Below are 113,700 nucleotides of genomic sequence, written 5' to 3'. Positions count from 1 at the left end.
CAGAATTAACGCCAGCCATCCCAATCTTCGTTAAAGATGGATGTATCTGGGAAGGCGATGGGATTGCCTTGTTCCCGCAGACGTTGCTGCAGCCGTTCCAAGTCTGGTTCACCGGCAAGAAGGTTGTCCACAAGATCATAGGGCAATAGATTGCGATCTAGCACAACGTCAATGGTATTGCCCACGGCGACCCCAGATGACCATTCAAAGGAATGGACTCGGTAGGCGGCGGCGGCGATATGGCTCGTGGCGATACTCTTTCCGGCCACGAGGAGGTTATCCAGGTTTTGGGGAATGAGGGCTCGCAGCGGAATTTGGAAAGGATAGGCCTGTCCAGCCCCCTGTCGTTCTCCAGGGCGCTCTATATTGCCGGGTGCTTCTGGGGGATGCAAGGCCATGCAGGGGTGAAAGTCGATGGCGTAGTGACCAATGCCCACGGAGTCGGGGAAGATCCGCGATCGCGATCGCCGACTCAAGTTTTCGAGACTCAAGTCGCCCGTGAGCACCGCAAGGGTGTTGCGTCCTGCTAACGCCGTTAAGAGCCGCCGATACATGGCGTCGGGTAAGTTCTCGGCGTAGAAGGGATCGGCGGCGTAGTCAATGCGGGAAATATCGATTTCAGAAATCACAAAGCCGTCAGGATAGCGGCCATCGGGTCGCCCGATAATGCGACGGCCTTCGCGCATGTAGGGATATTTGGAGAGACCGTGGACGGTGCCCATGGGAGAATCTAGACCGCTCAGGAAGGTGTGGTTGGGATGGCGTTCCTTCACACCGTCACCCAGTTGGGAATCCGTGACGCCATCCACCAACCAGTGGAAGTATCCCAGGGAGATTTCTTCGCCGCGACGCAGGGTTTCCACCCGTAGGCCTCCTAGCCAGCCGCCCGGTTCGAGTTGCCCAAGCGATCGCAATTGATCTTGGGTATAGATCAGATTGTCTTCCGCCGTGCCGGGACGGTAGTCATTGCCCCAGGTCCAGTTCTGCATGGAAATATCACCGACAGCCACCTCGTAGTCATAAATACTGCGGTCGGTGCCTTGGGGCTGGGGATCTTGGGCCAAAATGCGGCGGTAGGTAAAGACCAGATCGAAATCGGCTAGGCGGGTTAGCTCGTAGCTATAGTAGGGTTCGTACTGGGGGTAGAAATCTGGCGGTTCCTGAACCTGGGGCTCTTCGGTGGACTGCATGGCAAAGGTGTAGGTAAACCCTTGGGTGCAGTAGGGATCGTCGGTGGGGCTAGAGGAGGAGGGTTCTTCGTAGGAGAGGGCATCAATACCTAGCTGGTGGGGCAGATCTGCCAGGGCAATCAGCTCTCCGGTTTCGGTCGCTTCCACCACATACCAATCGGCGACGCGATCGCTCTCTCCCTCGGGAATCAGGGGTTCGAACTGCAGAATAGTTTTCGTGAAGCGCTCGGAGTCGGCGTAGGTATAGGCATCCTCTAGGATGTTGGATAGGTGAAAGGTATTGAGCGGTGGGGCGTCGGGGGCAGGCTGGTGCTGAATGGCGATCGCGCTGCGGATTTGGCGATCGCGAATGTCTAGATCTTTGATGACGGTATTGGGAAACCAGTGCAGGGTGCCCCGTCCCTCTTGTTCGGCATCCTCCAGCATGTCCACCAGCAGATCATGGCCATCGAAGGGATAGAAACAAGACTCGCTGACCCAGCAGTCTCCAGGGTTAATGCGTCCATAGTGACGTCGGATGCGATCGCGTAATTCCAGATAGCCTCGGGAATAGAATTGCTCAAGGCGTTGGGTGGTGCGTTCATCGAGGGCAGAGGTGCCTTGGGACGAAATCTGCCCGCCCATCCAGTCGGTGAGTTCGGTCAGGCAAACGGTGCGTCCTGCCAGCAGTCCTTCATAGGCCGTCGCCACACCGGCCAATCCACCCCCAACCACTAGGATCTCGCAGGCGATGGTGGCATCGGGTGGGCGGGTGGCGATTGCCCCTTGGGGCAGCAGGGCGGCCATGACGCCAGCTAGGGGAAGGGGCAGCCAACGCCCAGCCAAAGCCAGTGGGAAACGTTTTGTCATACAGGTCGTCAGTCAAAATGGGGAAGACATCTAACCCTATGATGCCTGATGGATCCAAGGGTTTCATCCTCCGATCGGAGCGATCGCCTAGGGATCCTGAGGCTCAAATGCCCATAGGTTGCCGCCTGAGTCTGCCATGGGGCTGAGGGTGCCTTGGCTTTCCAGAACGGTTGTCAATGCCGCCGATGGCCGAAACACAAAGAGCGATCGCTCCTCGCTGGCCAGATCGAGCGCCGATAGATCTGGCGGTTGGGTGAGCAACAGCAGGAAAACCTCATTCTCCAGATCATGGCTCAGCCCTAGGAGATCGCCTCGATTGGTGAAGGTATCCCCCACATCGCTGATCAAGACGGTCGGTTGAGCTTGGTTCAGATGGCTAACAATTTTGTCATTCGGGTAACTTAAATCCTTGCTCCACCAACTGGTTGCCATGCTGCTCATGGTGTTGGATACAATACTGGCCGTGAGTAGAACGGGCAAGACCCAGCGTCGCCCTTGGGTTTTACTGAGCACAAAATCTTGGGTGAGCCAGTAGGCAACCACGAGCTGTATGGCTGGAAAGCAAGGATTGAGGTAGCGGGTGATCGCCGATCGCTGACCGCCCAGAATCAGATCGGGCAGAGCGATTAAGATAAATGGAACAACGCCCATGGTGAGCAGAAACAGCCACACTGGTAAAGCTGTGCGGCGACAGACCCTGTAGAATCCTCCCAGAATCAGCACTAGGAACGGCAGCCGCAGCAGAAAGGTCATGGGGTTTTCAAACCCAAAGTCTAGGTCAATAAACAAACTGGTAAAGCTGAGCAGCCAGAACTTTGCCAGACGGTCTAGCCCCATGGGGCTGCTTGTCCAGCTTGAAGTGGCAACTACCTGCCCCACATTGGTCATAAATACCCAGAGCCACGGCGCAAAGAGCAGAAAAGCGATCGCCATTGCTGCCCCATAGCCCCAGAGAGGTTGCCAGCGACTGCCATGCTTCAGTCGGGCAAAGGTGCCCCTGGCTGGTTCGGCGGCACAGCGCCCCACAACATAGAGCCCATGGGCTATCCAGGTGAGGACAATTAAGGGTTGGGTGTAAAGCCCGGCGGCAACGGTGAGGGCATACAGTCCCCATAGCCATCGATAGCGCTGGCGGGCTGCCCGCAGCAGCAGCCAACTGCTGAGAATAATCAAAAACGTTTGTAAGCTATACTGACGGCTAGTTTCGGCAAATAAAATATCAAAGGGTGACAGGGCCAGCAGGACGGCGGCGATCGCTCCTGCCAATCGTGATTGAAACAGCTCTGCCCCCAGAACATACATGGCCGGCAACGAAAAGAGGCTGATCACAGCGGCAAGGGCGCGGCTGGCAGCAACCGATCCACCAAACCACTGCATCCAAAATCGCGCCATCACAAAATAGAGCGGCGGGTGTTGAGGGACATCCACGGCCAGCGATCGCACCGTATCGGCGACCGTACTACCGGGTTTAATGGTTTGAAACTGCTGCAGGCTAGGAGCCGCAACGATCTGATTTTGAAACAGCGCTTCATCAACTTCAATGCCGAGATAGCCCGCTGCCCGTAGAGACGTGTAGGCCTCGTCGTGCCAGTAGATTTTGCCATCGAGACTGACAAATCGAAACAGGATCCCTAGCAGAAGGAGAGTCGCCAGGGCTAGCTTCAGCCAACCGGGACTCATGCGCCATGATGTTAGAGTACTCAAATCATTCTGACTCCGCGATCGCATCGGTCATCGCTACTAGTTTAATGCCCAAGTTGCAGGCCATGATGCTGAACATCCAGATTGGGTAACATTCCCCAACGATGGACGGCGCATCTCATCCTAGAGCCCAGCTCGGGCCAAAGCTGCGTTGTAGATCGCCTCGTTCGCCTGGACTGATTTGAACAAATCTACGATGGGACGCGGATAGTCTACCCCCATCTGCAGGTGCGATCGCCGCTGTTCCTCCGCGCTGAGTTTCCAGGGTGCATGCACCTTACTGGCGGGCACTTGGGCTAGTTCTGGCAACCAATGCTTGGCATACTGTCCGTCGGCATCATAATCCTTGGATTGTTTAGCAATATTGAAATAACGAAAGCCGCGAGCATCATTGCCCACGCCCGCCGTGTAGTTCCAGTTGCCCCAGTTACTGCAGACATCATAGTCAATCAACAGCGATTCAAACCACTCTGCCCCCATACGCCAGTCGATGCCGAGATTTTTGGTGAGAAAGCTAGCTACATTTTGCCGACCGCGATTGGACATAAACCCGGTCGCCGCCAGCTCGCGCATATTGGCATCCACCAAGGGAAAGCCGGTTTTACCCTGGCACCAGAGGTCAAACCGTGGCCAATCCTGTTTCCAATTTATGGGTAACTGCCGCAGTCCTGATGGATAAAAAACGCGATCGCCATGTTTAACACAGATAAACCGAAAGTAATCCCGCCACAGCAGTTCAAACATAAGCCAATAGGTCGAGTCATTGCTTACTCGCTCCACTTCATAGCGCTGCACTTCCGCCGCAATCCAGCGGGGAGATAAGCAGCCTAACGCGAGCCAAGGCGAAAACTTGGAGGAATAATCTGCCCCCAGCATCCCGTTCCGCGTTTGCTTATAGCGCCGCAAACAGTCCTGCGTCCAGATATAGTGCTGAAGGCGATCGCGCCCGGCCGTCTCGCCTCCATGAACGTTCCACACCTGCCGCTCATCCATGGCCGGGGCATCTAGCCCCCAATCTTGAAGCGTGGGCAAAACGCCTGTCTCCAAATTTCCCGGCAGATCTGGCAGGTGAGTCGGCGCTGGATAAGGTGGATTAATGCAAGAGGATTTTTCTACCTGTTTACGAAACTGAGTAAAAATCTCCGGCGTCTGAGTCAGCTCAAAGGGTAGGTCATCAGGATGATAAAGCGTCGCGCCCCAGAACGATTTGCACTCAATTCCCAGAGACGTCAGCCCTGTGGATACCTGCTGCTCAACCTGTAATTCTTCCGATGTAGCTTCTTGGTGATAATAAAGAGCGATCGCCCCCACCTGCTGGGCCAGCTCTGGAAGCACCTCCTCCGGTTTCCCACAGCGTACAATCAGGTCACTGCCAAGGGCCTGCCACTGCCGCCGCAACTCCGCCACGCTCTCCAGCAAAAACTGTGCCCGAAACGCCCCTGTTTTAGGAAAGCCAAAGGCGGTTTGGCCAAACTGGCGAGGATCAAAGCAGTACACCGGCACAAGGGGCGATCGCTCCTTCAGGGCACGGTGCAGCGGTTCATGATCATGCAGGCGCAGATCGTTGCGATACCAGATGAGAATGGGAGCAGTCACGGCACGTGTTTCCAAGTCGTTAAGCAGGGAGCGATCGCTCCTTGCTCATTATGATAGAGCGCTTTACAGAAGTTTACAAATAGCGACTTGAGAAGAACTCAAGGGCATGGCTCCAATATAGGCAGGCCATGTATCCATGAAGACCCTAGGGATGGAGTCTGCTAAGGTTGCATAGTCGTCTTGAGGGGCAATATGATAGGTGTACTGTTTCTAAACGGTACGGATATCTGGCTCCCGTCGCGAGGGCAATTAGAATGTATCGCTTGAGTTGGGAAAGCGTTGATAGCTTCCCCATTGCGTATGGTGACCAGCCAGTTTTGAGGTGGCAACATGTCTACCCAAGTTACTATTACCTTGTCAGATGAGGCGTATCGTCGGGCTGAGCGCTTTGCAAGGCTTGCCAATCAAGACGTTCTTACGGTCTTAGCCAACACGATTGACAGCGCCATTCCCTTGGTGAGTGATACGGGTGCAGCGCTGGAACCCATGGCAGAGCTTACGGATGAACAGGTTATCGCTTTCGCTAATCTGCAACTTGAGCCGTCCCAGGATGCACGATTGAGCGAACTGCTTGATCAACAGCAAGCCGGACTCTTGGATTCCCAGAAGCGTAACGAATTAACGGCTCTGATGCAGGTCTATCAGGAAGGATTGCTGAGAAAAGCAACGGCTCTGAGTGAGGCGGTTAAACGAGGGCTAAGGGAACCGTTAGATTCGTGAATCCCATTCCTGAATCGATGCGCCAGCGGGTAAGGCAGCAGGCAGGCGATCGGTGCGGCTACTGCCAAAGTCTGCAAAAATATGTTTTGGGCGTTTTGGAAATCGAGCATATTCTTCCCAAGGTAGCCGGTGGATCAGACCAGGAAGACAATCTTTGGCTGGCTTGCCGTCTATGCAATTCCTACAAAGGCGTCCAAACCCAGGCTCAAGATCCGGTGACCAGCGATACAGTAAGGCTGTTCAATCCTCGCCATGACCGTTGGCGTGATCATTTTATCTGGACAAATCAGGGAATTTACGTGGCTGGGTTAACGGCAATTGGACGAGCTACTGTCATCGCGTTGCGACTCAATAACCCTTATGCTGTGGCTGTGCGGCAAGCCTGGATCTCTGCAGGATGGCATCCTCCTGTTGACCCTTCATCCTAGGAGCGATCGCTTCTTGTCCGATTAACGGTTAACCAGGGCGATCGCTCTCCTTACTCAGCGCTTAGGACTCCTTCGATTTAGCCTCCAGTGCTTCCAGACGACTGCGTAGATCCTGATTATCTTTCTTCAGTTGATCTAGCTCCTGCTGTAGCTTCTTCACCGCCTTATCCTTGCCAATCGCATCTCGCACCTTTTGGATAAATTCCTCCGCTCGGCGGCGCACCCGACCATCGGGGGTCTGATCGGCCAAGGATTGGAGAATGGCGATCGCTTTCGGAGTTTCCATGCTGCCCAAGGCGCTGGCAACTGACACCTGGGTGAGGAAGAAGGACTCCCCAGCGAGTTCATCCAGGCGATCGAGGATGCGCTGCAGGTTGGTGTCGGACTGGCCGCTGGCAACTACGCCGAGGGCCCGGATGGCAGCTAGACGCAGGGCTTGGGGAACGCCGAGGGCTGTGTACTGCAAAATCAGATCCAGGGCCGCTTCGGAGGTTTTGAGCTTACTCAGACCGGCGATCGCTCCACTACGCACCACTTCATTCCAGCCAGCGCGGGTCTCTAGAGCCAACCGGAGTAAAGCTAGCACCTCGTCTTGCTTCGACTCGCCATTGAAGTCGCTGGTGGCGACGTGGGCGATCGCGCCCATGGCTGCAGCCTCCACGTAGTAGCTGGCATCTCCCTGCTCCACCACGGGCTTCAGGGCATGGTAGCTGGCTAAGGTTTTGATTTTGCCAAGGGCAGAGACGACGGCGCGGCGTACCCTAGCTTCAGAATCCTGAAGTCCAGCCACCAGCGCCTCCGTAGCTTGATCGAGCTTGATGCTGGCCAAGTTAGACGCGACCTCCGCCCGCACGCCCCAGAACGGATCCGATTGCAGGGCCTCAGCTAGGGCTCGCACGCCTTCCAGACCACCCTTCTTGGCGATCGCTTCTGCGGCAAACATGCGAGAGAGGGGATCGGGATCGGATTTGAGCTGGGCTTTCAGTTCTGCTAGCGGATAGTCTAGAGTAACGGTCTTGAGCGTATGATTGCCCACATCGAAGCTGACAAACTGAGGCTTCTTGGGCAGTGGTAGATAGAAGGTTTGCTCCCGCTCATGGAGGCGGAGGGTAAATACCGTGGGGTCTGAGGGGCGATCGCTGTAGCCGAAGCCAATGGGAATCTTCAGGTCAAATAGACCATTGGTGCTGGGGGTATCGCCATCTTGGGCTTGGGTTTGAGTTACCGTCAGCTTTGCCAGTTGGCTATCGTTATCCCAACTGTAGGACACTTTGAAGTCAGGATGTCCGCCACGAAATACGTATTGATCAAATAAGAATTGCAGGTTGCGGCCGGTGGTTTTATCAATCGATCGCAGTAGATCGATGGTTTCCACGGTTTGGTGGGCATGGTCGTTGACAAAGGCATGGATCGCTCGGGTAAAGAGTTCATCCCCCAGTGCCCGACGGATCATGTGATAGACACAGGCTCCCTTTTCGTAGATGTGGCGATCGTAGAGTTCGATCGCTTCTCGATAAATATGGGTGACCATGGGGCGGCGATAGCGGGAACTGTCTTCGCTCAGATAGCTGCGGGCTTCATTTAGCCGATAGTAGGCTGCTTCATCGGCCCCATACTCGCGCTCTGTCCACATCACTTCCGAATAGGTCGCCATGCCTTCCTTCACCCAGGCATGAGACCAATGCTTAATCACCACCAAGTCGCCAAACCATTGGTGGGCCAGTTCATGGGCAACTAAACTTTCCGACCCCCGGTTATCAATAGCAGCCCGTTCATCAATCAGACAGCGATCGGTGAGTAAGGTCGTCGAGGTATTTTCCATGCCGCCGAAGATAAAATCCTCAACGCAGACCTGGGCATATTTCGGATAAGCATAGGGATAGCCGTAGGCCTGACTAAAGAACTCGATCATCTGGGGCGTCTTGCCCATGGTGCGGCGGGCATCGGCTTCCCGCCCCTTTTCCACGTAGTAGGTGACCGGCTTGCCGTTCCACTCATCCCGCAGCTCCGCAAAATCACCCACCGCCAAGGTCATCAGATAGGTGGGATGCACCTCCTGCTGGCTCCAGTGGAAAATTTTGAAGTCGCCGTCTTCCTGGGTCTCGATTAGCTCGCCGTTGGAAATCGCCATCAGCGGCTTGGGCACCCGCACCCGAATTTCTGAGGTGGCCAACTGTCCCGGATAGTCAAAACAGGGGAACCAGTAGCGGGAATCTTCATCCTCGCCCTGAGTCCATACCTGGGTGGCTTTGTTGGGATAGTGTTCATCCGGCGCGATGAAATAGAGCCCCCGTTGGGGATGTTCCACCCGGTAGGCGATCGCCACGGTGAAGGGTTGACCGGCGCGGGTAGGCGTCAGTAGGCGAATGTTGAGGAATTCCCCGTCATAGTCAAAGGGCTGGGCGACGGGGCCGACCTGCACGGCGTCAATCTGGAGATCCACCGCGTCAAGGGTGAGGTGCTCAATGCCGTCACAAATGGGCTGGATCTGGATGCTGCAGGTGCCCTGATAGCGCTGGTTGGGGATATCGAGGTCGAGGTCGAGGCGGATGTGCTGAACTTGTCCGGGGCGATCGGGGTTGTAGTGAGGTTTTGCGCCGGGCAGTTCAAAGGACTTATGTTTTGGGGTCTCGGTGTCCAACCATCCTTCAAATTGGCTATGCAACATGCAATCTTTCTCCGCTATGGTCTCTATTGAGCGACTAAACTTTTAGGATAGACCGGTTCTATACAATCGTGGTTGTTTCAAGCGATCGCTTGTTCCTGTAGAATTCCCTGCGATAATAGGCCTGTCAGCCTATCCTAGACGATCCATCGCCGAGACATCGTTTAGCGATAGATGGTATTGCCCTTCTCTGTCAATTTACGTTTTCACTACCGTTTTTATTCCACGTTATCGTCCTATGACATCCGCTCTCAATCCTTCGACCTCCAACCCCTCCGCCCTTGGCCCAGTGTCTCAACTGGTGAATGGCATTTTGTCCATCAAGCCCCTGGCCCAACTTGCGAAAAGCCGCGCCCGCTCCATGATGATCAAGCGGGCCGAGTTGATTGGCGTCTACTGGCCCCAGGAAGTTGCTCAGTTGCGATCGCGGGGTGGACAGGCGGATTTGTCGCCAGAATGGGAAGCGGAGCTGGCAGCCGTCACCAATCCAGCGGTCGTCTATCCAGACTATTACCTGCAGTCCTTTCATGCCTATGAAGAAGGTAACCTTGGTTGGGAGCCGGCGATGGAAGTAGAAGTGGCTGCCTATGCGGTACATTCTCGCGTCTGGTCGAAGCAGGAAATTGCCGATGGCGATGCGCGGCTGCGGGAGAGCTACCACACCCTTCTCAAAGCAGCGTTGCCCAATCCGCCCAAGGACATCCTCGATCTGGGCTGTAGCGTGGGTATGAGCACTTTTGCCCTCCAGCAAGTTTTCCCGGATGCCCAGCTCCTGGGGCTCGATTTATCGCCCTATTTCTTGGCGATCGCCCAATATCAAACTCCTCGCAAGCACCCTGCTGGATCCCCCGCACCTCGCTGGATTCACGCCGCTGCTGAGCAGACGGGACTGCCGGATGCATCCGTAGACCTCGTTTCGACCCACCTCCTGTTCCACGAACTGCCCCAATCGGCAGCGATCGCCATTTTGCAAGAAGCGCGGCGAGTTCTGCGTCCCGGTGGGCACCTGGCCATTATGGACATGAACCCCCAGTCGGATATCTATGCCCAAATGCCGCCCTATATCCTAACGCTGCTCAAAAGCACCGAGCCCTGTCTGGATGACTACTTTAACTTAGATCTAGCCCAGTCCATCTACGATGCAGGCTTCACCCGTCCAACTATCACCTCCAACACCCCACGCCACCGCACGGTGATCGCTCAAGTTCGTTAGCTCCAAACCACTGGGGGCATCAATGACCATGCCCCCAACCCATCCTCATCTCTCCCGTACTGCCTTTACTAACTCAACGATCAAGCCTGCTTTATCCACTTTCCCTTCAACAACCTGAAGTACTAAATTATGCGCCTGCTCATTTGTTAGCGTAAGCACATAGCCATTCACCCGCAAAAATGTATCCATGACCGCAAATGCCGTTCGCTTATTGCCATCCATAAAGGGATGATTCATTGCCAAATGGTAGAGATAGGCTGCTGTCTGTTCTTCAATAGTAGGATGCAGTAAGTCACCTGCAAAAGTAGCTTGAGGTTGTGCTAGGGCAGAATCAAGGAGTCCAGCATCCCGTAGCCCTGGAGTGCCACCAAAACTTTCAATCGGGTCAGTATGAAGTAACAGAACGTCTTCCTGATTAATGAAACTAGGAGTTTGCAAGACGACGATACACCTCCTCTCGCTCCCGTTTCGATTCCAGGTAAGCTTGCCACACTGGGTTGGTGTCGGTTTGAGCTGCGTGGTTTTTAAGCGTTGGCGTAGCCTCCACAACGTGGACTTGTACAAACTCAAGCACTTTCGCTAACTCTGCCTCTGTCAATTTTTCAAGTTCCTATATCAGTTTTTCTTTCAGCGTCATATCGCTACATTCCCAATATGATTAAGTTTTGTCGAGTCGCTACTTCTAGTTTGGCACAGTCAGTAAACTGCTCCTCTAGTATTGTTGGCGATGCTTGTTGTGAGATATGGTGCGATCGCTTTTTTGGCTTCATGGATTTCAAAGCTCCTGAACCATCCTTTCCACGGTCACCTTTAACAGCGGCAAATTATTCTGAACAATCGACCAGACCAAATTCAGTGATACCTGGAAATACTCATGTACCACAATATTTCTAAACGCTACAATTTGTGCCCATGGCACCTCCTGATACTGACTTATCAAATCAGCCGACAACAAATTTGCTGCCTCTCCAATAATCTGAAGATGATGCACTACCCAAACCTGAATTAACTCTTGTTCATCAAATGTTTGCCGTCCTTGACGGGTATATTGCTCGATCGCTGCGATCGCCTCCAGAATATCCTGTAGCCGCTCCGCCTCACGCCTCATAGCGTTACAGCCTCGTGCAACACGCGATCGCGAATCTGCTCCTTCAACATGTCCACTGTCGCGATATCCACCTTGCGGTTCAAAAGCTGTTCTAAGTCCAGCAACAACCCACCTGGAAACCAAGGTGTGATGTTCTCCAAATCGTAATCCACCAAAAAATCAATATCACTCTTGTCAGTGGCTTCCCCCCGTGCTACTGAGCCAAACACTCGCACGTTATAAGCGCCATGCTTTTCAGCGATCGCCAGAATCTGCGATCGCCTATCGTACAGCAGCTCCTTGATGCCTAAGCCCGTCTTGTTTGTCATGCTTCTATATTCTCAATAGGGTCAAGTCTTGTTGAATCGCTACCTCTAGTTTCGCACTTTTAGCAAACTGCTCCTCCAGTATCTTCGTCAACTGCTGCCTCTTGTCCTCAAATGGTATTCATAACGTCATCTCCGGCGATCGCTCCCCCCCCCACAAAAAAAGGGACTGTGCCGTTCACCAGTCCCCCCAAGCTTATTTGAGTCGTAACTGGCTACTGCAACGCCCGCATTTGCTCCAAAGTGTCGCGATACCGACCTGCCATACCCATTTCAAGAAATAAGGTAGAGGCGGTTTCAAAGTCCTGCATAGCCGCATTGAGATTTCCCAATTCCACCTGCAATAAAGCACGACCGTAGTAGGCATCACCAAGTTGGGGATTACTGGCGATCGCGCTTGTATAGTCTGTAATGGCTCCGGCGGTATCACCCATGCCGGCCCGGAGCGAACCGCGATCGAGATAAGCACGAGCATTGGTGCCATCTAGGGCAATTACCTGGGTAAGATCGGCCATGGAGCCGCTGGTGTCGCCTAGCGCTAACCGAGCATTGGCGCGCCCTTGGTAGGCTTCGGCATAGTTTGCCTGGCGCTGAATGGCAGCATCAAAGTCGTTGAGAGCATTGGCCGCATCGCCAATACTCAGATAGACGTCCCCCCGAGCTTTGTAGGCAGCGGTGTAGTCGTTGCGGAGGGCGATCGCTTGACTGAAGGCCGCGATCGCCTCAGCGGGGTTATTAGTCGCGGATAAGACTAACCCACGACCCATGTGGGCTTCTGCATAGTTAGAATTTAGGGCCAGGGCAGCATCATAGTCACTGAGGGCAGCGGCCAGGTTGCCACCGGCGGAAAAGACATAGGCGCGGTTGAGGTAGGCGCTGGCAGAGTTGCTATCGAGGCGGATGGCTTCATTGAAGTCAGCAGCTCCTGCTTCTAGGTTGCCTGCATTGTAGTAGGCAAGACCTCGGTTGATATAGGCTTCGGTGTAGCGAGGGCGCAGGGCGATCGCTTGGCTGTAGTCGGCGATCGCCGCATCCCGGTTGCCGAGAGCCGTATAGCTAGAGCCTCGGTAGACGAGGGCTTCTGGGTAGTCTGGCTGTAGGGTCAGGGCTTCGTTAAAGTCGCTGATCGCCAGGCGATGTTCACCCATACTGGCGTAGAGGATGCCACGGTAGAGGTAGCTCAGAGGGGCAGAGGGATCGAGGCGTAGGGCATCTTCAAGATCAGCCATGGCGTCGGCATAGCGCTCTAGACGGGTGTAGACATTGCCGCGACCCTGGTAGGCCATGATGTTGTCTGGATCCAGAGCAAGTGCTTGGTTGAAGTCAGCTTGGGCACTCTGTAGATTATCCAGAGCGAGGTAGGCCGTTCCCCGAGCAGCATAGGCTGGAGCGTAGGATGGATCAAGAGCGATCGCCTCGGTGAAGTGAGCGATCGCGTTGTCATAGTCTCCTTGGTCTAAATCGTTGATCCCTCGGCGATAGTCTGACTCGGCTGGCGAGGGGATGGGCTGTACGGCGGGAGGGGTTTCCTCCATGGTTTGGGCAAAACTGGGCAGGGAGCCTCCAGCGACCCACATCGTCATACTTAGTACAGAAACGGAAATTAGTTGGTAGTTCATCGCGCGTCCATCGGGTAGATTAATGGGGTTGACACTGACACATCCCATAGCTCAGTAGACATGGGGCGCATCATCGGTCATGCATCGACCCTACATGAGCCCCCATCGTGCCACTACAATAGCCAACCTTTTATAAAGCTGCATCCCTTTGCGTCTGGATCTCAGTCGCCAACCTATGTAGACGGATAAAAGCAAGACGGAAGTTCCACCCCTGCTTCCCTTTCTAGGGAGGATGGGGGCGATCGCCGTGGGCCATCGCGCGGTACTCCAGATGAAAGCTACACTATGAACAACACAATGCTTCGCTATTTTTGGTACCGACTGCCGATGGGTTGAGTCAGGGTTACTGTAAGCATTAATACTGCCAGCATTAATGGTCTTATGGTTTGTCTAGTTGATTGTCCTTGCTCTGTTGTATCGCCCCTCAAACGCCATGTCCTCATCATTCCGCTTCAGCCAGCTAAAACTGGGCTCAAAATTTTCTGCCCTTCTCCTCGCGGTGTTTATTTTGGGAAGTGCGATCGGTGGTTTGGTGTTATCCAATGCCCTGCAACACAAAGCCGAAAACCAGGTGGCCTCCCAGGGATTGGTGTTGCTGCAAACCATTGACTCAGTAAGAAATTATACAGATCGCGAAGTTCGGGAACTGCTGCAGGCCCCTCTCAGCGAGGATGAATTTTTGCCCCAGACGGTGCCCTCCTATTCGTCCCGTCGGGTTTTTGAAATGCTGCATGAGCAATCAGGGTTTAGTGAGGTTGCCTACAAGGAGGCCATGTTTAACCCCACCAATCCCATGGATCAGGCGGATGACTTTGAAATGGATCTAATTCGGTTCTTTCAGAAACATCCTGAGGAACGGGAGATGTCAGATTTCCGCACCTTGCCGATTCAAGGCTCCTTTTTCTTTAGTGCTCGTCCGATCGCGATTCAAAACCCAAGCTGTCTAGAATGCCATGGTCGTCCAGAGGATGCACCCCTGGCCATGCTAGATCTTTATGGTCGGGAGAATGGCTTTGGCTGGGAGCTAGATTCCATTGCTGGGGTGCAGGTGGTCTATGTACCGGCGGATGACGTATTTCAGGCCGCTCGCCAATCATCCGTGATGGTCATGGGGGTGTTTTTGGGAGTGTTTGCGATCGCCATTCTTGCCCTGAATAATTTGCTCAAACCCACGGTAATTCGCCCCATTCAAGATCTGGCTCGGGTGTCTCAGCAGTTGACCAGTGGGGAGACCGATCAATCGGAGGAGCTGCGTACCCATCAAGAGCGCCTAGAAACGGTGGCGACGCGAGGGGATGAGTTAGGACAATTGGCGAAAATCTTCCAGCGTATGGTGCAGGAAGTGGTCACCCGCGAAAAGCAACTCAAAGATCAGGTGAAGGCGTTACGCATTGAAATTAACCAAGCCAAACGATCCCAGGAAGTCGCTGAGATTACTGAAACAGACTATTTCCAAGATTTGCAGGCGAAGGCGAAGAAATATCGACGGCGGAATCAAGACGATAAGCCAGCGGATTCATCAGCGGATTCATCCAAATGACGGTTCTTCGACGTTGCTCCATGGCTCAATGCTCAACTCTTGATGAGAAGAGGGTTGGGCGCAGTCGAAATCCGGCACCCTAGCTTCCTTGAATTGAGTCCGCCTACCCCCGCTCTCGATCAGCGAGAGGGTTCCTGGGTTTCCTAGTCTTGTTTAGCGGGTACCAAGCAAGCGGCGACTAGGGCCGCCGTGCCGCCGATCAAGCCGAGGATTAACCAGTTGCCCAAGCGTCGGCCGCGTCGCTGAGCGACCAAGGCGGCGGTAACGCCAATCACACAATGCAGGACGGCTAGAGCCAGAATAGTACTGCCGTCCGTTGACCAAGGAAATTCGGGCATGGGCGATCGCTCCTAGGCGGGTTTGATAATTGCGCCGAAGTCAGCTAACACCCGCGCATGATTGCGCAGTAGCCCTAGCAGATTGAGACGGTTTTGTTGAATACTGGCGTCAGGATCCATGACCAGTACGCTGGTGGGGCCATCAAAGAAGTCGCGCACCACTGGGGCAATTTCAGTGAGGGCGTCTACCAATCGCTGATAGTCGCGCTCGGCCAGGGCGGTTTGGGTGGTGGGCAGCAGGGTGACCAAGGCTTCGTAGAAGGCGGTTTCTGAGGGCTGCTGGAAGAACTTGGGATTCACCCAGTCTTGGGGATCGAGAGAGGTGGTGTCTAAATCACCCTGGGCAGCCAGACGAGCCGCCCGGTTGACGGTTTCGTAAATGGCGTCGAGGGTATGGTTTTGGCGAATAGTCTGCAGGAATTGAGCGCGATCGCGGAGATCGAGCAGGTTACTCAGGGCGCGATCGCCATAGTCGGCATCCCCTTCGCCCAGAACGGCGTTCACCAAGTCGTAGTCAATGCCCAAATCGTCTTGTAGCAAGGTGCGCACTCGCTGTAAGAAGAAGTCTTGCAGTTGGCTGAGCAAGATGGCGGCATGGTCGCGCTGGAAGCTGGCGGCAAAGTCGGTGGAAATCTGCTCTAGCAGGCTATTAAGCTGAATCGGCAGCTCTGCCCCCCAGGTAATATGGACGATGGCATTGGCGGCTCGCCGCAGGGCAAAGGGGTCGGAGGAACCGCTGGGCAAAAGCCCTAGACCGAAGATGCAGACGAGGGTATCGAGGCGATCGCTTAAGCCCACGACCTGGCCGGTGAGGCTGGTGGGCAATGCATCCCCAGCTCCTTTGGGGCGATAGTGTTCCATGATGCCCTGGGCCACGGCGGGCGATTCACCGCTGGCGATCGCGTAGTGGGAGCCCATGACGCCTTGCAGTTCAGGAAATTCGCCCACCATCTGGGTGACCAGATCGGCCTTGCACAGCAGGGCACTGCGCTGCACCTCGGTGCGATCGCCCTGGGATAGATCGAGCTGGTCGGCAATGGCATCAGCAATGCGGGTGATGCGGTTGACCTTCTCGCGTACGGAGCCCAGATCTTCTTGGAAGGTGACGCTGTCGAGGCGTGGTAGGTAGGCCTCTAGAGGCTGGGTGCGATCGGCATCAAAGAAAAACTTGCCGTCCGACAGGCGGGCCCGCAGCACTCGCTCGTTGCCGGCGCTGATGATTGCTGACTTGGCGGGATCGCCGTTGGAAATGGTGATGAAGTAGGGCAGCAGGTCGCTGGAGCCAGCCGCTTTGAGCACAGGGAAATAGCGCTGGTGGCTTTCCATTTCGGTGATAATCACCTCGGGCGGCAGTTCCAAGAAGGCTGGGTCAAAGGAGCCAGCGATCGCCGTGGGCCATTCCACCAGGTCGGTCACTTCAGCCAAGAGGCTAGGATTCACCAGGGCTGTGCCGCCCAGGGATGTGGCGAGATCATGAATCGACTGTTCAATGGCCTGGCGGCGATCGCTCACCGCTACCTGCACGGATGCAGCTTCTAGGCAAGACAGATAGTCGGCTGCGGTGGGAATCACCACCGGTTCTGGATGGAGGACGCGATGGCCCTGGGAGAGGCGATCGCTGCTGCAATGCTCCGAGGCGTTATCGAGGGTGAGGGGCAGGACGGCGTCATCCAAGAGGGCCACCAGCCAGCGGATCGGGCGCGGGAAGCGGAGATCACCATCGCCCCAGCGCATGAAGCGCCGTCCTTCTAGCTTCAAAATCCAGTTAGGAATCAGCTCGGTCAACAAATCTGCCGTTGGTCGCCCTGGAATGGTTTGTTGCACAAAGACGAAGTCGCCCTTCTCCGTGGTGCGAATTTCGACGTCGTCGATGGAAATTCCCCGCGATCGCGCAAAGCCCTGCAGCGCCTTGGTGGGTTGGCCATCCTTATAGGCGGCTTGGGCTGAAGGACCTTTGATCTCCTCTTGGCGATCGGGTTGTTGAACCGGTAGCCCTTGGATCACCATGGACAGACGCCGAGGGGTGCCGTAAAATTCGATGCGATCGCTGGTGAGAAACTGCTCACTGAGACTTGCCGGAATCCGCGATCGCCACTGCTCTAGCGCCTCCCCAACAAAGCTAGCGGGTAGTTCTTCGGTTCCAACTTCCAACAAAAACGTGACCATGCTCTCCGTGCGTTCCTTATGCTCTGCTGTTGCCGCTTGGCATCCTGGGCCGCTTGGGACATTTCGTGACCCTATAACCCACAACAATTGGCATAGTTGAGGGGGTAATCAAGCTGGGCCCATCCTCGTAAAAAGTAGTAGATCGAGGTGAGATACTCATCAATAATATAGGTTGTTAAGGCCAGCGCTTCGACGCTCGGTAAGAGATCGGTCACCCGAATCGGAATACTGCCGGAACTAGGCTGAAATTGAATTAAGTCGGTGGGGATAGGACGCACGAGGCGATCGCTTGGGCGATAGATCTTGGCAAAGGTCGCTGTTGCCCGGCGCAGCGTAAGGGAAGGGGCCACCAAAATCACCACTCCCGATTGATTGCCAAAGGTTTCATTGGTATTGACAGCACTGCGGTAAATCGTTGCGCCACTGCGATCCACCGTAACGTCGCGCGGACGTACCCCCTGACTCACCAAGAAGTTTTGAATGCTGTTAGCTTCAGTATCACCGCCAATTTGCCCGCTGACGATCACTCGGGGAAATGGATTTTGGATGGCAATCACTTGCCCATAGATCTGGGCGGCATGGTCGAGGCGTTGCCGCAGGGGCGCTCCGATCCGATCATCGGAGTTGATGTAGCGAATGGGCTGCACCGGGTCGAGGGAGCTTTGGGTGATGCGGGTGGCAAGGACAACGATGCCGCGTACGGGCAGGGGGGTCTCGCCTCGGCGAACAATGAGCTCCGATGGGTTGGCCTCCGCCATGATCGATGCTTCCATCTGGCTGGATAACCAAAAGGGAACAACGGGGATGCTACAGATGAGCAAGATGGCTAGGGCAATGGAGGCTTCTCGGGCGGCCATGTCTTTCCAGGCTTTGCGTTTAGCGGCATTCACCAGCAGCACGATCGCCAACCCTAGAGGCCGCAGCGGGAAGGATAGAATAGTCCAAACCGTCGAAATGATTCGATCATTGGGATCTCGAAAGGCTAGAAAAATAGCCGCAAATAGCACAAACCCGCCTAGCCATGTGAGGTAGTTTTTTGGAATGAGGTTGTTGAATAAATACCATAGACCAATTCCAACTAACAGCCACAACAGGGCACGGGTGAGCAGGTCGAACATGACCGCAAATCCTCTCCGGTAGCGTGAAAGCGAATCTAAACAAGGGCTGAGATAGTGGACGTCTGCCTAGGGGTAATCGGCTGGGGTGGAGCTGCCCCCAGGGGCGATCGCTGCCTAAGCCTAGAAGAACCTCAACGCTGAATAGGGAGGAACATCATCCACCCAGCGCTAGACGTAGAGTTTAGATCAATTCAAGTCTAAGGGGACAAACACGATTTGCCCACGGATTCTATGGCAGTATGGCAGATCCGGGGCGATCGCCCTCCTGGCTTCTATGACCATCTAGCTTTTGTGACAGTCTAGGTATGGGCAACCAGGACTCAAGCGCGATCGCCCTCCTGTCTTCCGACATGATCCAGGCATGGGCAACAATACGAAGAAGACCCTACCCATGCCAGTTCCAATCGCGCCCGGGCGACCAGCGCGCGACAACCCCACGGCCATTGCACGACCTAACCTACGCTATGCAAACAACGTCCGACTATATGTGCGCCTACTGTGGCGAGATGAACTCAACATTTGTAGACTTGAGTGGCGGGAATCAACAGTCTTACATTGAAGACTGTCAGGTTTGTTGTCGTCCTAATGTCCTGTACATTCGGATTGATGAAGAAACCTTAACGATTGACATCGACACTGGATATGAGGAATAGCTCATGGTAGTTGGTCTGATGATCCTGTTGTCGATCGCCCTTAGCATCACGGGTGTCTTGGTATATCTACCGCTGCGGTTGTTGGATGTCCTTCATCTGCCAACGTCCATCGGGGTTGTCATTGCTTTGGGCCTGCTCGCGTGGGTCATGGGCGATCGCTGAAAAGCCATGGTGCAACATCGATCCCTTACGTCTGCGAGGGCATTGTTTTGTTTGGGTAAAGCTTGGACGAATTCAGTTGGATTCCGCCCCAAAAGCGCCCACAATAGAACTATCTGGTTCCACCGCCTGTCATTTCGTTAGAACCCCTCTGCAATTTCGACCAACGACATTATGCATAAGACCTACGACCTCCATGTGGTAGAAACTCGCCCGCTGATTAGCCCGGCGATGATTCACCACGAGCAGCCTATTACCGAGCAGGCTGCTACCCTCGTTGAGTCCACACGCGATCGCATTCGGAACATTCTGCGCCACGAAGATCACCGCATGTTGGTGATTGTGGGGCCCTGCTCGGTTCATGACGTAGAGGCAGCCTACGACTATGGGCAAAGGCTAGAACGTCTGCGGGTTGAGCTGCAGGATCAGCTTGAGATTGTCATGCGGGTCTATTTTGAAAAGCCTCGCACCACTGTGGGCTGGAAAGGTCTGATCAACGATCCCCACCTAGATGACAGCTATGACATCAATACAGGATTACGCCTAGCTCGGAAGCTGCTGTTAGATCTAGCTGAATTGGGTCTGCCATCTGCTACAGAGCTGCTGGATCCAATCATTCCTCAATATATTGCTGACGTTATTTCCTGGACAGCGATCGGGGCGCGTACCACCGAAAGCCAAACTCACCGGGAGATGGCTTCGGGGCTTTCCATGCCCATTGGCTATAAGAACGGCACCGACGGTAGTTTGCATATTGCTGCCAATGCCATGCTGGCCGCTAGTCAGCCCCATCGCTTCTTAGGCATCAATCACGATGGTTTAGCCAGTATCGTCGCCACCACCGGCAATCCCGATGGTCACCTCGTCTTGCGGGGCGGCAGTACAGGGCCCAACTACGATGTCACCCATGTGGAGACGGCCGCTGGGAAGCTGGCAGGACTGGGGCTGAATTCCCATGTCATGGTGGATTGCAGCCACGGCAACTCTCAAAAAGACTATCGCCGACAGGTGGATGCGCTAGAGAGCGTTGCGGCTCAGGTGAAGGCTGGTTCTAAGCACCTGATGGGTGTCATGATCGAAAGCCATCTGGTAGCTGGCAGCCAAAAAATCTGTAGCGATCGCCGTCAGTTGGTCTATGGGCAAAGCATCACCGATGCCTGTGTCGATTTTGATACCACGGTGACCATGCTCAAAACCCTGGCGGCCTCCGTCGAATCTCGTCAGTATGCGTCCCGCTCCTAGGTTCTGCTAGGCCCAGATGTTGGCGCTGGCATTTGGTACAGATCTGGGCCATAATACTGGCGTTGATGCGCAGCGGTGTTGCCTATGTCCCCCGAATCTCAATCGTCTTCCGATCGCCGTGGTGGATTAGATGAATGGGTAGCCGTGGTGGTGGCCCTCGTTTCAGTCGGAGGCGTGATGGTTTGGGGGATGGCCCAGCATTTCGATGACCTATTGGCGATCGCTCCGGGAGAGTCGCTCATCGTGTCGCCGGCTGAGGATAGGGTGATGGACCCGACCGTTGGAGCAGCGGCGGATGAAGACCGCCCTAGGGCTGAGATGCAGCGTCCCCCATCGCCGACGAGTTTGCCAACAACATCCAGACCAAGCCGCACGGGGCTGGCGATCGCTCATTTACAAGGTGCGCGTAGTCGTCAAGATTGGTCTACCAATTCCGCTGGCCGTTCAGCATCTGCAACCGCTAGGGGCGGAGCGATCGTCTTGGTCGATGTGCCTGATGACTATTGGGCCAAGCCATTTATCGACCAGATGGTGCAGTTCGGCTATGTAGAGCCATTGCCAGGGCAAACCTTTCAGCCTGAGCAACCCATGAGTCGTGCTGACTATGCGTCCTTGCTCTATGTCTCTCTACCCCAGCCAGAACGTCGAGTTGCGCCAGACTTTGCAGATGTGCCAGACGACTACTGGGCCCTAGATGCCATTGAGACGGCGGTGAAATCAGGCTTTTTGGCGGGAGATGCAGAGGATCGGTTCTATCCAGAGGATGGTTTAACCCGCGCCCAACTTTTTCAATCGTTGAATCGAGGGCTATCGCTGGAACCCTCGACCCGACCGCTCGATGAGGTGCTTGGCATCTATAGCGATCGCGACCAGATTCCGGAATCGGCAATTCCCTCGGTGGCGGCGGTTACGGAGGCCGGATTGGTGGTGGGTGATCCTGAAACCCTAGCGCTAGAGCCCGATCGCCCCGCAACCCGCGCGGAAATTATCAGTATGGTCTATCAAGCCCTCGTGCTCAAGGGCGAGGCGGAGCCGATTGAATCGCCCTACAGAATTCAGCCCTAGGTGGCTTGGCGTTCCTGAATGCAGGTATGACTGCCTAAATCCGCGAAGATTGTCTGATGTTTGCACTTCCATCCCCAAATACTTTAATGTGGGATGGCTTAATTCAACACTAGCGATTCTTGACTTGGCTAATCAGCCAAGCATCCGCTTTTGGGAGCGAGGTTCTGTCCGACTCACTGCATAGGGTTAACAAAAAAACATTATGACGACTCGACAATATTTGTCCATGCTTGGTGCTTGTGTTTTGCTGGCGATCGCCCCGGCCTGTGCTGGAGAAACGGATCAAGCAGATACACCTGATACTGATGTCACCACTGAAGAGCCTGTCAATGACGAGGCGGCGGCTCCTGAACCCGATACAAGCACGGCTGAGACGCCTGAACCAGATGCTACTGAAGAAGCTGCTCCGGAGGAAGAACCTGTTGCTAGCGGTGACGCCAATACCTATCCGGAAGAGGCGAGATCTAGTTTCCTAGAAAGCTGCGAGGCATCGGCTGTGCAGGCGGGTGCTACGCCAGAACAAGCCGGTGATTATTGCGCTTGCACCCTAGACGAAATTGAAGTTCTCTATACCTTTGATGAGTTTGCACAAGTCGATCAAGACATCCGCGAAGGGCAGGAGCCTCCTGCAGAATTTGATGCCATTGTCGATACCTGTGTGAACCGAGTACTCGGCGAAGGCTAAACCAACGATTCTCCCTAGAGTCGTAGTGGTAGGGCGGGCAGTGCTCGCCCTACCGGCTTTCGAGCTATGGGACTTCCGGCTGCCTACTCGTCGATTTGCCAAGGATCTTTGACGTAGTCTTCATCCAAGATCTTCTTAGGACGGACAGCTAGCAACACCCGTCCTAAAAGCGGATGCTCAGGAGGGCTTTCGAACCACTGGACGGTGAGGTGGTTGTCTTCCGCTGCGAGAAAGTAGCTGTCTGCTTGCCAGTCACGCTGGGAGCGATCGACCAAAACCAGCACCTCTTCAGATTTCGTATCGAGGGGCGGTGGCAGTTGATCGCTCTGGGCCAGGATGGCAACCGGGTCATCGGCATGGAGCACCACAGACCAGCCAGGCAAGGCAACCCAGGCACCGCTTCCGTTGAAGGGCACCACGCGGAAGCTGCCCTCAGCTTCAACAATGGGCACGGCTTTCCAGTCGTCTAAGGTGAGGGGCATCCGTCCAGCGACAGGGAGTACCCGAGGCAGTTCATCGTCCTCTTCTAGGCGATAGACCGAAATTAAGGGAGCGGAGCGCGATCGCATCTGCACTCCTTCCATCAACAGCTCCTGAATCTGCTGGCGGGCATCATCGGTGTCGGCGAAGCGCAAGGCTTGAGCAATCAGGCGCGATCGCTCCGCTAAGTCTGGCTGCTGGCGGGCTAGCTTGTAGTAGCTGTAGGCAACGGCGTCTCCGGCTTTGGTGGAAAAGCCATTGGGTAGGGTGGAGAATCGAGAAAACTCCTTCATGGCCTTAGCTACATCCCGCGATCCTTCCGAGTCGATGCCGCGCTGGAGCACGAGAGTGGCGGCGGCGGCCCGGTCTTCCTGGCTCAAAATGCGAAATTCGTAGAGGCTATCGCTGCCCCGCTGCTCAAAATAGACCTGCACCTCCGGCGAGATGCCCACCTCCACCATGGAGCCATAGACTTGGGCGGCAACAATAATCTGATTTTGCTGGGCCGGCTCGAAGCCAGTCTCTTCAAAAATTTGCTGGGGTGATCGCCCTGCCTTTTGCAGGGTTTGGCACCATTGGCCCCACAGCACCCAGTTTCCTTCCTTGCGGCGCAGGGCAGTGATGAGGGTCTGCAAGTCTTCGGGGGTGGGGGCCGCGCCATCGGTGGATGGATTGGGCTGGTCGGGTAACGAGGAAGTCATAGGCTAAGACGTGCGATCGCTCAAAAACAGGGTACTCGAAGAATTTACCGCGAATCGGGGGGACAAATCAGAGGCGATCGCACGGAGATGAACCTTTAGTAGGACGGCTGACGGATTTTTTTGGCGTTAGGGCTTGACGAATCCTCATACTTCACTGCATCATGGGAGATGCACAAAACGGGGCTATAGCGCAGTTGGTAGCGCACCTCAATGGCATTGAGGGGGTCAGGAGTTCGAATCTCCTTAGCTCCATTTAGATTTAATCAAATCGGATTCAACCAAGCCGGGTGCCTAGAATTCGTCATAGCTCTGGCCGGGGCCTGCGCTCATAGCTGCATCTTCCCGCTTGGAGCCGAGCAGCTCTAGGCGATCGACCCGGATGACGGGGCGAGTACGGGGCATACCTGTGCTTCGATCCGTCCAGTGATCAAACTTAAGGGTGCCGGTAATGCCAATTAGCTTGCCCTTGCGCACATAGTTGGCAGCGACTTCAGCGGTTTTTCCCCACATTTCTAGGCTAAACCAGTCGGGGTCATCCGAATTGCGGCGACGGCGATCGACGGCCAAGGTCAGATTGCAGACCACGCTACCGGATTCAAAATACTTCACGTCTGGATCTCCACCGACCCGTCCGACTAGGGATACTGAGTTTAGGCTCATAGTTCTGACAAATAGTTCTAGACAATTCGTGAATTTTGTATCGTTGTCTAGTGTGCCATTCTCCTTGGGCGATCGCTAGCGTAGGATCCGCAACTCTGGGGTGCGATCGCGCCTAAATCGAATGGGTAGTCCGAGCATCTACGGGGATAGTTTGTATCAAATCAATCTCAAATGTTCCAGGTTCATCGGTCTCATCGAACCTTAATAGACGATCTGGAATCTGTACTATTCATGGGGGGCTATGTATGGGAATTACGATTCTGCAACCGTTACACACCGCTGTATTGGTCTCTGACTTGGCGCAGGCAGAGCAGTTTTATGGCGATATCTTGGGCTTGTCTAAGGTAGAGCGATCGCTCAACTACCCAGGAGCTTGGTATCAATTAGGTGAGTATCAGGTGCATTTGATGGTGGATGAGCAAGTGCCCAATGGACTGCACAATCGCCAAAAATGGGGACGAAATCGCCATGTAGCCTTTGCGGTCGCAAGCGTGGATGAAGCGGCGGATCATCTGACGGCGCAGGGCTATCCGGTGCAGCGCAGTGCTTCAGGGCGGGCAGCGTTGTTCACTTATGATCCCGATGGCAATGTGGTGGAGCTATCGGAATTGACGTAGTACCCAAAGCTTGGTGCTGGTATCGGTGCGTTGTTGGGGGGATGTCATGGACGATTCATCAAGGGCTCAACAAGGGGCAGACAAGATACAGGGCGCTGATTTGAGAGTTCTATGACAATTTGGGCACACTGAAGGAAAGGGTCCGGCGTAGCGCGAGGCGTCCTTCCGGTTATGTGGCAAAAGTTTAGAAATCTAGTTCGCAATGTTTCCACCTACCAAGCTCTCAGTCCTGACCTACGGATTCGACGGCGGGTCAACAGTTGGCTGGGCGATCGCTCTCCCCTCAGCCTAGATAAGTGGGCGGCTGTCCTGCGGGAGTCGTGGGGCATTTCTCGGGCGGTGGCTAGCTTTGCCTATACCCATTTAGAGCAATATTCGGGCTTGCAGGTGGCGCGGCTGCGGCCCAGCGATCGCCTCGATGATGACCTGCAGTGGGCCCATGTCTGCTGGTTTGATTGGCAGCTTTGTCTGTGTGATGACTTTTGCCGACGGTTTGGTGTGGACATTAGCGATCGCCTCGATCAACTCACACCCAGCACGGTGGCAGACTTGCTGGTGTTTTTGGAAAAGCAGCTCCACCGCAGTTCCACCCCAGACCTGCCCTGTGATGATTCGCCCTGCCCCTAGGGTCGTAGAATTGGCGATCGCATTTGCGCTATAGTCTAACCCGCGAAGACTACGGTTGCCCTAGCGATGAAAACTCTTGATTTAGTTTATGTGGGGCTTTTTGCAGCCCTAACGGCGGTGCTTGGCCTGCTGCCGCCGGTGCCGGTGCCGGGCTTGCCGGTGCCCATTACGGCCCAAACCCTGGGGGTGATGCTAGCCGGATCCATCCTGGGTGGTAAGCGGGGTGGCTTGGCGCTGCTGGTGTTTGTGGTACTGGTTGCCATTGGTTTGCCCGTGTTGCCCGGTGGGCGCGGTGGTTTGGGCGTGTTTCTCGGGCCCTCGGGGGGCTTCGTGGCGGCATTTCCTGTGGCGGCGGCGGTGATTGGTTGGCTGATGGAGCGCTTCTGTCGTCGTCCCCATTTACCGAAAGCGATCGCCATCAACATCATCGGTGGTCTGGGCGTGGTCTATGCCATTGGCGTGCCCTGGCTGGCGGTGGCGGCGAAGTTGTCCCTTGTTCAAGCTCTCGCAGGGTCGGCGGCCTTTATTCCCGGTGATGTGGTGAAGGCGGTGCTAGCCAGTGTGACTCTGCAGGCGGTGTGGCGAGCGATGCCGGATTTGAAGCGCTAAATGATGATCGCAGATGGATTGCTACGGGTGGCTCAAACTTGGCCCGATCGCCCGGCAGTGGTGATGGGCGATCGCACCTATACCTATGGCGATCTGGGTCAGCGGCTCCAGCAGATGGCAGCTCGATTGCAGACCGTGGCGCGCCAGGATCGTTGGCATGATGCCCGGCTGGCGGCCTGTTCTCTGCGGGTCGGTTTGCTGCTGGGCAATCGCTTGGAAACCTTAGTCACTTTCTGGTCTACGGCCCTGATCGGCGGCGTGGCCATGGTGCTGAATCCCGACTGGTCGCCAGCTCAGCTCCAGGCTACTCTGCACCGCTACCCGCCAGATTTACTGGTGACGGATACCCAAGGGATGGCTGCGCTTGCCGATCATCTGCCGCCGGGGCTGTTGGTGTGGAATGTCGATACGGTCTGGGACTTACGGGAAAAGACGTTTACGCCACCAGCGATCGCCCCCGATACGCCTTTCTACATTGGCTTTACCTCGGGAACAACTGGTCTACCCAAGGGCATCCTGCGCCACCACCAGTCTTGGATCGATAGCTTTGCGGTCAGCCGTCAGGAATTTGGCATCGGGGCGGGCGATCGCGTCTTGGTGCCTGGCTCGTTGGCCTACAGCCTGTCGTTGTTCACCGCTGTGGATAGTTTGCAGGCGGGGGCAACCCTATACCTATTGCCCAATTTCAGCGTCCGCCAAGGCTTGCGCCTGCTCGATCAGGCGGCGATCACCTATCTAGTGGGGGTGCCCACCATGGTGGGGGCGATCGCTCGTTTGGCAGAACGGCGGCGCAGTGTATATCCCTCGGTGCGCGGCGTGATTTGTGCGGGCGGCCGCTGTCCGGCGTCCTTGGCTGCAACCACAGCGGCCGTTTTTCCGAAGGCGGTGACCTATGCCTACTACGGTGCTTCCGAGCTAAGTTTTGTCAGCCTGCGGTCATCTCAGGAGTCGCCGCCGTCGGCATCCGTGGGCCGGGCCATGGAGGGGGTTCGTCTATCGGTGTTGCGGGACAATGGCGATCGCTGTGAACCAGGGGAGGTGGGCTGGATTGCCATCCAAAGTTCCATGGTCAGCCTGGGGTATTTGGCAAACGAATCGGAGGGGCTGCGCTGGCTTGGGGATTGGGCCACGGTGGGCGATCGCGGCTGGCTGGATGACCAAGGTTGGCTGTATCTGGCCGGACGGCAGGGCGATCGCCTCACCACCGGCGGCTTGACGCTCTATCCTCGGCAGCTTGAGCAGGTGTTAGAGCAGCGGTTAGACATTCGCCAAGCGGTGGTGGTCGGCGTACCGGATGAGCAGCGGGGCGATCGCTTGGTGGCGGTGCTGGCATGGCAGGGAGCAGAACGACCGACGCGGCGACAGTTGTTGACCTGGATGCGCACCCAGGTGCCCCGTGCCCACTGTCCTCAGCAGTTCTACACCACCTCCCGCTGGCCCATCGCCCCGAGCGGCAAGCTGGATCGTCTAGCGCTGCGACAATGGCTCCTAGAGGCTACGCCAGATCTGGAGGTGCTGCGATGAGTCGTGCGCCGATTATTGTGGCGGCCCGACGTACCCCGATTGGGCGGGTGGGGCGATCGCTGCGATCGCTGTCGGTGGAGCAGTTGGCGGCTCCGGTGCTGCGGGCCTTGCTAGAGGATGTGGGGCTGGGCCCCGATGGGGTGGCGGATGTGGTGCTGGGTAATGCCGTGGGCCCAGGGGGCAATCCGGCCCGGCTGGCGGTGCTGACGGCGGGTTTTCCGGTGTCGGTGCCGGGGCTAACGGTGGATCGCCAGTGTGGCTCGGGGTTGGCGGCCATTAATCTCGCAGCTCGGCTGATTCAATCAGGGGCGGGCGATTGCTACATGGCTGGCGGTATGGAAAGCGTGAGTACGGCACCTTGGCGGATTGAGAAGCCCGCATCCCTCTATGACCTGCCTCGGTTCACCCATCGGGCCCGCTTTGCTCCGGAGGCCATCGGTGATCCCGATATGGGTGCAGCGGCAGACGAGGTGGCACAAACCTACGGTATTAGTCGCGATCGCCAGGATGCCTACGCTCTCCAGAGTCACCAGAAGGCGATCACGGCGGAGCAGGCAGGACGTTTTGCGCTAGAACGAGTGCCCGTGTCCCTGTCTAGCCAAACCAGGGTGATCGACGATGACTGTCCTAGGGCTAATCTGTCCCTAGAACGATTAGCAAAGCTGCCGCCGGTGTTTAGTCCTGAGGGAACCGTGACCGTGGGGAACGCTTGCCCGATCAATGATGGAGCAGCGGCGGTGTTGATGATGGCGGAGGAGCAATGTCGCGCCTTGGGCATTCGTCAGGGGCTACGGTTTGTGGATGCGGCGATCGCCGGCGTGGATCCCAATCTGGCGGGTATCGGCCCCGTAGCCTCAACTCGATTACTCCTGCACCGCCACCCGGCGCTCACCTGGTCAGAGGTACACCACGTGGAGTTTAACGAAGCCTTTGCCGCCCAAGTTTTAGCTTGCTTAGATGTCTTGGAGATTCCGCCCGAGTTGGTGAATCCTGGCGGCGGTGCGATCGCCCTGGGCCATCCCTACGGAGCCTCGGGGGCGATTTTAATGACGCGGTTATTTACCGACTTGGTTCGCCATCGTTCGCCGGGAGCGTGGCGCGGCCTGGCGCTGATTGGCGTAGGCGGTGGCTTAGGGATTTCCACCTTGGTGGAACGTTGGGATGGCTAGTACTCTGAGGCGGACGTAACCCGACTAGTTGCTAAAGCAGGAATCCTTGTGTGTCCTAGCAGTCTTTTTCGTTTTTCTGTCTTCGTTCTTCTATCTTGCGGTACTAGTTGCGATCGCCCGGTTCTAGCTTGGGCAAGATGCGATCGCAGAAAAACAAGGTGCCTGCCGTAATGCAAAGGGGAATGGCCAACAGGTTGACGAAGGGAATACTCACCAGCCCCAGGCTGACTAGGCCAAAGGTGGCGCTAGCCGGAAAACTGCGGCGCACCCAGCCTAGCTTGTCGCGAAATCGCAGGCGGCGGCGTTCGAGGGCCGGATCAAAAAAGTCTAAACACACAATGGTCACCCCTAGGCCAATGCTGCCCACGGTGGCGATCGCTGTGCCAATGCCGGGAAACCAGCCCACGAAAAACAGCGGCAGTCCTAACCCGATCACCAGCACCAGTTTTTTGAGCTCAAACAAAATGGCCCGCCAAATATCCCGCACAATGCTGCCAATGCCAGGGACATCCTCGGCTTTGTGGCCTGTGCGCAGAATTTCTAGTTCCTCCGATAGCCTGCCGTAGAGGGGCGAACCCAGAATGCCGCCAAATTGCAGCAGCAGCAGGCCTGTGGCAATCAACAAGATGATCGCCAGTAAGCCCCGCAGGAGCAGTTCCAGAAATCGTGCCCAGTCGGGCAATCCGGCCATCAGCCCGTCAATGCCGTTAAAGCCTGCTGAAAGGGCCCAAGTGTAGAAGGTGCCGCCGACGATCACATTGATGAGGATGGGAATTAAAACATACCAGGCTAGGCGCGGGGTCTGTTGCAGGAAAGCGATCGCCCTCAGGGGATAGCTAAAGCCAGCCACCAGCCCCCCTAGTCCACCGGTTTGAATGGCTCCATGGTTCTTGCTTGGTTCTGATGCACTCATAGACTCAACTAGCGTCACAACATCTTGACACCATCAGGGAGATAGAAGCGATCGCCTCTCCATGCTTGGCAACGGGTTAAGGTGTCTGAAACCCGTAATCCATCGGTCAATGCTCCCATCCTAGCCAAACAGACTATCCTCGGACTGAACCCAGCCGTTGAACCATGAGATCTTTCTGCAGGGGGCTAGACAAGATACACTAATACTTCATAGTGTTAAGACTTTGAAAACCAAGTTCATAATTCGCTAAATTTTCAATCGATAGTCTAGATCAATACCGTAAGGTCAATGCCGTGGGCTAAGGTACAGCCATATACAACCTCATGTTTCCTGACGCTGGAGTTTTAAGCTGCTCTATTCAGTAGGCTGGGCACCTGAGTGAGCTAGGCTAGAAGCGATTGTGACATCAGGAATGCTTGTGGAACCTAGGATGTGGCTATGCTTCTAGATTGCACCTTGCTTAACATTAAGTGATTCAGTCGCTTGAGTTTGTTGGAAGGCTTTCAAGCCATACTCCATAAACCGTGAGACCTGCAGGAATTTCTAGTGACAAACTTCCTTACAACGCTAAAGACGTTTCAATTGAGGCTGAAGGGGCATCCCAGTCGTGATAAACAGACCAAACAGTCGCAGGTGGTTGGTATGAATCGTCCTAATACCCCCAAACTCTCCTGGTTTGGATCCCTGTGGTCGGCCCGCGCTGAGCGATCGCCCGCTGACCTAGCGGATGCCCAAGTGTCTGATACGGCATCGAGTCCGGCATCCAGTTCGGTTCGAGGGAAGCGATCGCGTCGTCGATCTCCGTCCCCTCGGCCCAAGCGTCTTGATAGACGGTACTGGCTTTGTGCGAGCCTAGGTGTGGTGGTCGGTGTTGCAGGCAGTGGCTACTTCACGACGGTGCGCATGCTGGAGTCTGTGCGTCGAGACCTGCCCAATGCCGCTGATGTGCTCACCTATGCTCGGGATGGCACGCTGACCATCCAGGCTGATGACGGCACTATTTTGCATACCATTGGCCCTGCAACCCGGGAAAAGGTGGCTTTTGATGCCATGCCGGATAGGCTCGTCAATGCGTTTATTGCCTCCGAAGACAAAAACTTTTACGAGCACAACGGCGTAGACTACTGGGCGATCGTGCGGGCAGCGCGCACGAATATCCGGGTGGGAGAAGTTGTAGAAGGGGCTAGCACGATCACCCAACAGCTTGCTCGCATTGTGTTCCTCGACCAAGACCGCACCTATGAACGTAAGCTGCGGGAAGCTCTTTTAGCTCAAAAAATGGAGCAAGAGCTGGAGAAGGATAGCATCTTAGGGCAATATCTCAACCTGGTCTATCTTGGCTCTGGAGCCTATGGTGTGGCGGATGCGGCCTGGGTCTATTTCAGTAAGTCTGTAGAGGATCTGACCCTATCGGAAGCCGCGCTGATTGCTGGGCTGCCCCCCGCTCCCACCGACTACTCACCGTTGGTGAATCCTGAGTTGGCCCTGCAGCGGCGAGATGTGGTGCTTAACCGCATGGTTGAAGCTGAGTTCATTACTCCGGCAGAGCGAGATGCAGCGATCGCTGAGTCGTTAACGCTCAATCCAAGTGAGCCTAAATATTTCAACAGTGAGATTCCCTATTTCACCATCTACATTCAGCAGCAACTGCCGGAGCTCATTTCCCAAGACCAGCTTGAGCTAGGAGGGCTGGTGATCGAAACCACCCTGAATTTAGAGTGGCAGCGGATTGCGGAAGAAACCATCGAGAATGCCATTGCCAACTATGGCACCTATGAAGCCTTTGAACAGGCAGCGCTGGTGAGCCTCGATCCACGCACGGGCGAAATTAAAGCCATGGTGGGTGGTACCGATTTTGACGATAGTCAGTTTAACCGAGTCACCCAAGCCCAGCGCCAGCCTGGATCGACCTTCAAAACCTTTGTCTATGCGACGGCGATCGCTAGTGGTATGTCTCCGTACAAAACCTACGAAGATGCGCCGTTTAAGGTCGATGGCTACGAACCCCAAAACTATGGCCGTAGTTTTCGAGGAACGATCAGCATTCGTGATGCCCTGATTTCGTCGATCAACGTCGTAGCCGTGAAGACCCTGATTGATGTTGGTTTTTCTCCGGTGGTGGAGGTGGCGACCAAAATGGGTATTCAATCCGCCTTGATGCCGACCTACTCCATGGCGCTGGGTGCCTCGGAGGTGAACCTGCTGGAAATGACCAGTGCCTATGGCACCTTGGCGGCTGAAGGGCTCCATGCTGATCCCCACGGTATTCTGCGCGTCACCAACCGGTACGGCACGGTGATTTATGAAGCCGAGGTGGCGCCAGAGCGGGCGATTGGCGAAGATACTGCTGCCATTGTCACCTGGATGCTGCAGGGAGTGGTGCAAAATGGTACGGGCGTCAATGCCTCTCTCCCAGGGCGTCCGGTGGCCGGCAAGACAGGGACGTCAGAAAATTATCGGGATCTGTGGTTTGTTGGCTATATCCCTCAGTTAGTTACCGGGGTTTGGTTGGGCAATGATGACAGTACTCGGACATGGGGATCTAGCGCTACCGCTGCCCTCACCTGGCATGACTTCATGAGTCGCATTGTAGACGACCTGCCGGTAGAGTCCTTTCCTGAGTTACCCCCTCTTGAGGGCCGAACACCCACGGTTGAAGCCCAGCCTGTTCGTGGTCAAGTACAAACTCCGTCGGCATCTTCTAGCTCTAGTCCGCCGGCTTCCTCTGGAAGTTGGTCTGAAGAGCCTGCGGCACCAAGCTATGAAGAGCCTGCGGATCAGGGCTATAGTCCGCCGCCAGACTCTGCACCGGCACCTGCCCCCCAAGATAGCTTCAGTGAGGGCGAGTCTGCGCCGCCTGTTGAGGAGCCGCCTGCGGTAGATGTGCCTCCCGAAGTGCCAGCGCTCGATCTGCCGCCCCCTGCACCTGAATCGTCAGGGGCTCCGGTGCCTGTGGAGCCTGGGTTGGAGTCGGCTCCCCTCCAATAGCGATCGCCCTCGGCGTGAATCTGGGATACTAGGGAATAGAACTAAGGGGAGATGACTCACTCAGGGGCATCTCCTAGGATGGTAGGGCTGACTCATTAAGGACTGGTATACACCATGATTGTATTAATGGATGCAACCGCGACAGCTTCTCAGTTTCCGGTTGCCTTTACAGCGGTATACGTTGTGGGATTTATTGCTGCGGTTGCCATTGGTTCCATTGCCTGGTATAACTCCAAGCGTCCGCCCGGTTGGGAAGATGCGGAGCGTCCTGACATTGTGCCGAAGGTGAGTAGTGACGTCGATTCGAGTCCATCGGATCAATCTTGATCCTGGGCCTATCGTCCTCTGCTACGGAGGAGATCACGCGGGCGATCGCTGCAGTTTGGCCATGAAAAAGCCATCCATGTGATGCTTATGGGGCCAAACCGTGAGCCACCCTGCTGACGAGTCATAGGGCGTGGCGATCGCCATGGATGATAACGACTGAAGCTGCCAATGGGGATGGTTGGCGAGAAACTGCTGGACGACACCTTGGTTTTCTGCTGGATGCAGGGTACAGGTGGAATACACCAGATAACCGCCAGGCTTTACCCAGGTAGCTGCCTGGGTGAGCAACTGCTGTTGTAGGAGCACCAACGCCTCAACGCTCTCAGGCGTTTGTCGCCAGCGGGCATCGGCATGGCGGTGGAGAGTACCCAGACCAGAACAAGGGGCATCCACCAACACCCGATCGCCTTGGTCGATAAACTGCTCCATCTGAGTGCTGTCCCCCAGGCAGGTTTGAATCGAGGTTAGCCCCAAGCGTTGGGCCGTTTGGTCAATACGCTTGAGGCGACTGGCATAGCGATCGCAGCCCCACACGGTACCGTGATCGCCCATCAGTTCTGCAATATGGGTGGTTTTGCCGCCAGGAGCTGCGCAGGCATCGATCACCACTTCCCCTGGCTGGGGATCCAAACAATGGCTGACCAACTGAGCGCTGCTGTCTTGCACCGTCCAGAGCCCCTCTTGAAATCCCGGCAGCGATCGCACCGCACCGCCGCGCAGGCGAATGCCATCGGGAAGATGGGGAACAGGCTCGGCTTCTAGACCATCTTGCTGAAACTCTTGGAGGACGATGTCCACGGAGGCCCGTAGACGGTTCACCCGTAGATCTAGGCTAGGCGGGTGGTTGAGCCAATCACACAGAGTTTCGGCGGCCGCTAACCCGAGCTGATCCATATAGACTTGTACGATCCAATCAGGATAGCTGTGCTGCACACCCAGACGGGCGATCGCTTCCTCGGGGAGTTGTAAGGGATCTACGCCGGTCTCTGCCAAGCGGGTATAGCGACGCAGCAAACCGTTGACAAACCCCGATAGCCCGCCCAGCCGTTGCTGCTTGGCTAGATCCACCGTGGTGTTCACCGCTGCTGAAGCTGGAATGTGGGTGAGATACCGCAGTTGATAGAGCCCTAGGTGAAGAATCAGCCGCAGATCGGGCGGTTGGTCGCTGGCAGGCTTACTGGCCAATTGGTCGATCAAGGTATCGAGGGTGCGCTGGCGACGGACGCTGCCGTAGACCAATTCTGCCACCAAGCGGCGATCGCGATCGGGCAAGGGCGATTGGGTGAGCACATCATCCACAATCACATTGGCAAACCCACCGTTTTGGATAGCTTTGAGGGCTAGAAATGCTAGGGTGCGGGCATCTGCCTGCTGAGAGTGTTTCATAAAATCGGGCATACAACGGGGCAAAACAGGACAGGCGATCGCTGTCGGTAGAGCGATGACTCGCCTCCAGGGTTCAAAATTTGTAACAATTCAAGTAGAACGATTTAAATGCAGGCGATCACGAACGATCCTGCCACCTATAGGAGAACGCATCATGATTCAGAAAGTTCAGAAAACCGACGACGAGTGGAAGCAACTGCTGACCCCAGAACAATTTAAAGTCACCCGCAAAAAAGGTACCGAGCCGCCCTTCTCCGGAGCTTACCACGACAACAAACAAGCTGGACTTTACCAGTGTGTCTGCTGTGGCACCGAGCTGTTTAGCTCCGAGACCAAGTTTGATTCCGGCACCGGCTGGCCCAGCTTTTGGGCTCCCATCCAAGACGAGCATGTGGGTCTAGAAAGCGATCGCACCTTTTTCATGGTGCGCACAGAAGTGGTCTGCGCGTCCTGTGGAGCCCACTTGGGGCACGTGTTTGACGATGGCCCAGCCCCCACCGGGCAGCGCTACTGCATGAACTCGGCAGCCCTTACCTTTGTGCCCAAGGAAGGTTAGGAGCCTGGGGCGATCGCTTTCGTGAGAGGTTCGCAATGTTTCGCAACATTTCTAGACAAAAGCGATCGCTGCCCCAATCGCGATCCTTGGCGTGAAACCCAAGGGATATCAAGCCTAGAGCAGGTTGGTCGATAGACAGCGATCGCCTGCTCTCCAGACTTTTCAAGCTAGTGTTCGTTATAACTTTGGCAAAATACTCGACTAGTGAGACGATAGGGACTGATACCCTAGCGATCGCCTGATGCGGATGTTCCTTTCTTCTGGCTCTCATAATCGCTAGACTACTGATAATCTAGTCATTTCAACAAAATTCCTACGATAACTATGAGTGTAGTTAGCCAAGTCATTCTCAATGCCGATGATGAACTTCGCTACCCCAGCAGTGGCGAACTGAGCACCATGCGCAGCTTCTTTCAGACGGGTGAGCAACGAATTCGTATCGTCACAACCCTGTCTGAAAATGAGAGAAAAATTGTAGAAGAATCCAGCAAGCAGCTCTGGCGCAAACGTCCTGACTTTATTGCTCCAGGTGGTAACGCCTATGGACAGAGACAGCGGGCCCTTTGTCTCCGAGACTATGGCTGGTATCTGCGCCTGATTACCTATGGAGTCTTGTGTGGATCTAAAGAGCCGATTGAAAGCATTGGCTTGATTGGTGTTCGGGAAATGTACAACTCCCTTGGGGTTCCGGTTCCTGGCATGGTTGAAGCTGTGCGCTGCCTGAAGAATGCGTCTCTAGCACTGCTCAGTGAAGAAGATGCGTCTGAAGCGGCTCCTTATTTTGACTACATCATTCAATCCATGTCCTAAGTAGGGCGGGATGCAGGATAACCTTGGTCAAGGTCGGTGTGGGTGATGCGCTTTCTGTGCGGATTATTCGGCTCATCTTGGCAACATCTTTTGAGTGTCCTCTGGGCTGAACCCAACTTGGGCCGTTTGGTCGATGGTGGGTGGGCGCGGAGGCATTCTTTATGGAATGGCAAGAGAATTCCGATGGGATGCACCGCAAACCTGGTTCACCTGGCCAACCCCTGCGCTAGAATTGGGCATTGAAGGTGATCGCTCCCCCATGGGTGCCGGTCACCCGCCGGTTGATAGTCGGTTATGGAATGCGGTGAGTTTATGCGATTGGGAAAGGTCGTCAAGTCCAATTCTCATTGCGACTATATTGTTCAGCTTGATGATGCCTACGCGGTAGATAATCCGCCCTCCGCTGATGCCTTTGGGTTTGGCTCGTTTGTCAAACTAGAGGAAAAGGAGGGGCGACATTGGGCTGTGGGGCTGGTCTACAACAGCCAGTTGATTAATCCACAGTTTTTGAATAACGGGCCGCGGCTGTCGAGTGAGCCCGATCCGCTCTTCAGCCCCGATCTGATTGAGGAAACCCGTACTGTACTGGGTACCGTGCTGATTGGTACCTTGATTCGAGAGGGCGATCGCACCTATGGTATCCACGGCATTCCCCGGGTGGTGGTGCCGGTAAATACGCCGGTGTCTTGCATGAGCCAAGACGAAATCCATCACTTTCATCGCAATCCCCAGGAGCAGTCTCAGTTTTGCTACTACAGCCATCTGCTGCACTGTGGTGGTACCTTTGCCGCAGAACTCACCCAGCAGGTGCTGACGGACTTAGTGGAAAGTGGTTTATTTCTCGGCCGCGATCAGCGGGCCTTGGAAATTCTCTGCCGAGAGCTGTCCTGGAAAACGACCATGGGAGCCATGCGGTAGCGTAGGTCGATGGATCGAGCCCACACCTGCTCCAGTGCTGTGCCCATGGGAATCGAGAACTCCCTACGCCCATCAACGATGGGCGTAGGAACTATGTCACGTTTGAATTCTAAGTAAGTTGAGGATGATTGTATGACTCGCGCCATTATGGAAACGGCTAAGGGCACCATTACGATTGAGTTTTTCGATGCAGATGCGCCCAACACCGTGGCGAATTTTGTCAAGCTGTCGGAGGATGGGTTCTACGACGGTCTAGCCTTCCACCGCGTCATCCCTGATTTTATGATTCAGGGCGGCTGCCCCAAGGGAACGGGCACCGGTGGCCCAGGCTACGAAATTAAGTGTGAAATCAACTCCAACAAGCACATGGCCGGTTCCCTGTCCATGGCGCACCGTGGCCGCGATACGGGCGGCAGCCAGTTCTTTATTTGCCATTCTCCCCAGCCTCACTTGGATGGTGTGCATACCGTGTTTGGTCAAACCCAGGATATGGATGTGGTTAACGCCATTCGCCAAGGCGATAAAATTCTGTCGGTCAAAATCGAAAAGTAGGGCCACATATCCCCAATTCACAGTATTCTCAATGGACAGGATGGTGATGGGCGTCGGGTAGACGGTGGGCGATCGCATCTGCTGTCTAACCAAGCTCAGGTCAGTTATGGCCCATCCTGTCCCAAACGACGACTGATGGAAACGTGGGCTTGCATCAAGGGGAAGGAGAACCTATGGCAGCATGGCAGGTGATTTCAGGGGGAGTCACGGCTCCGAAGGGGTATCGTGCATCAGGGATTGTTGCTGGCATGAAGCCTTCTGGATTACCCGATCTGGCGCTGATTGTGTCCGATGTGGAGGCGATCGCTGCTGGAGTGTTTACCACAAGCTATGTGCGGGCAGCCTGTGTAGACTATTGTCGCCAACGCTTAGAGGCTAAGGCGGCAGCACGGGCAATTTTGTGCAACTCGGGGCAGGCCAATGCTGGCACCGGTAGCCAGGGCTGGGACGATGCGATCGCCAGTGCCCAAGCGGTGGCCCAAGCCTTGGGCTGTGAGGCTGATGCGGTACTGCTAGCCTCCACCGGGGTGATTGGGCAGCGCATCAAAATGGAACAGTTGCAGGCGGGGGTGCCGAAGGTGGTGGCGCAGTTGTCTGAAACCGGCTCCGACCAAGCTGCCTCGGCGATTATGACCACCGATTTGGTGCCGAAGGTTTGCGCGTTAGAAACCCAGGTGGGCGATCGCCCCGTGCGGATGGGCGGCATTGCCAAAGGATCGGGCATGATCCACCCCAACATGGCTACCATGCTCAGCTTCATCACCTGTGATGCCACGGTCTCTCCCCACATCTGGCAAGAGATGCTGGGGCGGGCGGTGGATAAAAGCTTTAACCAAATTACGGTGGATGGCGATACGAGCACCAACGACTGCGTGATTGCCTTGGCCAATGGTCAGTCGCGTACGCCAGCCATTACCGCCATGAATGCAGAGGCAGAAACCCTAGAAGCCATGCTGACGGAAGTTTGCATGATCCTAGCGAAAGCGATCGTTCGGGATGGGGAAGGGGCAACCTGTCTAGTAGAAGTGACGGTGAGTGGGGCCAGTAGCGATGAAGCGGCGCGCAAAATTGCCCGCACCATTGCTGGTTCCTCCCTGGTGAAATCAGCCATCTTTGGACGAGATCCCAACTGGGGACGGATTGCCGCTGCTGCTGGTCGTGCAGGCGTGCCCTTCAGCCAAGATGATCTGCGCATTAGCCTCGGCGATACCCTATTGCTAGACTATGGGCAACCGCTGCCCTTTGACCGGGCTGCCGCCAGTGCCTATTTGACGGCAGCGGCGGAAAGCTCTGACCCTGATGCCAATACGGTACAAATCAACGTCGGAGTGGGAAGCGGTACAGGGCACGGGGTGGCCTGGGGATGTGATCTCAGCTACGACTACGTCAAGATTAATGCTGAATACACCACCTAACCTGAATTGATGTGTGGTTTTCTGCCCAGACGCCCAACAGTGTAGCCGTCTGGTGGTAGAACTGTATAAGCCTTTTACCCAACTACCCGGCCATCATGGATCTGCAAGCGATCGCCAGTGGGCAAGTCACCTATACCACCACTCAACTGAGGAGTAACACGGCTTTGGTGCGCTCCCTTCAGAGTGCGCTGAACTTAATGGGTTTTCCCGTAGGGACATCCGATGGATTATGGGGCCCGCGTACCGAAGCAGCCTATCGGGAGTTTACCGACTACTTTGGGTTTCGCCCCAATGAGTTATCGCCTCGGGTTGCCCGGTTTATTATCAATTCCACCGGGATGCAGCCTGCCCCGCCGCCTGCTCCGCCGCCTGCCCCGCCGCCGCCTGCCCCGCCGCCACCTGCGCCGCCGCCGCCTGCTCCACCCACGGGAAATCATTTCACAGAAGCCCTACAGTTCTCTTTGCGCTGGGAAGGTGGCTTTGTCGATCACCCGGCGGATATTGGTGGCGCAACTAATAAAGGGGTAACAACGGGAACCTACAACGAGTATCGCCGCCGCAAGGGGCTACCGACCCAGAGCGTGCGGTTGATCACCCAGGCTGAGGTGGAAGATATTTATCGCAGCATGTATTGGACGCCCTCCAACAGTCAGTTGATGGTGCGCCCTTTGGCCATTGTGCATTTTGACACGGCGGTGAACTTTGGCGTGGGCGGGTCTACGCTCTTTTTGCAGGAAACCCTCGGTGTGCCTGCCGATGGTGGCTTTGGCCCTATCACCCGCAGTGCCCTCGATCGCTCCAATACATCTGCCACCGCTCGGCGCTATGTGCAAAGCCGCATTGACTATCGCTACCTGCGGGTGCGGCAAAATCCCAGCCAAAGTGTGTTTCTCAACGGCTGGCTGAATCGCGATAATGACTTGATGAATTACATTTCTAGGATGTAGATGTCTACTAGATGTCTACGATACGGGAGTCCTGTAGGACGCTGTCAGGAGGATAGAAGACCAGCTTGAACGGTTGCTCTGACCCTAAGGGCGACAGGTTGTCCTTAGGGTTACTCGGATTTGCGCAGCACCGCCGGCGATCGCTCGGCTAGCATGGGCAGGTCATGTCTAGGACAACGAAGGTTCGATCGCCAACTCCTGACAGGCCGCTACCCCAAGACTTGGCGTCGCCCGGTAGGCATCGGTGGGGCTGTAGAGCTTAAGGGTGCGATCGCTGCCGATGAAATAGAGATAGTCTACATTGGGCGAGTATTTTAGCCCAACCCGTAGATTAGAGTAATCATCTTCACAGATTTCAAACCCAAATCTGACGATAATTTGAGCAACGAGACATTCTGGCGTATCGGTATGTTCGCCAGACGTATCTCGCTCCTGCCAGAATTTTTCTAGAAACGATCCGAGGGTTCTAACGACTTTGGCAGGTTTTCCATTCCGGCTGGCATAGATGACAGCGGGGTTTCCTTCAACAATAATGTGGCAAGAGGTTTCGGTCATTGCATCTTACACTCAGCAGCAAAACGTCTGGTTAGCTACATTATTAGTATGAAGGTAGATGGCCTCAATGGCGGCGGTATTTTGCTAACGGAGGCAGCTTCGTGACCGCCTGGGCCACAGGTTTTTCGTATCAATCCATCGTCATGTGGTGAGGGGGTAACGCGCGTGAATGCATCAGAACAAGCAACCAACGTGACGGTTGCCAGTAAGATTGCAGCCGTCGTGAACTTGTTCAAATCGGAATTTCCCGATATTCGAGCCGATCTCAAGCCTTGGATGAATGATGAGGAAACTCGGGAGTTGGTGGATCCGGAGTCTATTGACCTAGGGTTTCACTTTCCAGGGGTGAGCCGGTCTGCCCAAAGCCGCAGTTTATTGGTGCAAATTCGCCTCGGGCAGGGCTCGCTTTCTACAACGCCTCGGGTGATTGGGGTGGATGTGGTGGGGTTTGACCATCGCGGTAAGCAGTGGCAGCTTTCAACGATCGACCACTGGCAGTTTGTGGGCAATACCACGCCTGCCCCGGCGGTGGCGGAGAAGCTCAAGCGATTTTGCTGTCAGGTGTTTGACGTGTTCAACGGATCGCAGATGGCGTCCTAGTGGGTGAGGATTCGAGCGTGAATCGATCGCTACGCTAGCGCAGGATGTCGCCCGCGGCTAAAACGGCACCGCCGATAATGAACAGACAGGCGATCGCTACACTCCAACTGGGTAGGGCAAAGCCGCAGGCTATGAGCAGGAGTGTCGATAGCAAGGGTGCTAGGTAGGAAAGGGCACCTAGAACTTTGATGTTGCCATGCTTGACGCCGTAGTCCCAGGTGAAAAAGGCGAGACCGACGGGCCCCAATCCGAGTCCGAAGACCGCCAGCCACTGACTGCCTACGGGCCAGACCGTGGTTTCAAAAAGACCATGGCAGATCCAGGCGAGCAGGGCTGTGACGCCGCAAAATCCGCCGACGGCATCGGTGGGAATGCGGCCAAACCGCCGAGATAGAACAGAATAGCCAGCCCAAATCAGGGCGGCGGCGATCGCTGCCAGATAGCCCAGGCTGTAGCGCGGGTCGATGCGCAAAGCTTGACCATTGCTGATTAGTAAACCAGCTCCTAGAAAACCGGCGATCGCCCCGACGCCATGGAACCAGCGCAGCGATTCGTTGGGCAGTAGGGCAGACAGCAGCACAATCAACAGGGGCCAGAGGTAGGCAATCAGGCTGGCTTCCGCGGCCGGTGCGTTGCTGAGGGCGATGAAATAGAACAGGTGAAAGCCAAAGAGTCCTGCAACACCGACGCCCCATACCGGCAGGGGGAGGCGCAGTCGAGACCAGATGACCTTGCCCTGCCGCCACCACATAGCGAGACCAATGCCAAAGGCAACGGTAAACGCCATGGCCGTAAGCTGAAACGGGGGCACGGTGCCGCTCAGTTTGGTCAATAATGCCAAGGTAGCCCACATCATGATGGCGGTGAAGCCAATGCCTGTGGCTCGTAGCGTTTGAGACGTCTGATGTACGGTCATCGTTCAGAACTAGGGGAGGGATAGGGTGAGGTAGGCAGGCTAGGAAGCGATCGCGTCCCATGCGCTACAGTGGGAAAGACTTGCTGAACGTGGTACGCAGTGTAGCACTGCCCTTGACAGCCTCGCTTCCCCCACCTGAAATCTACATGACTAGCGCATCTTCTCCCCTTGGCGATTCCAGTCGCCGCCCCATGACCGACTGGCGGCTCTTTTTGCGGCTGTTGCCCTATGCCCACCAAAACCGGCGGGTATTGATCATCTCAATGGTGCTTTTGGTGCCCTTGGCGATCGCTGAATCGGTGCAGCCGGTATTAATCGGTCAAGCCATTTCCCTTCTGCGCAATGAGCCGACTATGGGCTTTTTGGCAGAACGCACCCTGTCCCAGGGGTTGAACCTGCTGGTGTCGCTTTTGGTGGCCACGATTGCCCTGCGGTTGCTCTTGGTGGGCATTCAGGGCTACTTGGTGCAGGAGGTGGGGCAGCGGATTACGGCTAGCATCCGCGATGATCTATTCCGCCATGTCACCTCTCTGGCGGTACGCTTTTTCGATCGCACGCCAGTGGGCCGTTTGATTACCCGCCTCACCAGTGATGTGGATGCCTTGGGTGATGTGTTTGCCACGGGGGCGATCGGCATCGTGAGCGATCTAGCATCCATGCTGGTGGTGATTATCATCATGTTTTCCCTGCAGTGGAAACTAGCGCTGATGCTGGTGCTGATGCTGATACCCGTAACGGCGGTCACCATCGTCTTTCAGCAAAAGTTTCGGGTGGCCAACTACCGGGCAAGGGAAGAACTATCGTCGCTGAATGCGGCGCTCCAGGAAAATATTCTGGGGATTAATGTCGTCCAGCTCTTTCGCCGAGAAGCCTTTAATAGCCAACTGTTTCGCACCGTCAACCAGCGCTATGTTCAAGAAGTAGACAAAACTATCCTCTACGATGCGGCGATTTCTTCTACGTTGGAATGGATTGCCTTGGTGGCGATCGCGGCTGTGCTGTGGCTCGGTGGCTTGCTGGTGATGGAAGACCAGGTCAACTTTGGGCTGTTGGCATCGTTTATCTTGTTTGCCCAGCGGTTGTTCAATCCCCTGCGCCAGTTTGCTGAAAAATTTACCGCGATCCAAGCGGGTCTGACAGCGATGGAGCGCTTTCACAACCTGATGAGCGAGCCGATCGAAATCCAGGATCCGGAGCATCTCTCTTTTGCCCAGGCGATCGCTCCCCCCGCATCTGAGAAAGAGCTTGCTGAGAGCGATCGCTCGGATACGCTCGTGAATGTTGCCCCTGCCACACCCGGAGAAATTCGCTTTGATCACGTCTACTTTGGCTACAAGTCTGACGAATACGTCTTGCATGACCTAGACTTCACCATTCGCCCCGGTGAAAAGGTGGCCCTCGTCGGCCCCACTGGCGCGGGAAAAAGCTCGATTATTCGCCTGCTGTGCCGTCTCTATGAAACATCCCAGGGACATATTTTGCTGGATGGGGTGGATATTCGCGATCTGCCCCAAGCCGAACTGCGGCGGCGCATGGCGGTGATTCTCCAAGATGGCTTCCTGTTTGCCGGAGACGTGAAAAGCAATATTTCCCTAGGCGAAACCTATTCCATTGAGCAGATTCGCCAAGCGGCGGTGCAAACCAACGTCGCCGCCTTTATTGAACACCTGCCCCAGGGCTACGATACCCAACTGCGGGAACGGGGTTCGAATCTGTCGGGCGGACAAAAGCAACTGTTGGCCTTTGCCCGTGCCGCCGTGCGCAATCCGCCGATCCTTGTGCTTGATGAAGCCACGGCCAATCTAGACGTAGGCACCGAAGCCATGATCCAAGAGGCATTAGAGACGCTTCTAGAAGAGCGTACCGCTATCATCATTGCCCACCGTCTATCTACGATTCGCAAGGTTGATCGCATTTTGGTGCTCAAGCAAGGGCGTTTAATTGAATCGGGTAGCCACGATCAGCTTCTCGATCAGGGTGGCCTCTATGCCAGCCTCTATAAACTGCAGATGCTAGAGCAGTAGGGTTCAGATGGAGCAGTAGGGCAGGGCGTGGGGCAATACGCTAAAATTCCCACATTGACCATGGTTCAGGGCTGCTATGCTACACGGCTTCATTCCCCCCGATCGCTTCTTCGCCTATCTCACCTGGACGGATATCCAGGCCATGCCCGACAAAGAAAATACCGTGATCATTCAGCCCATCGGCGCAATTGAGCAGCATGGGCCCCATTTGCCCGTAGCGGTGGATGCAGCGATCGCCTCTGCGGTGACGGGCCAGGCCTTAGCAAAACTGGACGCCTCCATCCCTGCCTATGCCCTGCCGCTGCTCCACTACGGTAAATCCAATGAGCATTGGCACTTTCCCGGCACGATCACGCTGTCTGCCCAAACCCTGATCGCGCTGTTGATGGAGGTTGCTGAAAGTATCTACCGCGCGGGCTTTCGGAAATTTGTGTTGCTCAATGCCCACGGTGGTCAGCCGCAAATTATGGAGATTGTCGCCCGAGATCTTCATCAACAGCACGACGACTTTTTGGTGTTTCCCCTGTTTACCTGGCGAGCGCCCCACGATGCCGGCAAGCTGATGACGGAGAAGGAGAAGGAGTTGGGCATCCATGCCGGTGATGCCGAAACCAGCGTCATGCTCTCGATTTTGCCCGATCAGGTGCAGATGGAGCGCGCCCAAGCCGAGTATCCCCAAGGGTTGCCAACCGATAGTCTGTTGAGTATGGAGGGCAAGCTTCCCTTTGCCTGGACAACCCGCGATCTCAGCCGCAGCGGCACCCTCGGCGATCCCACCGTTGCCACCGTTGACAAAGGCGATCGCATCATGGATTCTGTCACCAACGGTTGGGTACAGGTGATTGAAGATATCTATCGCTTCCGCCAACCCCAAGCCTGGAAGGATACTCCGGAGCGATCGCCCTCCTAGCTGTTCAAAATTCTATGACTCCTACCCTATTTGGCCGTTGGCAAACCCGCCTGCTGATCTTGGCAACCATGGGCGTCCTGATCACCGGAATGTTCACGACTCTATACCCCAGCGATCCGTCGCCGCCTTTTTTCCTCATCTTGGCCTATGTTGCGCTCTTCGGGATGGCCTGGGATACCTTATATCACGCCCTCCAGCAGCGCCGCTGGGATCACGACTGGCCCGCCGTGTTTCAACTCTTGGCGGGGTTATGGGAAGGGCTGTTCATTCTCACGCTGTTAACGACCGTAGGTCTGCCGGGTATTGGCAACACCATGCCCCTCGGTGGTTTCCTCTGGCACTACAGCCTCGTCTGGCTAGGTTATTTCATCACCACCCAAAGTCTCATGCGCATCTTATTTCCCCGCTGGCGATTTCGAGGTGGGCAATGGTGGGGACGGTTCTAGGCTAGGGGCTTGATGACGTTATGGGGCGCAAACCCTATTGGCTAGCGGCTGGGTGGGATTGTATAGCCTCAGTATGGCAAAGCGCAGCGCACAAAGTCTTACGAGACCGTGCGCTACGCCTAACAGCACCCTATAGCGGAGATGCTATACAGGTTGAGGTTGAGCGATCGCTCCCCATCTTCTACCCTGCGACCAGATCAGGATAGCCAGGAGTTCGACGGGCGAACTCCCGGTAGATATCAGAGCAAGAAGACTTGGGTTTAAACCTTAGCTTCTTCCTTTACCAACTGACTCCAGCCCATATCCTTCAAGGACTGGTTGCGGCGTAGAGGACGGGTGGCCAGTTCCAAAACATCCCGAGCATTGGTGAAGCCATGGATCTGAGCGAAGGTGAACTCCACTGACCACTTGGTATTGATGCCGCGAGCTTCCAAGGGGTTGGCATGGGCCATGCCAGTGATCACAAGGTCGATATTTTGCTCTTGAATCCGCTGGAGCTGGTTGTAGTTATCGGGCTTCTCAACAATCCGAGGGAGCGGTACGCCCATGTCCTCACAGGTTTTTTGCAAAAGCTGGAGTTCAGCGCCTTGGTAGCGCTTGTCCATGTACGGAATGCCAATTTCAGGGCAGGTCATGCCGCAGCGAATGAAGAAGCGAGCTAGGGAAATTTCCAGCAGGTTGTCGCCCATGAAGAAGACGGACTTGCCGCGCAGCAGGCTGACGTAGTCTTCCAGGGACTCCCAAATGGTTTGCTCCCGTTCTTCTAGTCCCTGAGGTTCAATCCCGAAGACAGAACAGACTTTCTCAATCCAGGCGCGGGTGCCGTCGGGGCCGATGGGGAAGGGTGCGCCGATCAGCTTACACTTGCGGCGTCGCATCAGGGTGGTGGCGGTGCGGGAGAGGAAGGGGTTGACCCCGAGGGCGTAGTAGCCTTCTTCAATCACCGGCAGTTCGGTGTAGCGTTTGGCAGGTAGCCAGCCCGATACTTTGATGCCCTGTTTTTTCAGTTCGAGGGTGAGCTGGGTGACCACAGGATCGGGCACCGAGCCAAACAAGACGAGGGGCGGATGGTCTACATACTCAGATTCTTCTTGAGCGATCTCTTCCGGCTTGCGACCGAAGCTCAGCAATTTCTTGATGGCGTTGCGATCGCCCTTTTCGGTTTCTTCTGCAGGGGTTGGTTCTTGGGTGGGGCAGCGCTGGGCCATGGCGGCGAGGACGGTGTCTTCCCCTTGGGTGAAGGCATAGTCAAGACCATTGGCTCGGGCGACAACGATGGGGATGCCGATTTCCGATTCCAGCTTGGGTGCAAGGCCCTCCAGATCCATTTTGATGATCTCGGTGGTGCAGGTGCCGATCCAGACAATCACGCTGGGATTGCGATCGCGCTTAATTTGTTCGCATAGGCGCTTCAGTTCAGCATAGTCACTGAGCTGGGCAGAGATGTCGCCTTCTTCGAGCTCGGCCATGGCATAGCGAGGCTCAGCAAAAATCATCACCCCCATGGCATTTTGCAGGAAGTAGCCACAGGTTTTGGTGCCAATGACCAAGAAGAAGCTATCTTCAATTTTTTGGTAGAGCCACGCCACGCAGCTAATGGGGCAAAAGGTATGGTAATTGCCAGTTTCACACTCAAAATTAAGCTCTTGAGGTTGGGGGGTCGCCAAGGTCATGAATCGTAAAACTCCTGGGTATATGGATGGGCAGGATAGTGGGGAAATGGCGGGTAGCGATCGCTGGCCGGATGTCTGTAGAGTCTGTATCCAGCCAAGCGATCGCCCCTAGATCTAGACCATCATCAGGTCTGGTGCTTCTTCCCGTTGGGTTTGTGGTGTGGTGGGGTTGAGGTAGTAGTCCGACAGGAGGGCAAACAGATCCCGATCCTGAGCGTCGTTAGGAACAACGCCTTCGGGCTGGGCCAAAATCTGGTCGGCAATGTTGAGATAGTAGTCACAGACATAGTTGAGGGCAGGCTCGGTCTCAGCCATCTCAAACAAGGTCTTGCCTTTGACCCGAGAGACGCGGATGTCTTCAATCAAGGGCAGAATTTCCAGTACCGGCATGGGCACTGTTTCAATGTACTTGTCGATCAGGTCGCGCTTACTGGTGCGGTTGCCGATCAATCCAGCCAAGCGTAGGGGATGGGTGCGAGATTTTTCGCGAACCGACGCAGCAATGCGGTTGGCGGCAAACAGGGCATCAAAGCCGTTGTCGGTGATGATCATGCAATAGTCGGCGTAGTTCAACGGTGCGGCAAAGCCACCGCAAACGACGTCGCCGAGTACGTCAAACAAAATCACGTCGTACTCATCAAAGGCGTTGAGTTCCTTCAGCAGCTTGACGGTTTCACCCACCACATAGCCGCCGCAGCCTGCTCCGGCGGGTGGCCCACCAGCTTCTACACAGTCCACGCCGCCATAGCCTTTGTAGATTACATCTTCTGGCCAGACATCTTCGTAGTGATAGTCCTTTTCTTGCAGCGTATCAATGATGGTGGGAATGAGGAAGCCTGTCAGGGTGAAGGTGCTGTCATGCTTTGGATCACAGCCAATTTGCAGAACTTTCTTGCCGCGCTTGGCGAGCGCTACGGAGATGTTGCAGCTTGTGGTGGATTTACCGATACCACCTTTTCCATAAACAGCTAGTTTCACGCTGGGTTCTCCTGTTGTGTTCGTTGAGGACGGGGCGGGCAGCTCTGGAGCTGAGGCTAGAGTCGTCGTCGGTAGCCTTGAGCAGCTCAGGGAGATGCCGCTAGAAAGGGGGAATGAATGCGGGAGTGAAGATTGGGGCGAGCCGCGATGCGACTCTGTAAACCTAAACCGTTAGCCTCGATCGGTTACTGAACAGCATTATTCATGAATCCCTTGGGAATGAAAAGGCGATCGCCAATCAAAAGACCCTTTAAATAGCATCTAGAAATTGATTGAATTTGATAATTAGCTTTTAATATCTCAAATACAGTCTCAAAACGTATAAAAACCATAAACCAAATTTTTATACCTAATTTTTATAAAAATCAGAACAATAAACAAAAAAGTATCAGGCAAGAACCGGGTTTTCCGGGGCTAGCGGTTCGCTGAACTCCATATAGGCCAAGCTCTAGGACTGGATAAACCGGGTCTATGCCCCCACAAAATCAGGGCAAAAATTGATGCTTTCTGCGGCAAACATAAATAAAGTCTTATAGATCACGGCATGATCTGGGAAAAGGTCGGCGGGTCATGGGGAAGACGTTTGTAATTGTTACGAATCATGAGGGGCGGGCAATCCTGTAACGCTTTGTAATCTGACATGGCTATCCCGTAACACCAGAGGGCGATCGCCCCTGCCGAAATGGATTTTTATAGTTCTTTTGTACTATAATGCTTGAGCTCAGGAGATGAGCGGTGCAAGGGAGTGCGATCGCCCCTAATGTTCGCTATCCTTCGAGGGATCTCTTTGTTCTAGTTGCTGCTGACCATGGTTGCCCAACCGGTTTCATCCACCTCTACTCCCCAACTGCGTCCCTATCAATCGCAACTGATTAAAGATCTCTACGAAAAGCTGGCGGCAGGGCATCGGCGCGTTGCCATTATTGCCGGGACGGGGGCGGGAAAGACCGTCATCAGTGGGCAGATTTGTGCCCATACAGAGTCGCGGGGCTGTCGGCTCCTGTTTCTCGTGCATTTAGATGTGCTGGTGGGGCAAACCTACGAAAAAATGCAGTCCTTTGGGCTACACTGCGGCTTTATCAAGGCGGGTTGGCCTGAAGATCCCACCGCGCCCATTCAAATCGCCAGCATCCAAACCATGGCCAAGCGAGATTGGTGGCGAACTTGGCCGGCCCATATGGTGTTCTACGATGAGGCCCACACCACGGTGTTTAGCCAGATTGGCCAAGAGGTGCTCTACACCACCCATGCCAAGGCGGTTCACTTAGCCATGACCGCCACGCCTTACCGACTGGGCAAAGAACAACTGGGCGATCATATGGAAACCCTAGTGCATTCGCCAGTGCCGTCGGAACTGCAAAAGATGGGCTTCTTGGCCAAGATGCAGTACTTTGGCATGCCGAAGGGCACCCAGATGAGCTTGGAGGGCGTGCGGACGGTGGCAGGGGATTATGATGAGCGGGATCTAAAAAATGCCTGCGATCGCCCTGAACTTGTGCAGCGCATCGTGGATGAGTGGCAGCGGCTGACGTCGAATAAGCGCACCATTGCCTTCTGTGTGGATATCGACCATGCTCGCCATGTGGCAGAAGCCTTTACGGCAGCGGGGGTTCCGGCGGATGTGGTGTCGGGCAACACGCCGATTAAAGAAAGACAGCAGCTCTATGCCGATCTCAAACAGGGCAAGCTGATGGTGCTGACCTCCTGCAACGTGATTAGCATTGGCTTTGATGAGCCCAGTGTGGAGGTGGGGCTGCTGCTGCGCCCCACCCAGTCGAAGGCGCTGCACCAACAGCAAATTGGCCGGGTGATGCGCATCTCTCCCGCCACGGGCAAAACCCACGGCATCATTTTAGATCAGGCGGGTAATCTGCAGCGTCTGGGGTTTCCAGACGATATCCAGTCCTACCGATTGCCCACCTCTAAAGAGACGAACGGTCAACCGACGGTGCCCGCTAAGCAATGCCCGTCTTGCAATCGCTTAGTTTGGTCGTTTCTGTTGGAATGTCCTGACTGTGGGCATGAATGGCCCAGCGAAGCAGAACTGCTCACCGATGACCTAGTAGAGCTGCTCAGCGATGAACAACTGCGTCAGTTGCGAGAACAGCGGATGCGCCGCTTTTTGAAACGCCGCCGTCCCAAGGATTTTCGCGACAATAACTCACCCAACTGGACGCGCCATGCTTTCTTTGAAAAGTTTGGCTGTCATCCCAAGGATGAATGGCTGCGCGGCTGTATTTTTGGGGATGCTCCCACCGACAGCGATCGCCAACGCTACAAGCAATACCTGATGGCGATCGCCCAGCAGCAGCGCAAACCCCTCACCTGGGTGATTGAAGAATTTCAGCTTGAATTTGGGGCAGAGCAGTGGAAAGCTCAGTTTCCTGAATTATTCCGGTAGTTTTCTGTCGATCCGTGGGAGACCGTCACGATGGGCAAGCGTTTCGACGTCGAAATGAGCGACGTCGCTCAATGCTCAAATTCTGACGAGAAGAGGGTTGTCGAAACCCGGCAAGCTTCACGGCATTGAGTCCACCTACTTAGTCTGCAGACGTGGGTAGGGTTCGCTAAAACGCCTGGATCCACTCCTTCACCTCATATTCTGTCCAGATACCGTGTTGCCAATAGGGATCCCCTTCGATCCAGCGGCGCACGGTAGCTTCATCCTCGGCTTCGTAGAGCCCAAAAACCTGGGTGACATCTTGGGTTGGCCCAATGGTGAGCAAGACGCCTAAGTCTTTCTGCTGTTGTAGCCCATCCAAATGAGCTTGGCGGTAAGGAGCGCGCTTCTCTAGCACATTCTCGCAGTAGCGACCCCACAAAACATATTTCGGCATATCTAATCAATCTATGGCGTGACGTGAAGAAACTTGAGAAGTTGTGGGCGAGCCAGGCAATCGTCCTGACATGGCCAACCCTCAGTCGTATTTGGAATTAGATACTTCTAAATGAACATTTGCCATGTCTATTGCCGTCCTTCTCTCGACTAGCGCCCTGATCGCGATCGCTACTCCCTTTAACGAAACTAGCAGCAGTTGCGCATCGGTCTATCTCTATCCCACTCAGCCAGCCATCAGTGAATCGTGGAACCTGTCCTCTCAAGAGGATACCCAAGATTCTGCCTATCGGGGGAGTGGTCGTCGCGATGCCTCGGAATGTACCTAATGCCAGGAGACATGTCGCTGGGTGACATTCTGTAGGCGAACGGTAGGCGAACGTCTAAGGCGTTCTAACGATTGACCTCGTTGGAAATCTCCGGGTGGGTTAGGTGCTGTTTGGTACTGCAGAGGTTAGACTAAAGCAGGTACATCAGTGCATCCCCTTAAACAATAGAACAAAAATGTTCTAAAAAAGGCAAATCTTCTAGTCTATTTTAGGAAGTATGGGGGTACTCTGGAGTCATCAACCCTACACTATGCCGTTAGTGTAGTGATCTAGAGGTGCATCGGTTGTCAGTTCGCTAGACCAATAGATGTCTATTTCCAGATATCAGGCTTGATCTAGCCCACTGCTAAAACCTAGGAATTAACGGGAATCCTGAAGGTAGAGCATCGCGATCGCTGAACTAAAAAGCAGTTGTTTGCTTCGTTTCCGTCCCGCTGGCGTCCATCGCCTCATCCGACGGGTTGCCCCCTGAGTAGGTTGCTTTCCAACTACAATCGCTCTACTCCATGCGCTAGCCGATACACCGGGTGCACTCTCTTGGCGCATCATGTGGATCGGCTATGCTGCTGGGCATGGAAGCCATGGTGTATGTAGGAATAGCTCCAAATACTGGCTGTTTGCCAACCTGCTGGTCTATGGAGTATTTCCCTAGGCTTCTGTGTCTTGACTCTTTGTTGTTACTACGCTACTGCGATCGTCCATCCAATGACCAATGATGTTGACCTGATCAAACACCTTAGTCCGAGCGCAATGGATCAGATTATGCTGTACCTTGCGTTCAGCGCCATGCGCACCAGTGGACACCGGCACGGTGCCTTCTTAGATGCAGCGGCTACGGCTGCCAAGTGTGCGATTTATATGACGTACCTTGAGCAGGGGCAAAACCTCCGCATGACCGGTCATTTGCATCATATTGAGCCCAAGCGGGTCAAGGTCATTGTTGAGGAAGTGCGCCAAGCCTTAACGGAGGGCAAGCTACTGAAAATGCTGGGGTCTCAAGAACCTCGGTATTTGATCCAGCTACCCTACGTATGGTTAGAGCAATATCCATGGGTTCCAGGGCAGCACCGCATTTCCGGGTCAAGCCTGACCCCCGATGAAAAACGTCAGCTAGAAGAGAAGCTACCCGACGTTATTCCTGACGCTCAGCTCCTCAACTCGTTCCAGTTTATGGACGTGATTGAGTTTCTCCACATGCGATCGCAGGAAAACTTACCGTCGGAACGCTGTCTGCCGTTGAGTGAAGCACTGGCAGAACATATTAAACGTCGCCTCATTTACTCCGGTACCGTCACTAAGGTGGACTCTCCTTGGGGGCTCCCTTTCTACGCACTAACCCGAGCCTCATACTCTCCGGCCGATGAAGAAGAGCGCACCTACATCATGGTGGAAGATACCGCTCGGTATTTCCGGCTCATGCGGGGCTGGGCCGAGCGCCAGCCCAAGGTGGTTCGCATTCTAGAAGAATTAGACATTCCTAGCGATCGCCTCGAACAGGCGCTAGACGAGCTAGATGAAGTCATTCGTAACTGGGCCGATCGCTACCATGAAGCGGGAGGCGATCCAACGGTTCTACAAATGGTGATTGGCCCTAAGGATGATTGAGTCCGTGGATCCTGTCTGCCTCTGCTAGGGACTATGTTGAGCGTAGAGACCATGAATGTACGCCAAGGTCTGCTGATGTGGAGAGACCCGTGAAGGCTTATCACGGTGGGACAGGATCATCCGTGTAAAATCACCTCTTTTCTGGTGTTATATGATACGTGAGAATGGGATTACTGAGGGTATCCTCAAGGATCGCATTGGGGAGTGACTTGCGGTGGCGATCGCCGTCTGCCGCGTCTATGGGGTGCAGTCATGACCTACCATCTCAGAGTGACCGATTTACCGAGTAGCGAACGCCCTCGGGAACGATTGATGCTCCACGGAGCCAAGAGCCTGTCTACGGCAGAGCTGATTGCAATTTTGTTGGGTACGGGGCAAGGCCCAGGCAAGCTGTCTGCTGTGGGTCTAGGGCAGCATATTTTGCATAAAATCAGCGAACATCAGCGGGATGCTCTGACGGTGCTGCGCGATATCACCGCCTCGGAGCTGATGCAGATTCAGGGTGTTGGCCCTGCCAAAGCCACCACCATTTTGGCGGCCATTGAACTCGGTAAACGGGTGCTGCATTCTCGCCCCAGCGATCGCCCGATTATTGACGATCCAGCGATCGCCGCCTCAATTTTAAGTCCAGACTTGATGTGGCAATCCCAAGAACGATTCGCCGTTGTCTTGCTCGATGTCAAAAATCGCCTGATCGGTACCCAGGTGATTACGATTGGCACAGCCACCGAAACCCTGGCCCATCCTCGCGAAATCTTTCGGGAGGTGATTCGCCAAGGAGCCACTCGCTTGATTGTGGCCCACAACCATCCCTCCGGCAGCGTAGACCCTAGCCCTGAAGATCTCTATCTCACGCGCCAACTCTTAGAGGCAGGGCAACTCCTTGGTATGCCCCTGTTGGATCATCTAATCTTGGGCAACGGCACCCACGCCAGTCTTCGCCAACGGACGCCGTTATGGCAGGAACTTCCCCAGGGAGATTAGGATAGAACAAGCATAAAGCTATGCCGGTGTGGTGAGAGTTCTTGGCTGAGCTGTTGCACAGGATGAAATCCTAGCGTATACTAAAGCCTCGAATTATTCTAAAGCTATGTGGTTTTATAGCTTTGGCGATGCTCTGAGTAGCACACGGTGGCATTAAGTTCATCTCAGATTATTGATTGAGTTAAATGATAAGGAGGCCGCCATTCCGGAAACACTCACTCTAACGGTCAGTTTGCGAGGCACGAGAGAGGTTAAAAGCAGCTATCAGCTATTTCGGCTGGCTGGTTTGCTGGATGCCTTTTCTGAACCGACTTTCCGCAAAGTGTTCAGCGCCTACGCCGATGAAGATCCCAAAAACCTCATCCTAGATCTGTCCCAAATTGACTTTGTAGACAGCTCTGGTTTGGGGGCGCTTGTCCAGCTCGTTAAAAAAGTGCAAACTGCTGGGGGAAGTATGCAAATTGTGACCAACCCCCGCGTGACGCAAACGGTTAAGCTTGTGCGGCTAGAGAAGTTCTTGGCGCTGCAGCCGTCGGTGGATGTCGCGATCGAGAATGTCAACAAGCCGGCAGACTAGCCCTGATTGTCCTGACTATCATTGGGCTGGAGATAGCTAAGAAAATCTATACTCTGCCCCACGATTCTACCCTGCCTAGGTCATCTAGAAGGCTTAAGTTGGGTCATCTGCTGGCCGCATTGTAGTCGCATCGTAGATGAGCCAGGCAAGTCTCAGACCTAAAGCATGGGCATCGACGACCATGGGATCGTGGGGCAACGTCGGGAGCAAAAACTCAAGTGGAACCATCGTCTACAATGGTGGTGCTCTACCGTTTTCTTGTTAATTTATAGTTGTATTGAACTTGGTATGATAGTGATATTGATTGTTCATGGGGGCTGACCCATCGTTGATTTGGTCTAATGAGCAAGTTCAGCGCCTTTCCCCAGCAGCTTTAGCCTATATAGGTGATGCTGTGTATGAGTTGTATGTAAGGCAGTTATACCTATTTCCCCCCAAGCGTCCTCGGTTGTACCATCAGCTTGTGGTGTCTCAGGTTCGGGCAGAGCAACAGGCGAGGTATCTCGATGTGTTGCAACCTTTTCTGACAGAGCATGAGAAGGAAATGGTTCGACGGGGCCGTAACGCTGCATCCAATCGCCCATCGCGCCATGACCAAAGCATATATCAACAATCAACAGGATTAGAAGCGTTAGTGGGATATTTGCATCTGACTGATCCCCAGAGGTTGCAATACTTGCTGGATATTCTCAAGCCGGAGGTGCTGTCAGCAAGCGCGTCTTAATCGGCCCTAGAGCCTGGCATGGCTTCCTTGAGAATACCCTCAACCCTTGAGATGCTGAATACCCTGCTGGCTACCGTGATCCGTCATACAGATGGTTGAGGGCATCAATGTTTAATCCTATGTTCTTCGATAACCGCTGATCCCCCAGCGCTGCGGCTCAAGTGGCCGTTGATCACCCTTCAACAATGTCTTGGTAAGCGTTCAAAGTGCAGAGGACAGCCTAGCGAATGCGATCGCTGCCTGCCTAGAACGTGATTGGGCGTCAGGCTCCAACGTTTACTGTATTGGGTGTTGAGAAGATGGCTGTCTTGAGTCCATCGTTGCTGAGCGGCGATGCATCGGGATGTCTCTCTTGGCTAACACTCTTGTTGAATTCCCTCCACCTCATTCTCTACACCCACCATATTTGCGAGAAAGCGTTCTATGGCTCCTAAACCTAATCGTTCAAGATCATCTAGCGATCGCCCCTATGATCGGGCTAGTCGTCCATCCTCTGGTCGTCCTTATAAGGGCAAAGCTCGTCCGGGTGCGCCATCCTCCTCAACGGATCAGCCCATTCAGCGTAAACGTCGGGTTGATCCTACCTCCGATGCCAAGCCTTACAAGCGTCGGGCTGAATCTGATGCTAAGCCCTACAAGCGTCGGATTGAATCTGATGCTAACCCTTCCTACAAGCGCCGGGTTGACCCTGCTTCAGACGCTAAGCCCTACAAGCGTCGGGTTGACCAAGAAGCACCGGTCGCCGATGATGCGCCTCGGCCTCGGCTGAAGAAGTCAGGGCGCGATCGCCCCCCCCGTTTCCGATCTGAAGCCACGTCGTCTCGCCGTCCGGTAGAATCCTTACCGCCTGAGGCTGATCCCAGTGATATCTTATCCGACGATGATGCGCAATCTGACCTGATCTATGGACGGCACAGTGTTGTTTCGGCCCTAGAAAGCGAGCGCAGCCTCAACCGCATCTGGATTACTGCTAAGTTACGTTACGATCCCCGCTTTTATACCCTGCTCCAAGAGGCTAAACGTCAGGGAACCGTCATTGATGAAGTCACCCCTCAGCGCATTAGTCACCTAACTCGCCATGCCAATCATCAAGGGGTCGCGGCCCAGGTCACACCCTACCAGTATTTAGACTTAGCAGAGCTAATTACGACGGCTAAGTCTAAGGCTGAAAAGCCTGTCCTGATTGCCATTGACGGAGTGACTGATCCCCACAATTTAGGGGCGATCGCTCGAACTGCGGAGGCTCTCGGTGCCCAGGGGATCGTGATCCCCCAGAGGCGATCGGTGGGGATCACGTCCACCGTCATGAAGGTAGCGGCTGGAGCTTTAGAAACTCTTCCAGTTGCAAGGGTTGTCAATCTTAGCCAAGCCTTGGAAGAATTGAAACAGGCAGGGTTTTGGATCTATGGAACTGCCGCCAATGCCGCAGATAAACCCATTCACACCGTGACCTTTGATAGTGCAACGGTACTGGTGATTGGCGGAGAAGGGGAAGGATTAAGCGTGTTAACCCAACGCCATTGTGATGCACTTGTGTCTGTGCCGCTGCAGGGGCGCACTCCCAGCTTGAATGCGTCGGTTGCGGCAGGGATGGCGCTGTATGAAATCTATCGGCAGCGATGGAACAATACGGTGCATATGAATGCTTTACAAAAAAAGAGCAACGGAGTATAACGAAGCTTGAACCTTCTTTAAGGTGAATAAACTTTTTGACTCAAACTTACGCAAGAATGCTTAACGGGGCGCTGTAGGGCTTATGAGTGATATTTGGTTAAGTATGCTGGAATTTCTGGGGCAGGCCTGGTGGGCTGAGGTTATTACCGATAACCCGCGCTGCACCTACTATTTCGGCCCGTTTGCAAGTTCGAGTGAAGCCGAGTCAGCCAAGGCTGGCTATGTTGCAGATTTGCGGCAAGAAGGTGCAACCAATATTCGAGTGACGATTAAGCGTTGTAAGCCAGATCCCAAAGATCTCACTCTCTATGAGGGCGCAGAGGAAGATGATGCTGCCTTGCAGGTTGGAGGCTTGCCTATCTTTAGCAGCTAGTGCTTGCCGGATTGGATCCTGCTTGGATAGGAACATAGTGGCGCTAGCGATCGCTCCCAGATTGATGATGCTTGGAGGATCGTTGGTGCGTGTTCACAGGAGATCCCTTGACTTAGACCCTCGATGTTTCCCTCACAAGGGGTTGTCGGCGCTGGGCTAGCCAGGCGGGTCTGCAGGGTGGATCTGGAGATCGGCTAGCCAGGCTTGGATATCTGTGATCATGTCCTGCGGAACTTCCCAAGGAAAAAGGTGCGCCGTATTGGGGTATTGCTGAAATTGCCCTTGCTGCAGCTGTTGGGCTGTTTCAGCGCTGGCGCTAGCCATGATGTGGCGATCGCATTCTCCGGCTAGAACTAAGGCGGGGCATGCAATAGAGGATAGATCTGCTGTGCGATTGTAGCCCGAGCGAATCGCTTGGTTGAGAGCTGCGGTCGCGTGGCGTGAGGTTTGTAGATACGCACTGAGGGCGGCATCGGCAAGGTATTGGTAGGTGCTGGGCGTATGCCGCTGAATGAGATATTGGTAGAGCGATCGCCGTCCAAAGGTGTCAATGTTCCACTGCCAGCCAGGAACAAGGCGATTCACGATTGAGGCAATTCCCGTATTCGCCACCTCCATCCATCTCACCGGCGGATGATTGCTGCGAGGATGGGCCGCTGTGGCCACCAAGATCAGTCCAGCCAGGCGATCGCCGTGAGACAGCGCTAGTTCCATCGCTAAAATGCCCCCCAGCGACCAGCCCAAAGCGATATAGCGATCGATATTAAGCTGATCGAGTAACTGATGCAGGTCGGCTAGATGATCCTGCATGGTAAAGGCATGGTGAGCTGGACTGCCTCCATAGCCTCGCAGATCGGGTGCAATCATCTGAAATTGCTGCGATAGGGGTTGCGTAAACACCTCCATGCAGCGGCTAGAGCCAGGGTGGCCGTGGAGACATAGGATCGGAAATCCTTGACCTGCAATATGCACATTAAGGGCTATGGGCATCGTTCTGTGGGCTGGGATGGGCGCATGGATGAAGGGTTTTGAGATAGGCCAATCAGGAGAGGACGATAGGGTGTTATCTATGCCATTATCCCTTAGGGATCACTAGATGTAGTGGCAATGCTCCAAATCTCCGTTTATCCTAAGTCGTGAGTCTTAGGAATTCTCGTCTGCTTGCAGCGAGAAGGATGTCAACTAGCAGCTTGTCCGATCTGCTAAGTTCTGACTGAAAGAATAAGCTTTTCCAGTAAAGCTATTGACACTGTTATCGACAAGCTCGGGCAAGATGTTCATACTGAGAAGCGCCGTTTAGCTTAGCCTGCCATGGATTGCGGTCAGTACGGCAGGCTAGTATGAAGAGCTGGCTTGGCGATGCTAACGTCTGGATATAAGGATTGAGATGCGGCGACGACGACGAAGGCGAAGACCCTGGATACGCATGGCTTGTCTGGGCGGTATGTTGGCACTACTGCTCGTGTTGCTGCATACCTGTGTTTGGAGTCCATTGAGTGCTCGTCTTGCGCGCCCAGATACTCCCTTAGTGGTGGCGGGCGATACCAATCGGGATGGCAGACTGTCTAGGGATGATAGGCGCGATCGCCATCTGTGGACTTGGGAGTCTGGGATGTTGATCTTGGCCAATGTGGATGATGATGACGGCAACGGCATCGCTGATGCAGCGGATACGGTGGTGAATGGCCCGGCGGATGAACAGGATTTAGCGATCGCCACCATTACCCTCACGCCTGGGCAACTATCCTCCTCCTCAGAGTTGTGGGTTGACGTGAATCTGGAGTCGCGTCTGGCCGTCAACCTATTCCAGCGCGTGGACGATCAATGGCAGTTCCTTGATCTCAGTCGTCCAGTGCCCTTAACGGTTCCGCCTAGAAGCTCCCAGATGAATGATCCCATTGTGCTAACGCTGGGGATTGAGGCGAAGCAATTTGCTGAAACTAATTGGTCTGGGCTAACGCGTCTAACCGTGCGTCTGCAGGATGAAAAACGCCGAGCGATCGCCACCGATGCGATCGCCTTGCGGGTGGCTCCCTGGCTGATGCTGCCCAATTCTGCCCGCACCACGGATCTTTATATCGGCGTAGGCTACTACGAGAACGACCGAATGCGATCGCAGCTAGAGCGCATTCTGCCGCGATTGGGCGTGACCCTGCATGAGTATGAAAGCGACAACTGGCAGGACATGTGGACCCAGGACATGATGGAAATTGGCTACCAGGAAATACCAGGGCATCCAGGGATGCATGTGGTACTACGCGCCAATCGAGACGATGAACAATATCCCAAAACCTTGCTGGGCCCCGATGTTGGTTATATCACCGTGGGTGAGCCGCGCAATCTAAATGTGGCGGATGAGCTGGCCGACTGGTTTGGCAATCTGGAGGTGACGCCGCCGATTGAGGGGTTTCCCCTAGGGCGATCGTACTATGGTCGCAACACCAAAACCGGGGTTGAGATGCACCCGATGGTCGTAGATTTCCTGCGGCGGCAGGGGGTGCAAACGCCCCTATGGCTGGATACCTCTTGGCTGCTGATTAAGCATGTAGATGAACTGATTAGCTTCGTTCCGGCTCCCGAGGGGCAGCCCTATGTGCTGGTTCACGACATGGAAGACGGGATTAAACTATTGCAGGACTTGCGATCCCAGGGAGCAGGGGAGGAATGGATTGGGGAACCGCCGATCACCGTTAATGAAGCCCTAGAAACCTATCGTTCGATCAGCTCACGGATGCAGCGCTCTGTGCTCGATCGCATCATCCGTATGGTGAAGCAAGACCTGAAGATTGATGAGGATCGGATTATTCGCTTGCCGGTGGTGTTTACGGGGCTGCGCAATGCTTCTACGCTCTGGTCGAATTCGGTGAACTCGGTCTTTATCAACGGTACGCTGATCCTAGGCGATCCCCACGCGCCGCTGGTGAATGGCGAAGACTACATTCAACGGGTGATTCGCCAGCGCTTAGCCCAGGCTAGAATTCGGGTTGAGTTTGTAGATGACACTCCCTACCAGGCCAACCACGGCAATGTCCACTGTGCTACCAACACCAAACGACAGACCCTGCGTCCCCAGTTTTGGTCTTATCTCTCATCCAGTTAGGGGAATATTCAGACAGAGTACACCTGGGATTGATAAGCTAGGGAACGGTCTGCTAGTTCATTCATCATGGCTGAACTAGAGCCTGTGATGTCCCCTGTCGGTATCGCTAGGATTGTCCTGACCTGGGGCGATCGCCCTCTAGGTTGGCTTGCGCATCATTTGCCTGCACCAGCTTCATTGAGGGTAGCGTTAAAGTATTCCATTATCCGCTTCGTGAGGTTAGTTCATGTCATTCATCCGCGAGTTGCACCATCAACTCATCCGTAAGGAGCGATCGGCTGTTGAGATTACCCAGGATGCCCTGGATCGGATCACAGCTTTAGAGCCCCAGCTTCATAGCTTTTTGCACATCACGGCTGAGCTAGCCCTAGAACGCGCCAAGCAGGTCGATCGCCAACTGGCTGCTGGGGAAACCCTAGGGCTCTTGGCGGGTATTCCTATGGGCATCAAAGATAATCTTTGCACCCAGGGAATTCCCACCACCTGCGGATCGCGGATTTTGCAGCAGTTTGTGCCGCCCTACGAGTCTACGGTGACCCAAAAGCTGACGGATGCCGGAGCCATCATGATGGGTAAAACCAACATGGATGAGTTTGCCATGGGTAGCTCGACGGAAAACTCGGCCTATCAACTAACGGCCAATCCTTGGGATCTGGAACGGGTGCCTGGCGGTTCCTCCGGCGGTTCGGCGGCGGCGGTGGCGGCGGGTGAATGTGTGGTGTCCCTTGGGTCGGATACGGGGGGCTCTATTCGTCAGCCTGCGTCCTTCTGCGGTGTGGTGGGCATGAAGCCTACCTATGGGCGGGTGTCTCGCTATGGGCTGGTGGCCTATGCATCTTCGTTGGATCAGATTGGCCCCTTCGGGCGCACGGTGGAAGATGCGGCGATTTTGCTGGAAGCGATCGCTGGCTATGATCCCCAAGATGCGACCAGTCTGAAGGTAGACGTTCCTAGCTATACGGCGGGTTTAACCCCAGAGCTGAAGCCCGGTACCAGGGTTGGCATTATCCAAGAAACCTTTGGTGAAGGGCTCGATCCAGTGGTGGCTGAGGCGGTGCAGGCGGCGGTGCAGCAACTGCAGGCCATGGGGGCGGAGGTCGTTGAAATTTCCTGTCCTAAGTTCCGCTATGGGCTGCCGACCTACTACATCATTGCGCCGTCGGAAGCGTCGGCCAACCTGGCTCGCTACGACGGGGTGAAGTATGGGTTTCGGAGTGATGAAGGCGATAACCTGATCTCGATGTATGCCAAAACGCGGGCAGAGGGCTTTGGCCCCGAGGTGAAGCGCCGGATCATGATCGGCACCTATGCCCTGTCTGCTGGCTATTACGACGCCTACTACCTCAAGGCTCAGAAGGTGCGCACCTTAATTAAGCAAGACTTTGAGCGGGCGTTTGACCAGGTGGACGTGTTGGTCTGCCCCACGGCACCGACAACCGCCTTCAAGGCTGGGGAAAAGGTAGATGATCCCATCAGCATGTATCTGTCGGACTTGATGACCATTCCGGTGAACCTGGCGGGGCTACCGGCCCTAAGCCTACCCTGCGGTTGGGATGCCCAAGGGATGCCCATTGGTCTGCAGTTGATTGGCAATGTTCTGCAAGAAGCATCGCTGCTGCAGGTTGCCTATGCCTATGAGCAGGCCACGGATTGGCACAAACGTCGTCCATCTTTGGATACGGTTGCTTAGGGGCGATCGCGGGTATCCTGTATCCAGATGTTTATCGGGTCGATTGCCATGGTTGATCTCCTGAGCCTGCTGCCGGTAGTGGGTGGTGGTGCTGTTGGGGTAGCTGGGCTATATGGAGCCTTGATGCTGCTGCTGTTTGCCTACCAGCGCCGACTGATCTTTCATCCATCGCCAACGGTGACCCGTACGCCGGCTGACCTAGGCCTGGCCTACGACGTAATCCAGTTGCCCTATGATCAGGGTCGGGAATGGGTGCAGGGCTGGTGGATACCGAGCGATCGCCCCCAAGCTCCCACGGTGCTCTACCTCCATGGCAATGGCATCAATATGGGAGCTAATGTGGATGCGGCGGGGCGGTTCCATGCCCTGGGTCTTTCGGTCTTCATGATCGACTACCGAGGCTATGGTGAAAGTTCTGGTGGGTTTCCCAGTGAGCAACGGGTGTATGACGATGCCGATCGCGCCTGGCATTACCTCACCGACCAGCGCCAGATTGCACCGGAGCAGATGGTGCTCTATGGTCATTCCCTGGGCGGTGCGATCGCCATTGAACTGGCCACGCGCCATCCCGATGCTGGTGGTTTGGTGATCGAAAGTTCCTTTACCTCCATGCGGGAGATGGTCACCCGCGCCACGGTCTACGATCGCCTGTTTCCCATCGATTGGATTTTGACCCAACGCTTTGATTCCCTCACCAAGGTGCGATCGCTGCAGTCTCCGGTGATCTATATCCACGGGACGGCGGATCCAGTGGTGCCTTCCGAGCTCAGCGCCGTCCTGCATGACGCGACGGCAGCTCCGGCGGAGCTGGTCTGGATTCCTGGAGCTGACCACAACAATGTGGCGGAGGTGGGGGGCGATCGCTACCGGGCTGCTTTGATCCAGTGGCTGCGCTCCCATTACCCAAACGCCGGTCTAGATACCTACAAGACCAGCCCTGCCTCCAATGTGGCGTGCTGAAAGCTGTAGCCAGCATCCTTCAGTTTTTGATTAGACACCCGAGCATTGTAGGGACGGGTGCTGGCTTGACTGGCATCCCAGGTGACGGGGGGCAGTTGGTGACGCTGACAGACGAGGTCAATCAACTGCTTGACGGTGGTGGGCGAATCCTGCACAAGATTGTAGATGCCTTGGAAACCCTGCTCCTGGGCCAAGGCGATCGCTCCCACAATGTCGTCTAGGTGAATCCAGTTGCTGGCGTCCTCGCCTGTGCCGGGTCGGGTGGTGCCTGCTGCCCGCTGAAAAATTCTCACCAGGGATCGACCGGGGCCGTAGATGCCGCCTAGGCGAAAGATGCAGACTCGGCGCTGGTCTGTGGCGATGGAGAGGAGAATCTGTTCGGTGTCGGCCAGAATCTTGCCGTTGTCGGTGCTGGGGGCGATCGCCGTGGCTTCGTCTACCCAAGCTCCCTGGCGATCGCCATAGACCGCGTAGCTGCCGGTGTAGATCACCTGGGTGAGCTGGGGCAAGCTGGGCAGCAGATCGGCGAGCACTTGGGCGGTACCCAAATAGGTGTCGGCATAGGCATCGGCGCGCGCTGCTCCCAGGGTGAGCACCAGGGTTTGTTGATCGGTTAGGATCTGAGCAAGGCGTTCCCGCTCATGGCCCCGCACGACGTGAACCTGGTGGGCGATCGCCTCTAGCTCTGGAACCCGCTCTGCACGAGTGGTGGTGGCTGTAACTCGGTAGCCCCCCTGGGTGAAGACGGGAGCGATCGCTTGCCCGACGTATCCACAACCGAGAATGGTGACTGTTTGCATTGATCCTGTGGGATGAACCCCTCCGTCACGTTGGAAAATATGGGATGCTGGGAAAAGATCCAGGGTTGCCTAGAAAGTTAGCTGAGCTCGCCTTGGGTACCCGTAGATATCTTAAGATGGGGGCGATCGCTCTGAACCCCGATCGTCTGTAGCTATCTAGATTGCCCCACGCCACTTCTCTGAAGACCCGCAACCGGTTGTTCCCAATCTTTTCCCGGCGGATCAGGGCATTCAGCCTAACAATCCTGCTAACGATCCTGGAGCTTCCGATATTCCCGATATCAGAGATGGGCGATGAGTGGGCTGATAGTCTGCAACAGACCGGGAGTCAGACCTATGCTGTTTTGTCCGTTTTGGACTCCTTTGTAACGTGCCGTGAAACCAGCTACTCGTGACCCGACAACCGGTGAGACCTCCAGCCATTCCTTAGACTGGCTGCACAACGGCACGTTGATGATGGTCAACGATCGCCGCCGTGGCGGTCTCATTCTGTGCAAAGAGTATTATGCTGAGTTTGCTGGCCCGGGGGCTGCGGTCGGCGGTCTGTTTGATATGGACTGCACGCGGCTGATTCCCGTGGGCACCCTTTCTATCCTGACCCCACCGGATCACGAAGCGCGGCAGCGGGCGTTTAAGATTCGGCGGCAGTGGATTCGCCTCACCCAGCAGTTCACCGACTGTCCGGTACCGCTGCAGCGCGCCCAGATGATTCTCAACCAGTTTGAAACCTACTTTGGCCCTGAAACCGTAGCCGAAGTGCCCGATGATGCGTTCGCGCTCTTGGTGGGCGTTTTACCCTACACGGTGCGCCTGGCCCGCCGGAAGCCGGGGCAGTTGAATGTGAAGCTCAAGGCTGGTGGTTAGTCCTCCCGTTGAAACCAAGCGGCGATCGCCAATCCCAAAGCATCAGCGGCATCATCGGGACGGGGAATGGTGTCGAGGTCTAGCTCTCGGGCGACGGCTTCCTGTACCTCATGCTTGTCGGCATTGCCGTAGCCGGTGAGCGCCTGCTTGACTTGAGCGGGGGTAAATTCTATGAAGGGCACCTGATGCTGGGCCAGCACGAGCATGATCACCCCTCGGGCTTGGGCCACCAAAATGGTGTTGCCCATGCGATAGAAAAAGAGTTTTTCAATGGCTACTAAATCGGGCTGCCATTGGTTGAGCAGGTGGTGCAGGTCGTCATAGATGGTACAAAGGCGATCGCCCACTGCGGTTTTGGCCGGTGTTTGGATCACGCCAAAATCCAAGACAGAGATACTAGAAGCGGCATCTCTGTCTTGGCTGGCGTCACAGGCAATGGCCCCAAACCCCAAAATGGCTAACCCAGGATCAAGTCCTAGAATGCGCCGCGTCATGAGGCTTAGCGTACAGCTCCATTCAGGTGAGCGGCTTCATCGGGATCCGGTAGGCCAAAGATGCGGCTAAAGACTTTGTTGACCTTGTAGCCCGAGTCGATGGATTCTAGCGGATCTTTCCGCAGACGGTGGCGCAGGCAGAGAACAATCACCCGTTGAATATCGTTAACGGTCACTTCCGTCCGACCTTCCAGGGCAGCGATCGCCTTGGCGGCGCGGTTGGTGACAATATCGCCCCGGAGACCGTCCACATCTAGCTCTGCGCAGGCTTGGGAAATATTCACCCGTAAGTCGTGGTCGATGGTGACGGATTTGAGCAACTGCTGGGCCTGGATGAGCTTTTGCTGGAGTTCGGTTTGAGCGTCAGCATAGTCGGTGAGGAAGGCCTGGGGGTCTTGGTCAAATTCCGATCGCTGTTCCACAATCTGCACCCGCAGCGCCGGATCTTTGACCGTGCGAATTTCGGCGTGCATGCCGAAGCGATCGAGCAATTGGGGGCGCAGTTCCCCTTCTTCGGGGTTGCCGGAGCCCACTAGGACAAACTTGGCCGGGTGGCGAATGGAAATGCCTTCCCGCTCCACTGTATTCCAGCCCGAGGCGGCGGAGTCGAGCAGCACGTCTACCAAGTGGTCATCGAGCAGGTTGACTTCATCCACGTAGAGGATGCCCCGGTTGGCCTTGGCCAGCAGTCCTGGTTCAAAGGCTTTGACACCCTCCGCCAGCGCTTTTTCAATATCAATGGTGCCGCAGACTCGGTCTTCAGTTGCGCCCAGCGGTAGGTCTACCATAGGCACTTTTTTGCGAGCTGCAGGCAAGGCTTCCTGCCGATTGAACCGGTCTTGCACCTCATCGCTCATGAGGCTGGCGTCGTAGGGGTCGCTGTTGAAGGGATCGTCAGCTACTACTTCAATCTCGGGGAGTACGTCAGCTAGGGCGCGGATCGTGGTGGACTTTCCAGTGCCGCGATCGCCCATGATCATCACACCGCCAACTTTGGGATCGATGACGTTGAGCAACAGCGCCAACTTCATCTCTTCCTGACCCACGATGGCCGTGAATGGAAAGACAGCGCGACGAGGTGGTGTAGAAACGGGAGGTGCAGAAACAGTTGAAGACACAGGACTTTATTAACCGTCAAAAAGGTTTACATCTATAGGTATCGACCACCGAGTGGACACCCAGAATTTAAGGTGGCGGCAGATCAGCAAGGGCTGGCAGAATCAGTGCGGTTCTGAGACCCAAGAACGGGCCATCTGCACGATTCCTTAACCCATCAACTCCACATCAAAGGAGCGATCGCCTCATCGCCTACCGTTACTTATTGTGACACAGGACGTGCCGCCTGCTTTGCCGTTCAGAACTCTCTGGGCCTAGTCCTCTGAGGCGTCAGTAACCCGCCTAGGTGCTGAAGCGAGAAACCTTGCGTGTTCTGGAATGCCTTGTCGTTCTTCTATCTTCGTTCTTCTGTCTGGCGGTACTAAGGAACGGAGGGTTGCTCTTGGCGTTGACTATGGCGTCGGGCACCGCCTGCTAGGGGTTTAGGGCGATAGCGCTGCAGCGCACTGCGAGGCAGAACCCGCATGACTTCTTCCACGGTGGTTGCCCCGGCAGTAATCTTAGCGATCGCGGCATCGTAGAACGAGCAAAATCGAGTTTCTTGCAGGTAGCGATTCAGCTCGGTCATCGTGCCTTCATAAATGATCTGCCGCAGGGTATCGTCCATGTCAATCAGTTCAATAATGGCTTCCCGCCCGGCATAGCCCGACTGGAAACATCGAGCACAGCCGCGACCTTTGCGCCAGGTTTTAGGATTAATCTGCGATCGCGTCAGACCCAGCATGGCCAACTCCTCATCGGAGGGCGTGTGCGGGGCAGAACAATGGGGGCAAACCCGCCGCACCAAGCGCTGGGCCACAATGCCTAGGAGAGCATCGCTAATCAATCCGGGGTCGGGGCCAATATCTTTCAGGCGAGGGATGGCGCTGGCAGCGTCGTTGGTATGGAGGGTGGTAAAGACTAGGTGTCCCGTCAGAGCTGCGCGTACCGCCGTTTCGGCCGTTTCATGGTCACGAATTTCGCCCACCATGATGATGTCTGGATCCTGACGCAAAATGGCTCGAAGACCCGCCGCAAAGGTCATGCCGGCTGCTTCATGCACCTGGGTTTGGGTAATCCGGTGCAGTACATATTCCACCGGATCTTCCACGGTCACCACGTTGACATGCTCGGTGGCGACGGTTTGCAGGCTGGTGTAGAGGGTGCTGGTTTTGCCAGAGCCGGTGGGGCCAGTGAAAATCACCATGCCCTGGGGTTGCTGTAGCCAGTTTTGGTAGGTGGTGAGGGTTTGGGGCGTGAAGCCCAGTTCTTCAATGCAGGTGAAGGGATTTTCATTGGGCAATAGTCGGATCACGGCCTTTTCTCCGCCCACGCAGGGCAGGGTGCTGACCCGCATATCTAGACCGAGGTTGAGGTCACTGCCGGCGGCATAGCGCTCACCGATGCGAGCATCTTGGGGGCGGCGGCTTTCAGCAATGTCCATATCTGACATGACCTTGAGGGCCACAATCGCCCGTCGGCTGATGTCTGGGGGCAAGGTGGTAATATCCCGCAGGATGCCGTCAATGCGGTAGCGCACCCGCAGCCCTTCCGCCACGGGCTCTAGGTGAATGTCGCTAGCCCGATTGCGCAGGGCCCCAGAAATGATGGTTTTAATGCGGCTGATTTGATCGGCGGCTTTGGATAAATACAGCTCCGTGACTTCGCCAATGTTCTCGGTTTCCACTTCGCCCGTCAGGGGATTGATCAGCGGATCGGAACTAATCACCGATTGATCAAAGTTTTGGCTGTGGTACCAGGCACGATAGCTGCGATCGGCGATCGCAATGATCTTGACGTTGGTAAAGGTGCGATCGCTTAACTGTTGAATCGTTTCGGGCGGCAGATCAATGGGGCTGCCTAGGTAGTAGCAATTGCGCCATAGCAGTAGCGGCATCACCGGCGGTAGGGCGCTGGGGTTAGGAAATTCCCGCAAAAAACGATAGCTAACTTCTGTGTCGAGCAGGCTGAGGTTCACCATGCCCTGGTCATCGACCAAGAGCTGTAGCGCCTGTTCACAGGTGAGGTCTCCATGGCGGAGTTTCTGCCAAGCCGATGAACGGTTAGACGTCGTCTTAGGCATAAATGGCATGATCCGTCGAACATCGTTGAGGACTAGCGGGCCGCCGGTTTTGGTCAGCCTAATCCACTGTCTCCATTGTGACTCACGCCCCCCTAGCGAACTAGGGGGGATTCACACAGAGCAGATGGTGTAGATATAGCCTGATGAGTCTGGATCTAAGACCGCCGCGAACTGCTGGCAGATGAGCGCCGCCGCCGTCTACGACGATTGCTGGAGGCGCTATCGGATGCTTCCGATGAGTCGTCGCCATCGTTGGCGTCACCGTCGTTTTCTGCCTCCGGCTCAGGTTCCGGCGTGTTGCGGAGTATCAGCGTATCTGCGATCGCAGAAGGTTTACTGACGGGTTCTGGTGTATCCATAACCTCGTCATCTACGCCATCTGACGCTGCTTCGCTCGCTGCTTCGATTGCCTCACCAGGCTCTTCCACCGCAATCGGCTCATCAACGCTGCCCAGGCGGTTTTCTTGGCCGGGTAGGGCGATGCTAATGATGGTGTTCTTAGGATCCTTGACCGTGTCAGTGCTCAACACCAGTGGCGAGATGCCCATTAAGGCGTAGATATCCTGCTCTTCCAGGGTCATTTCCACGGAGACGACCTTGGGGGAGGGCGGTGGCGTTTTGTCTCGCCGCCCCGATCGACTGCGGTCAGTGCGGGATTCCGTGGCGCGCTCGCTGCGCTCTGAACGTTCGACCCGCTCATTGCGCTGCTCCGATCGCTCGCTGCGGTCGGCCTGCTCTGTACGAGGCTCTGGCGTACGCTCGCTGCGGTCTGGGCGATCGTTTCGTTCTGGGCGATCGCTGCGGTCAACCTTGATCTCTCGCTTGGCAGGTAGCGGCGTCACCTCTGGAGCGGTGTCTGTATCCCGCGGGGTTAGGGTGACTGCCCTGGTATTGCCTTTGCTGGGGGTATCAACTACTCGGCGGCGACGGCGACGGCGGTTATTGGCGTTGTTGCGTTCGCGGTAGCTGGGATGGTTCACCAAGTCGAGATCTTGACCATCTGCATCAAAATCATCATCGTCGTCGGTGCGATCGCTGCCCTCTCGCAGTTGAGGCGGAGAAGATGGATCGGGAGCGGGGGCTGCATAGTCTCGCCCAACCCCAACTTCCACGATCGTGCGGGTCAGGGGTTCCGTATCCCCCGGCAACTGCACCAGATGACCTAGGCCACCACAGGTAGAACAGGTACGCCCAAACAGCTCGTAGATATTTTGCCCTTGGCGCTTACGGGTGAGTTCCACCAGCCCTAGCTCGGTTAACTGAGCAATTTGCGGGCGAGCTTTATCCGCTCTCAGCGCCTTGTTGAAATGCTCTAGTACCTGAAGCTGATCGCGACGAGAATCCATGTCGATGAAATCTACAATGATCACGCCAGCGATGTTGCGCAGGCGTAGCTGCCGAGCAATTTCCGCCGCAGCCTCGTAGTTCGTCCACAGAACCGTTTCCCGGGCGCTAGACGATCGCGTGAAGGAGCCCGAGTTAACGTCAACAACCGTTAAGGCTTCGGTGGGCTCGATGATGATATATCCCCCAGACGGCAGGTCAACCCGAGGTTTTAGAGCTTCTCGGATGGCCGCATTGACTCGGAAATATTCCAAAATGGAGGTGCGATCGCGGTGGTGATCGATCATCACCCCTTGCAGAGTTTTACCGCCGCTCCAGTTGGTCAAATGCTGCTTGACCCGCTTCAGCCCCGTGTGGGAATCCACCACAATCCGGTTCACATCAGCGCTATGCACATCTCGCAAAACCCGCTGGATGAAATCATCATCCCGGTTGAGCAAGCTGGGGGCGCGGGTAGACATGGCCTCTTGCTGAATGTTCTCCCACTGGCGCTGCAGCAGTTCTAGGTCTTCAATGATGGCATCCTCATCCATGCCTTCCGCTTCCGTGCGCACCAGCAGCCCCATGCCCGCAGGCTTGACCAAAATCGCCAGGGCCCGCAGGCGATTGCGCTCATTTTCGTTGCGAATGCGGCGGGAAAGGTTGACCCCACGCCCAAAGGGCATGAGCACCAAGTAGCGCCCCGGTAGGCTGATGTTACCGGTGAGCCGCGGCCCCTTGTTGCCCGTGGGCTCTTTCATCACCTGCACCAGCACTTTCTGCTGTGGTACAAGCAGATCGGTAATCGGCCCCATGGAGCGTTTCAGCTTCAAGGGCCCTAAATCACTGACATGAATAAATCCGTTGCGTTCCGAATCGCCGATGTTGACAAAGGCAGCGTCAATACCGGGGAGAACGTTTTCTACAATGCCTAGGAAAATATCACTAACCTGATGGCTTCCTGTGGCAACAATTAACTCCTGAATCTGGTCTTCCGAGAAGACCGCAGCCGTTCGATGCTGCTCCGCAATAATAATCTGCTTTGGCATTCAAGTTCCTCAAAAATCTCTAGCACAGGGGGCGCTCACGTCATTAGCGCTTGGCCACTCACTCTGCTGAAGTAGAAATTGACTCAACCAAAAATCTTGACCGCAGTGGTGACGGGAGGCGACGAAGCTGCTCCTCAATCGAACAACTATCCGGAGGAATGCACGGGTGATACGACCTGCGTCCTGCCGATAGGCTCCTTCAATGGCAACGACCCAACCGGGTTGCTGCACACACCAAAACATGAATCAAGAATATGGGTTACTCAGCGACGATCGCCCTTAAATATCAGACACCCAGTCTTAATCTAACGTTCGCAAAAAGCTTGGCAGAAGCGAACCTAATTGGCTCTACCGTTAATCGAATCGTCGAAGAACCGCAGGATAGTCAATTCGCAACCGCTTCTCATATGTCAAGCATTATAGCGTGGCAATCGAACAGCGCTATCAAAAAAGGTTAATTTTGGCTGAAAATTTCACAATCAGGTGGGTGACCCCGTGGCTCAACCATCGCGTCAGACAGCGCGGCTGTGCTTAGTAGTCAATGGTCTTTTACCCGTCGAGTCCGGCTTCGAGCTAGATCTCGCTGGGAGGGTTGGATCTGGTGTTAGACGATGACGCGTCTGACAGGATCAATTGGTTGCGGTGAGCGTGGTGAAGATGCACCGGGCAGGATGCAACCTGTTCGAGCATCACCACCAAATGCTCCGGGCGGAGAAGGGTGCCATCATTTCGGCAACTGCCTCGGTAGCGCAAAATGGCTAGGGAGGAATCAGTGAGCCGTTGGGGTATCGCATTCGGCACGGATTCAGACTGGGGAGATACCCACTCCAACTCGTGGAGGCGATCGCGTAGATTAACGAGCTTGGTTTTACCTGACTTGGTGGTATGGTTCATGGTCAGCTCAGACGCAGAGCAAACCGCGCTGATCCAGGAACTCCAGTCAGGGTCTTGACCTGCCGTTGTATCTGCGCTCACCCAGACATAATACTCCGCTTGCTCAAGGAGTTGAGTGGCTGCACCAGCCGCTAAGGGGACTGCTTCGGCTCGGTAGATCGGTAAGTCGGCGGGAAGCTGAGCTGCCAAGGCTGCTTGGAAGTCTTCCGCGGGCATGGGCTGGGTAAGCTCAAAGTCCACAATCTCACTAGAGCTTGTGGCTCCGAGGGGGAGGGCATTGGCAGGTGAAATCCTGGGCCCTGGGTGATACCCACCGGTAAATGAAATAGGCAGCGCCGCCCGTCGCAGTGCTCGATCAAAGAGTCGCACCAAGTCTAAGTGACTGAGCAGTGCCATGGTTCCCTGTTTCCCAAACCATAGCCGAATCCGTTGCTGGCGGGCTGTATTGGGGACAAAATGTCCCGCAAAGTCTGGAATGGGTGGTGGGGGAACTACTACATTATGCCCGAAGTCGGTGCCACATACCCCACAATGGGAACATCCGTCAAATGAACAATCGGGAACGGTTGCTGCTTCAAGGGCGCGTTGCAGGTCGTCGATCAGCCATTGTTTATCAATGCCGGTATCGATGTGATCCCAGGGCAGAGGGGCTTCTAGGTTGGTTGAGCCCTGCTCGCTGGGATGCTGTTCATCGGCGAAAATATTCCATTCGCCCTGTTCAACTTGGCGATATTTCCAACTGAGTCCGGCTTCGTCGATGGCTGTTGTCCAGGCTTCGAAGGCGCGATCGAGGCTTTCCCACCAAGCATCCATACCGGCTCCCAGTTCCCAGGCGCGGCGGACGACGGCACCTAGACGGCGATCGCCCCGGCCGACAAAGTCTTCCATGGCGGAAATACGCACATCGGTGAAATTGACCTTGAGGCCGCGAATGGTGCGAAATTCGTCATGAAGGAGCGATCGCTTGCGGCTGAACTCGGTCGTGGAAACCGAGTGCCACTGGAAGGGCGTGTGGGGTTTGGGGGTGAAGTTGGAAATGGTGACGTTGAAGTTGAGCGGCTTCCGGTGTTTGTTTTGGCATTCGCGCTTTAGCCAGCGAATGGTTTCGGCAATACCGAGGACATCGGCGTCGGTTTCCCCTGGCAGACCGATCATGAAATAGAGTTTCACCTTGCTCCAACCCTGCTCATAGGCGGATTTCACGCCGCGCAGCAGTTCTTCATTGGTCAGCCCTTTGTTGACGATGTCGCGCATCCGTTGGGTGCCGGCCTCTGGAGCAAAGGTGAGCCCGCTTTGCCGGGTGCCGCCGATGATATTGCCAATATTTTCATCAAAGCGATCGACCCGCTGGCTGGGCAGGGATAGAGAAATATTGTCGTCCTTGAGGCGATTTTTCAGCTCAACGCCCAGGGCCGGCAGCGCTAGGTAGTCGGAGCAGCTCAGGGAGAGCAGGGAGAATTCATTGTATCCCGTGGCTCTCATGCCCGTTTCGATGGCGTCTACAACTTGCTCTGGCGCTACATCTCGGGCGGGACGGGTTAACATGCCGGGCTGGCAAAAACGACAGCCGCGCGTGCAGCCCCGGCGAATTTCAATGGTGAGGCGATCGTGAACCGTTTCCACGTAGGGCACCAGCCCGATGGAGTAGGCGGGAATGGGGGTGGCAACCCGGCGCAGGATCCGCGGCGGCACGTCGGGGCGATTGGGATGCACCGAGCCGTCGTCGGCCATGTCGTAGAACTGCGGTACATAAACCCCTGGCACCTGAGCCAGATCGAGCAGCAGCTCCGTCCGGCTGAGCCCAGCGGCTTTACCTTCGTCTAAAATCAGACCAATTTCTGGCAGGAGCTCTTCCCCGTCACCGAGGGCAATAAAGTCAAAAAAGTCGGCGTAGGGCTCGGGATTGGAGGTAGCGGTTTGCCCTCCTGCAAAAATGAGGGGATAGCTGCCCTGCTCAACGTTCCAATCACCGTCAGCCTGTCGTGCTTGCCAGGTGAGAGGAATGCCAGCCAAGTCCAGCATTTCTAGAATATTGGTGGCTCCTAGCTCATAGCTGAGGCTGAAGCCAAGGATGTCAAACTCAGGGAGCGATCGCTTTGACTCAACCCCAAACAGCGGTGTCTGGCTATCGCGCAGAGCGGCGGCTAGGTCTGGGGCGGGTAGGTAGGCGCGATCGCACAACTGCCGAGGTTGGGCGTTGATAATGCTGTAAAGAATAATGTGCCCGAGGTTAGATGCACCCACCTCATACACCTCGGGGTAGGTCAGCACCCAGCGAATATGGGCAGACTGCCAAGGTTTATGCACCGCGCCGAGTTCGTTGCCAAGATAACGAGCTGGACGGGCAATATTGGGGGTGATGAGGGATTCAACTGCGATCGCCACGATTTCTACTACCAGACAAGAGCTAACATCTGTAACCGACTGTTACCTCCTCACTATACCGAATTGCTTGGATGGGGAAACCTCGGTTCTAGGGGCGATCGCTGCCGGCACCTCGGGAAACAGCACACCTCGGCTTAGGCGGCTAAGGGTTTAGCAGGTAGCTCTTCGTTGTTGAACACAAAAATGCGATCGAGCTGGGTGAGTTCAAACACAATGCGTACGGATGACGAGACATTGCAGAGATAGAACTCACGGTTTAAGGACTGGGCCCGGGTCAACCCTGTCACCAGCGCCATGAGACCAGCGCTATCGAGGGAGGTGACCTCAGCCATATCGATCCAAATGTCTGCCGATGATGCCGCGATCGCTGCCATCAGGTCAGCTTGAAACACGGGAGCAGTGGAAACATCGAGAACGTCGGGGGGCTGGATGACCATAGGCTGGACAGTAGAGACGACAACGCTCATACGTATTATCCTCACACTTTAAACGGTCTGACCTAGGCTAGGATTTGAGTACCTATGTTCTAGATCATGGACATGTTCGCAACTATAACTATCTTGATGACGAATTGTCACGATTTTAGTTCAAAGTTTGCGATCGCTTTACAAAAGCGTACAAGTTGTTAAAGTCTCTAGCAAGTTCCGGGATTGAGCAGTGTGCAAGGCTACAAAATCAGCCCAAGGCCTTGGGTGAGAAAGGCTGAACAGCCTAGTATCGCTTGTCTTAGAGGCTGTCTAAGGCTTGTTCAACGGCGTTGGAGAAGGTCTGGAGAATGGTAACGCGGGCGTAGTATTTATCATTGGCGGCGATGCTGTGCCAGGGTGCCATGGGCGTATGGGTGCGCTGCAGGGCTTGATTGACCGCTACTTCGTAGAGGGGCCAGCGATCGCGATTGCGCCAATCTTCTTCGGTGAGTTTGTGCTGCTTAAAGGGATCCTTTTCGCGGTCTTGAAAGCGCTGGAGCTGCTCCTCGGGGCTGATGTGCAGCCAAAACTTCAGCAAGACATAGCCCGCGATCACCAATTGGGATTCAAATTCATTGATTTCCTTGTAGGCCCGCCGCCATTCTGCATCGGTGGCAAATCCTTCCACCCGTTCCACCAACACCCGTCCATACCAACTGCGGTCAAAAATGCCGATGGTGCCTGCGGTGGGCAGTTTTCGCCAAAAGCGCCAGAGATATTGTCGGGCTTTTTCCTCGTCGGTGGGGGCGGCGAAGGGTTGAACGCTATAGCTACGGGGATCGAGGGTGTCGGTCAAGCGTTTGATGGCTCCACCTTTGCCCGACGCATCCCAGCCTTCAAAAATCGCCAGCACGGGGATTTGATGTTTATGGATTTTCAACTGCAGCTTGCGCAACCGAATTTGTTCGGTTTTGAGCTGATGTTTGTATTCGTCTTCGGACAGACTGCGGCTGAGATCGACGCGGGCTAAGACATTGGGTTCCGTCGGGTCGAGATGCGACTGGGGCGGAAGCTGGATGGGTGGCGGAGCAACTTGGCGGCGATCGAGCATTTCGGTCATCAGAGCTGCCACATGGCTGAGCACCTTAACCCTAGCCCAGCGCTGACAGTCGCCTTCCACTAAAGTCCAAGGGGCTGGGCCGGTGCTGGTGTGGATGAACATGTCTTCAGCTAGGGCCGTGTACTCGTGATATTTTTTTTGCTGCTTCCAGTCTTCTGGCCGCACCCGCCAAGCATCCAGGGGATCCTTGGCATATTTTTTCAGGCGAGACTTCAGCTCCGGCTTGCTGAGGTGAACCCAAAATTTAGCGATCGCCACCCCGTCATCGGTAAGCTGACGCTCGAAGGCATTAATTTGCCGCATGCGGCTGAGCACCTGATCCCCCTCCACCCGCTCAAACAGCCGGTCTTCCAGCACATGGGTATACCAACTATGATAAAACACGCCGATATTGCCGGTCGGAGGCAGCTTTTGCCAAAATCGCCAAAGAAATGGGTACTGTTTTTCCAGATCAGAGGGTTCGAGGATGGGATAGACCGCAAAACCTCGGGGATCCATGCAGTTGGCTAGCTTTTTGACCAGATTGCCCTTCCCTGCGGCTGCCCAGCCTTCTAAGACCAGCACCACAGTGAGACCTTGTTCCCAGCAGGCATTTTGCAGCGATCGCAGTTGGATCATCAACGCCTGCATTTGGCTGCGGTAGGTATCTTTGTCGAGGGAAACTGAGAGGTCGAGGGTATCCAGCATGGGCACAACTGAGGGGGAGAAGGGACAGGTTTTCAGTATGGCATTGTCTTTTTATAGTCGTGGTGTCTTGTCATGCCAATTCATGACGCCCTCTCAGGTGAACAATGGTGCTGCAGGTCAGGGCGACGGGATGGAGAGATGGAAGGTAGACGAAGGGCGATCGCTCTCCCAGTCCATCAGATCCAGATCGTTATATGGCCCCAATCTGGATGTAGCCCTAATCTGAGACAGCCCCCGGCAAGGGGATCTGTTAAAATCAAGCGATAGCAGGCACCGGTAGCCCCATGGTCTACGTTCCCTGCCCCAGTCTGTCGTCCGAGGGGCGATCGCCTCATGGTTGTCCCGTCAAGAAGACGGTTATAATCGGCGTCCCCTTGCCCCATTCAAGTCGCTCACTTGAGACACCTATGCCCAGAACACAACGCAACGATAACTTTATTGACCAGACCTTTACGGTCATGGCAGACATGATTTTGAAAATGCTGCCGACCAACCAACGGTCTAAAGAAGCCTTTGCCTACTATCGAGACGGTATGTCGGCCCAAGGGGATGGGGAATATGCTGAAGCCATGTCCAACTATGAAGAGGCCTTGCGCCTAGAGCAGGATCCCTTCGATCGCAGCTTTGTGCTGTACAACATGGGGCTGATCCACGCCAGCAATGGTGAACATGATCGCGCCCTCGATCGCTACACCGAAGCCCTAGAATGTAACCCCCGCATGACCCAGGCGCTCAACAACATTGCCGTGATTTATCACTACCTGGGAGAACAGGCCGAGCTAGCCGGCCGCAAAGACGATGCCGAGCAATGGTATGAACAAGCGGCAGAATTCTGGCAGCGGGCCATTCGCCTAGCGCCCAATAACTACATCGAAGCGCAAAACTGGCTGAAAACCACAGGCCGCGCCAAAATTGACGTTTACTTTTAAGGCTGCCCAAGCTTTCCCTGTCATGTCTAACATTACCCAAGACGAAGTACGCAAAGTGGCGCACCTAGCTCGCCTAGAGCTATTGCCCGACGAGGAAGCCGCCCTCACCACCCAGCTCAGCAATATCCTGGACTACGTAGAACAGTTGAGCGAGCTGGATACCCAGGATGTTGAGCCAACCACTCGGGCGATCGAGGTGAGCAACGTCACCCGTCTGGATCACCTGCAGACCTGTACCGATCGCTCAGCTATTCTCAACTGCGCCCCCGATCGCGATGATGACTTCTTCAAAGTTCCTCAGATCATGGCGGACGAATAGCGATCGCCCTAGCCGAGAGCCCTCTGCCTATCCCTATGGAAAAGCTTCTGTTTAGTGATAAAGACCTGGTGTCTGTCCGGGCCTTGTTTTTGGGCGAAAGCCTAGACCTAAAACTCCTGGAAAAGACCGATCCCCTGGCCATCGATCCTCTCGTTGTGTCGGCGGGGGATAACGGCTGTGCTGTCCTGTTTCGATATGGAGCAGCGGTGCTGTTTGGGCTCGATCCCCTAGAGCAAGTAACCTTTCTCCAGCAACTGGATACCTTGGTGGTCAAACCTCTGCCCAATCCGGCTACGGAGGACGTTAACCTACGCCTTGATACGACCGGTGTAGGACGGGTTGAGAATGATGTCATCTGGCTATCGAGTTTTAGCGTAGAGCAACTGCAGCTCGTCGCCGATGTTCTGGCCAAAAGTGTGGTGCTGGAGCACTACGAAGACGGCACCGCCAGAATTTTTGATCAGATTGAACCCTTTGCCAATAGCCTACAGCTCACTGCTAAAAACGCCAGTATGGGCAAGGAGCTGCTGCGGCAAATTGGGCGCACCCTATCCATTCAAAATCGGATTGTGGGACGGGTGGAGATTATTGACAAGCCCGAACTGCTCTGGGATGCCCCCGAGCTGGAACGTATTTACCTGCGCCTAGAAGATGAATATGAGATCCGGGAGCGCAACCAAGCCTTAGAACGTAAGCTAGATCTGATTTCCCGCACCGCCGAAACGGCCCTTGAACTGCTGCAGTACAACACCAGTCATCGGGTGGAATGGTACATCGTCATTTTGATCGTGGTGGAAATTTTGCTGTCGCTGTACGAACTGTTTGGCCCTCCTGCTATGCCTTAATCCATGGCGTAGAGCTATTGGAAGATCGGCTCCGTTTCAGGACGGAAGATGAAGTCGTAGTCAAAGTGCAGCGAGTTGATGTGACGGATAATTGAAAATCCAAAGTTCGTCACTGTGTCGGTGGTAAAGGTGGCGATGACCAGCTCGATCAGTTTCTTGTCGGATAGCTCTGGCTTTTGTACAAAGTAGTTGCGGCGGGCGAAGAAAATGCCTTCGTCGCGAGGCACCACAATGCCATTCACCCGATGAGCATGTTGAATCGGTTTGATATAGAGGGTAATAAACTCCTCTTGGTTGCGCTGTAGGCGGTAGAGGCGTTCGTGCTCCAGCCAGCTCATGCAGAACATCATTTTGAGCAGTTCAAATCCCAAAATGTAGTTGAAGACGTTGTTGCGCTCTTCGGCACTGAGCACAAGCTTCAGGGCCGATTCTAGATACATATCTGGCTGGCGGCGCGTGTCTTGGGCAGAGTGGATGTAGAACTGACGAATGTAGCTGCGCAGGAGAGCTTCATCCAATTCTGTATGGATATGAAAGTCCCGGAGGTATTGGGTGACGCGGTTCTGGGTGTCGCGATCGTCCAACTTGCGAGACACCAGCCCATCGGCGGTATATTCGTCTAAAAATTCGGCTTGCACATCGGGCGACGATACCCGCATGAGATGGCAGAGCAGCAAAACGTAGCGGCGCTGATGCCACGGCAGGCTTTCAAACCAATCCTTTGCCTCCGGTGGCAGTTTGCCGAAAATGCTTCCAATTTGTAGGATTTCAGGTGTTAACTTGCCATCATCTGACAGGTACATAGCCACGGTAATCCATCAACTAAGTCTTGAGGATACTCAACAATGACACACTTTTGTCTCAGTGAAAGGACGGAATTTAACATGATGACAACGATGTGACGAGTCCGCCTAGTGCGGGCAGATTGGGAATCCCCGCGCCTTCAGTCCGGGGAGGATGTCAAAACTATGTGACTCTGCAATCCGATCGCTCTCCCGCCCTATCTAGCAACCACTGGGTTTATTAGCCCTAGTTGTTTAGCTTATGGAAGCCCAGGTGGTGAACTCCTGGGGCTGCCCAATGGCTTGTCTCTGACGCAGGGGTATCTAAATCCTAGTCAATTTGAACAATCTTGAGGTGGAATACTCCACCTCAATGGGATGGCTTATGGGTTCGATGGGGACGCTCCATGCAGCTTAGCCCACTCCTGGCGCAGATCGTCCACGGTGAAGATGGCCTCGAAGTGGAGCTGGTGCTGTTCGTACAGCTCGCGGCCGCCCTGGTTGCGATCGACCAAGGCCAAGACCCGATCCACCTGATAGCCATGGCTGCGTAGACGGTCTACGGCTTTGAGGGCCGACTGTCCTGTGGTCACCACGTCTTCTAGGACAACGACTGGACTGCCAGCCGGCAGGGGCAAGCCTTCAATATAGGCCTGGGTGCCGTGGCCCTTGGCTTCTTTGCGCACAATCAGCGCCGCCAGCGATCGCCCCTCATAGCCCGCGACCACACTGACGGCAGTCACCATGGGGTCGGCTCCTAGCGTCAGCCCCGCCACGGCGATCGCCTGGTCTGGAATTGAGGCCAAGAGCACCCGCCCCACAGCGATCGCCCCTTGGGGATGGAGGGTGACCTGTTTACCATTGATGTAGTAATCCGTATGTTGACCGGAGGTGAGCAAAAAGTCGCCTTCGCGATAGGCCACCTGGCAAATCAGGGTCAGCAAATAGGCCCGCAGATCGTTGATGGGAGCCGTCGTCAGGGACAGAGTAGGCTCGGTTTGAAACTGAATATCTGGCATCGGAGAAAAGAAGAGGGAATACAATAGGTTGCCACGGGCGATCGCTCCCCGGATCAACCTCTGGGGTGACCGCCAGGTATTGGACTGCAGCATCAACCGGCACCATCAACCTGTGGCCGATCCATGGGCAAGGATAGCAGCGATCGCATTCTTTCAATCCTAATCGGGAATGCCTCGTGATAAACGTTGAATCCAGGGTGCAGGAGTTGAACCCGCCTAAAGCGAATTATGAGTTCGCTGCCTAATCCGCTCGGCCAACCCTGGGATAGACCAATATGGTTCTCATTTTAACCCGTGCGTGCAGTGGGTGTTGATCTGGTTTTCATCAGATAGTGCGTAGCATCTTCGACCAGTAGTTGCTATGCTCGTAGGCCTAGTGCCCTAAGCTGCCGATACCCACTATCTTGAAACATGCGCAGGATTGTTAGGATGCGTTGGCGATCGCATCACGCATCCTGGCTAAGGGGTTGCAGCGCGTTACGCTTCGCTAACACACTCTACTGGCAAAACACAGCTAAAAAGATGCATTAGGGAATACTTGCAAGCCTTGTTGAAAGGTGGTTTCCAGGTTTTTCTAATACACTACATTAGATGTGTCATGCCACTACATCCCATGTTGCATCCTCATTAAATTGGTGTAAGGCTCTCCTTGGCTGACCGGGCTGGCTGTGTGTTGTGCCACTCCCCATCCCTATCATTTTTAATGTCCCCCATGATCAGAATTAACCCGACGCTTGGATTAACCCTCATTTTGCTCTCCATGATGATTGGTGCTGGGGTCGTCAGTGGCTCCTGGGGCTATACCCTAGGACGGGAAGCGCTGCGCGGTGTCACCCAACCCGAAACTCGTCCGGGGCAAGTGGGTGCCAGTGATGGTGAAAGTGCCCCCCAGAGTGGTCTCGCCATTCTCAATGAAGACGAGTTAATCAACAACGCAAAAAGCCGTATGGCTGGCAATACGCCCACCGCCGCAGTAACGTCGCCAGCGGCATCGCCAGTGTCTGAGCCTCCGGCCAGTGAGCCATCTCGTGAGCCAGTGATGGGGGCGGAGGAACCCTCTGAAGATAATCAGATCACGGCAGAGCCTTTTCCAGATGAGCCGGTGGATGGACAGGCTGCGACGCCTGTGAATGACCTATCTGAGCCATCTCCAGCGGAGAACAACTGGGTGGATGAGCCAGAGGTGCTGGAGGAACCATCTTTTTCCAATGAGGGCGAAGGACTTGAGCCACCGGGTGAAGGCTTTTGAAGATGTCGTCTGAGCATCCCCAGACGGATGCTTCACAATTGGATAGCCATGATAGAGCGTCCTGCTGTAGAGTTCAGCTAGGACGTGGTTCTGTATGCCTCAACGTCTAACTTATGGTGCTGCTCTTGTTTGGTGACTTGGTATAACACGCTTCCTGCCTCCTCTGTGTTCATCATGCCTCAACCTTTTTGTGTCATGACCGCTGTATCTCCTGTGCCCTTGACGGCCACGGATGCAGGTATGCGGTTATTGCTCGTCCTGCTGTTGATCTCTATCAACGGTTTTTTTGTCGCAGCAGAGTTTTCCATTGTTTCCGTGCGGCGATCGCGGATTAATCAACTGGTGTCTGCGGGTGATGTGCAGGCGAAAACTGTTCAAGATTTGCAGCGCAGCATTGAGCGACTCTTATCCACAACCCAGCTGGGCATTACCCTATCGAGTTTGGCCCTAGGCTGGATTGGGGAAAGTACCATGGCGACCTTGCTGGTGCGCTCCATGGCAGTCTCGCCCTTGCCCAGCCCCATCAGCTACTTTTTGTCCCATTCCATTGCGGTTCCCCTAGCTTTTCTGTTAATTGCCTACCTGCAAATTGTTTTAGGAGAACTCTGTCCTAAAGCTGTAGCGATGCTGTACGCGGAGCAGATCTCGCGATTTTTGGGAACGCCTAGTTTGGCGATCGCCCGTATTTTTAATCCGTTTATTTGGATTCTCAATCAATCCACGCGCTGGCTGCTGCGGCTGGTGGGGATTCAATATACAGGACAGGTTTGGTCCAACCGTTTGACCCCAGAGGAACTGCATTTGATCATCAACACCTCGGCAGAATCGCCAGGACTGGAGGCAGAAGAGCGGCAGTTACTCAGCAACGTGTTTGAATTTGGCGAAGTGACGGCGGGGGAAGTGATGGTGCCGCGCACCAGTATTGTTGAACTTCCTAAAGATGCCACCTTCCGTACTTTGCTGGGGGAGGTCGCCGAGTCGGGGCACTCCCGGTACCCTGTGACAGGGGAGTCGTTGGATGACGTCTGTGGCGTGATTTACTTTAAGGAATTGGCAGAACCCTTGGCCCAGGGGCACCTTACCCTGGATAGCCCCATTCAAGATTGGATTCGTCCTGCACGCTTTGTTCCCGAATATACACCCCTGAATGAGCTACTGCACTTGATGCAGCGATCGGGGCAGGCCATGGTGATGGTGGTGGATGAATTTGGCGGAACGGCTGGCCTGCTCACGCTCCAAGATGTGATTAACGAGATTATTGGAGACCCACCGGAGCGCGAAAGTTCTGAAGATCCGGAGATGCAGATTGTGGACGATCGCACCGTGATGGTGCAGGCTCAAATGGATTTGGAGGAGGTCAATGATCTCTTGAATTTTGACCTGCCGTTTACGGAAGAGTACCAAACCTTGGGGGGGTTTATTATTTACCATCTGCAAAAAATTCCGCCCCAAGGAGAAACTTTTATCTACGGCAAGCTGGAGTTCACGATTTGCTCCGCCGAGGGCCCGCGCCTCCACCATGTGCAAATTCGTCGCTTAGACCTAAGCGTTCCTGATGAACTGATTGAGGATCACTCCCCTCAAGAGAGCGATCGCTCGTCTGGTGACGATACCCATTTTTCGGGTCTTGATTCGGAACCGGACGAAGATTCTTCGCCGCTCTAGGGTTGGGAAGGTTTCGGCCTTTCTACCTAGAGGGTTTGGGTGCGAGAGGGGCGATCGCCATCGAGCCTGGGGGAACTGTGTATGATAAGTTTTATGACGGTATTCTAATCGAGGGGTAGATCGTATGAGTTTTGAAATTCCAGAATCGATTAAAGTGTGGAGCCAGTTTTTCCACCCGATTTTGATGTGGGTGCTGTTTGGTCTCACGATTTATGCGCTGTACCTTGGGGTGCAAATTCGTCGTACCCGCGCGGCGGAGGGAGACGCGAAGAAAGAACTGATCAAAGGCAAGTTTAATGTCAAGCACCATCAAATTGGGGCGGTGCTTTTAGCCCTGATGGTGTTGGGCACCATTGGCGGTATGGGGGTGACCTACATCAACAACGGTAAGCTGTTTGTGGGCCCTCACCTGTTGGCTGGCTTAGGCATGACGGGCTTGATTGCGACATCGGCGGCCCTGTCACCATTTATGCAAAAGGGGCAAGGCTGGGCCCGCTATACCCATATTGCCCTGAACGTTGGCTTGGTGGGGCTCTTTGGTTGGCAGGCGCTGACGGGGATGCAAATTGTGCAGCGTCTCATCGAAAAACTATAGCTCGGCGAGGGGATGGGCTAGGGATCTGGCGATCTAGCTAGCCTTGCTGGTTCAACCCTTGGGCGATCGCTCTAGCAGGAAGCGATCGCCTTATTGTTTGGGCTACAGCCTAAGACTAGTTAATGCCACTATCGGGCATGGTGCCGGTGCGTACTGAGATGGTTTCCAGCTCGCCATTGCGGTTGATGCCAATCTCAATATCTTCGTCAACGCCACTGAGCTCGACCTGGGCCTGCACGTCAGTGGCTGTGGTTACAGGTACGTCATTCATGCTGAGAATGACATCTCCAGTCCGCAGTCCGGCATTATCTGCGGGGGTATCTGGCATCACCTTAATGATCACGACGCCTTCGTCGAGATCGTCATCGATCTGGATCGTTGGATCGTTAGACACCTGAGCCTTAAAGTTGTCGTCTAGGTCAACCATCTGAATGCCCAAGAAGGGATGTTCAACCCGACCTGTTTCCACTAACTGCTGGGCAACTCGCAGAGCCGTTTCAATCGGAATGGCAAATCCAAGACCTTGGGCGTTGGCGCGAATGGCCGTGTTGATACCAATCACTTCGCCGCGATCGTTGAGCAAGGGGCCGCCTGAATTGCCTGGATTGATAGCAGCATCGGTTTGGATGAATCGTACCCGCTTATCGGGAATGCCAATCTGGGAACTGGAGCGTCCGGTGGCGCTGATGATGCCGGCGGTGACCGTGTTATCTAACCCTAGGGGGTTGCCAATGGCGATCGCCCATTGTCCTGGAATCAGGGTTTCGGAGTTGCCTAGGGTGACAGTGGGCAAATCAACCGCATCAATTTTGATCACAGCAATATCGGTGACTGGATCGGTGCCAAGGACTTCTCCCTGAAAGGTACGCCCATCCTTGAGCGTGACTTCAACGGTGTCGGCCCCTTCAACGACGTGGGCATTGGTAATCAGTTGCCCATCAGCACTGAGGATAAATCCGGAGCCTGTTCCCTCTTGAATGCGCTCTTCGGGCAAGGGGAGAGTGTCGTCTTCAAAGAAGCGGCGCAGGGGATTGGGGAAGCCGTCAGGAATGCCGGATGCAACACGACGAGAGGCATTGATGCGCACAACGGCCGGCCCAACTTTCTCCACGGCATCGGCAATGAAATTGGGATTGTTGTTGACAGCGGCAATTGAAGGACTGATCGCTTCAGTGGGCTCGGGACGGGCAGCAAGCGGTGTAATGGTTTCAGTCTCAGCGGTCTCGGATACGCTTGGATTCAGGGTTTCTTGCCTGGCATTGAGGTATTGGTTGCCGGCCCAGCCTGCACCCCCCCCAGCGGCTAGGAGAATGAGATAAATCCCAAGTTGTCGAGTCAATGTGCCCATAGTTCTTGCCCATCGGTGTACTCACCGCATCTCTATGGCACAAGTCTAGCGAATTTTCGAGGCAGGTCAGGGGTGTAATTGCCGAAGGATCTGCGCCTGTCCGGATGGATCGGGTGGTGGTGGGTAGGACTGTCCTAGTGCTCTCTAGGCTGGGTTGGCGATCGCTCGCCCCAAGGTTTGACGGCTGGACGCTATGCCTGGGAAGTCTTGTAAGCCGTTCTGCTGGCATAGGCTGGCCATCGTTGCTGGATGCATTCGATATGATGAAATGGGAGACACAGTTCGGGGTTAGTATGTGGGGTCAGTACAATGCGACGACGTAGACCATATCAACAGTTGGGCAGCATCGCCGTTCTCCTAGGGTTGGCTATGGGGAGTGGGCAAGCGATCGCTCAAGACATCCCTGCCGGTGACCCTGAGACGCTGTGTGGCCTGCCGGCCCTAGCGCGGATTCAAACCCATGTGGTGCAGCCGGGGGAAACCCTAGAAGCGATCGCTGCGCAGTATGGCTTGATTCCATCGACGCTGATGGGCTTAAATCCAGCCTTGCAGCAGGGCAATGTATCTAACGGTATGTCTCTACAGATTCCGCCCTACAACGGTATTCGGGTGACGGTGCCCAGCGGCACCACCTGGCAAGATGTGTCTCGTCAATATAATGTGCGAGCTGACGTGCTGTTTGAGGTGAATGGCTGTGTGCGATCGCCTGCCGCTATGGCCTTCATCCCTGGCGTCAACTGGTCACCAAGCTCTGCCGCCACGCCTTCTACCCTGGATGATTCACCGATCAACGGCTATCCCCTCTCCGAGCCTGTCGAGGTGGCAGTGGGCTATGGCTGGCAAATTGACCCGATCAGTGGGGAGGTTGTCTTTCACAGCGGTGTGGATTTGGCGGCGGCTTCCGGAACGTCGGTGTTGGCAGTGGGATCTGGCACCGTGGCCTTTGCTGCCGAGCAAGGTAACTACGGCAACTTAGTGGTGATTAACCATAGCCAAGGGCTGCAAACCCGCTATGCGCAGCTTGATGGTATTCAGGTCACCGTAGGGCAGCAGGTACGGCAGGGGCAACAGGTGGGTACGGTGGGGGAGACTGGTCTCGTCTCCTTTCCGCACCTGCATTTTGAAGTGCGTACCAATTCTGATCTAGGGTGGGTGGCGCAGAATCCGGCGAACTATGTTCCCCAAACGTCCTTGGTGCGTCGCTAGAAGTCATCCAGCACCGAGGGATCCACGTTGGTATGGTCAATCACGTCTTTCAACGATAGGGGTCTCACCGGTGCGGGATCGGCAGGCGTTTCCCGAGAGATGTCTGACCGAGAGGAACTGCGTTCTGCTGGACTGGGGGGCAGCGTGCGCATGTCCAATGGCTCACTGCCTTCGCCTAAAAAGTGCTTACGAATTTGGAAAATGCGAAACTCTAGTTCCTCGATCGCTCCCTGGGCCAGCGATCGCAGCTCTTCTTCTGAAAGTTCTCCCTCATAGACCCAGGGCACGTAGTAGGCCTTGGTCGCCCGCACAATCGCGTCTCGATAGTTGAGCAGCTTATGTTCCTTGAGGTAGTCCAGCAATCGTCCTTCAACCGTGTGTGCCTCGGCTTCAAACCGAATCGAAATTCGTTTCCGTGCCACCACCGCTAACCTCCTGCCTTGGCTGGTTTGTGAAATTTCAGAGCCATCCACTTTGCGCCACCATAGCAATCGCTAAAGCGGATTTGCTCAATCTCCGATGGCAGACTTAGCGCGCCGGCCACCTCTTCTTTGAGATGATCAAGCCAGTTGACGGTGCAAAAGGCGGATCGATCCTCAAAATATTCTTCTAGATCGGCCTGTAGGATAGCCGCTACGCCGCCGCTGATCAGCACTTCATAATGGGGGACATCCACCGCCGCAAACCATTCATCGAGACGGTGCTTCACCAGATCCCAATAGTAGGCCTTGGCTTGCTCAAAGCGATCGCTCAATCGATAGACCTGCCCTGGACGAGACGGGAAGGTGACACTGCCCATCCCTTTGATCAAGGCTTCATAGAGGAAGGGATCATCGGAGTTGCAGGGCATATCTTGGGAAATGGCGACCAGAACCTGCTGGAAGCCCAGACGCTCTGTGCTGCTCGGTTCACCCCGAGGCGGTTTCCCTTCCCGGAAAAAGAGAAAACTTAGGTCACGATGCCCAAACATGAGAACGGCAAAGGTTTGGTTGCTGAGCCCGCCATGCTGGGCCATTTCCACCTTGCGCCACTGGACGAGGCCGGCCGCTTCCGGCAAGACCTTCACCTGCTCTAGATCTAAGTCAATCTCGCGACCGCGATAGGTGAACGACTTTTGACCCAACAGGCGATGGGTGAGCGGCTTATAGTCGGTTAAATATTCGTTAAACGGCAGCGCTACGCCCACATCGAGGGGAACCCGAGTGAGGTCATAGCGATGGGCCAATTCACCGATCACCCCTAGCACCTTCAAGTGAGCTAGGGCGCTTTTGGGGAGATTGCTGGTGGATTTATTGGGTTTCCCTTGGGCATCAACGCCTAGGGCATAGACCGGATCGTCGGGGGCGAGCTGGATATAGCTCACAGACTCTAACCCTGTGCCGAGTTGTTCTCCTTGCGCTTCAATGATCGTGAGTTCAGAAGGTGGCATATCTGCAACCAGGGGCGAACATTTGAAGGCATACAAGCCAATGCCGTCGCTCATGACTGCTTTGGTACTGGAGCTACCGAGGTCAACAAAACATTGATAGTGCGCCATGGGTGACTGGGAAGCGCGATAAAAGGTCAACGTACACCGCTCATCAGAGCGATTTGACCATGATGATGACATGGTGCTCATGGCCCTACTGCCAACTGGATTACGTATCTCCTTGGCATTTTAGGAGAGCGATCGCCATCACCATGGTTCTAACTCAGGCATGGCTGATGCAGAATGCAGCTGAGTAGGGCCTTCTGCTAGCAGAAGGCAGGGTCTTACGACCTGTTGATAGTACAAATATACCAGCAAATGAAACGCTTAGGAATCTTGGTCGTCAGAGGGCGGTGCGAAGCGATCGCGTACCACCAAAAGCACGAACACGCCCACGGTGATGGCGATCGACGTGAATGCAATCCACGCTAGCTGTGACCCACTGATGCCGACCATAGGCTGGGAGGAGATGGAGGATAACTGGAGAAGCGGCCACAACAGTAGCATTTCTAAGCTGAAAATAGATCTCGGATTGTAATTTTTTCGCTAAGATTTTTGACCAATTGAAAAAAATTGTTTGATCCTTATGTGCCTTAGGCTACAGGGCCTGACATGATCGAGAAAATCAAGGGCATGATCATGTCTGATGATGGGTGTCATCCTCAGACACGCGCTAGAGTCAAAAGGCTGGAGTTTGATATTGGGGTGTCGATCGCTCGTTGGGTTCAGGGCATCAAGTTCAGGGTATCAACGATCTCTGGAGTCCCTAGACCAAGGGCGGCGATCGCTTCTGAGGCTCTAGACCTAGCATCTACTTCATGGTTCGGGGTGTTACAGGATACCTGTCTAGGGTTCAGTCCGGCCATGCTGAGACCTGTGATCCTAGGAACCATCATCGAATTATCCGGATTGGGCTGCACGCTCTAGATGGATGGGGAAATCCCAGCAGACATCTGGGCAGCGTAGACGGGGTTGCGTCGTGACATCTACTCATCAATTTGGTTGGATAAACCTGGGTTTCAAGAGGAGTACACCGATGGGTAAAACCCTTTTGTTGACGTCTTTCCAGACTTGGATGCCTCATCAGACTTCGAATTCTTCAGATGACTTGATTGCCGAGCTGTTGCGCTCTCGAACCGTATTGCCCACGCTGCAAACCCTGCGGCATTTGCCCGTGAATTTTCAGCAGGCTCCGCTACAGGCGATCGCTGGCGTGAATCGAATACGCCCCCATGTGTTGCTCTGCTGCGGCATGAGTGAACGTAGCCAGACCTTGAATTTAGAGTCACGGGCGATCGCCCCCCGCGAGACGCTATACACGCCGTTCCACTTAGATCGGCTGGTGGATGGTTTAACCATGACCCAGATCAGCCATGATGCCGGTCGGTTTGTTTGCAATTATTTGTACTACGCCATGCTGCGCTACGTTCGAGACCAGCATCTCGATCTGCCATGCCTCTTTATCCACGTGCCCATTTTGACTGAGGCGAACCGTTGGGCGATCTTGAACGACTTTCAAAAGATTCTGCACCGAGTTTGTCATAGCCAGCCCTTGGTTGACTTCCCTGACGAATCAAGGTATTTACAGAATCTAGACCTGTCACCCAATCGCCGTTATGTGGATGTTGCTCTCGACTCTCACGCTAGCTGACCTACCGGCTCCCCCCGAGCCTCAGGAAATTGTGGTGCCCCAATCGGTGCGATCGCTGCCTGGGCAGCTCGACTCTGTTCCGGTGTTCAACAGCAACAGTCCAGAACTCGTGCAAATGGAGGGTATTTTGCTCTCCACCTTCCCTCCCATGGGCATGGCCGATCCCAGCGCCCATCTCGACTTTGCCTTTCAGGGACGCTTTGATATCTTTGCCCACCATGTCTATCGGGCTGACGATCCAGAGGATCTCACTAGCCTGTATATCGGCGTTGTGGCCTATAACCCCGGCGACAACGATGCCACCGTCAGCATTCTGCACGGAGCTAGCTACCTGAGTCAGCCCGATGCCCCCTTCTTTCCCCTGCCGCCTCTAGAAGAAAATCCTCGGGGGGATGTGTTTGCGGGGCCAGGCAGTCGGGTGATGTCTGACGTGTTGCGCAATCGACGGCAGGAGGAGCTGTTTCCGGCACAGGTGACGATTCCGCCGGGACAGTATCGCCTGTTGTTAAATGCACCGATTCCGGTGGCTGAACTGGATCCACCGCTGAACGGGCGATCGACCCTGATGCGGCTCAGGAGTGATCAACCCATCTACCTAGCGAGTCTGGCCCACTATGCCGAGGTCATCGTTGACCTGGATGCGGATGCCGACCTGGGTGCGGATGCCGATATGGGTGCGGATGCCGACACCGATCAGATGGGCAATCCAGATACCGCAATGGACGCCGATGCCGATGGGATAGGTGACCCAGATACCGAGATGCCGAGGGTGCAGGAGCAAGCGCCTTCTCTAGAGGACTGGGTAGCGCTATTGGAAACGGGTGACTTGGCCGGCGGACGCGATCGCCCCCCCACGCCCCTGGATGCTCCAGGACAGATCATCTACGGGCGAGTGGCGGGGGTGGCCCAGGGCTCCCAATGGGATGCTTTTGTGTCGGATACGCCGGAGAGCTCTACCCTGACGATTCCTGAGCCAGGCGAAGCGGTGTCCTATGGGCTCAGTACCTTGGTGGCAGGACGCTTGGGCACAGGGCAAGTGCAGACTGCGCCGATGCTGGTGCGCTATCCTGATACGGCCTACCAAGCCCACGGCAACTATGGCATTCAGTACAACCTGTTTATGCCGCTGCATAATCCAACGGATGTGGCTCAAACCGTGACCCTAAGTTTGCAAACGCCAATCAAAGAAGACATGCTTTCTCAAGATGGGCTGCGCTTTTTTGAACCCTTGCCCACCCAGACGTTCTTTCGCGGCACCGTGCAGGTCAGCTATGTCGATGACGACGGGCGTCCTCAATCGCGCTTTGTCCACCTGGTGCAGCAGCGGGGCGATCAAAGTGAACCCTTGGTGACGCTGACGCTGCCTTCGGGCGATCGCCGCTCTGTGGAGGTGAGTTTTCTCTATCCTCCAGATTCAACCCCGCCCCAGGTGTTGACTCTGCGCACCCTCTTGGCTGACGAGGATGGACGTTAGATCATGGCTATGGTGTGAGGATGCGATCGCTTGCCATTAGACTATAAGCAGCCCGGCTACGGCCATGATCTAGGAACGTCTAGGGTATGCTCAGTTCATACCAGGTCTATCCTAGTCTGCGATCCAAGATTGTTACGCTGAGTGCTGTTGCCGTCTAAGATGAGGTTGCTATCGGGGCCATGGATGGAGTGATCCAGGTTGGAGTAATCCAGGTTGGAATGATCTAGGTTGAAGCCAACGGCCGTCTGCACGTGAGCGAAATTGCGCCGGTGTTGGATGAGCAGAGCATTCTTTCCATGAGCCCTATTGAGCCAACTCTTGAGCGATCGCTCTGCCGTAAGACCAGCCATCTTCCCCTGCGATTCATCTCATCATGGATCTTGACGACCAGCCCATCCAAAACATTACCCTTCCGCCTTTGCTCTCTGGAAAACGAGCATTGGCGGCAATTATGTTTACGGATGTGGAATCCTTCACCGCTAAGATGGCGCACAATGAAGCCCATGCGTTCACCATGATCCATCGAGATTATGGGGTGATGCAGCAGGCCTGCCAGCAGTGGGACGGAAAAATTCTCAAGTCGCTGGGGGATGGGCTGCTGGTCTATTTCGAAAATGCTGAGCAGGCGGTGCAGTGCGCCATCGAGATTCAGCAGCGCTTTATAGACCATGCCGTGGGCTGTCCACCCGAGGATATTTTGAAGCATCGCATTGGCATCCACCTCGGTGAGGTGATCTTTAGCGGTACGGATGTTATGGGCAATGGGGTGAACATGGCCGCTCGCTTGCAGAAAGAGGCCCTGGCCGGCGGCATTAGCTTTTCCCAATCGGTCTACGATGCCGTGCGCAATCAGGTGCGATCGCCCGTCACCTATCTGGGGTTGCGTTCTCTCAAGGGTATCCAGTCGGCTGTCCCCATCTACCATATTGCTCCGCCCACTCCCTCCGTCAGTTTGCGTCAGCGGGTCTATGTGTCCTACCGCGACCAATCGCCGGATCTCAAGCTGGCCCATACGCTCTATGCGGCCATGTCAGCGGCGGGGCATTCTGCTTTCATGGCTGGGGAAAGCACCCATTTCTCCGACCACTGGGCCCAGCGCTTGGAAACAGAGCTGAACCAGTGTGATTACTTCGTCCTTCTCCTGTCTGCCCAATCGGCGGGCAGTGAAATGATCATTGAAGAGGTGCGCCGCGCCAAGGAGCTACGCGGCTACAACAGCAGTCGCAAGCCGCAGATGGTGCCCATTCGGGTGAACTTTCCTAGCCATGCTCTGCTGGACTATAACCTGAGTGGCTTCATTAATTTGCAGGGCTACCTCGATCGCATCCATCATTGGGAATGGCATTCCGATGCCGATACGCCTGGCCTCGTGCGGGATATGCTGGCGCTGCTGTCGGAGGGGCGATCGCTGGAGGAACCGACCACCGATGAACAGCCTTGGAGCGGAGTCATTCAACTGCCCGCGATCGCTGTGCCGGAAATGCCTGAGGGCCAGGTGAACCTAGCCTCGATTTTCTATACCGAACGTCCCCCCGTTGAGGTGCGCTGCCAGGAAGCCATCAGCCAGCCGGGGGCGCTCCTGCGGATTAAAGCTCCGCGTCAAATGGGCAAAACATCCCTGATGACGCGGGTGTTGCACTACGCCCAGCAGCAGCGCTACCACACCGTGCCCTTGAGTTTGCAATTAGCCGATGATCGAGCCCTGCGGGATTTAGATCAATTTCTCAAATGGTTCTGTGCCAGTGTGGGACGGCGGCTGCAGTTGCCCAACCGCCTGGCGGATTACTGGGACGACATTTTTGGCAGCAAAGATAACTGCACCGCCTACTTTGAGGAATATCTGCTGAGCCAGTTGGATGCTCCCTTGGTGATTGGGCTGGATGAAGTGGACTACATCTTTCAGCATCCCGAGATTGCTGCTGACTTCTTCGTGTTGCTGCGGGCCTGGCACGAAGATGCCAAAAGTCGTGATATTTGGCAAAAGCTGCGTTTGGTGGTGGTTCATGCCACGGAAGTCTATGTGCCCATGGACATTAACCAGTCTCCCTTTAATGTTGGCACGCCTGTGGCTCTGCCGGAGTTTAGCGGTGATCAAATCTATAGTCTCGCCAAACTCCATGGTCTAGCTTGGGATATGGGGGATGTGGATCGGCTGATGGCGCTTGTGGGCGGGCATCCCTACTTGGTGCGCCTGGCGCTCTACCACCTGGCCCGTCGGGACATCACCCTAGAACGGTTGCTCGATCAAGGAACGACCGAATCAGGGCTCTATGGGGATCACCTGCGTCGGCATTTGTGGAGCTTGGAGCAGAATCCTGATCTGCTCGATGCCATGGCGCGGGTGGTGGCGGCGGATGGGCCGGTACGGCTCGATGCAACCCAGGCCTTTAAGCTGCACAGCATTGGCTTGGTGCATTTACAGGGCAATGAAGTGGTGCCCCGCTGTTATTTGTATCGCCATTATTTACGCGATCGCTTACCCAGTCGCTAAAGGCGATCGCTGAGACACCCTAGTAGTTCCCCGACCAATATGGGCACACTGGAAGTAGGGTGTCATTTAACCATCATTGCCAGACCTAGATTCAACCATCAAACACGAACATTTATGCCAAGAGTGAGTCAAGGTCTAGAAGGTGCCGTCGAGATCTATAGATTGCGATAGGTAGGTTGCGAGGGGATCAAGCTGCGGGACGACATGGCGTGGGCCAAGAGAAATGTTCAATGACCTAGAGAATGACCTAGAGCAATTCATCCAGTGAGTCTCACGAAATTCTCCCTGGTGGGGGTGTGGTTAAACGGGACTTAGGAGTTCTTGAACGATTGACGTTAGGCTGCACCTTGGCTACCTATCATCGACCATCTCTACCTGTGCTTGAACATCTTCACTCTTAGCAGGTCGCAACGCAGGTTTCTTAGATCACGTCCTGCTCTTCAACGGTGCCCCTACCGATCCTGCGATCCATGGCATAGACTCGTCACTACTGCCTAACCTATGCATCATCTGCTGGTTTCCTGCCGGTCGTTAACCTTCTACTGCAACGAGTGCGGTCAAAGGTTGTGTAAGGCTGCTCGCCTAGGGAGGGGCGATCGCTCGTGATGGCCTGACGCTGAGCAGAGGGAAAGCTAGTGTAAACTCATGGAGTCAGTTCATGGGGCGTCTCAACTTCCGTAGCTTTGCTGAGCAGATCGCTGGGAAAATCAAGTAGTTGTAAGGGGTGAACCTGAGACGATGTTTCGTTTGATGCGAGCGTTATTGCCGAATGTATAGAAGCATCCATGAACAACGTAAGTCACTCGGCTGATGAACCATATCAGGTTGGGGGGTCTCTGCCAGCCGATGCTTCAACCTATGTCCATCGCCCGGCTGATAAGGACCTGTATGAAGGGTTGCAAGCCGGCGAATTTTGCTATGTGCTGACGTCACGGCAGATGGGCAAGTCGAGTTTGCGGGTTCAGACTATGCGGCGGCTCCAGCGGATTGGAGTGGCTTGCGTTGCGGTGGATTTAACCAAGGTAGGCTGTCAAGACCTCACGCCGGAGCAGTGGTATGCCGGCTTGGCTCGCAGCTTGATTACGGGCTTTAATTTAGCCGATCAGGTGAATCTACGAACCTGGTGGCGCGATCGCGACATGTTGTCCCCTGTGCAGCGCTTTTGCGAGCTGCTGGAGCAGGTGATTTTGGTGCAGATCCAACAGCCGATTGTCATTTTTATTGATGAAATCGACAGCATTCTTAGCCTCAAGTTTTCCGTTGATGACTTTTTCTTTGCGCTACGGGCCTGCTACGACTTCCGGGCCGATCAACCTGCCTACCAACGGCTCACCTTTGCCCTGTTTGGCGTGGCCTCTCCCTCCGATTTAATCAAAGACAAAAACCGCACGCCGTTTAACATCGGGCGAGCGGTACATCTCACCAGCTTTCAGCCCCATGAATGTCTGCCCTTGATGCAGGGGCTGAGCGCCTATGCTCAAGATCCACGGCAGGTCATGATGGAGATTCTGGGCTGGACGGGGGGCAAGCCGTTTCTCACCCAGAAGCTGTGTCGGCTGGTGTATACCCTAGGATTTATTGAACCGGGGCAGGAACGGGCAGCGATCGCTCGCCTCGTCCACACGCGCATTTTGGAAAACTGGCAGGCCCAAGACGAACCAGAACATCTCCGCACCATCAGCGATCGCCTCTTGCAGGGTGGGGTGATGACCAAGCAACTGCTGGCCCTCTACCGCCACATTCTCCAGCAGGGCGAGATTCCCATGGATACCAGCATGCCTCAGATGGAGCTGCGGCTCTCGGGCTTGGTGGCTTCCTATGCCACAGGGCAGCGCATTAAGCAGCCGGTTTTGCGGGTCTATAACCGTATTTATGCCGCGATTTTCAACCTAGATTGGGTGAACTCTCACCTGAACCGGGTTTGTCCGTTTTATGATGCGCTGGCTGCTTGGGTGGTGTCGCGGGGGCAAGATCGGGCCTCGTTGTTAACCGGGCAGGCGCTCCAGCGGGCGGTGGCTTGGTCGGTGGGCAAGCCGCTGAGTCGCCAAGAGCAGCAGTTTTTGGCCGCTAGTCGGAAGCTAGAGCTGTCGCTCCATCCGCCTCGCCCAACTCCCACATCCTCCCCGTCTCTGGATGAGGCGACCGTTTTGCAGGCACCCTCTAGCCCCCCCGTGGCGGATGATGCTGAGGCGACGGTTTTTCAGACCCATCCCTATGTTGCTCCGGGGCGGGCGGCGGATGATGATGAGGCAACGGTGCTACAGCCCCAGTTTGCTGCAGAGCGATCGCCTCTGGACAGCGGCGAGTCCACCATTTTGCAAGACCAGCCCTACCTATCACCCCTGCGTCAGCCGCTGGCGACCCTCAAACGCCATGGGCCGCTCACCAATGATCAACTGCTCTACGAGCATTTATTGCTGTGGGTGCAGCAGGAAACCCCCGATGAAATGATTGAGCGCTTCCGCCAGTTGTTCATTGTAGGGCGGGGCTATCCCGATGAAGAAGTTGTGGCTGCTCTGACGCAAATTGTCAGCACGTCGTCGCCGGATCAGTTCAAATATATTTTGAATCGCTGCTGCCACATTTTGGTGAACCGTTGGCAAATGAGTCCGGGGCAACAGGGGGCGATCGCTGACTTGGTGGCCTTGTTTGAACATGTTGATGCGGCAGGGGGCGGCAGTCGGTTTCGTGCCACCTCTCTGCGACGGCTGCAAACCTTAGTGAAGCAGTTTACCCATACCGAGGAATACCTAACCCTGCAGCGGTTGGTGCGGGTGATTACCGATGAGCTGCAAAGCAATCGGGACAATCCGCCCTTGGGGCAGTTGATCACCCGTTATCCCTACCTCTATCCCCACAGTTTGCTGAGCCAAAATAGCTCCCAAGAACACCAGCAAACCATCCGCACCCTCCAATCCCAGCGTCAGACCATGCTGGAAACGGATCTATCGCAATACATGACCTACCTGGTGAGTCGTGCTCAAATTGCGTCGCGCACCTCCCATGAGCGGGCAGCGCGGTTGGTGAAACCGGTGAATAACCCGACCCTCTTGAGCGATCGCGAGCTGTATACCGCCGTGCGTCAGTTTGTTGGCAAGGTGCAAGGGTCTTACACCTACCGCGACTTGGCGCAAAATTTTCTCACCCACATGAGCGGCAACCCCACCTATCGCGCCTTCAAGTCAGACTTATATGAATACTTAACGACCTCGATTGAGGCAGACTACGGCAGGCGGCAATTTAATAAGAAGCTGTACGATCAGCTTCAGAATATTTTCCCTGAAAGTGACGATCGCCAGGTGGATGACTTCTTGCTGGTGCGCACCTGCAGCCAGTTGTTCAACTTTCTGGTGGTGGAAAGTTCTCAGCAGCCAAGTCACTTTGTCTTTATTGACCTGATCACCAACCTAGGGCCGGTGCAAACCATGGGGCTTTTGCTGAAAATTGCCATGCTGTCTCAAAAGGTGAAGCCGCATCTAGAGCGCCGCTTCTCCATTTTGTTCAACCATTATGAATCCCAAACCCTGGATGAAATTTTGTGGTTGGTTAAATCCTTGGAGAACCTGAATGTTGCCCTAGTCACCAATTTTGGCAATGTGAACTTGTCGTCTATTCGCAACAATATTCAGTAATACGGGCACTAATACGGGCTTGCGGGGCTGGCTGGAGGCGATCGCTCCTAGCGGTGATCCAGAACCCAGAATCAACGATCAGCCGATCGGTACTTGGCAAGCTGGGCAAGCGATCGCCCTGTCCGTTGGTTGCACGGTCACCATTCGCTAAAATGGACTGGGCTAGAATCAGGGCAATAGTCTTCATACGAAAGGACTATATCAAAAGACGGATAATCAAAAGACGGATATCTGCGGTACTGGGCTAGATATCTCTGGCATGGATCCTGTGAGTTCATGGGATCATGCTGTTTAGGGATGCTGGCTGGGTGCGTCGTATGGGTTAGGCAGTTGGGTTATGGCTGATGTGGGATGAGGGCGAAGACCAATGATTGATCCGCTGATGATGCAAACCCTGCAAGACGGAAAATATACCCTATCTGACGTGTTAGGACAGGGCGGCTTTGGTACGACCTATCGGGCGACCCATCGAGATTTACAGCAAACAGTGGTGATTAAAACCCTCAGCCCTGCCAATCGTGAGCATCCTCAGTTTGCCCATGTAGAACATTTATTCCGCGATGAAGCTCGTCGCCTCGCCGTTTGCACCCATCCCAATATTGTGCGGGTGAGTGACTTTTTCACGGAGGACGGCATTCCCTATATGGTGATGGACTACATTCCAGGGAAAACCCTCGACCAAGTGGTGTTTCCCCTTCAGCCTTTGCCAGAAGCGATCGCCATTCACTACATTCGTCAAATTGGCGCAGCGCTGCACTTAGTTCACAGCAATGGTTTGCTGCATCGCGATGTCAAACCCCAGAATATTATTCTGCGAGACGGCACTGATGAAGTAGTGCTGATTGACTTTGGCATTGCCCGAGAATTTACCCCCGGCGTCACCCAGGAGCACACTAGTTTGCTGTCGGTGGGCTATGCCCCGATTGAGCAATATGCCCATCGAGAAAAACGCTCCGCCGCCACGGATGTTTATGGTCTCGCGGCTACCCTCTATGCCCTGTTGACGGCCCAAGTGCCCATTGCCTCCATTTTGCGGAGCCGTCAGCCCATGGCTGCCCCCCGAGATCTGCAGTCAAGTATCAGTACGGCGGTGAGTCAAGCGGTGATGCGAGGCATGGCCGTCGAACCCCAGTTTCGTCCGCCCACGATCGCTGACTGGCTGGCGCTGTTGCCCGAGGGGGTGACGACTGCCCCGCCGACAAGTCCCCCTGTGCTTAATGGTCTGGGCCAGTCAGTGGGCCAGTCAGGTCAACCCAGTCAACCTAGTCAACCCCCTCAACCCGCGCCACCCGCTGCGCAACCGATGACGGGCCCCACCCTGGCTGTTGCGCCGGGCTATGTGCCATCTGCTCCCATGGCTGGCTATTCTGGCTCGCCGTCGATGGTGCCAGCTCATGTGCCGTCTGCGCCGCCCGCTGTTGTGGTTCATCCCGTCCACACACAGCGATCGCAGGGGGGAATTTGGGGTTGGATATTTGTGAGCTTGGCGGCGATCGCTGCGGCTGCGATTATGGGGCTAACGGTGTTAATCATGCAGTCTCGGCAATCCAATCTGCTGAACGAGCCGGCAGTTCCCAGTCCAGAAGCGCCCCCCGTCACTGAACCGCCAGCGGAGCAACCGGAGCGATCGCCCTCTGGTGTAGAGCCCAGCCCAGCCCCAGCCCCCAGCCCCCAGCCCAGCCCAGCTCCCAGTCCAGCTCCCAGTCCAGCGCCTGCTCCGCGTCCAGCGCCAGCGCCAGCGCCCACACCGCGGCCTAGCGCATCGCCCAGCCCCACCCGAGATTCAACCTCCGGCTCATCTCAAGACGACGAGGAGGAGAATTTCTTCCGGCAAGGAGGAGGCCCCACTCGACACCGTGACGGAAACTAACCCGCATGACCCCTCCCATTTTGTATGTCGCCATGACCAACCATGGGTTTGGGCATACGACCCGCACAACGGCGGTTGTGAATCTCATTCAGCAGCTCTGTCCCGAGGTGGTGGTGATTCTGGCGACGACCGCTCCGCGTTGGCTGCTGGAACGTCAGATGTCTGGGCATTTCATTCACCGTCCTCGCGCCTTGGATATTGGGGTGGTGCAGGGCGATAGCTTTCAGATGGATCTCGGCGCAACGCTGACCCAGCTCCAGCGGATTCAGACCACGGCCCGCTCAGTGATTGCCTCGGAAGTGCAGTTTCTTCGCCAAAACCGAGTCAAGCTGGTGCTGGCCGATATTCCGCCCTTAGCCGTGGCGATCGCCCATGGGGCTGGCGTGCCCTGCTGGATGGCGAGTAATTTTGGCTGGGATTTTATCTATCGCCCATGGGGTGGGGACTTTGTGGGGATTGCCGACTGGATTGCCGAACAGTTTTCCCAATGCGATCGCCTCTTTCGTCTACCGTTCCACGAATCCATGAGCGCCTTTCCCCAGATCACCGACGTGGGGCTGACGGGCAGTGACCCTGAGGGTGACCTAGAGGCTTTGCGATCGCACTATGCCCTAGACCAACCCAAGAAACGCACTGTCCTCCTCACCTTTGGCGGCCTGGGACTGGAGCAAGTGCCCTACGAAACCGTGCAGCAGTTTCCAGACTGGCAGTTTATCACCTTCAATCGCCAGGCTCCTCGATTGGACAACCTGCGGGTGGTCACCGATCATCGCCATCGCCCGGTAGACTTGATGCCCCTCTGCGATCGCATCCTGGCTAAACCCGGCTATGGTACCTTTGCCGAAGCTTGTCGGGTGGGCACCGCGGTCTGTACCCTGCCCCGAGAAGGCTTTGCCGAAGCGCCGTTGCTACTGGCAGGAATCCATAATCATGCTTATCATCAAGATATAGACCCCGCGCTTTTTTTCCAGGGAAATTGGGAGTTTTTACACGCTCCAGTTCAAGCTCCTCGCCTTCCCGACTTGCTGCCGATCAATGGTAACGAAGCGATCGCCCAAGCGGTCGTAGACTACCTCCAGTCTGCGTAGGGTGCCCTACTGCCTTCGCCCAGCCTCGCCTCCCCATACCCTCCCATGTCATCTTGGATGTCCTTTGACGATGGTCTGAACGCCCAGACCACGATTGATTACCCTGTTCATACCAGCGATCGCCCCGCTCCAGAGCCTTCTGTGGAGTCCCACGAAGCGATCGCCCCTCCGGCTAACCATCGAGACGCCCCGGAGCATGACTCGTCTACCGTAGATGAGCCTTTGCTCTCCCCAGAGACCATTTCCCTGGCTTTTCGAGATGTGCGTATCGTGCTGCAAGAGCAGCGTGAACAAAGCCACTTGCTGACCACCAAACTGAATATCCTGTTTGTCGCCAACGGGGCTCTGCTCACCAGCCTCACCATCTCCCGTCTGATGATGATTCCCAGCCCCTTTACCGTGGCCGAGGTGATTGGTTTTTTCATCAGCTTTACCCTCCTCGTGCGCGCCTTCCTGCCCCGTCAGGTGGCCGTTAGCCCCAACCTAGAAGATCGTAAATTTCTAGAGCGCTACCTGGCCCTGTCGGCGGTTGAGTATCAGCTACAGATGATGGTCAATTGGTCGGAGACGTATAATGCAAACAAGCAGCGGGTTGATGATGTATCAAAAACGTTACAACTGGCTGCCTACGCAACCCTCAGCGTTGCTACCATCATGTTGATTCACATCTTGGCAGCCTATGTGTTCTAATCATTCCATGGGCGATCGCCCCTTAGACTGTCCTCGCGCCTAGGGTGAGCCTACAGATACCGGATTCTAGACCGAACCATGGGAGATAAGCCCACTGCAAGGGTGCTGGTCTAGATAGATATTAGTTCCCGTGTTGGTGTAGACTGGCGCAGCTCGCCGCTTGTGCCGATTGCCCTTATCGCCTACCCAACCTGTTAGCGGGAGTCTTTTGGAGAAGTTCTGATGACTCATGATCAAGCGGATACCGCGACTGCCAAAAAAGTAGTTCGTTTACCCGAGCCTGATACCGAAAACATCACCGTTCTCACCCATGAACTACCCAATGAGCCGATTTTGCCCTGGCATCGATACGATTCTCCATGGCTAGATGCGGATGGGAAAGTGATGCTGCTGGATGCAACCGATGCACCCGTCGCGACGGAAGAAATTGTGGAAGCGGCTGTGGAAGAGGTCACGGACGCTCGTCCGGCACTGCCAGATCCCGATCTACCTGAATCCCCAGAGGCGATCGCTCCTTCTGGGCTGCCGGATCCAGACGATGCTGAACCATCCACTCAAGCTGTTCCTGATTCGTCTGATGCCGACCATCTCAGCCATAGAACGGACTAGACCCATCAACTCGTTGCTCGTCTAGGCGCTGGCATGGTAGGAGGCGATCGCCCATGTATTAGCTAGAGTTATATCTATGGCTAATACATGCGCAAAGTTTAATCATCAAAGGTCTGTGCTCTTTGTTACAATTTGTGTCAAGAGAAATGCTTGATTCTGAACGAATGGGAACGCGCAGATCAGGATTCCTCTGAGACTGAGAGCAACGCATATAAAACGTTAGCGCTGGATGAATTATCATTCAGCGTTTTTGTCTTTTGGGGACATGGGGAGTGGGCAGCGGGGGCGATCGCTCTTCATGTCAAACCGAGTGAACAGGTATACCTAGATGGCACGGGTGATCGATGTGAGCCCAAGCTCTGAGCAAACCCATGTCCTGGAACCCCTAGGACAGCGATCGCGTCATCACCTCATGCCAACTCGTTCAAGCTGCATTAAGCATCACGTAGCATTTCTCTGGGCTAGTCCCCGGTTTTGGCATTGTGCTGGTTGGCGTTTCCTGTCCCCTCTCTTCAAGGTCAGATTAGCCCCATGTACGCATTGTTGTCCTGTTTGAGTTGCCTGTTAGCTGTCGGTACCATGGCCTCCGCTGCTGTAGCGCTGCCCCTCAGCGATCGCGCCCCGGTTATCCCACCCGACATCGTTACCCTAGCACCGGAGTCGCCCTCGGAGTCGCTGACCCCGACAATGGATCCATCCCCATCCCCAACCTTGGTGGATACGGCTTGGCTCTTAGATCGCTACCAAACGGCTGACGGTCAGTGGCTCACGGTGCCGCCCCATCTTTTGGTGTCGCTCAAGTTTGATCAAGACTACTTGGGAGGTATCGACGGCTGTAATTCCTACGGCGGCCCCTACCAACTGGAGGGCGATCGCCTCCAACTCGGCGATCTGCAAGCTACCTTGATGTACTGTCAGGATGTGCCAGAATTTGGGCTATTTGGCGGACTGCCTAGCGACAATAGCCGCGTGGAGTGGAGCGAGACTCACCTCTATCTTGCCAATGCTGACGGTATGCGAGTGGCAGAATTTGTCCCTTTCGGGTTTCGCAACCGCTGGCAACTGGAAACCTACCGCAACATTCGCGGGGACATGGTGGATCTGAGACTCCTAGGGCAGTCCCTGTTTCTCAATCTCGACCCCGATGGGCAGATGGCGGGCGACTTTCCCTGTCATCAGGTGGCGGGTTCCTATGAGCGATCGCCCGATCGCCTAGATTGGACGCTGGATGAGATGGCCCAAACCGGCTGTGACTCTCTGGTAACGCGATGGCAGGAGATCCAGATCATGGCACTGCTAGGTGAAGAAGCGATCGCCTACCGCCAGGTGAATGATGAACTCAACCTCATGGATGCATCGGGGAATGAAATCATGACCCTATCCCTGCTGCGCCCTTGGCCCCTGCAAGGCCGCTGGCGGCTGTTGTCCTTAGCTCAAGACGCCAATGCTCCCCTAGAGGGCACCACCATCAGCCTGGACTTCACAGGAGCCTCCGCTGTGGGTGAACAAATTCTTGGCGAGGTGAGTGGGGAAGCGGGCTGTAACCGCTATATGTCGTCGTTCATGGTGGAAGGCGATCGCTTAACCCTTGCCCCCGCCGCATCTACCCGGATGTTTTGTGGAACACCGGGAGTGATGCAGCAAGAACAGACCTATCTACAGCAGCTTGAGCGGGTAGCCCGTTATCGGATTGATGGCGATCGCCTCACGGTGATGGATGATCAGGGGGAAGCGATCGCCCAGTTTGTGATGGACTAGGGCGATCGCCCCTATCCCAATCCACGTTGCCGTTCCAGAAACTCAACGTCGGGAATGAGAGGATCGTTGACCATGCCAATGCCCGTGTAGCCCCAGCGCTGCATGAGTTTTGAGAGTTGGCTAGGGGCGATCGCTTGGATGTTGTTGAACTCTCTCAAGAACGAGAGAGTGGTCGCCAATCTAAGTTTTCCCTACTTATGGCAACATTCCTTAGATCGATCCTTGATGACCGTATAACTGTTTTTGAGTAAATGAAGCCACAGGCTATTTTCCCAGATCCCTCAATCTTTCGTGTCGATTGAAAATATCATGGGTAATCTTGATAGCTGTTTTGTTGTGGCTTGCTAGGCATAACGCATACAGAACTGAGTTTGTCGAGTTACGCATAAGCACAGGTCTGCTAACGTGCGGGAAGAGGGATCGTAGTTGTTCTGTATAAAGACTTGCTAGCCATTCAGCTTGAATTGTTCGACGGCTTAAAGTAGGCTCTGTCGAATTCCCAAATATGTCTAACTGAATTCCTGGGAGTTCTCGATAAATTTCATTAATCCAGTTAGTACTACCCATAACTTTGTTTAATTGCTCGATCACTTCTGGTTCTGGAGTCTGATCTCTGGGGAGAAGACGAGTAACGCCCATGACTGAGAAGTTAACGAAAATATCGCACGTTCTGGTGTTTGCCAGTTCTCGTACTGTTTCCCAGTTTACCTGTAACCCATAAGGGTCTAAGAAGACAAAGGCTCGTTTCTTTGATGAGTAGCGAAGTTGTGGAACTATATCGTTACATAAAACATCATTGCAGTTACCTTGGCGTACATCAATTACGCGATTTGGAAATTCATCACGTAGTTTTTGCACCCGTTCTATTCGTCGAGGAGAAACATCCACAAACCAATAGGCATCAAATTGAGGTTCTGTTTGTAAAGCACGTAAAGGAGAGCCATCAATGTAGCGTTGCTCATCTTTTTTCGCTCTGGGTCTAACAGAACCTGCAAAAGCATCAATGTAATAGTAGGCTCTCAGCCACTTTTCTTTCTGCTTATTCATAATGTCAGAATAGGCTTCGAGATATTTCGCTAGTAAATCTAACTTTTCTTCCGACCACCGTCCGATAAGATCCTCACCCTCACTCCCGAGCCGACTCATGGTTAAATGCTCTCTATTTAGCAGGAATTAGATACTTTTGTTCTAGCCCATTAGGCTTTTGATGCTCAGAAGGATAGTGTTTTTGCCACTTATGGATATGGTCATGCCATGCAGATGGCATTTCATCCCAAATTTTATTGTCAAGGACTCTGCCACCAGCCTTTGAGTGATGCCCTCCCCATTGTTTGAAGAAGAAAGCAACTTCAGCTTCTCGCGTTTGATACAAAATATTTCTAACCCACTCCGGATTCATAGGACGATATTGGTGTCCAGACTCGCCACCAACAATTACCCAATCAATCCCTTCTAAATCAAGGTCCAACGAGCCTAAAAGAGGTTCACATGACAGAAAACGAACTTTTGCAGGTACTTGCCTTAAGGAATCAATTCTCTGAGTATAGTGTTGACTTTCTACAGATACGCCAACCCAGACATTCTCAGGCCATTCAAGATGATGTGCTAGCCTTACCAGATTCTGATCACGTTTCGTTAGAATTTGGTACACGTGCCAGGGAGTTTCTTTCATCACTGCGAATATCTTCTGCAAATATGCAAAAGGTATATCTTGATGAAAAAGATCACTCATGGAATTGACAAAAATCCGGCTAGGCTTTCGCCACTTTTTGGGCTGCCCCAATCGATCTGAATGTAGTGCTAACTTGAAGCCTTGTGGGAAGTTCTTGGGAAATCGCTCTGTAAGTGCTTCTGCATAGCAGTGCTTACAACCCGGACTCACCTTAGTACAGCCAGTAGTTGGATTCCAGGTCTTATCAGTCCATTCAATACCAGTGTTAGCGCTTGACATTCTGCTAATACATCCTTTAGGACTGGTTTCAAGGTTAAATTATAGTACAAAAGCTCTGGCTGCCCTTAAGGGTTAGAACAATTATTGATATGCTCATGAGCCTTTAAACAGCAGTGGCGTGACATCAAAATAGGTTGATATAGAGGTGTGGTAGGTTGTTGGCAAGAGTTTAATCGCCCGTGAGTCTTCCTCGGACACCGTTGTGCTCTAAATACGGCGTTAGGTGATTACGCTCTCTGTTTTGGCTCATGGTCAGCATGGAGTCCATGAGCCTATCCTAATCCACGTTGCCGCTCCAGAAACTCGACCTCGGGAATGAGAGGATCGTTGACCATGCCGATGCCCGTGTAGCCCCAGCGCTGCATGAGCTTCGAGAGTTGGCTAGGGGCGATCGCTTCCACAGCAAAATGCTCAGCTAACTCCCCTGCATGGGTGTTGAGGTAGCTGAGCGCATCTGCGTGATCAGTGAAGGTGAGGATATAGGTGGGGCGATCGCCCTCTTGGGTGCCCTGTCCGCGCATTTTGGCTACAAGGTATTGACCATCAGTTCGCGATCGCACGAGATAGTAGAGTTGAGAGCCTGTCATAGTACCTGCCTGAACACCATGAGCCATGCTGCCTGATCCGATCCCATATGTAGAGGGGATATCAGGACTTCTCATCATGGCACAAGGCTGCCCAGGATCCAATGCCTAGCTAGAGCCAGTCTTGGTGTCAGGATTAGTCTCCGCCTACACTAATGTCGGTGCCGAGAATCTGAGCATTTGTAAGATCGACGTTCTGAATAGATGCCCCTTCCACCAATGCGTGGAACATCGTGGCATTGGTCAGGTCAGTATTGTTGAGATTGGCATAGCTGAAGTTGGCATTGGTGAGGAATGCGCCGGTTAAATTAGCCTGGCTGAGATTGGCACCTTCCAAATCAGCGCCTTCTAGGTTACTATTAACCAGTGATGCGCCGCTCAAGTCTGCTTCCCGTAAATCTGCGCCAATTAGATGGGTTCCGCTTAAGTCTGCATTGGTTAAATCGCAAGATTGACAGGCTCCTGTGCTCAGCAATTGCTGAACGTGCTCGGGATTTTCTGCTCGAGCTGGCCCCGCTACCAATAGAATCGGGATAGCTGCCAACGTTAATATCATCTGTCTCATAGCACTTGCTCCAAGTCACGCCTCGCTACAGTGACTTCAGGTTGTCTTGAGTAAACTCCGCAGATGTTGCTAAGACATGCTATTTTGTTAATCTGAAGTTAACAATTATCGGCCATAGAGGTAACAGGTTGCCTAGACAAGGACTTGTCTTTGTGGCATCGTCTGCTACTGACCTGAAGGGTTTTGTAGCTCTATAGTTCTAGTGTATGCCAATTCCTAGGCTGGAGCTTCTTCCTAGGGGAGGAACTTCACATGGCTGAAACCGGGGCGATCGCTCTCTCTGGGTAGAGATCACCCTGGCGGCTACTGGTCGAATTGCATAGTCATTACGGTTGCTCTGGGATTGCTCACCCCATGCCTTTACCCCCCGTCGCCTATCTCCTGGTTACCCACGGTAGTCGTGATCCGCGATCGCCCTGGATGGCTCGTCAGTTGGCAGAACGGGTGCAGTATTGTCTGCAAGCTTCTACCGCTGCTCCACTCTGGGTGGAAACTGCTTCGCTGGAACTGGCCGATGTGCCGCTGCACCAACGTATTCAGCAGTTGGGCGATCGCCTCTGTTGCCATGGAGGAACGGTGCTTCAGATTGTGCCACTGTTTTTGCTGCCCGGTGTGCATGTGCGCGACGATATTCCAGCAGAAGTGGCGATCGCCCAAGCTCATCTGCCGACTCTAGATGTGCAGATCTGTGCCTACCTGGGCAGTCATCCGCATATGGGGCAACTGCTGCAGCGGAGCTTCGATCCAAGGGTGGGCAGTCGAGTGCTGGTGTCCCATGGCAGTCGGCGAGATGGGGGCAATGTGCCCATTGAGGCGATCGCTGCTCAGCTTGGGGCGCTGCCGGCCTACTGGTCGGTGGCTCCGTCGTTGGAGCAACAGGTGGAGCAGTTGCTGTCTACGGGCACCCAAGCGATCGCCATTCTGCCCTACTTTTTGTTTGCAGGGGGGATTACCGATGCCATCGCCCAGCAGGTGCATGACCTAGCCCAGCGCCATCCCACGATTCAGTTCTCGATGGCTGAACCTCTGGGCGCGACGGCTGAGGTGGCCCATTTGGTGGCCCAGTTAAGCGATCGCCCGGCTCCAGATCGCTATGTGTCTTGTTAATTGCCGCTAGCCCGTTCAAGTTCTATTCTGTGGTGCCTATGCAAGCTTCTTCCTTTGGCTATGTCTATCTTGTGGGTGCGGGGCCCGGCGATCCAGGATTGCTGACCTTGAAAGGTAAGGCGTTGCTGGAATGTGCCGACGTGGTGGTCTACGATGCCTTGGTCAGCGAGCCGATTCTGGCGATGATTAATCCCCAGGCAGAGAAAATTAATGCGGGCAAGCGGCGAGGGCGACATTCACTGTACCAGGCGGATATTACCCACCTGTTGATTGAGAAGGCCAAGGATGCGGCGATCGTGGTGCGTCTTAAAGGCGGCGATCCTTTTGTCTTTGGGCGCGGCGGCGAGGAAATGAGTGATCTGGTGGCAGCGGGGGTGCCGGTGGAAGTGGTGCCGGGAATCACCTCAGGAATTGCAGCTCCGGCCTATGCGGGGATTCCCCTCACCCATCGCGACCATAGTTCATCCATCACGTTTGTGACTGGGCATGAGGCGGCTGGCAAGTATCGTCCAGCGGTCAACTGGCAGGCGATCGCTCAGGCGTCGGAGACCATTGTGATCTACATGGGCATCCATAATATGGTGCACATTGTCAGTGAATTACAGCAGGCGGGCTTGAGTGCCGAGACTCCCGTTGCCTTGGTGCGTTGGGGCACGCGTCCTGAGCAGGATGAACTGATTGGCACCCTAGGCACCATTCTTCAGCAACTTGAAGAGACTGGGTTTAGTGCGCCCGCGATCGCCGTCATTGGTTCGGTGGTCAATCTCCACGACACCCTGGCGGTTTGTCGCCCGCGGGTACAAGACGTCCGAATGGCGGCTCCCGGCATAGACTAGATCTAGCCAAGATTCGTAGTGTTGTAGATAACCGTCGTTGAACTATTCCCTCGATCCATCCCCGTCCGACCTAGAGGACGACTCCATTTATATCGATGTACAGCAGGGCGGCGATCGCCTTGACCGATGGCTCTCGGATCATCTGCCGGAGTTTTCTCGGGCCCGCCTCCAGAAGCTCATTGAACAGGGGCAGGTCTGGGTGAATGATGCGCCCTGCACCAGTAAGAAGCAGGCCGTGCAGGCGGGCGATCGCATTACCGTGACGATTCCAGAGGTAGAACCGCTAGACCTAAGCCCGGAGGCGATTCCCCTCGATATTCTCTATGAAGATGAGCATCTGATTATTCTCAACAAAGCGGCGGGGATGGTGGTGCATCCAGCTCCGGGGCATCCCAGGGGCACCTTGGTGAATGCGCTGCTGGCCCATTGTCCTAACCTGCCGGGGATTGGCGGTGTCCAGCGTCCGGGCATTGTCCATCGTTTGGATAAAGATACTACCGGGGCGATCGCCGTGGCTAAAACCGATCTGGCCCTGCAGCATCTACAGGCTCAGTTCAAAACCAAAACTGCCCGGCGCGAGTACCTGGCAGTGGTGCATGGTTCCCCCAGTGCAGATCAGGGAACGGTGGATCAACCCATTGGTCGCAATGTGAGCGATCGCCACAAGATGGGTATTGTGCCCGAGGATCGCGGCGGACGCCGGGCGGTCACCCATTGGTCGGTGGTGGAACGGCTGGGCAACTACTCGCTTCTACAGTTTCAGCTTGAAACGGGACGCACCCATCAAATCCGCGTTCATGCTGCCTTTTTGGGCTATCCCGTGGTGGGCGATCCGGTCTACAGTTCCAATCGTTCTATCGGCGTGAAGCTCAGCGGACAAGCGCTCCATGCCGAACGCCTGCGGCTGCAGCACCCGGTCACCCAGGAATGGATTGAAGCGATCGCCCCCCTGCCCCAATCTCTGATCACCTTGATTGAGGTGCTGCGACGACGGCAGCCGTAAGGCCGTTCAACCGCCCTGGAAACAGACGCCCCTAACCATCCACTAGATATCCTGAAAACCCAAAGGAGCCGCCCTGTCTAAAGTACCCTGCGATCGCAGGCCAACCCTAGATAGAACGACTCCTCCTATGGGACGTACGTTAAGCTGACGAAACTTAACGACGAGGCACAGAGGCTTCGATGTTGATGTTCATCGCCGAAACGCGAGGTGTGGAGCTACCCTTGGCGGAGACGCCACGGGCCATATCCAAGAACATGGCAGGGTTGCCAGCGCGGAATTTTTGCTCTTGAGGCACAAAACGACGCACTTGGTTTTGCCAGATGATTTGGGGGAAGCCCAACTGGTTGCGGTGGTAGGCGTCGTAGCGCGGGGTTTTCAGGTTGAATGGAGTTTCGCCCTGGGTGCGCTGCAGCAAAATCCGACGGCGCTGGAACGGTACTGTGTTGTAGCCAAAGCTGTTGAGGTACTCTTCGCTATCGAGGAGCGCATCCACAAAGCCTTGAACGCCTTCGTTGACCACCACGATCGACCAAGCAATCTTCTCGCGCTCGCTGTATACATCGCGACCGAGAACGCGCTGCACACAGATTTCCACGAATCGGTAGTTGCTATTCGGTTCAAAATTACGGCGACGGAATGGATCAGAAATCACAAGTCCACGAATGAAATCGCGAACCGTAATTTGCCCATTGCGAAGCTGAGATTCCAAAAAGGTTTGACGATTGCTTTTGAGCATTTGATGCTCACTAAAAATTTGACGATAGGCAGCCCAAATCAACCCATCCATATCGGAGGGAGATAGTAGGTTATCCGTCGTAAAAATTTTGGGTTTTTCTTCACTGGAAACTTCATACCCTGCCACGCGCTGATTTTGGCTGACGGGCGAGTAATTTAGCAGAGGAAGAGCCACGCTAGAACCTCCAATTAGGTTTTACGATTTTTCACAAAGTTTATCCTTGATCATACGGGAGGGTCGTCTCACCCCTTCGGGAAATCTGAAAAATCCTTACAGAGCTTAACAATGCGATCGGCAACCCTAGACTGGCGTCTGGTGGTGGGGCGATCGCATCTCCCGCATTCAATTCATACTACAGAACCTGCGTTACAGGTGGATCACGCCAAACCAGGAAAGTACCGTGGCGATCGCTAGAAGTCCTACAAAGCTGCTACCAAAGACAGCGATCGCTGCTCCGGCAACACGGGCGGAGCGGGCGTAGGGCGGCTGTTGCCAGCTCCAGCGGTAGCCTGGTGTTCCTGTGGCGCTGAATTGGTTGCCGAGGTCTTCTAGCTTTTGGCGATAATCGGCACCATAGCGAGGCATTCGGGCAAAGGGATGGTCGCCCTGCGATCGCTGGGGAAGAATGCGCCGCCGCTGGTAGGGCACCGTATGATCGCCAAAACTGCTCAGGTATTCGTCACTTTCTAAAAGAGCGTCTACGAAGCCATAAAGCCCTTGGGTTGCTAACACAATGGACCAGGCTAATGTCTCGCGATCGCTGTAAATATCTCGTCCTAGCAGGCGCTGAACGCAAAGCTGGACAACTCGATAGTTACTATTGGGTTCGTAGTTATGAACTCGAAAATTTTCAGACACCACCAGTCCGCGGATAAAGTCTCTCACGGTGATGTTTCCCGACTTTAGCTGAGATTCTAAGCCCAGTTGGCGATTTTTCTGTAGCATTTGCTGCTCATGAAAAATCTGACGATAGGCTGCTTGAATCAGATCATCCATTTCGGATGGTGATAGCATATTCTCGGTTGTAAACGAGCGCGGCTGTTCATCGCCAGGCACTTCATAGCCAATCACTCGTTGGTTTTGGGAGCTTGGAGCATAGTCAAGCAATGGAAGATTCATCGTTAAAATCCTCTGATAACGACGTATAAATTATAGAAAAAAGCCATCACTCAACTTTTGCCAAGATTGCAGTTCAGGGTGTCTATCAGTATTAAAGAATGAACTCTATAGATCAGGTTTTATAGACATGAAAAACACGCCCTAGATCATCACACTTCTTGATCGTTTTAGGGTAGTTTCAGACAGAATGAACACGTCTAATCTTGACTGTCAAAAATAGTTAAGCTGAGCTATATGAATCAGCCTACGGGATTTACATACACAAGTCTATTTTTGTTGAATTAAGGCAACAATTAGAAATTTTTGTTTATTAAAATTCTCATTTTCAAAACTACAAAAGCCCCAATGCTTGTCATCATCAGGGCTTGGTAGAGACGTTTTGAGTATGAACCGTGAAGGCTGAAGAAGCCCGCCCTCTACACGACGGGTGGAGGGTTCGGTATGTAGCTACTTCGCTAAGCCATGCTCTAGGGCGTAACGTACCAGCTCTGTGCGGCTATTGGTGCCGGTTTTGCTAAACAACCGACTCACATATTTTTCGACGTTGCGCACGCTGGTTTCTAGGCGACGAGCAATTTCTTTGTTCATCAAGCCTTCTGCCACCAGCTCTAAGACGCTTTGCTCCCGAGGCGTGAAATCTAGCTTAATGGGTGCTGGGGTTTGGGGAATGGCTCCCCGCTGGGTTAAGAGGGCTTTGATTTCGGCAATTTGTCGAGCCATGTCGGCAATGTCAGGCATGTCGCCTTCTGCCGTGGTGCTGGTTGTTGTCCGACGGGTGAGCAAGTTCTCGACGATCGCCACCAGTTCATCAGGGTCAAAGGGTTTAGGCAAATAGGCATCACAGCCGGCCTGGTAGCCCTGGATGCGATCGCTGGTCATGCCGCGGGCGGTGAGAAAGACCACCGGCAGGGTTTGAAAGCGTGGATCCTCCCGCAATTGCTTGAGAAACTGATAGCCATCCACCTGGGGCATCATCACATCGGTGATGATCAAATCAGGAGATAGATGTTGCAGCATGGCCCAGCCGTCGCTGGCGTTGCTGGCTGTATGGACGGTGAATCCACTGTCTTCTAAATAGGCCTGCACGGCTTCTCGCAGACCCGGTTCATCATCGACTAACAGCAATTGTTGATGGTCACCCACGCCAGATGTCTCCCCAGTTAATTCAGGATGGTTACTTGGACTTGGCTGCTCTAGCAAGAGAGGTCTCCATGGCTAGAGTCCTGTGGCCTTACTCGGCAGCAACGGTCAGGTTCTCAGCGCCGGACATAATCTCGGCAGATTCTAGGCGATCGCCCTGTTGGATTTGATCGACGACCTCCATGCCCTCCGTGACGTAGCCGAAGACGGCGTAGCTACCATCCAGGAAGTTGACATCTCCCAAGGTGATATAAAACTGAGCCGAAGCCGAATCAGCAAACTGCGATCGCGCCATGGCAACAGCACCCCGGCGGTGGGTCAGGGTCGGTTCAACGGTCACGCCTGCTTCAGGAAAGGTGCGACTATAGAGCGGCTCGTTGGCGTTGCTGGGCTGAATTTCTAGAGGAATGTAGCGGGCTTGCCCACTTTGAGGATCTACAAAGCTACCGGTGCCAAAGGTGGCTGGGTTGGCATTGGGATCCCGGCTTTGGGGATCGCCGCCTTGCACCACAAACGGCTCAGGTTCACGCACCACTCGGTGAAATACCGTATTGTCATAAACGCCGCGCTGGACGAGATCCACGAAGTTGCCTGCGGTCACTGGCGCATGGACGCCGTCTACCTGAATCACGATCGACTCGCCATTCACCCGCAGTACCACCGTGGCTTCCCCGTTCAGTTGGGGAAGGCTGGCAAAGGCATCCGAGGGAGCCGGGGTATCCACGATCGCTTCTTCCGTGGCAGTTGGCGTTGATTCTGAGGGGGCCGCCCCTGTAACATCGCCATCGCTTGAACTACAGCTTGTGATCAGCACTAGGCAAGCGATCGCCAGGGTCAACACATACTTACGCATTCTTCAATCGTCCTTCAGTCTTGACTTGGAGCAATACCCATCGTGAGTGTCGATGGTGAGTATCGTCTGTCGATACTCTTTTATAGTCCTTCTAAGGGAACACCCAGAAACCGGGCTAACTCAGCTCCTTGGTTTTCCAGGTCACTCAAGGGTAGCGGTTGGCCTACTCGGGTTAAAGGCGTTTCTCCCTTGCCTTTAACAGCCAAGTAGATAGCTCGTTGGGGGCTGAGTCCATCGCGAATATCAACGCGAATAGACTGGATATCCTCTAGGGGATAGGTGAGTTCAATCCGGCGATTTTTGCCCGGAAAGCCATTGCGGAAAATCGTCACCTGGTTGGTTTCGCGGTTAAATTCGTTGTAACCGCCCCCTACATCCAGCAAAATGACACCCCACAGGTAGCTCGACAGCATCAGGGCTGCGACGCCATAAAACCCCATAGCAATTCCCTGGGGCACGAAAATGAGCTCCGTGGGATTGGAAAAGGGAATGAAATTGATTTTGAAGTAGCTGGAAAGGCTGGCCAAGAAGAAGCCAACGCCTCCAATCAAAACCACCGTAGCCCACCAGTAGTTACTAAAGCGGCGGGATCCTAAAACCGATTGGCGTAAAATGCGATCGCGTTGAGGTTTCGATGCAGCAGGCGCAGTCATAATCAATTCTCATCTAAATCATTGATAACAGTCTTGGGTTGCTGGCTCAACCCTGAGGGTCTAAAGCCAGAGGCGTGAAAACCCTACCCGTTGCCAACCCCATCTCCCCGTCTTACTCCTAGGACTCAAAGCGGACTCTACCACCCTGGAACTGTTGTCCAGATGAAGGGTCTCTAGCTACGTCTGCTTGGGCAGTACAGCCGTTGGTCAACCTGAAGACGATGGGAACAATGGACGGCCCTGTTACTAGTCTACGGGAATTAGAGGGCTTCCGATGGCCTGCGATCGCTCCCGGTGGATTTGGAATGCTGCTGCTCAAACTGTCGATCCGGCCTCGTCCCGTTTTAGGGCATGATGGGTGATGTTGGACGATTCAATAGAGAGATCGGCATTCTGGGCTTTACGTATCGGATTGTAAAAATTGTGAGATCTCCCTATCATATAAAAACGTTAAGTTCTGCCCTTAGGTCAGCTAAGTCCGAATGTCTCATTGCAGGGATCCGTTTGATGGGTCAGGCAAGACCACGCTCTCGTTCCGAGAGATGAACTACATTCCTAGCCTTGCAGTTCGGGTACGGGCTGATGTCGAGGGTTTTGGCGCAATATTAACGAGGATATGAAATGACCATAGCAATGGGACGTGCGCAAGCCCAGCGAGGATGGTTCGACGTCCTTGATGACTGGCTGAAGCGCGATAGATTTGTCTTCATCGGATGGTCTGGTTTGCTGCTATTCCCCTGCGCCTACATGG

At 54.8% G+C, this 113,700-nt stretch carries 106 protein-coding genes, 2 tRNA genes and 1 pseudogene; 60 read left to right on the top strand and 49 right to left on the bottom strand.

Annotation, left to right across the window (positions count from 1 at the left end; translation table 11 throughout):
- Positions 1–5: 5 nt before the first annotated feature.
- From JUJ53_RS16680 to JUJ53_RS16670, 3 genes are all read right to left on the bottom strand, one after another.
- Positions 6–1,976, bottom strand: a complete 1,971-nt coding sequence (locus tag JUJ53_RS16680) for an FAD-dependent oxidoreductase (protein ID WP_204153279.1) — start codon at positions 1,974–1,976, stop codon at positions 6–8.
- A gap of 150 nt (positions 1,977–2,126) precedes the next feature.
- Positions 2,127–3,719, bottom strand: a complete 1,593-nt coding sequence (locus JUJ53_RS16675) for a glycosyltransferase family 39 protein (RefSeq protein ID WP_204153161.1) — start codon at positions 3,717–3,719, stop codon at positions 2,127–2,129.
- Between the two features lie 144 nt (positions 3,720–3,863).
- The gene (locus tag JUJ53_RS16670) at positions 3,864–5,336 is read right to left on the bottom strand and encodes a DASH family cryptochrome (RefSeq protein ID WP_204153160.1); all 1,473 of its coding nucleotides are present in this window, start codon (positions 5,334–5,336) and stop codon (positions 3,864–3,866) included.
- Positions 5,337–5,666: 330 nt separating this feature from the next.
- On the opposite strand from JUJ53_RS16670, the gene JUJ53_RS16665 reads away from it, so the two are divergent.
- The gene (locus JUJ53_RS16665) at positions 5,667–6,056 is read left to right on the top strand and encodes a hypothetical protein (protein WP_204153159.1); all 390 of its coding nucleotides are present in this window, start codon (positions 5,667–5,669) and stop codon (positions 6,054–6,056) included.
- Entirely contained in the window at positions 6,053–6,484 is a 432-nt protein-coding gene (locus JUJ53_RS16660; RefSeq protein WP_343327971.1) for an HNH endonuclease, read from the top strand. Before JUJ53_RS16665 ends, JUJ53_RS16660 begins: the two co-directional genes overlap by 4 nt.
- Before the next feature lie 61 nt (positions 6,485–6,545).
- On the opposite strand, the gene JUJ53_RS16655 is transcribed toward JUJ53_RS16660, so the two are convergent.
- Positions 6,546–9,152 (bottom strand): M1 family metallopeptidase, encoded by a 2,607-nt coding sequence (locus JUJ53_RS16655; protein WP_204153158.1) that lies wholly within the window; start codon positions 9,150–9,152, stop codon positions 6,546–6,548.
- Between the two features lie 235 nt (positions 9,153–9,387).
- On the opposite strand from JUJ53_RS16655, the gene JUJ53_RS16650 reads away from it, so the two are divergent.
- Positions 9,388–10,362, top strand: coding sequence for a class I SAM-dependent methyltransferase (locus JUJ53_RS16650; RefSeq protein WP_204153157.1), 975 nt, complete (start codon positions 9,388–9,390; stop codon positions 10,360–10,362).
- A gap of 45 nt (positions 10,363–10,407) precedes the next feature.
- On the opposite strand, the gene JUJ53_RS16645 is transcribed toward JUJ53_RS16650, so the two are convergent.
- The 4 genes from JUJ53_RS16645 to JUJ53_RS16630 form a co-directional block, all read right to left on the bottom strand.
- Positions 10,408–10,800 carry a type II toxin-antitoxin system death-on-curing family toxin gene (locus JUJ53_RS16645; RefSeq protein WP_204153156.1) on the bottom strand — a complete coding sequence of 131 codons (393 nt, stop codon included), beginning with the start codon at positions 10,798–10,800 and terminating at the stop codon, positions 10,408–10,410.
- Between the two features lie 337 nt (positions 10,801–11,137).
- Positions 11,138–11,470 (bottom strand): HepT-like ribonuclease domain-containing protein, encoded by a 333-nt coding sequence (locus JUJ53_RS16640; RefSeq protein ID WP_204153155.1) that lies wholly within the window; start codon positions 11,468–11,470, stop codon positions 11,138–11,140.
- Positions 11,467–11,778 (bottom strand): nucleotidyltransferase domain-containing protein, encoded by a 312-nt coding sequence (locus tag JUJ53_RS16635; protein WP_204153154.1) that lies wholly within the window; start codon positions 11,776–11,778, stop codon positions 11,467–11,469. The genes JUJ53_RS16640 and JUJ53_RS16635 overlap by 4 nt, the downstream gene beginning before the upstream one ends.
- A 212-nt stretch (positions 11,779–11,990) precedes the next feature.
- On the bottom strand, positions 11,991–13,394 hold the full coding sequence (locus tag JUJ53_RS16630; RefSeq protein ID WP_204153153.1) for a tetratricopeptide repeat protein: 1,404 nt from the start codon (positions 13,392–13,394) through the stop codon (positions 11,991–11,993).
- Between the two features lie 433 nt (positions 13,395–13,827).
- On the opposite strand from JUJ53_RS16630, the gene JUJ53_RS16625 reads away from it, so the two are divergent.
- On the top strand, positions 13,828–14,934 hold the full coding sequence (locus JUJ53_RS16625) for a DUF3365 domain-containing protein (RefSeq protein ID WP_204153152.1): 1,107 nt from the start codon (positions 13,828–13,830) through the stop codon (positions 14,932–14,934).
- 143 nt (positions 14,935–15,077) lie between these two features.
- On the opposite strand, the gene JUJ53_RS16620 is transcribed toward JUJ53_RS16625, so the two are convergent.
- The 3 genes from JUJ53_RS16620 to JUJ53_RS16610 form a co-directional block, all read right to left on the bottom strand.
- Entirely contained in the window at positions 15,078–15,272 is a 195-nt protein-coding gene (locus tag JUJ53_RS16620; RefSeq protein ID WP_204153151.1) for a hypothetical protein, read from the bottom strand.
- A gap of 12 nt (positions 15,273–15,284) precedes the next feature.
- Positions 15,285–17,438, bottom strand: a complete 2,154-nt coding sequence (gene glyS, locus JUJ53_RS16615; protein ID WP_204153150.1) for a glycine--tRNA ligase subunit beta — start codon at positions 17,436–17,438, stop codon at positions 15,285–15,287.
- Positions 17,439–17,509: 71 nt separating this feature from the next.
- Positions 17,510–18,556, bottom strand: coding sequence for a YdcF family protein (locus JUJ53_RS16610; protein WP_204153149.1), 1,047 nt, complete (start codon positions 18,554–18,556; stop codon positions 17,510–17,512).
- Between the two features lie 464 nt (positions 18,557–19,020).
- Here JUJ53_RS16610 and JUJ53_RS16605 point away from each other — a divergent pair, with 464 nt between their 5' ends.
- The 5 genes from JUJ53_RS16605 to JUJ53_RS16585 all read left to right on the top strand — a co-directional run bounded on the left by JUJ53_RS16605 (position 19,021) and on the right by JUJ53_RS16585 (position 22,360).
- Positions 19,021–19,209 (top strand): CPXCG motif-containing cysteine-rich protein, encoded by a 189-nt coding sequence (locus tag JUJ53_RS16605; RefSeq protein ID WP_204153148.1) that lies wholly within the window; start codon positions 19,021–19,023, stop codon positions 19,207–19,209.
- A gap of 3 nt (positions 19,210–19,212) precedes the next feature.
- The gene (locus JUJ53_RS16600) at positions 19,213–19,371 is read left to right on the top strand and encodes a hypothetical protein (protein WP_204153147.1); all 159 of its coding nucleotides are present in this window, start codon (positions 19,213–19,215) and stop codon (positions 19,369–19,371) included.
- Between the two features lie 171 nt (positions 19,372–19,542).
- On the top strand, positions 19,543–20,610 hold the full coding sequence (locus JUJ53_RS16595) for a 3-deoxy-7-phosphoheptulonate synthase (protein WP_204153146.1): 1,068 nt from the start codon (positions 19,543–19,545) through the stop codon (positions 20,608–20,610).
- Positions 20,611–20,694: 84 nt separating this feature from the next.
- The gene (locus tag JUJ53_RS16590; protein WP_204153145.1) at positions 20,695–21,675 is read left to right on the top strand and encodes an S-layer homology domain-containing protein; all 981 of its coding nucleotides are present in this window, start codon (positions 20,695–20,697) and stop codon (positions 21,673–21,675) included.
- A 202-nt stretch (positions 21,676–21,877) separates the two neighbouring features.
- Positions 21,878–22,360, top strand: a complete 483-nt coding sequence (locus tag JUJ53_RS16585; RefSeq protein ID WP_204153144.1) for a hypothetical protein — start codon at positions 21,878–21,880, stop codon at positions 22,358–22,360.
- A gap of 83 nt (positions 22,361–22,443) precedes the next feature.
- Here JUJ53_RS16585 and JUJ53_RS16580 read toward each other — a convergent pair whose 3' ends face one another.
- On the bottom strand, positions 22,444–23,541 hold the full coding sequence (locus tag JUJ53_RS16580) for a RuBisCO accumulation factor 1 (protein WP_204153143.1): 1,098 nt from the start codon (positions 23,539–23,541) through the stop codon (positions 22,444–22,446).
- 179 nt (positions 23,542–23,720) lie between these two features.
- Between JUJ53_RS16580 and JUJ53_RS16575 the strand changes: the two genes are divergently transcribed.
- Positions 23,721–23,793, top strand: a tRNA-Ala gene (locus JUJ53_RS16575).
- Positions 23,794–23,832: 39 nt separating this feature from the next.
- Here the strand turns inward: JUJ53_RS16575 and JUJ53_RS16570 are convergent.
- Positions 23,833–24,201, bottom strand: a complete 369-nt coding sequence (locus tag JUJ53_RS16570; protein ID WP_204153142.1) for a single-stranded DNA-binding protein — start codon at positions 24,199–24,201, stop codon at positions 23,833–23,835.
- Positions 24,202–24,452: 251 nt separating this feature from the next.
- Between JUJ53_RS16570 and JUJ53_RS16565 the strand changes: the two genes are divergently transcribed.
- The 5 genes from JUJ53_RS16565 to JUJ53_RS16545 all read left to right on the top strand — a co-directional run bounded on the left by JUJ53_RS16565 (position 24,453) and on the right by JUJ53_RS16545 (position 28,747).
- The gene (locus JUJ53_RS16565) at positions 24,453–24,818 is read left to right on the top strand and encodes a VOC family protein (protein ID WP_343327973.1); all 366 of its coding nucleotides are present in this window, start codon (positions 24,453–24,455) and stop codon (positions 24,816–24,818) included.
- 171 nt (positions 24,819–24,989) lie between these two features.
- Entirely contained in the window at positions 24,990–25,445 is a 456-nt protein-coding gene (locus JUJ53_RS16560) for a hypothetical protein (RefSeq protein WP_204153140.1), read from the top strand.
- A gap of 66 nt (positions 25,446–25,511) precedes the next feature.
- A complete protein-coding gene (locus JUJ53_RS16555) occupies positions 25,512–26,054 on the top strand; it encodes a biotin transporter BioY (protein ID WP_204153139.1) in 543 nt (180 codons plus the stop codon).
- Between the two features lie 27 nt (positions 26,055–26,081).
- Positions 26,082–27,578: an AMP-binding protein gene (locus tag JUJ53_RS16550; RefSeq protein WP_204153138.1), complete on the top strand. Its 1,497-nt coding sequence runs from the start codon at positions 26,082–26,084 to the stop codon at positions 27,576–27,578.
- A complete protein-coding gene (locus JUJ53_RS16545) occupies positions 27,575–28,747 on the top strand; it encodes a thiolase family protein (protein WP_204153137.1) in 1,173 nt (390 codons plus the stop codon). The genes JUJ53_RS16550 and JUJ53_RS16545 overlap by 4 nt, the downstream gene beginning before the upstream one ends.
- A 103-nt stretch (positions 28,748–28,850) precedes the next feature.
- Here JUJ53_RS16545 and JUJ53_RS16540 read toward each other — a convergent pair whose 3' ends face one another.
- Positions 28,851–29,660: an EI24 domain-containing protein gene (locus JUJ53_RS16540; RefSeq protein WP_204153136.1), complete on the bottom strand. Its 810-nt coding sequence runs from the start codon at positions 29,658–29,660 to the stop codon at positions 28,851–28,853.
- Positions 29,661–30,302: 642 nt separating this feature from the next.
- On the opposite strand from JUJ53_RS16540, the gene JUJ53_RS16535 reads away from it, so the two are divergent.
- Together JUJ53_RS16535 and JUJ53_RS16530 are read left to right on the top strand one after the other, a co-directional pair.
- A complete protein-coding gene (locus tag JUJ53_RS16535) occupies positions 30,303–32,648 on the top strand; it encodes a penicillin-binding protein 1A (RefSeq protein WP_239125128.1) in 2,346 nt (781 codons plus the stop codon).
- 114 nt (positions 32,649–32,762) lie between these two features.
- Positions 32,763–32,975, top strand: coding sequence for a hypothetical protein (locus tag JUJ53_RS16530; RefSeq protein WP_204153135.1), 213 nt, complete (start codon positions 32,763–32,765; stop codon positions 32,973–32,975).
- A gap of 33 nt (positions 32,976–33,008) precedes the next feature.
- Here JUJ53_RS16530 and JUJ53_RS16525 read toward each other — a convergent pair whose 3' ends face one another.
- Positions 33,009–34,361, bottom strand: a complete 1,353-nt coding sequence (locus JUJ53_RS16525) for a 16S rRNA (cytosine(967)-C(5))-methyltransferase (protein ID WP_239125127.1) — start codon at positions 34,359–34,361, stop codon at positions 33,009–33,011.
- Between the two features lie 154 nt (positions 34,362–34,515).
- Here JUJ53_RS16525 and msrB point away from each other — a divergent pair, with 154 nt between their 5' ends.
- The 6 genes from msrB to JUJ53_RS16495 all read left to right on the top strand — a co-directional run bounded on the left by msrB (position 34,516) and on the right by JUJ53_RS16495 (position 39,559).
- Positions 34,516–34,917, top strand: coding sequence for a peptide-methionine (R)-S-oxide reductase MsrB (gene msrB, locus JUJ53_RS16520; protein ID WP_204153133.1), 402 nt, complete (start codon positions 34,516–34,518; stop codon positions 34,915–34,917).
- Between the two features lie 324 nt (positions 34,918–35,241).
- Positions 35,242–35,727, top strand: coding sequence for an allophycocyanin subunit alpha-B (gene apcD, locus JUJ53_RS16515; protein WP_204153132.1), 486 nt, complete (start codon positions 35,242–35,244; stop codon positions 35,725–35,727).
- Positions 35,728–36,039: 312 nt separating this feature from the next.
- Positions 36,040–36,645, top strand: coding sequence for a hypothetical protein (locus JUJ53_RS16510; RefSeq protein ID WP_204153131.1), 606 nt, complete (start codon positions 36,040–36,042; stop codon positions 36,643–36,645).
- A 132-nt stretch (positions 36,646–36,777) separates the two neighbouring features.
- A complete protein-coding gene (locus JUJ53_RS16505) occupies positions 36,778–37,197 on the top strand; it encodes a peptidylprolyl isomerase (protein WP_204153130.1) in 420 nt (139 codons plus the stop codon).
- Between the two features lie 173 nt (positions 37,198–37,370).
- Entirely contained in the window at positions 37,371–38,612 is a 1,242-nt protein-coding gene (argJ, locus tag JUJ53_RS16500) for a bifunctional ornithine acetyltransferase/N-acetylglutamate synthase (RefSeq protein WP_204153129.1), read from the top strand.
- Between the two features lie 95 nt (positions 38,613–38,707).
- Positions 38,708–39,559, top strand: a complete 852-nt coding sequence (locus JUJ53_RS16495) for a glycosyl hydrolase 108 family protein (RefSeq protein ID WP_204153128.1) — start codon at positions 38,708–38,710, stop codon at positions 39,557–39,559.
- Positions 39,560–39,727: 168 nt separating this feature from the next.
- Here the strand turns inward: JUJ53_RS16495 and JUJ53_RS16490 are convergent, their stop codons facing one another.
- The gene (locus tag JUJ53_RS16490) at positions 39,728–40,114 is read right to left on the bottom strand and encodes a histidine kinase (RefSeq protein WP_204153127.1); all 387 of its coding nucleotides are present in this window, start codon (positions 40,112–40,114) and stop codon (positions 39,728–39,730) included.
- A 165-nt stretch (positions 40,115–40,279) separates the two neighbouring features.
- On the opposite strand from JUJ53_RS16490, the gene JUJ53_RS16485 reads away from it, so the two are divergent.
- Positions 40,280–40,714: a hypothetical protein gene (locus tag JUJ53_RS16485; protein WP_204153126.1), complete on the top strand. Its 435-nt coding sequence runs from the start codon at positions 40,280–40,282 to the stop codon at positions 40,712–40,714.
- A gap of 34 nt (positions 40,715–40,748) precedes the next feature.
- Here the strand turns inward: JUJ53_RS16485 and JUJ53_RS16480 are convergent, their stop codons facing one another.
- On the bottom strand, positions 40,749–41,630 hold the full coding sequence (locus JUJ53_RS16480; protein ID WP_204153125.1) for a DMT family transporter: 882 nt from the start codon (positions 41,628–41,630) through the stop codon (positions 40,749–40,751).
- Positions 41,631–41,776: 146 nt separating this feature from the next.
- Between JUJ53_RS16480 and JUJ53_RS16475 the strand changes: the two genes are divergently transcribed.
- The 3 genes from JUJ53_RS16475 (at position 41,777) to JUJ53_RS16465 (ending at position 45,010) form a co-directional block, all read left to right on the top strand.
- A complete protein-coding gene (locus tag JUJ53_RS16475) occupies positions 41,777–43,654 on the top strand; it encodes an ABC transporter ATP-binding protein (RefSeq protein WP_204153124.1) in 1,878 nt (625 codons plus the stop codon).
- A 76-nt stretch (positions 43,655–43,730) separates the two neighbouring features.
- The gene (locus tag JUJ53_RS16470; protein WP_204153123.1) at positions 43,731–44,564 is read left to right on the top strand and encodes a creatininase family protein; all 834 of its coding nucleotides are present in this window, start codon (positions 43,731–43,733) and stop codon (positions 44,562–44,564) included.
- Between the two features lie 14 nt (positions 44,565–44,578).
- A complete protein-coding gene (locus JUJ53_RS16465; protein ID WP_204153122.1) occupies positions 44,579–45,010 on the top strand; it encodes a hypothetical protein in 432 nt (143 codons plus the stop codon).
- A 260-nt stretch (positions 45,011–45,270) separates the two neighbouring features.
- Here the strand turns inward: JUJ53_RS16465 and JUJ53_RS16460 are convergent, their stop codons facing one another.
- Both JUJ53_RS16460 and bchL read right to left on the bottom strand, forming a co-directional pair.
- Positions 45,271–46,683 (bottom strand): ferredoxin:protochlorophyllide reductase (ATP-dependent) subunit N, encoded by a 1,413-nt coding sequence (locus JUJ53_RS16460; protein ID WP_204153121.1) that lies wholly within the window; start codon positions 46,681–46,683, stop codon positions 45,271–45,273.
- Positions 46,684–46,797: 114 nt separating this feature from the next.
- Complete coding sequence (bchL, locus tag JUJ53_RS16455) at positions 46,798–47,661, bottom strand: ferredoxin:protochlorophyllide reductase (ATP-dependent) iron-sulfur ATP-binding protein (RefSeq protein ID WP_204153120.1); 864 nt, start codon at positions 47,659–47,661, stop codon at positions 46,798–46,800.
- An 808-nt stretch (positions 47,662–48,469) separates the two neighbouring features.
- Here bchL and JUJ53_RS16450 point away from each other — a divergent pair.
- On the top strand, positions 48,470–50,062 hold the full coding sequence (locus JUJ53_RS16450; RefSeq protein WP_204153119.1) for a DEAD/DEAH box helicase: 1,593 nt from the start codon (positions 48,470–48,472) through the stop codon (positions 50,060–50,062).
- Between the two features lie 166 nt (positions 50,063–50,228).
- On the opposite strand, the gene JUJ53_RS16445 is transcribed toward JUJ53_RS16450, so the two are convergent.
- The gene (locus tag JUJ53_RS16445) at positions 50,229–50,498 is read right to left on the bottom strand and encodes a YciI family protein (protein WP_204153118.1); all 270 of its coding nucleotides are present in this window, start codon (positions 50,496–50,498) and stop codon (positions 50,229–50,231) included.
- A 124-nt stretch (positions 50,499–50,622) separates the two neighbouring features.
- Between JUJ53_RS16445 and JUJ53_RS16440 the strand changes: the two genes are divergently transcribed.
- The 7 genes from JUJ53_RS16440 (at position 50,623) to JUJ53_RS16410 (ending at position 56,763) form a co-directional block, all read left to right on the top strand.
- Positions 50,623–50,826 carry a hypothetical protein gene (locus tag JUJ53_RS16440; protein WP_204153117.1) on the top strand — a complete coding sequence of 68 codons (204 nt, stop codon included), beginning with the start codon at positions 50,623–50,625 and terminating at the stop codon, positions 50,824–50,826.
- 705 nt (positions 50,827–51,531) lie between these two features.
- A complete protein-coding gene (hetR, locus tag JUJ53_RS16435) occupies positions 51,532–52,431 on the top strand; it encodes a heterocyst differentiation master regulator HetR (protein ID WP_204153276.1) in 900 nt (299 codons plus the stop codon).
- Positions 52,432–52,683: 252 nt separating this feature from the next.
- The gene (gene radC / locus JUJ53_RS16430) at positions 52,684–53,415 is read left to right on the top strand and encodes a DNA repair protein RadC (protein WP_204153275.1); all 732 of its coding nucleotides are present in this window, start codon (positions 52,684–52,686) and stop codon (positions 53,413–53,415) included.
- 172 nt (positions 53,416–53,587) lie between these two features.
- Positions 53,588–53,992 carry an STAS domain-containing protein gene (locus tag JUJ53_RS16425; RefSeq protein WP_239125126.1) on the top strand — a complete coding sequence of 135 codons (405 nt, stop codon included), beginning with the start codon at positions 53,588–53,590 and terminating at the stop codon, positions 53,990–53,992.
- 310 nt (positions 53,993–54,302) lie between these two features.
- Positions 54,303–54,716 (top strand): ribonuclease III domain-containing protein, encoded by a 414-nt coding sequence (locus tag JUJ53_RS16420; protein WP_204153116.1) that lies wholly within the window; start codon positions 54,303–54,305, stop codon positions 54,714–54,716.
- A gap of 423 nt (positions 54,717–55,139) precedes the next feature.
- Positions 55,140–56,390 (top strand): 23S rRNA (guanosine(2251)-2'-O)-methyltransferase RlmB, encoded by a 1,251-nt coding sequence (gene rlmB / locus JUJ53_RS16415; RefSeq protein WP_204153115.1) that lies wholly within the window; start codon positions 55,140–55,142, stop codon positions 56,388–56,390.
- Between the two features lie 82 nt (positions 56,391–56,472).
- Positions 56,473–56,763, top strand: coding sequence for a DUF1816 domain-containing protein (locus tag JUJ53_RS16410; RefSeq protein ID WP_204153114.1), 291 nt, complete (start codon positions 56,473–56,475; stop codon positions 56,761–56,763).
- 156 nt (positions 56,764–56,919) lie between these two features.
- On the opposite strand, the gene JUJ53_RS16405 is transcribed toward JUJ53_RS16410, so the two are convergent.
- Positions 56,920–57,753 (bottom strand): alpha/beta hydrolase, encoded by an 834-nt coding sequence (locus JUJ53_RS16405; RefSeq protein ID WP_204153113.1) that lies wholly within the window; start codon positions 57,751–57,753, stop codon positions 56,920–56,922.
- Between the two features lie 436 nt (positions 57,754–58,189).
- Between JUJ53_RS16405 and JUJ53_RS16400 the strand changes: the two genes are divergently transcribed.
- The 3 genes from JUJ53_RS16400 (at position 58,190) to JUJ53_RS16390 (ending at position 62,513) form a co-directional block, all read left to right on the top strand.
- Positions 58,190–59,863 (top strand): protein-arginine deiminase family protein, encoded by a 1,674-nt coding sequence (locus tag JUJ53_RS16400; RefSeq protein WP_204153112.1) that lies wholly within the window; start codon positions 58,190–58,192, stop codon positions 59,861–59,863.
- 226 nt (positions 59,864–60,089) lie between these two features.
- Positions 60,090–61,553: an Asp-tRNA(Asn)/Glu-tRNA(Gln) amidotransferase subunit GatA gene (gene gatA / locus JUJ53_RS16395; protein ID WP_204153111.1), complete on the top strand. Its 1,464-nt coding sequence runs from the start codon at positions 60,090–60,092 to the stop codon at positions 61,551–61,553.
- 48 nt (positions 61,554–61,601) lie between these two features.
- Complete coding sequence (locus JUJ53_RS16390; protein WP_204153110.1) at positions 61,602–62,513, top strand: alpha/beta fold hydrolase; 912 nt, start codon at positions 61,602–61,604, stop codon at positions 62,511–62,513.
- On the opposite strand, the gene JUJ53_RS16385 is transcribed toward JUJ53_RS16390, so the two are convergent.
- Positions 62,477–63,313, bottom strand: a complete 837-nt coding sequence (locus tag JUJ53_RS16385; protein WP_204153109.1) for an SDR family NAD(P)-dependent oxidoreductase — start codon at positions 63,311–63,313, stop codon at positions 62,477–62,479. The genes JUJ53_RS16390 and JUJ53_RS16385 overlap by 37 nt on opposite strands.
- Before the next feature lie 375 nt (positions 63,314–63,688).
- Between JUJ53_RS16385 and JUJ53_RS16380 the strand changes: the two genes are divergently transcribed.
- The gene (locus JUJ53_RS16380; protein WP_343327970.1) at positions 63,689–64,177 is read left to right on the top strand and encodes a hypothetical protein; all 489 of its coding nucleotides are present in this window, start codon (positions 63,689–63,691) and stop codon (positions 64,175–64,177) included.
- Here JUJ53_RS16380 and ruvC read toward each other — a convergent pair.
- From ruvC to pap, 7 genes are all read right to left on the bottom strand, one after another.
- The gene (ruvC, locus tag JUJ53_RS16375; RefSeq protein WP_204153108.1) at positions 64,174–64,671 is read right to left on the bottom strand and encodes a crossover junction endodeoxyribonuclease RuvC; all 498 of its coding nucleotides are present in this window, start codon (positions 64,669–64,671) and stop codon (positions 64,174–64,176) included. The genes JUJ53_RS16380 and ruvC overlap by 4 nt on opposite strands.
- 5 nt (positions 64,672–64,676) lie before the next feature.
- Positions 64,677–65,789 carry a magnesium chelatase ATPase subunit I gene (gene bchI, locus JUJ53_RS16370; protein WP_204153107.1) on the bottom strand — a complete coding sequence of 371 codons (1,113 nt, stop codon included), beginning with the start codon at positions 65,787–65,789 and terminating at the stop codon, positions 64,677–64,679.
- 359 nt (positions 65,790–66,148) lie between these two features.
- Entirely contained in the window at positions 66,149–67,849 is a 1,701-nt protein-coding gene (locus tag JUJ53_RS16365; RefSeq protein ID WP_204153106.1) for a GspE/PulE family protein, read from the bottom strand.
- Between the two features lie 155 nt (positions 67,850–68,004).
- Complete coding sequence (locus JUJ53_RS16360; RefSeq protein ID WP_204153105.1) at positions 68,005–70,221, bottom strand: Rne/Rng family ribonuclease; 2,217 nt, start codon at positions 70,219–70,221, stop codon at positions 68,005–68,007.
- Between the two features lie 573 nt (positions 70,222–70,794).
- Entirely contained in the window at positions 70,795–73,500 is a 2,706-nt protein-coding gene (locus tag JUJ53_RS16355) for a TIGR03960 family B12-binding radical SAM protein (protein ID WP_204153104.1), read from the bottom strand.
- 134 nt (positions 73,501–73,634) lie between these two features.
- Positions 73,635–73,967: an STAS domain-containing protein gene (locus JUJ53_RS16350; RefSeq protein WP_204153103.1), complete on the bottom strand. Its 333-nt coding sequence runs from the start codon at positions 73,965–73,967 to the stop codon at positions 73,635–73,637.
- A 259-nt stretch (positions 73,968–74,226) separates the two neighbouring features.
- Positions 74,227–75,714 carry a polyphosphate:AMP phosphotransferase gene (pap, locus tag JUJ53_RS16345; RefSeq protein ID WP_204153102.1) on the bottom strand — a complete coding sequence of 496 codons (1,488 nt, stop codon included), beginning with the start codon at positions 75,712–75,714 and terminating at the stop codon, positions 74,227–74,229.
- Positions 75,715–76,121: 407 nt separating this feature from the next.
- On the opposite strand from pap, the gene JUJ53_RS16340 reads away from it, so the two are divergent.
- Genes JUJ53_RS16340 through JUJ53_RS16330 form a run of 3 tightly spaced genes read left to right on the top strand, consistent with a single transcriptional unit; the run spans position 76,122 to position 77,807 of the window.
- Positions 76,122–76,643 carry a photosystem I assembly protein Ycf3 gene (locus tag JUJ53_RS16340; RefSeq protein ID WP_204153101.1) on the top strand — a complete coding sequence of 174 codons (522 nt, stop codon included), beginning with the start codon at positions 76,122–76,124 and terminating at the stop codon, positions 76,641–76,643.
- Positions 76,644–76,665: 22 nt separating this feature from the next.
- The gene (gatC, locus tag JUJ53_RS16335; protein ID WP_204153100.1) at positions 76,666–76,962 is read left to right on the top strand and encodes an Asp-tRNA(Asn)/Glu-tRNA(Gln) amidotransferase subunit GatC; all 297 of its coding nucleotides are present in this window, start codon (positions 76,666–76,668) and stop codon (positions 76,960–76,962) included.
- A 35-nt stretch (positions 76,963–76,997) separates the two neighbouring features.
- The gene (locus JUJ53_RS16330; protein WP_204153099.1) at positions 76,998–77,807 is read left to right on the top strand and encodes an RMD1 family protein; all 810 of its coding nucleotides are present in this window, start codon (positions 76,998–77,000) and stop codon (positions 77,805–77,807) included.
- A gap of 14 nt (positions 77,808–77,821) precedes the next feature.
- On the opposite strand, the gene JUJ53_RS16325 is transcribed toward JUJ53_RS16330, so the two are convergent.
- The 3 genes from JUJ53_RS16325 to JUJ53_RS16315 all read right to left on the bottom strand — a co-directional run bounded on the left by JUJ53_RS16325 (position 77,822) and on the right by JUJ53_RS16315 (position 79,872).
- A complete protein-coding gene (locus JUJ53_RS16325) occupies positions 77,822–78,610 on the bottom strand; it encodes a cobyrinic acid a,c-diamide synthase (protein WP_239125125.1) in 789 nt (262 codons plus the stop codon).
- 362 nt (positions 78,611–78,972) lie between these two features.
- Positions 78,973–79,608, bottom strand: a complete 636-nt coding sequence (gene pyrE / locus JUJ53_RS16320) for an orotate phosphoribosyltransferase (protein ID WP_204153271.1) — start codon at positions 79,606–79,608, stop codon at positions 78,973–78,975.
- Between the two features lie 191 nt (positions 79,609–79,799).
- Positions 79,800–79,872: transfer RNA gene (locus JUJ53_RS16315), tRNA-Ile, on the bottom strand.
- Positions 79,873–80,320: 448 nt separating this feature from the next.
- Here JUJ53_RS16315 and JUJ53_RS16310 point away from each other — a divergent pair.
- The 3 genes from JUJ53_RS16310 to JUJ53_RS16300 all read left to right on the top strand — a co-directional run bounded on the left by JUJ53_RS16310 (position 80,321) and on the right by JUJ53_RS16300 (position 83,117).
- A complete protein-coding gene (locus tag JUJ53_RS16310) occupies positions 80,321–80,857 on the top strand; it encodes a hypothetical protein (protein WP_204153098.1) in 537 nt (178 codons plus the stop codon).
- A gap of 195 nt (positions 80,858–81,052) precedes the next feature.
- Entirely contained in the window at positions 81,053–82,522 is a 1,470-nt protein-coding gene (locus JUJ53_RS16305; protein WP_204153097.1) for a hemolysin family protein, read from the top strand.
- 124 nt (positions 82,523–82,646) lie between these two features.
- Positions 82,647–83,117 (top strand): DUF4079 domain-containing protein, encoded by a 471-nt coding sequence (locus JUJ53_RS16300; protein ID WP_204153096.1) that lies wholly within the window; start codon positions 82,647–82,649, stop codon positions 83,115–83,117.
- A 115-nt stretch (positions 83,118–83,232) separates the two neighbouring features.
- Here JUJ53_RS16300 and JUJ53_RS16295 read toward each other — a convergent pair whose 3' ends face one another.
- Both JUJ53_RS16295 and JUJ53_RS25185 read right to left on the bottom strand, forming a co-directional pair.
- Positions 83,233–84,465: an HhoA/HhoB/HtrA family serine endopeptidase gene (locus JUJ53_RS16295; RefSeq protein WP_204153095.1), complete on the bottom strand. Its 1,233-nt coding sequence runs from the start codon at positions 84,463–84,465 to the stop codon at positions 83,233–83,235.
- Between the two features lie 144 nt (positions 84,466–84,609).
- Positions 84,610–84,744 carry a hypothetical protein gene (locus JUJ53_RS25185; RefSeq protein ID WP_275415784.1) on the bottom strand — a complete coding sequence of 45 codons (135 nt, stop codon included), beginning with the start codon at positions 84,742–84,744 and terminating at the stop codon, positions 84,610–84,612.
- Positions 84,745–84,774: 30 nt separating this feature from the next.
- Here JUJ53_RS25185 and JUJ53_RS16290 point away from each other — a divergent pair, with 30 nt between their 5' ends.
- Positions 84,775–85,671, top strand: a complete 897-nt coding sequence (locus tag JUJ53_RS16290; protein ID WP_204153094.1) for a M23 family metallopeptidase — start codon at positions 84,775–84,777, stop codon at positions 85,669–85,671.
- On the opposite strand, the gene JUJ53_RS16285 is transcribed toward JUJ53_RS16290, so the two are convergent.
- The 3 genes from JUJ53_RS16285 to JUJ53_RS25180 all read right to left on the bottom strand — a co-directional run bounded on the left by JUJ53_RS16285 (position 85,668) and on the right by JUJ53_RS25180 (position 87,595).
- A complete protein-coding gene (locus tag JUJ53_RS16285; RefSeq protein WP_204153093.1) occupies positions 85,668–86,093 on the bottom strand; it encodes a hypothetical protein in 426 nt (141 codons plus the stop codon). The genes JUJ53_RS16290 and JUJ53_RS16285 overlap by 4 nt on opposite strands.
- Before the next feature lie 5 nt (positions 86,094–86,098).
- Complete coding sequence (locus tag JUJ53_RS16280) at positions 86,099–87,208, bottom strand: ParM/StbA family protein (protein WP_204153092.1); 1,110 nt, start codon at positions 87,206–87,208, stop codon at positions 86,099–86,101.
- A gap of 258 nt (positions 87,209–87,466) precedes the next feature.
- Positions 87,467–87,595, bottom strand: coding sequence for a hypothetical protein (locus JUJ53_RS25180; RefSeq protein WP_275415783.1), 129 nt, complete (start codon positions 87,593–87,595; stop codon positions 87,467–87,469).
- Positions 87,596–88,214: 619 nt separating this feature from the next.
- Between JUJ53_RS25180 and JUJ53_RS16275 the strand changes: the two genes are divergently transcribed.
- Positions 88,215–88,790, top strand: coding sequence for a peptidase C15 (locus JUJ53_RS16275; protein ID WP_204153091.1), 576 nt, complete (start codon positions 88,215–88,217; stop codon positions 88,788–88,790).
- Complete coding sequence (locus JUJ53_RS16270) at positions 88,756–90,264, top strand: DUF3370 domain-containing protein (RefSeq protein ID WP_239125124.1); 1,509 nt, start codon at positions 88,756–88,758, stop codon at positions 90,262–90,264. The genes JUJ53_RS16275 and JUJ53_RS16270 overlap by 35 nt, the downstream gene beginning before the upstream one ends.
- Before the next feature lie 95 nt (positions 90,265–90,359).
- Here JUJ53_RS16270 and JUJ53_RS16265 read toward each other — a convergent pair whose 3' ends face one another.
- Positions 90,360–90,614 (bottom strand): hypothetical protein, encoded by a 255-nt coding sequence (locus JUJ53_RS16265; protein ID WP_204153089.1) that lies wholly within the window; start codon positions 90,612–90,614, stop codon positions 90,360–90,362.
- A gap of 23 nt (positions 90,615–90,637) precedes the next feature.
- Here JUJ53_RS16265 and JUJ53_RS16260 point away from each other — a divergent pair, with 23 nt between their 5' ends.
- Together JUJ53_RS16260 and JUJ53_RS16255 are read left to right on the top strand one after the other, a co-directional pair.
- The gene (locus JUJ53_RS16260) at positions 90,638–92,755 is read left to right on the top strand and encodes an AAA-like domain-containing protein (RefSeq protein ID WP_204153088.1); all 2,118 of its coding nucleotides are present in this window, start codon (positions 90,638–90,640) and stop codon (positions 92,753–92,755) included.
- A gap of 785 nt (positions 92,756–93,540) precedes the next feature.
- On the top strand, positions 93,541–96,387 hold the full coding sequence (locus JUJ53_RS16255) for an AAA-like domain-containing protein (RefSeq protein ID WP_204153087.1): 2,847 nt from the start codon (positions 93,541–93,543) through the stop codon (positions 96,385–96,387).
- Here JUJ53_RS16255 and JUJ53_RS16250 read toward each other — a convergent pair.
- Positions 96,365–96,574, bottom strand: a complete 210-nt coding sequence (locus JUJ53_RS16250) for a hypothetical protein (protein ID WP_204153086.1) — start codon at positions 96,572–96,574, stop codon at positions 96,365–96,367. The two genes, JUJ53_RS16255 and JUJ53_RS16250, sit on opposite strands and share 23 nt — an antisense overlap.
- A 180-nt stretch (positions 96,575–96,754) precedes the next feature.
- Between JUJ53_RS16250 and JUJ53_RS16245 the strand changes: the two genes are divergently transcribed.
- From JUJ53_RS16245 to JUJ53_RS16225, 5 genes are all read left to right on the top strand, one after another.
- Positions 96,755–98,257, top strand: coding sequence for a serine/threonine-protein kinase (locus JUJ53_RS16245; protein WP_204153085.1), 1,503 nt, complete (start codon positions 96,755–96,757; stop codon positions 98,255–98,257).
- Positions 98,258–98,262: 5 nt separating this feature from the next.
- Positions 98,263–99,345, top strand: a complete 1,083-nt coding sequence (locus JUJ53_RS16240) for a glycosyl transferase (protein ID WP_204153084.1) — start codon at positions 98,263–98,265, stop codon at positions 99,343–99,345.
- A gap of 45 nt (positions 99,346–99,390) precedes the next feature.
- Positions 99,391–100,035, top strand: a complete 645-nt coding sequence (locus tag JUJ53_RS16235) for a hypothetical protein (RefSeq protein WP_239125123.1) — start codon at positions 99,391–99,393, stop codon at positions 100,033–100,035.
- A 222-nt stretch (positions 100,036–100,257) separates the two neighbouring features.
- Positions 100,258–100,644 (top strand): hypothetical protein, encoded by a 387-nt coding sequence (locus tag JUJ53_RS16230; protein ID WP_204153083.1) that lies wholly within the window; start codon positions 100,258–100,260, stop codon positions 100,642–100,644.
- Between the two features lie 579 nt (positions 100,645–101,223).
- A complete protein-coding gene (locus tag JUJ53_RS16225) occupies positions 101,224–102,402 on the top strand; it encodes an META domain-containing protein (RefSeq protein WP_204153082.1) in 1,179 nt (392 codons plus the stop codon).
- Between the two features lie 11 nt (positions 102,403–102,413).
- Here JUJ53_RS16225 and JUJ53_RS16220 read toward each other — a convergent pair whose 3' ends face one another.
- The 5 genes from JUJ53_RS16220 to JUJ53_RS16200 all read right to left on the bottom strand — a co-directional run bounded on the left by JUJ53_RS16220 (position 102,414) and on the right by JUJ53_RS16200 (position 105,502).
- On the bottom strand, positions 102,414–102,581 hold the full coding sequence (locus tag JUJ53_RS16220) for a hypothetical protein (protein ID WP_204153081.1): 168 nt from the start codon (positions 102,579–102,581) through the stop codon (positions 102,414–102,416).
- Between the two features lie 85 nt (positions 102,582–102,666).
- On the bottom strand, positions 102,667–103,548 hold the full coding sequence (locus tag JUJ53_RS16215; protein ID WP_204153080.1) for a three-Cys-motif partner protein TcmP: 882 nt from the start codon (positions 103,546–103,548) through the stop codon (positions 102,667–102,669).
- A 13-nt stretch (positions 103,549–103,561) separates the two neighbouring features.
- A complete protein-coding gene (locus JUJ53_RS16210) occupies positions 103,562–104,353 on the bottom strand; it encodes a phage Gp37/Gp68 family protein (protein ID WP_204153079.1) in 792 nt (263 codons plus the stop codon).
- Positions 104,354–104,625: 272 nt separating this feature from the next.
- Positions 104,626–104,940, bottom strand: coding sequence for a hypothetical protein (locus JUJ53_RS16205; RefSeq protein WP_204153078.1), 315 nt, complete (start codon positions 104,938–104,940; stop codon positions 104,626–104,628).
- A 133-nt stretch (positions 104,941–105,073) separates the two neighbouring features.
- Positions 105,074–105,502 (bottom strand): pentapeptide repeat-containing protein, encoded by a 429-nt coding sequence (locus JUJ53_RS16200; RefSeq protein WP_204153077.1) that lies wholly within the window; start codon positions 105,500–105,502, stop codon positions 105,074–105,076.
- Positions 105,503–105,856: 354 nt separating this feature from the next.
- Between JUJ53_RS16200 and JUJ53_RS16195 the strand changes: the two genes are divergently transcribed.
- Genes JUJ53_RS16195 through JUJ53_RS16185 form a run of 3 tightly spaced genes read left to right on the top strand, consistent with a single transcriptional unit; the run spans position 105,857 to position 108,448 of the window.
- Positions 105,857–106,609, top strand: a complete 753-nt coding sequence (locus tag JUJ53_RS16195; protein ID WP_204153076.1) for a sirohydrochlorin chelatase — start codon at positions 105,857–105,859, stop codon at positions 106,607–106,609.
- A gap of 38 nt (positions 106,610–106,647) precedes the next feature.
- Positions 106,648–107,445 (top strand): uroporphyrinogen-III C-methyltransferase, encoded by a 798-nt coding sequence (gene cobA, locus JUJ53_RS16190; RefSeq protein ID WP_204153075.1) that lies wholly within the window; start codon positions 106,648–106,650, stop codon positions 107,443–107,445.
- Between the two features lie 37 nt (positions 107,446–107,482).
- Entirely contained in the window at positions 107,483–108,448 is a 966-nt protein-coding gene (locus JUJ53_RS16185; protein ID WP_204153074.1) for an RluA family pseudouridine synthase, read from the top strand.
- Positions 108,449–108,602: 154 nt separating this feature from the next.
- Here the strand turns inward: JUJ53_RS16185 and JUJ53_RS16180 are convergent, their stop codons facing one another.
- From JUJ53_RS16180 to JUJ53_RS16160, 5 genes are all read right to left on the bottom strand, one after another.
- Complete coding sequence (locus JUJ53_RS16180) at positions 108,603–109,358, bottom strand: phycobilisome rod-core linker polypeptide (protein ID WP_204153073.1); 756 nt, start codon at positions 109,356–109,358, stop codon at positions 108,603–108,605.
- A gap of 192 nt (positions 109,359–109,550) precedes the next feature.
- Complete coding sequence (locus JUJ53_RS16175) at positions 109,551–110,303, bottom strand: phycobilisome rod-core linker polypeptide (protein WP_204153072.1); 753 nt, start codon at positions 110,301–110,303, stop codon at positions 109,551–109,553.
- A 447-nt stretch (positions 110,304–110,750) separates the two neighbouring features.
- Complete coding sequence (locus JUJ53_RS16170) at positions 110,751–111,446, bottom strand: response regulator transcription factor (protein WP_204153269.1); 696 nt, start codon at positions 111,444–111,446, stop codon at positions 110,751–110,753.
- 88 nt (positions 111,447–111,534) lie between these two features.
- Positions 111,535–112,296: a peptidylprolyl isomerase gene (locus tag JUJ53_RS16165; RefSeq protein ID WP_204153071.1), complete on the bottom strand. Its 762-nt coding sequence runs from the start codon at positions 112,294–112,296 to the stop codon at positions 111,535–111,537.
- Between the two features lie 80 nt (positions 112,297–112,376).
- On the bottom strand, positions 112,377–112,949 hold the full coding sequence (locus tag JUJ53_RS16160) for a photosystem I assembly protein Ycf4 (protein ID WP_204153070.1): 573 nt from the start codon (positions 112,947–112,949) through the stop codon (positions 112,377–112,379).
- A gap of 230 nt (positions 112,950–113,179) precedes the next feature.
- On the opposite strand from JUJ53_RS16160, the gene JUJ53_RS25175 reads away from it, so the two are divergent.
- Both JUJ53_RS25175 and JUJ53_RS16155 read left to right on the top strand, forming a co-directional pair.
- Positions 113,180–113,311, top strand: a complete 132-nt coding sequence (locus tag JUJ53_RS25175; RefSeq protein WP_275415782.1) for a hypothetical protein — start codon at positions 113,180–113,182, stop codon at positions 113,309–113,311.
- Positions 113,312–113,570: 259 nt separating this feature from the next.
- Positions 113,571–113,700, top strand: a pseudogene (locus tag JUJ53_RS16155) (photosystem II D2 protein (photosystem q(a) protein)); the annotation flags it as partial.

This window comes from Leptolyngbya sp. CCY15150, assembly GCF_016888135.1.
In the GTDB taxonomy this organism is placed as follows: domain Bacteria; phylum Cyanobacteriota; class Cyanobacteriia; order RECH01; family RECH01; genus RECH01.
Note: the sequence above shows the minus strand (reverse complement) of the source record. Positions and strands in the feature narration are given on the sequence as shown.

Coding starts and splice junctions, on each gene's coding strand:
- JUJ53_RS16680 (WP_204153279.1), bottom strand. CDS start 1,976: ATGGCCGCCCTGCTGCCCCAAGGGGCAATCGCCACCCGCCCACCCGAT.
- JUJ53_RS16675 (WP_204153161.1), bottom strand. CDS start 3,719: ATGAGTCCCGGTTGGCTGAAGCTAGCCCTGGCGACTCTCCTTCTGCTA.
- JUJ53_RS16665 (WP_204153159.1), top strand. CDS start 5,667: ATGTCTACCCAAGTTACTATTACCTTGTCAGATGAGGCGTATCGTCGG.
- JUJ53_RS16655 (WP_204153158.1), bottom strand. CDS start 9,152: ATGTTGCATAGCCAATTTGAAGGATGGTTGGACACCGAGACCCCAAAA.
- JUJ53_RS16650 (WP_204153157.1), top strand. CDS start 9,388: ATGACATCCGCTCTCAATCCTTCGACCTCCAACCCCTCCGCCCTTGGC.
- JUJ53_RS16640 (WP_204153155.1), bottom strand. CDS start 11,470: ATGAGGCGTGAGGCGGAGCGGCTACAGGATATTCTGGAGGCGATCGCA.
- JUJ53_RS16635 (WP_204153154.1), bottom strand. CDS start 11,778: ATGACAAACAAGACGGGCTTAGGCATCAAGGAGCTGCTGTACGATAGG.
- JUJ53_RS16630 (WP_204153153.1), bottom strand. CDS start 13,394: ATGAACTACCAACTAATTTCCGTTTCTGTACTAAGTATGACGATGTGG.
- JUJ53_RS16625 (WP_204153152.1), top strand. CDS start 13,828: ATGTCCTCATCATTCCGCTTCAGCCAGCTAAAACTGGGCTCAAAATTT.
- JUJ53_RS16620 (WP_204153151.1), bottom strand. CDS start 15,272: ATGCCCGAATTTCCTTGGTCAACGGACGGCAGTACTATTCTGGCTCTA.
- glyS (WP_204153150.1), bottom strand. CDS start 17,438: ATGGTCACGTTTTTGTTGGAAGTTGGAACCGAAGAACTACCCGCTAGC.
- JUJ53_RS16610 (WP_204153149.1), bottom strand. CDS start 18,556: ATGTTCGACCTGCTCACCCGTGCCCTGTTGTGGCTGTTAGTTGGAATT.
- JUJ53_RS16605 (WP_204153148.1), top strand. CDS start 19,021: ATGCAAACAACGTCCGACTATATGTGCGCCTACTGTGGCGAGATGAAC.
- JUJ53_RS16600 (WP_204153147.1), top strand. CDS start 19,213: ATGGTAGTTGGTCTGATGATCCTGTTGTCGATCGCCCTTAGCATCACG.
- JUJ53_RS16595 (WP_204153146.1), top strand. CDS start 19,543: ATGCATAAGACCTACGACCTCCATGTGGTAGAAACTCGCCCGCTGATT.
- JUJ53_RS16590 (WP_204153145.1), top strand. CDS start 20,695: ATGTCCCCCGAATCTCAATCGTCTTCCGATCGCCGTGGTGGATTAGAT.
- JUJ53_RS16585 (WP_204153144.1), top strand. CDS start 21,878: ATGACGACTCGACAATATTTGTCCATGCTTGGTGCTTGTGTTTTGCTG.
- JUJ53_RS16580 (WP_204153143.1), bottom strand. CDS start 23,541: ATGACTTCCTCGTTACCCGACCAGCCCAATCCATCCACCGATGGCGCG.
- JUJ53_RS16570 (WP_204153142.1), bottom strand. CDS start 24,201: ATGAGCCTAAACTCAGTATCCCTAGTCGGACGGGTCGGTGGAGATCCA.
- JUJ53_RS16560 (WP_204153140.1), top strand. CDS start 24,990: ATGTGGCAAAAGTTTAGAAATCTAGTTCGCAATGTTTCCACCTACCAA.
- JUJ53_RS16555 (WP_204153139.1), top strand. CDS start 25,512: ATGAAAACTCTTGATTTAGTTTATGTGGGGCTTTTTGCAGCCCTAACG.
- JUJ53_RS16545 (WP_204153137.1), top strand. CDS start 27,575: ATGAGTCGTGCGCCGATTATTGTGGCGGCCCGACGTACCCCGATTGGG.
- JUJ53_RS16540 (WP_204153136.1), bottom strand. CDS start 29,660: ATGAGTGCATCAGAACCAAGCAAGAACCATGGAGCCATTCAAACCGGT.
- JUJ53_RS16535 (WP_239125128.1), top strand. CDS start 30,303: ATGAATCGTCCTAATACCCCCAAACTCTCCTGGTTTGGATCCCTGTGG.
- JUJ53_RS16530 (WP_204153135.1), top strand. CDS start 32,763: ATGATTGTATTAATGGATGCAACCGCGACAGCTTCTCAGTTTCCGGTT.
- JUJ53_RS16525 (WP_239125127.1), bottom strand. CDS start 34,361: ATGAAACACTCTCAGCAGGCAGATGCCCGCACCCTAGCATTTCTAGCC.
- msrB (WP_204153133.1), top strand. CDS start 34,516: ATGATTCAGAAAGTTCAGAAAACCGACGACGAGTGGAAGCAACTGCTG.
- apcD (WP_204153132.1), top strand. CDS start 35,242: ATGAGTGTAGTTAGCCAAGTCATTCTCAATGCCGATGATGAACTTCGC.
- JUJ53_RS16510 (WP_204153131.1), top strand. CDS start 36,040: ATGCGATTGGGAAAGGTCGTCAAGTCCAATTCTCATTGCGACTATATT.
- JUJ53_RS16505 (WP_204153130.1), top strand. CDS start 36,778: ATGACTCGCGCCATTATGGAAACGGCTAAGGGCACCATTACGATTGAG.
- argJ (WP_204153129.1), top strand. CDS start 37,371: ATGGCAGCATGGCAGGTGATTTCAGGGGGAGTCACGGCTCCGAAGGGG.
- JUJ53_RS16495 (WP_204153128.1), top strand. CDS start 38,708: ATGGATCTGCAAGCGATCGCCAGTGGGCAAGTCACCTATACCACCACT.
- JUJ53_RS16490 (WP_204153127.1), bottom strand. CDS start 40,114: ATGACCGAAACCTCTTGCCACATTATTGTTGAAGGAAACCCCGCTGTC.
- JUJ53_RS16480 (WP_204153125.1), bottom strand. CDS start 41,630: ATGACCGTACATCAGACGTCTCAAACGCTACGAGCCACAGGCATTGGC.
- JUJ53_RS16475 (WP_204153124.1), top strand. CDS start 41,777: ATGACTAGCGCATCTTCTCCCCTTGGCGATTCCAGTCGCCGCCCCATG.
- JUJ53_RS16470 (WP_204153123.1), top strand. CDS start 43,731: ATGCTACACGGCTTCATTCCCCCCGATCGCTTCTTCGCCTATCTCACC.
- JUJ53_RS16465 (WP_204153122.1), top strand. CDS start 44,579: ATGACTCCTACCCTATTTGGCCGTTGGCAAACCCGCCTGCTGATCTTG.
- JUJ53_RS16460 (WP_204153121.1), bottom strand. CDS start 46,683: ATGACCTTGGCGACCCCCCAACCTCAAGAGCTTAATTTTGAGTGTGAA.
- JUJ53_RS16450 (WP_204153119.1), top strand. CDS start 48,470: ATGGTTGCCCAACCGGTTTCATCCACCTCTACTCCCCAACTGCGTCCC.
- JUJ53_RS16445 (WP_204153118.1), bottom strand. CDS start 50,498: ATGCCGAAATATGTTTTGTGGGGTCGCTACTGCGAGAATGTGCTAGAG.
- JUJ53_RS16440 (WP_204153117.1), top strand. CDS start 50,623: ATGTCTATTGCCGTCCTTCTCTCGACTAGCGCCCTGATCGCGATCGCT.
- hetR (WP_204153276.1), top strand. CDS start 51,532: ATGACCAATGATGTTGACCTGATCAAACACCTTAGTCCGAGCGCAATG.
- radC (WP_204153275.1), top strand. CDS start 52,684: ATGACCTACCATCTCAGAGTGACCGATTTACCGAGTAGCGAACGCCCT.
- JUJ53_RS16420 (WP_204153116.1), top strand. CDS start 54,303: ATGGGGGCTGACCCATCGTTGATTTGGTCTAATGAGCAAGTTCAGCGC.
- rlmB (WP_204153115.1), top strand. CDS start 55,140: ATGGCTCCTAAACCTAATCGTTCAAGATCATCTAGCGATCGCCCCTAT.
- JUJ53_RS16410 (WP_204153114.1), top strand. CDS start 56,473: ATGAGTGATATTTGGTTAAGTATGCTGGAATTTCTGGGGCAGGCCTGG.
- JUJ53_RS16405 (WP_204153113.1), bottom strand. CDS start 57,753: ATGCCCATAGCCCTTAATGTGCATATTGCAGGTCAAGGATTTCCGATC.
- JUJ53_RS16400 (WP_204153112.1), top strand. CDS start 58,190: ATGGCTTGTCTGGGCGGTATGTTGGCACTACTGCTCGTGTTGCTGCAT.
- gatA (WP_204153111.1), top strand. CDS start 60,090: ATGTCATTCATCCGCGAGTTGCACCATCAACTCATCCGTAAGGAGCGA.
- JUJ53_RS16390 (WP_204153110.1), top strand. CDS start 61,602: ATGGTTGATCTCCTGAGCCTGCTGCCGGTAGTGGGTGGTGGTGCTGTT.
- JUJ53_RS16385 (WP_204153109.1), bottom strand. CDS start 63,313: ATGCAAACAGTCACCATTCTCGGTTGTGGATACGTCGGGCAAGCGATC.
- ruvC (WP_204153108.1), bottom strand. CDS start 64,671: ATGACGCGGCGCATTCTAGGACTTGATCCTGGGTTAGCCATTTTGGGG.
- JUJ53_RS16365 (WP_204153106.1), bottom strand. CDS start 67,849: ATGCCTAAGACGACGTCTAACCGTTCATCGGCTTGGCAGAAACTCCGC.
- JUJ53_RS16360 (WP_204153105.1), bottom strand. CDS start 70,221: ATGCCAAAGCAGATTATTATTGCGGAGCAGCATCGAACGGCTGCGGTC.
- JUJ53_RS16350 (WP_204153103.1), bottom strand. CDS start 73,967: ATGAGCGTTGTCGTCTCTACTGTCCAGCCTATGGTCATCCAGCCCCCC.
- pap (WP_204153102.1), bottom strand. CDS start 75,714: ATGCTGGATACCCTCGACCTCTCAGTTTCCCTCGACAAAGATACCTAC.
- JUJ53_RS16340 (WP_204153101.1), top strand. CDS start 76,122: ATGCCCAGAACACAACGCAACGATAACTTTATTGACCAGACCTTTACG.
- gatC (WP_204153100.1), top strand. CDS start 76,666: ATGTCTAACATTACCCAAGACGAAGTACGCAAAGTGGCGCACCTAGCT.
- JUJ53_RS16330 (WP_204153099.1), top strand. CDS start 76,998: ATGGAAAAGCTTCTGTTTAGTGATAAAGACCTGGTGTCTGTCCGGGCC.
- JUJ53_RS16325 (WP_239125125.1), bottom strand. CDS start 78,610: ATGTACCTGTCAGATGATGGCAAGTTAACACCTGAAATCCTACAAATT.
- pyrE (WP_204153271.1), bottom strand. CDS start 79,608: ATGCCAGATATTCAGTTTCAAACCGAGCCTACTCTGTCCCTGACGACG.
- JUJ53_RS16310 (WP_204153098.1), top strand. CDS start 80,321: ATGATCAGAATTAACCCGACGCTTGGATTAACCCTCATTTTGCTCTCC.
- JUJ53_RS16305 (WP_204153097.1), top strand. CDS start 81,053: ATGACCGCTGTATCTCCTGTGCCCTTGACGGCCACGGATGCAGGTATG.
- JUJ53_RS16300 (WP_204153096.1), top strand. CDS start 82,647: ATGAGTTTTGAAATTCCAGAATCGATTAAAGTGTGGAGCCAGTTTTTC.
- JUJ53_RS16295 (WP_204153095.1), bottom strand. CDS start 84,465: ATGGGCACATTGACTCGACAACTTGGGATTTATCTCATTCTCCTAGCC.
- JUJ53_RS16290 (WP_204153094.1), top strand. CDS start 84,775: ATGCGACGACGTAGACCATATCAACAGTTGGGCAGCATCGCCGTTCTC.
- JUJ53_RS16280 (WP_204153092.1), bottom strand. CDS start 87,208: ATGGCGCACTATCAATGTTTTGTTGACCTCGGTAGCTCCAGTACCAAA.
- JUJ53_RS25180 (WP_275415783.1), bottom strand. CDS start 87,595: ATGGTCGGCATCAGTGGGTCACAGCTAGCGTGGATTGCATTCACGTCG.
- JUJ53_RS16275 (WP_204153091.1), top strand. CDS start 88,215: ATGCCTCATCAGACTTCGAATTCTTCAGATGACTTGATTGCCGAGCTG.
- JUJ53_RS16270 (WP_239125124.1), top strand. CDS start 88,756: ATGTGGATGTTGCTCTCGACTCTCACGCTAGCTGACCTACCGGCTCCC.
- JUJ53_RS16265 (WP_204153089.1), bottom strand. CDS start 90,614: ATGGCTGGTCTTACGGCAGAGCGATCGCTCAAGAGTTGGCTCAATAGG.
- JUJ53_RS16260 (WP_204153088.1), top strand. CDS start 90,638: ATGGATCTTGACGACCAGCCCATCCAAAACATTACCCTTCCGCCTTTG.
- JUJ53_RS16255 (WP_204153087.1), top strand. CDS start 93,541: ATGAACAACGTAAGTCACTCGGCTGATGAACCATATCAGGTTGGGGGG.
- JUJ53_RS16250 (WP_204153086.1), bottom strand. CDS start 96,574: ATGAAGACTATTGCCCTGATTCTAGCCCAGTCCATTTTAGCGAATGGT.
- JUJ53_RS16245 (WP_204153085.1), top strand. CDS start 96,755: ATGATTGATCCGCTGATGATGCAAACCCTGCAAGACGGAAAATATACC.
- JUJ53_RS16240 (WP_204153084.1), top strand. CDS start 98,263: ATGACCCCTCCCATTTTGTATGTCGCCATGACCAACCATGGGTTTGGG.
- JUJ53_RS16235 (WP_239125123.1), top strand. CDS start 99,391: ATGTCATCTTGGATGTCCTTTGACGATGGTCTGAACGCCCAGACCACG.
- JUJ53_RS16230 (WP_204153083.1), top strand. CDS start 100,258: ATGACTCATGATCAAGCGGATACCGCGACTGCCAAAAAAGTAGTTCGT.
- JUJ53_RS16225 (WP_204153082.1), top strand. CDS start 101,224: ATGGCCTCCGCTGCTGTAGCGCTGCCCCTCAGCGATCGCGCCCCGGTT.
- JUJ53_RS16215 (WP_204153080.1), bottom strand. CDS start 103,548: ATGAGTCGGCTCGGGAGTGAGGGTGAGGATCTTATCGGACGGTGGTCG.
- JUJ53_RS16210 (WP_204153079.1), bottom strand. CDS start 104,353: ATGTCAAGCGCTAACACTGGTATTGAATGGACTGATAAGACCTGGAAT.
- JUJ53_RS16205 (WP_204153078.1), bottom strand. CDS start 104,940: ATGACAGGCTCTCAACTCTACTATCTCGTGCGATCGCGAACTGATGGT.
- JUJ53_RS16200 (WP_204153077.1), bottom strand. CDS start 105,502: ATGAGACAGATGATATTAACGTTGGCAGCTATCCCGATTCTATTGGTA.
- JUJ53_RS16195 (WP_204153076.1), top strand. CDS start 105,857: ATGCCTTTACCCCCCGTCGCCTATCTCCTGGTTACCCACGGTAGTCGT.
- cobA (WP_204153075.1), top strand. CDS start 106,648: ATGCAAGCTTCTTCCTTTGGCTATGTCTATCTTGTGGGTGCGGGGCCC.
- JUJ53_RS16175 (WP_204153072.1), bottom strand. CDS start 110,303: ATGAATCTTCCATTGCTTGACTATGCTCCAAGCTCCCAAAACCAACGA.
- JUJ53_RS16165 (WP_204153071.1), bottom strand. CDS start 112,296: ATGCGTAAGTATGTGTTGACCCTGGCGATCGCTTGCCTAGTGCTGATC.
- JUJ53_RS16160 (WP_204153070.1), bottom strand. CDS start 112,949: ATGACTGCGCCTGCTGCATCGAAACCTCAACGCGATCGCATTTTACGC.
- JUJ53_RS25175 (WP_275415782.1), top strand. CDS start 113,180: ATGGACGGCCCTGTTACTAGTCTACGGGAATTAGAGGGCTTCCGATGG.